At 70.5% G+C, this 113,277-nt stretch carries 105 protein-coding genes, 1 tRNA gene and 1 pseudogene (2 of these 107 running past the window's edge); 43 read left to right on the top strand and 64 right to left on the bottom strand.

The features are described from left to right. The 5 genes from HKK74_RS09760 to galU form a co-directional block, all read right to left on the bottom strand. Positions 1-370, bottom strand: partial view of a GNAT family N-acetyltransferase gene (locus HKK74_RS09760; protein ID WP_187242783.1) — the 5' portion only. Its footprint begins 260 nt before the window's first position; only the first 370 of its 630 coding nucleotides appear in the window; it begins with the start codon at positions 368-370; its stop codon lies beyond the left edge, outside the window. 64 nt (positions 371-434) lie between these two features. Further along, a complete protein-coding gene (locus tag HKK74_RS09755) occupies positions 435-917 on the bottom strand; it encodes a MogA/MoaB family molybdenum cofactor biosynthesis protein (protein ID WP_187242782.1) in 483 nt (160 codons plus the stop codon). Between the two features lie 47 nt (positions 918-964). Continuing rightward, entirely contained in the window at positions 965-1,465 is a 501-nt protein-coding gene (gene moaC, locus HKK74_RS09750) for a cyclic pyranopterin monophosphate synthase MoaC (RefSeq protein WP_187242781.1), read from the bottom strand. Continuing rightward, on the bottom strand, positions 1,462-2,682 hold the full coding sequence (gene glp, locus HKK74_RS09745; RefSeq protein WP_187242780.1) for a molybdotransferase-like divisome protein Glp: 1,221 nt from the start codon (positions 2,680-2,682) through the stop codon (positions 1,462-1,464). Before glp ends, moaC begins: the two co-directional genes overlap by 4 nt. Before the next feature lie 58 nt (positions 2,683-2,740). After that, entirely contained in the window at positions 2,741-3,649 is a 909-nt protein-coding gene (galU, locus tag HKK74_RS09740; RefSeq protein ID WP_187242779.1) for a UTP--glucose-1-phosphate uridylyltransferase GalU, read from the bottom strand. A 33-nt stretch (positions 3,650-3,682) separates the two neighbouring features. Here galU and HKK74_RS09735 point away from each other — a divergent pair, with 33 nt between their 5' ends. From HKK74_RS09735 to HKK74_RS09720, 4 genes are all read left to right on the top strand, one after another. Further along, positions 3,683-4,303, top strand: coding sequence for a 5-formyltetrahydrofolate cyclo-ligase (locus HKK74_RS09735; protein WP_312881382.1), 621 nt, complete (start codon positions 3,683-3,685; stop codon positions 4,301-4,303). A gap of 47 nt (positions 4,304-4,350) precedes the next feature. After that, a complete protein-coding gene (locus tag HKK74_RS09730; RefSeq protein WP_187242778.1) occupies positions 4,351-5,358 on the top strand; it encodes an NAD(P)-dependent oxidoreductase in 1,008 nt (335 codons plus the stop codon). A gap of 93 nt (positions 5,359-5,451) precedes the next feature. Next, on the top strand, positions 5,452-6,936 hold the full coding sequence (locus HKK74_RS09725; protein WP_312881381.1) for a potassium/proton antiporter: 1,485 nt from the start codon (positions 5,452-5,454) through the stop codon (positions 6,934-6,936). Positions 6,937-7,021: 85 nt separating this feature from the next. Next, on the top strand, positions 7,022-7,369 hold the full coding sequence (locus HKK74_RS09720) for an FmdB family zinc ribbon protein (protein ID WP_187242777.1): 348 nt from the start codon (positions 7,022-7,024) through the stop codon (positions 7,367-7,369). Positions 7,370-7,431: 62 nt separating this feature from the next. Here HKK74_RS09720 and HKK74_RS09715 read toward each other — a convergent pair whose 3' ends face one another. Both HKK74_RS09715 and HKK74_RS09710 read right to left on the bottom strand, forming a co-directional pair. After that, complete coding sequence (locus HKK74_RS09715; RefSeq protein WP_187242776.1) at positions 7,432-8,574, bottom strand: serine hydrolase domain-containing protein; 1,143 nt, start codon at positions 8,572-8,574, stop codon at positions 7,432-7,434. A 100-nt stretch (positions 8,575-8,674) separates the two neighbouring features. Then, positions 8,675-9,721, bottom strand: coding sequence for an RNA polymerase subunit sigma-70 (locus HKK74_RS09710; RefSeq protein WP_312881380.1), 1,047 nt, complete (start codon positions 9,719-9,721; stop codon positions 8,675-8,677). 349 nt (positions 9,722-10,070) lie between these two features. Here HKK74_RS09710 and HKK74_RS09705 point away from each other — a divergent pair, with 349 nt between their 5' ends. The 3 genes from HKK74_RS09705 to HKK74_RS09695 all read left to right on the top strand — a co-directional run bounded on the left by HKK74_RS09705 (position 10,071) and on the right by HKK74_RS09695 (position 13,939). Further along, positions 10,071-12,215 carry an MMPL family transporter gene (locus HKK74_RS09705; protein ID WP_187242775.1) on the top strand — a complete coding sequence of 715 codons (2,145 nt, stop codon included), beginning with the start codon at positions 10,071-10,073 and terminating at the stop codon, positions 12,213-12,215. Between the two features lie 198 nt (positions 12,216-12,413). After that, positions 12,414-13,232 carry an S-methyl-5'-thioadenosine phosphorylase gene (locus HKK74_RS09700; protein WP_187242774.1) on the top strand — a complete coding sequence of 273 codons (819 nt, stop codon included), beginning with the start codon at positions 12,414-12,416 and terminating at the stop codon, positions 13,230-13,232. Then, positions 13,229-13,939, top strand: coding sequence for an SAF domain-containing protein (locus HKK74_RS09695; RefSeq protein ID WP_187242773.1), 711 nt, complete (start codon positions 13,229-13,231; stop codon positions 13,937-13,939). The genes HKK74_RS09700 and HKK74_RS09695 overlap by 4 nt, the downstream gene beginning before the upstream one ends. Positions 13,940-13,947: 8 nt before the next feature. Here HKK74_RS09695 and HKK74_RS09690 read toward each other — a convergent pair whose 3' ends face one another. From HKK74_RS09690 to HKK74_RS09675, 4 genes are all read right to left on the bottom strand, one after another. Beyond that, positions 13,948-15,009, bottom strand: a complete 1,062-nt coding sequence (locus tag HKK74_RS09690; protein WP_187242772.1) for a D-alanyl-D-alanine carboxypeptidase family protein — start codon at positions 15,007-15,009, stop codon at positions 13,948-13,950. Positions 15,010-15,104: 95 nt separating this feature from the next. Then, positions 15,105-15,575 carry a hypothetical protein gene (locus tag HKK74_RS09685; protein WP_187242771.1) on the bottom strand — a complete coding sequence of 157 codons (471 nt, stop codon included), beginning with the start codon at positions 15,573-15,575 and terminating at the stop codon, positions 15,105-15,107. A 352-nt stretch (positions 15,576-15,927) separates the two neighbouring features. Next, on the bottom strand, positions 15,928-17,193 hold the full coding sequence (locus HKK74_RS09680; protein WP_312881390.1) for an HNH endonuclease signature motif containing protein: 1,266 nt from the start codon (positions 17,191-17,193) through the stop codon (positions 15,928-15,930). A gap of 403 nt (positions 17,194-17,596) precedes the next feature. Beyond that, positions 17,597-18,043, bottom strand: a complete 447-nt coding sequence (locus HKK74_RS09675) for a hypothetical protein (protein WP_187242769.1) — start codon at positions 18,041-18,043, stop codon at positions 17,597-17,599. A gap of 382 nt (positions 18,044-18,425) precedes the next feature. Here HKK74_RS09675 and HKK74_RS09670 point away from each other — a divergent pair. Further along, positions 18,426-18,498 (top strand) — tRNA-Arg (locus HKK74_RS09670). Positions 18,499-18,608: 110 nt separating this feature from the next. On the opposite strand, the gene HKK74_RS09665 is transcribed toward HKK74_RS09670, so the two are convergent. The 3 genes from HKK74_RS09665 to HKK74_RS09655 form a co-directional block, all read right to left on the bottom strand. Continuing rightward, positions 18,609-19,268 carry a DUF1707 SHOCT-like domain-containing protein gene (locus HKK74_RS09665; RefSeq protein WP_187242768.1) on the bottom strand — a complete coding sequence of 220 codons (660 nt, stop codon included), beginning with the start codon at positions 19,266-19,268 and terminating at the stop codon, positions 18,609-18,611. A gap of 129 nt (positions 19,269-19,397) precedes the next feature. Further along, the gene (locus tag HKK74_RS09660; RefSeq protein WP_222722073.1) at positions 19,398-21,404 is read right to left on the bottom strand and encodes a glycosyl hydrolase family 28-related protein; all 2,007 of its coding nucleotides are present in this window, start codon (positions 21,402-21,404) and stop codon (positions 19,398-19,400) included. Positions 21,405-21,750: 346 nt separating this feature from the next. Next, positions 21,751-22,662 carry an aminoglycoside phosphotransferase family protein gene (locus tag HKK74_RS09655; protein WP_187242766.1) on the bottom strand — a complete coding sequence of 304 codons (912 nt, stop codon included), beginning with the start codon at positions 22,660-22,662 and terminating at the stop codon, positions 21,751-21,753. A 131-nt stretch (positions 22,663-22,793) separates the two neighbouring features. On the opposite strand from HKK74_RS09655, the gene HKK74_RS09650 reads away from it, so the two are divergent. Continuing rightward, positions 22,794-23,846: a sigma-70 family RNA polymerase sigma factor gene (locus HKK74_RS09650; protein WP_222722072.1), complete on the top strand. Its 1,053-nt coding sequence runs from the start codon at positions 22,794-22,796 to the stop codon at positions 23,844-23,846. On the opposite strand, the gene HKK74_RS09645 is transcribed toward HKK74_RS09650, so the two are convergent. From HKK74_RS09645 to HKK74_RS09615, 7 genes are all read right to left on the bottom strand, one after another. Next, the gene (locus tag HKK74_RS09645; protein WP_187242843.1) at positions 23,843-24,844 is read right to left on the bottom strand and encodes a PQQ-like beta-propeller repeat protein; all 1,002 of its coding nucleotides are present in this window, start codon (positions 24,842-24,844) and stop codon (positions 23,843-23,845) included. The two genes, HKK74_RS09650 and HKK74_RS09645, sit on opposite strands and share 4 nt — an antisense overlap. Continuing rightward, positions 24,774-25,829, bottom strand: coding sequence for a metallophosphoesterase family protein (locus HKK74_RS09640; protein WP_187242764.1), 1,056 nt, complete (start codon positions 25,827-25,829; stop codon positions 24,774-24,776). Before HKK74_RS09640 ends, HKK74_RS09645 begins: the two co-directional genes overlap by 71 nt. A gap of 517 nt (positions 25,830-26,346) precedes the next feature. Next, positions 26,347-27,615 carry a sugar ABC transporter permease gene (locus HKK74_RS09635; RefSeq protein WP_187242763.1) on the bottom strand — a complete coding sequence of 423 codons (1,269 nt, stop codon included), beginning with the start codon at positions 27,613-27,615 and terminating at the stop codon, positions 26,347-26,349. After that, positions 27,612-28,409: an ATP-binding cassette domain-containing protein gene (locus HKK74_RS09630; RefSeq protein WP_187242842.1), complete on the bottom strand. Its 798-nt coding sequence runs from the start codon at positions 28,407-28,409 to the stop codon at positions 27,612-27,614. Before HKK74_RS09630 ends, HKK74_RS09635 begins: the two co-directional genes overlap by 4 nt. A 70-nt stretch (positions 28,410-28,479) precedes the next feature. Then, positions 28,480-29,541 carry a substrate-binding domain-containing protein gene (locus HKK74_RS09625; protein ID WP_187242762.1) on the bottom strand — a complete coding sequence of 354 codons (1,062 nt, stop codon included), beginning with the start codon at positions 29,539-29,541 and terminating at the stop codon, positions 28,480-28,482. A gap of 310 nt (positions 29,542-29,851) precedes the next feature. Beyond that, the gene (locus tag HKK74_RS09620; RefSeq protein WP_187242761.1) at positions 29,852-31,057 is read right to left on the bottom strand and encodes a hypothetical protein; all 1,206 of its coding nucleotides are present in this window, start codon (positions 31,055-31,057) and stop codon (positions 29,852-29,854) included. Positions 31,058-31,210: 153 nt separating this feature from the next. Further along, the gene (locus tag HKK74_RS09615) at positions 31,211-32,326 is read right to left on the bottom strand and encodes a LuxR family transcriptional regulator (RefSeq protein ID WP_187242760.1); all 1,116 of its coding nucleotides are present in this window, start codon (positions 32,324-32,326) and stop codon (positions 31,211-31,213) included. A gap of 134 nt (positions 32,327-32,460) precedes the next feature. Between HKK74_RS09615 and HKK74_RS09610 the strand changes: the two genes are divergently transcribed. Then, complete coding sequence (locus HKK74_RS09610) at positions 32,461-33,483, top strand: alkene reductase (protein ID WP_312881378.1); 1,023 nt, start codon at positions 32,461-32,463, stop codon at positions 33,481-33,483. 27 nt (positions 33,484-33,510) lie between these two features. Here HKK74_RS09610 and HKK74_RS09605 read toward each other — a convergent pair whose 3' ends face one another. From HKK74_RS09605 to HKK74_RS09580, 6 genes are all read right to left on the bottom strand, one after another. Then, a complete protein-coding gene (locus tag HKK74_RS09605; protein WP_187242758.1) occupies positions 33,511-34,158 on the bottom strand; it encodes an HD domain-containing protein in 648 nt (215 codons plus the stop codon). Between the two features lie 97 nt (positions 34,159-34,255). After that, on the bottom strand, positions 34,256-35,260 hold the full coding sequence (locus HKK74_RS09600; RefSeq protein ID WP_187242757.1) for a 3-hydroxyacyl-CoA dehydrogenase: 1,005 nt from the start codon (positions 35,258-35,260) through the stop codon (positions 34,256-34,258). 5 nt (positions 35,261-35,265) lie between these two features. Then, positions 35,266-36,849, bottom strand: coding sequence for an aminomethyl-transferring glycine dehydrogenase subunit GcvPB (gene gcvPB / locus HKK74_RS09595; RefSeq protein ID WP_312881377.1), 1,584 nt, complete (start codon positions 36,847-36,849; stop codon positions 35,266-35,268). Positions 36,850-36,869: 20 nt separating this feature from the next. Then, positions 36,870-38,264, bottom strand: coding sequence for an aminomethyl-transferring glycine dehydrogenase subunit GcvPA (gene gcvPA / locus HKK74_RS09590; RefSeq protein ID WP_222722071.1), 1,395 nt, complete (start codon positions 38,262-38,264; stop codon positions 36,870-36,872). 36 nt (positions 38,265-38,300) lie between these two features. After that, on the bottom strand, positions 38,301-39,449 hold the full coding sequence (locus tag HKK74_RS09585; RefSeq protein WP_187242756.1) for an ATP-NAD kinase family protein: 1,149 nt from the start codon (positions 39,447-39,449) through the stop codon (positions 38,301-38,303). Further along, the gene (locus HKK74_RS09580) at positions 39,446-40,816 is read right to left on the bottom strand and encodes an aminotransferase (RefSeq protein ID WP_222722070.1); all 1,371 of its coding nucleotides are present in this window, start codon (positions 40,814-40,816) and stop codon (positions 39,446-39,448) included. The genes HKK74_RS09585 and HKK74_RS09580 overlap by 4 nt, the downstream gene beginning before the upstream one ends. A gap of 172 nt (positions 40,817-40,988) precedes the next feature. On the opposite strand from HKK74_RS09580, the gene HKK74_RS09575 reads away from it, so the two are divergent. After that, a complete protein-coding gene (locus tag HKK74_RS09575) occupies positions 40,989-42,482 on the top strand; it encodes an NAD-dependent succinate-semialdehyde dehydrogenase (RefSeq protein ID WP_187242754.1) in 1,494 nt (497 codons plus the stop codon). 13 nt (positions 42,483-42,495) lie between these two features. On the opposite strand, the gene HKK74_RS09570 is transcribed toward HKK74_RS09575, so the two are convergent. Genes HKK74_RS09570 through HKK74_RS09535 form a run of 8 tightly spaced genes read right to left on the bottom strand, consistent with a single transcriptional unit; the run spans position 42,496 to position 49,965 of the window. Then, on the bottom strand, positions 42,496-42,879 hold the full coding sequence (locus tag HKK74_RS09570; protein WP_187242753.1) for a (2Fe-2S)-binding protein: 384 nt from the start codon (positions 42,877-42,879) through the stop codon (positions 42,496-42,498). Next, positions 42,876-43,817: a dihydrodipicolinate synthase family protein gene (locus HKK74_RS09565; protein ID WP_187242752.1), complete on the bottom strand. Its 942-nt coding sequence runs from the start codon at positions 43,815-43,817 to the stop codon at positions 42,876-42,878. The genes HKK74_RS09570 and HKK74_RS09565 overlap by 4 nt, the downstream gene beginning before the upstream one ends. A 47-nt stretch (positions 43,818-43,864) precedes the next feature. Then, a complete protein-coding gene (locus tag HKK74_RS09560; RefSeq protein WP_187242751.1) occupies positions 43,865-45,085 on the bottom strand; it encodes an NAD(P)/FAD-dependent oxidoreductase in 1,221 nt (406 codons plus the stop codon). Further along, positions 45,082-46,614: an FAD/NAD(P)-dependent oxidoreductase gene (locus tag HKK74_RS09555; protein WP_187242750.1), complete on the bottom strand. Its 1,533-nt coding sequence runs from the start codon at positions 46,612-46,614 to the stop codon at positions 45,082-45,084. The genes HKK74_RS09560 and HKK74_RS09555 overlap by 4 nt, the downstream gene beginning before the upstream one ends. Before the next feature lie 3 nt (positions 46,615-46,617). Beyond that, positions 46,618-47,469, bottom strand: coding sequence for a substrate-binding periplasmic protein (locus HKK74_RS09550; RefSeq protein ID WP_187242749.1), 852 nt, complete (start codon positions 47,467-47,469; stop codon positions 46,618-46,620). Positions 47,470-47,519: 50 nt separating this feature from the next. Then, complete coding sequence (locus HKK74_RS09545) at positions 47,520-48,248, bottom strand: amino acid ABC transporter permease (protein WP_187242748.1); 729 nt, start codon at positions 48,246-48,248, stop codon at positions 47,520-47,522. After that, positions 48,248-49,045 (bottom strand): amino acid ABC transporter ATP-binding protein, encoded by a 798-nt coding sequence (locus HKK74_RS09540; protein WP_312881372.1) that lies wholly within the window; start codon positions 49,043-49,045, stop codon positions 48,248-48,250. The genes HKK74_RS09545 and HKK74_RS09540 overlap by 1 nt, the downstream gene beginning before the upstream one ends. Continuing rightward, positions 49,042-49,965 carry a VOC family protein gene (locus HKK74_RS09535; RefSeq protein WP_187242747.1) on the bottom strand — a complete coding sequence of 308 codons (924 nt, stop codon included), beginning with the start codon at positions 49,963-49,965 and terminating at the stop codon, positions 49,042-49,044. Before HKK74_RS09535 ends, HKK74_RS09540 begins: the two co-directional genes overlap by 4 nt. 306 nt (positions 49,966-50,271) lie before the next feature. On the opposite strand from HKK74_RS09535, the gene HKK74_RS09530 reads away from it, so the two are divergent. The 6 genes from HKK74_RS09530 to HKK74_RS09505 all read left to right on the top strand — a co-directional run bounded on the left by HKK74_RS09530 (position 50,272) and on the right by HKK74_RS09505 (position 55,301). Then, positions 50,272-51,159 carry a TIGR03619 family F420-dependent LLM class oxidoreductase gene (locus HKK74_RS09530; RefSeq protein ID WP_187242746.1) on the top strand — a complete coding sequence of 296 codons (888 nt, stop codon included), beginning with the start codon at positions 50,272-50,274 and terminating at the stop codon, positions 51,157-51,159. Further along, positions 51,156-51,938: an SDR family NAD(P)-dependent oxidoreductase gene (locus HKK74_RS09525; RefSeq protein ID WP_187242745.1), complete on the top strand. Its 783-nt coding sequence runs from the start codon at positions 51,156-51,158 to the stop codon at positions 51,936-51,938. The genes HKK74_RS09530 and HKK74_RS09525 overlap by 4 nt, the downstream gene beginning before the upstream one ends. 19 nt (positions 51,939-51,957) lie before the next feature. Then, positions 51,958-52,731, top strand: a complete 774-nt coding sequence (locus tag HKK74_RS09520; protein ID WP_187242744.1) for an SDR family NAD(P)-dependent oxidoreductase — start codon at positions 51,958-51,960, stop codon at positions 52,729-52,731. 47 nt (positions 52,732-52,778) lie between these two features. Continuing rightward, positions 52,779-53,624 carry an IclR family transcriptional regulator domain-containing protein gene (locus HKK74_RS09515; RefSeq protein WP_312881371.1) on the top strand — a complete coding sequence of 282 codons (846 nt, stop codon included), beginning with the start codon at positions 52,779-52,781 and terminating at the stop codon, positions 53,622-53,624. Between the two features lie 106 nt (positions 53,625-53,730). Continuing rightward, positions 53,731-54,555, top strand: coding sequence for a CoA transferase subunit A (locus HKK74_RS09510; protein ID WP_187242743.1), 825 nt, complete (start codon positions 53,731-53,733; stop codon positions 54,553-54,555). Then, positions 54,552-55,301, top strand: a complete 750-nt coding sequence (locus HKK74_RS09505) for a CoA-transferase subunit beta (RefSeq protein WP_187242742.1) — start codon at positions 54,552-54,554, stop codon at positions 55,299-55,301. Before HKK74_RS09510 ends, HKK74_RS09505 begins: the two co-directional genes overlap by 4 nt. Positions 55,302-55,323: 22 nt before the next feature. Here the strand turns inward: HKK74_RS09505 and HKK74_RS09500 are convergent, their stop codons facing one another. Further along, positions 55,324-56,292 carry a LysR family transcriptional regulator gene (locus HKK74_RS09500; RefSeq protein ID WP_187242741.1) on the bottom strand — a complete coding sequence of 323 codons (969 nt, stop codon included), beginning with the start codon at positions 56,290-56,292 and terminating at the stop codon, positions 55,324-55,326. A 123-nt stretch (positions 56,293-56,415) separates the two neighbouring features. On the opposite strand from HKK74_RS09500, the gene HKK74_RS09495 reads away from it, so the two are divergent. Then, the gene (locus HKK74_RS09495) at positions 56,416-57,663 is read left to right on the top strand and encodes an MFS transporter (protein WP_187242740.1); all 1,248 of its coding nucleotides are present in this window, start codon (positions 56,416-56,418) and stop codon (positions 57,661-57,663) included. A gap of 238 nt (positions 57,664-57,901) precedes the next feature. Further along, complete coding sequence (locus HKK74_RS09490; protein ID WP_187242739.1) at positions 57,902-58,771, top strand: alpha/beta hydrolase family protein; 870 nt, start codon at positions 57,902-57,904, stop codon at positions 58,769-58,771. Between the two features lie 158 nt (positions 58,772-58,929). On the opposite strand, the pseudogene HKK74_RS09485 reads toward HKK74_RS09490, so the two are convergent. Further along, positions 58,930-59,100: pseudogene (locus HKK74_RS09485) on the bottom strand (response regulator transcription factor); the annotation flags it as partial. A 367-nt stretch (positions 59,101-59,467) separates the two neighbouring features. On the opposite strand from HKK74_RS09485, the gene HKK74_RS09480 reads away from it, so the two are divergent. Together HKK74_RS09480 and HKK74_RS09475 are read left to right on the top strand one after the other, a co-directional pair. After that, positions 59,468-59,842: a VOC family protein gene (locus tag HKK74_RS09480; RefSeq protein ID WP_187242738.1), complete on the top strand. Its 375-nt coding sequence runs from the start codon at positions 59,468-59,470 to the stop codon at positions 59,840-59,842. 179 nt (positions 59,843-60,021) lie between these two features. Beyond that, the gene (locus tag HKK74_RS09475) at positions 60,022-60,252 is read left to right on the top strand and encodes a hypothetical protein (RefSeq protein ID WP_187242737.1); all 231 of its coding nucleotides are present in this window, start codon (positions 60,022-60,024) and stop codon (positions 60,250-60,252) included. Positions 60,253-60,404: 152 nt separating this feature from the next. On the opposite strand, the gene HKK74_RS09470 is transcribed toward HKK74_RS09475, so the two are convergent. Further along, a complete protein-coding gene (locus HKK74_RS09470) occupies positions 60,405-60,866 on the bottom strand; it encodes a nuclear transport factor 2 family protein (protein ID WP_187242736.1) in 462 nt (153 codons plus the stop codon). A 139-nt stretch (positions 60,867-61,005) separates the two neighbouring features. On the opposite strand from HKK74_RS09470, the gene HKK74_RS09465 reads away from it, so the two are divergent. The 3 genes from HKK74_RS09465 to HKK74_RS09455 all read left to right on the top strand — a co-directional run bounded on the left by HKK74_RS09465 (position 61,006) and on the right by HKK74_RS09455 (position 63,618). Then, complete coding sequence (locus HKK74_RS09465; RefSeq protein WP_187242735.1) at positions 61,006-61,338, top strand: ArsR/SmtB family transcription factor; 333 nt, start codon at positions 61,006-61,008, stop codon at positions 61,336-61,338. Positions 61,339-61,585: 247 nt separating this feature from the next. Continuing rightward, positions 61,586-62,905, top strand: coding sequence for an acyltransferase family protein (locus tag HKK74_RS09460; RefSeq protein WP_312881370.1), 1,320 nt, complete (start codon positions 61,586-61,588; stop codon positions 62,903-62,905). Positions 62,906-63,354: 449 nt separating this feature from the next. Next, complete coding sequence (locus HKK74_RS09455; RefSeq protein ID WP_187242733.1) at positions 63,355-63,618, top strand: DUF6189 family protein; 264 nt, start codon at positions 63,355-63,357, stop codon at positions 63,616-63,618. Positions 63,619-63,666: 48 nt separating this feature from the next. On the opposite strand, the gene HKK74_RS09450 is transcribed toward HKK74_RS09455, so the two are convergent. The 3 genes from HKK74_RS09450 to HKK74_RS09440 form a co-directional block, all read right to left on the bottom strand. After that, complete coding sequence (locus HKK74_RS09450; RefSeq protein WP_187242732.1) at positions 63,667-64,053, bottom strand: VOC family protein; 387 nt, start codon at positions 64,051-64,053, stop codon at positions 63,667-63,669. A gap of 129 nt (positions 64,054-64,182) precedes the next feature. Continuing rightward, complete coding sequence (locus tag HKK74_RS09445) at positions 64,183-65,460, bottom strand: acyltransferase family protein (protein WP_187242731.1); 1,278 nt, start codon at positions 65,458-65,460, stop codon at positions 64,183-64,185. A gap of 206 nt (positions 65,461-65,666) precedes the next feature. Then, on the bottom strand, positions 65,667-65,867 hold the full coding sequence (locus tag HKK74_RS09440) for a DUF2795 domain-containing protein (protein WP_187242730.1): 201 nt from the start codon (positions 65,865-65,867) through the stop codon (positions 65,667-65,669). Positions 65,868-66,124: 257 nt separating this feature from the next. Between HKK74_RS09440 and HKK74_RS09435 the strand changes: the two genes are divergently transcribed. After that, positions 66,125-66,802 carry an SDR family oxidoreductase gene (locus HKK74_RS09435; protein ID WP_187242729.1) on the top strand — a complete coding sequence of 226 codons (678 nt, stop codon included), beginning with the start codon at positions 66,125-66,127 and terminating at the stop codon, positions 66,800-66,802. Between the two features lie 60 nt (positions 66,803-66,862). Here HKK74_RS09435 and HKK74_RS09430 read toward each other — a convergent pair whose 3' ends face one another. Beyond that, positions 66,863-67,912, bottom strand: coding sequence for an aldo/keto reductase (locus tag HKK74_RS09430; protein WP_187242728.1), 1,050 nt, complete (start codon positions 67,910-67,912; stop codon positions 66,863-66,865). A gap of 81 nt (positions 67,913-67,993) precedes the next feature. Between HKK74_RS09430 and HKK74_RS09425 the strand changes: the two genes are divergently transcribed. Then, positions 67,994-68,440, top strand: a complete 447-nt coding sequence (locus tag HKK74_RS09425) for a MerR family transcriptional regulator (protein WP_187242727.1) — start codon at positions 67,994-67,996, stop codon at positions 68,438-68,440. 51 nt (positions 68,441-68,491) lie between these two features. On the opposite strand, the gene HKK74_RS09420 is transcribed toward HKK74_RS09425, so the two are convergent. The 9 genes from HKK74_RS09420 to HKK74_RS09380 all read right to left on the bottom strand — a co-directional run bounded on the left by HKK74_RS09420 (position 68,492) and on the right by HKK74_RS09380 (position 78,072). Beyond that, on the bottom strand, positions 68,492-69,946 hold the full coding sequence (locus HKK74_RS09420; protein WP_187242726.1) for a sensor histidine kinase: 1,455 nt from the start codon (positions 69,944-69,946) through the stop codon (positions 68,492-68,494). Continuing rightward, positions 69,943-70,629, bottom strand: a complete 687-nt coding sequence (locus tag HKK74_RS09415) for a response regulator transcription factor (protein ID WP_187242725.1) — start codon at positions 70,627-70,629, stop codon at positions 69,943-69,945. Before HKK74_RS09415 ends, HKK74_RS09420 begins: the two co-directional genes overlap by 4 nt. A gap of 125 nt (positions 70,630-70,754) precedes the next feature. After that, positions 70,755-71,033, bottom strand: a complete 279-nt coding sequence (locus HKK74_RS09410; RefSeq protein WP_187242724.1) for a hypothetical protein — start codon at positions 71,031-71,033, stop codon at positions 70,755-70,757. Between the two features lie 50 nt (positions 71,034-71,083). Further along, a complete protein-coding gene (locus HKK74_RS09405; protein ID WP_187242723.1) occupies positions 71,084-71,539 on the bottom strand; it encodes a hypothetical protein in 456 nt (151 codons plus the stop codon). Between the two features lie 156 nt (positions 71,540-71,695). Then, positions 71,696-73,249: a glycoside hydrolase family 13 protein gene (locus HKK74_RS09400; RefSeq protein WP_187242722.1), complete on the bottom strand. Its 1,554-nt coding sequence runs from the start codon at positions 73,247-73,249 to the stop codon at positions 71,696-71,698. Positions 73,250-73,337: 88 nt separating this feature from the next. Then, positions 73,338-74,318, bottom strand: coding sequence for a carbohydrate ABC transporter permease (locus HKK74_RS09395; RefSeq protein WP_187242721.1), 981 nt, complete (start codon positions 74,316-74,318; stop codon positions 73,338-73,340). Positions 74,319-74,326: 8 nt separating this feature from the next. Then, entirely contained in the window at positions 74,327-75,247 is a 921-nt protein-coding gene (locus HKK74_RS09390) for a carbohydrate ABC transporter permease (RefSeq protein ID WP_222722068.1), read from the bottom strand. 93 nt (positions 75,248-75,340) lie between these two features. Continuing rightward, positions 75,341-76,696 (bottom strand): ABC transporter substrate-binding protein, encoded by a 1,356-nt coding sequence (locus tag HKK74_RS09385; RefSeq protein ID WP_187242719.1) that lies wholly within the window; start codon positions 76,694-76,696, stop codon positions 75,341-75,343. A gap of 335 nt (positions 76,697-77,031) precedes the next feature. After that, entirely contained in the window at positions 77,032-78,072 is a 1,041-nt protein-coding gene (locus HKK74_RS09380) for a LacI family DNA-binding transcriptional regulator (protein WP_187242718.1), read from the bottom strand. Positions 78,073-78,408: 336 nt separating this feature from the next. On the opposite strand from HKK74_RS09380, the gene HKK74_RS09375 reads away from it, so the two are divergent. Together HKK74_RS09375 and fxsT are read left to right on the top strand one after the other, a co-directional pair. After that, positions 78,409-80,727, top strand: coding sequence for a discoidin domain-containing protein (locus HKK74_RS09375; protein WP_222722067.1), 2,319 nt, complete (start codon positions 78,409-78,411; stop codon positions 80,725-80,727). Positions 80,728-80,872: 145 nt separating this feature from the next. After that, a complete protein-coding gene (gene fxsT / locus HKK74_RS09370) occupies positions 80,873-83,776 on the top strand; it encodes an FxSxx-COOH system tetratricopeptide repeat protein (protein WP_187242717.1) in 2,904 nt (967 codons plus the stop codon). Between the two features lie 15 nt (positions 83,777-83,791). Here the strand turns inward: fxsT and HKK74_RS09365 are convergent, their stop codons facing one another. Further along, positions 83,792-85,129: an aminotransferase-like domain-containing protein gene (locus HKK74_RS09365; protein WP_187242716.1), complete on the bottom strand. Its 1,338-nt coding sequence runs from the start codon at positions 85,127-85,129 to the stop codon at positions 83,792-83,794. Positions 85,130-85,294: 165 nt separating this feature from the next. Here HKK74_RS09365 and HKK74_RS09360 point away from each other — a divergent pair, with 165 nt between their 5' ends. After that, entirely contained in the window at positions 85,295-86,101 is an 807-nt protein-coding gene (locus HKK74_RS09360; RefSeq protein WP_187242715.1) for an alpha/beta fold hydrolase, read from the top strand. On the opposite strand, the gene fahA is transcribed toward HKK74_RS09360, so the two are convergent. Beyond that, positions 86,064-87,296, bottom strand: coding sequence for a fumarylacetoacetase (fahA, locus tag HKK74_RS09355; RefSeq protein WP_187242714.1), 1,233 nt, complete (start codon positions 87,294-87,296; stop codon positions 86,064-86,066). The two genes, HKK74_RS09360 and fahA, sit on opposite strands and share 38 nt — an antisense overlap. Positions 87,297-87,563: 267 nt before the next feature. On the opposite strand from fahA, the gene HKK74_RS09350 reads away from it, so the two are divergent. Then, complete coding sequence (locus HKK74_RS09350; protein ID WP_187242713.1) at positions 87,564-89,486, top strand: serine/threonine protein kinase; 1,923 nt, start codon at positions 87,564-87,566, stop codon at positions 89,484-89,486. A 58-nt stretch (positions 89,487-89,544) separates the two neighbouring features. On the opposite strand, the gene HKK74_RS09345 is transcribed toward HKK74_RS09350, so the two are convergent. After that, entirely contained in the window at positions 89,545-89,781 is a 237-nt protein-coding gene (locus tag HKK74_RS09345) for a DUF397 domain-containing protein (protein ID WP_187242712.1), read from the bottom strand. Further along, on the bottom strand, positions 89,782-90,648 hold the full coding sequence (locus HKK74_RS09340; protein WP_187242711.1) for a Sco1979 family transcriptional regulator: 867 nt from the start codon (positions 90,646-90,648) through the stop codon (positions 89,782-89,784). 228 nt (positions 90,649-90,876) lie between these two features. Here HKK74_RS09340 and HKK74_RS09335 point away from each other — a divergent pair, with 228 nt between their 5' ends. After that, positions 90,877-91,434, top strand: a complete 558-nt coding sequence (locus HKK74_RS09335) for an ATP-binding protein (RefSeq protein WP_246491370.1) — start codon at positions 90,877-90,879, stop codon at positions 91,432-91,434. Between the two features lie 325 nt (positions 91,435-91,759). Continuing rightward, positions 91,760-92,332, top strand: a complete 573-nt coding sequence (locus HKK74_RS09330) for a sigma-70 family RNA polymerase sigma factor (RefSeq protein WP_281397714.1) — start codon at positions 91,760-91,762, stop codon at positions 92,330-92,332. A 36-nt stretch (positions 92,333-92,368) separates the two neighbouring features. Here HKK74_RS09330 and HKK74_RS09325 read toward each other — a convergent pair whose 3' ends face one another. The 3 genes from HKK74_RS09325 to HKK74_RS41330 form a co-directional block, all read right to left on the bottom strand. After that, complete coding sequence (locus HKK74_RS09325) at positions 92,369-93,394, bottom strand: DUF6177 family protein (protein WP_222722065.1); 1,026 nt, start codon at positions 93,392-93,394, stop codon at positions 92,369-92,371. A 154-nt stretch (positions 93,395-93,548) separates the two neighbouring features. Further along, complete coding sequence (locus HKK74_RS09320) at positions 93,549-93,911, bottom strand: hypothetical protein (protein WP_187242709.1); 363 nt, start codon at positions 93,909-93,911, stop codon at positions 93,549-93,551. Positions 93,912-93,982: 71 nt separating this feature from the next. Then, entirely contained in the window at positions 93,983-95,743 is a 1,761-nt protein-coding gene (locus HKK74_RS41330; protein WP_187242708.1) for a MinD/ParA family ATP-binding protein, read from the bottom strand. A 423-nt stretch (positions 95,744-96,166) separates the two neighbouring features. Here HKK74_RS41330 and HKK74_RS41325 point away from each other — a divergent pair, with 423 nt between their 5' ends. The 3 genes from HKK74_RS41325 to HKK74_RS09300 all read left to right on the top strand — a co-directional run bounded on the left by HKK74_RS41325 (position 96,167) and on the right by HKK74_RS09300 (position 100,391). Beyond that, on the top strand, positions 96,167-96,916 hold the full coding sequence (locus HKK74_RS41325; protein WP_312881368.1) for an ANTAR domain-containing response regulator: 750 nt from the start codon (positions 96,167-96,169) through the stop codon (positions 96,914-96,916). A 65-nt stretch (positions 96,917-96,981) separates the two neighbouring features. Then, complete coding sequence (locus HKK74_RS09305; protein WP_187242706.1) at positions 96,982-98,853, top strand: SpoIIE family protein phosphatase; 1,872 nt, start codon at positions 96,982-96,984, stop codon at positions 98,851-98,853. A gap of 329 nt (positions 98,854-99,182) precedes the next feature. Next, positions 99,183-100,391, top strand: coding sequence for a glycosyltransferase (locus tag HKK74_RS09300; protein ID WP_187242705.1), 1,209 nt, complete (start codon positions 99,183-99,185; stop codon positions 100,389-100,391). A 144-nt stretch (positions 100,392-100,535) separates the two neighbouring features. Here HKK74_RS09300 and proS read toward each other — a convergent pair whose 3' ends face one another. The 4 genes from proS to HKK74_RS09280 form a co-directional block, all read right to left on the bottom strand. Then, a complete protein-coding gene (gene proS / locus HKK74_RS09295) occupies positions 100,536-101,984 on the bottom strand; it encodes a proline--tRNA ligase (protein ID WP_187242704.1) in 1,449 nt (482 codons plus the stop codon). Positions 101,985-102,029: 45 nt separating this feature from the next. Next, entirely contained in the window at positions 102,030-102,602 is a 573-nt protein-coding gene (locus tag HKK74_RS09290) for a YceI family protein (protein ID WP_187242703.1), read from the bottom strand. A 163-nt stretch (positions 102,603-102,765) separates the two neighbouring features. Beyond that, complete coding sequence (locus tag HKK74_RS09285; RefSeq protein WP_312881367.1) at positions 102,766-103,611, bottom strand: ABC transporter ATP-binding protein; 846 nt, start codon at positions 103,609-103,611, stop codon at positions 102,766-102,768. Continuing rightward, positions 103,604-104,578 (bottom strand): ABC transporter permease, encoded by a 975-nt coding sequence (locus HKK74_RS09280; protein WP_187242702.1) that lies wholly within the window; start codon positions 104,576-104,578, stop codon positions 103,604-103,606. The genes HKK74_RS09285 and HKK74_RS09280 overlap by 8 nt, the downstream gene beginning before the upstream one ends. A 111-nt stretch (positions 104,579-104,689) precedes the next feature. On the opposite strand from HKK74_RS09280, the gene HKK74_RS09275 reads away from it, so the two are divergent. Both HKK74_RS09275 and HKK74_RS09270 read left to right on the top strand, forming a co-directional pair. Next, on the top strand, positions 104,690-106,159 hold the full coding sequence (locus HKK74_RS09275; protein ID WP_187242701.1) for a bifunctional phosphatase PAP2/diacylglycerol kinase family protein: 1,470 nt from the start codon (positions 104,690-104,692) through the stop codon (positions 106,157-106,159). A gap of 131 nt (positions 106,160-106,290) precedes the next feature. Continuing rightward, positions 106,291-106,812 (top strand): YbhB/YbcL family Raf kinase inhibitor-like protein, encoded by a 522-nt coding sequence (locus HKK74_RS09270; protein WP_187242700.1) that lies wholly within the window; start codon positions 106,291-106,293, stop codon positions 106,810-106,812. Positions 106,813-106,818: 6 nt separating this feature from the next. Here the strand turns inward: HKK74_RS09270 and HKK74_RS09265 are convergent, their stop codons facing one another. Further along, positions 106,819-107,388, bottom strand: coding sequence for a DUF5937 family protein (locus HKK74_RS09265; RefSeq protein ID WP_222722064.1), 570 nt, complete (start codon positions 107,386-107,388; stop codon positions 106,819-106,821). Between the two features lie 24 nt (positions 107,389-107,412). On the opposite strand from HKK74_RS09265, the gene HKK74_RS09260 reads away from it, so the two are divergent. Next, positions 107,413-108,273 (top strand): MFS transporter, encoded by an 861-nt coding sequence (locus HKK74_RS09260; protein WP_187242699.1) that lies wholly within the window; start codon positions 107,413-107,415, stop codon positions 108,271-108,273. Positions 108,274-108,311: 38 nt separating this feature from the next. Here the strand turns inward: HKK74_RS09260 and HKK74_RS09255 are convergent, their stop codons facing one another. Beyond that, the gene (locus tag HKK74_RS09255; protein WP_187242698.1) at positions 108,312-109,649 is read right to left on the bottom strand and encodes a KamA family radical SAM protein; all 1,338 of its coding nucleotides are present in this window, start codon (positions 109,647-109,649) and stop codon (positions 108,312-108,314) included. 522 nt (positions 109,650-110,171) lie between these two features. On the opposite strand from HKK74_RS09255, the gene HKK74_RS09250 reads away from it, so the two are divergent. The 5 genes from HKK74_RS09250 to plsX form a co-directional block, all read left to right on the top strand. Beyond that, a complete protein-coding gene (locus HKK74_RS09250; protein WP_246491369.1) occupies positions 110,172-110,909 on the top strand; it encodes a DUF998 domain-containing protein in 738 nt (245 codons plus the stop codon). After that, positions 110,906-111,778, top strand: a complete 873-nt coding sequence (locus HKK74_RS09245; protein WP_187242696.1) for an alpha/beta fold hydrolase — start codon at positions 110,906-110,908, stop codon at positions 111,776-111,778. The genes HKK74_RS09250 and HKK74_RS09245 overlap by 4 nt, the downstream gene beginning before the upstream one ends. Positions 111,779-111,798: 20 nt before the next feature. Next, complete coding sequence (locus HKK74_RS09240) at positions 111,799-112,203, top strand: hypothetical protein (protein ID WP_222722063.1); 405 nt, start codon at positions 111,799-111,801, stop codon at positions 112,201-112,203. A 69-nt stretch (positions 112,204-112,272) separates the two neighbouring features. After that, positions 112,273-112,668 (top strand): hypothetical protein, encoded by a 396-nt coding sequence (locus HKK74_RS09235; protein ID WP_312881365.1) that lies wholly within the window; start codon positions 112,273-112,275, stop codon positions 112,666-112,668. A 108-nt stretch (positions 112,669-112,776) separates the two neighbouring features. After that, positions 112,777-113,277, top strand: the start of a protein-coding gene (plsX, locus tag HKK74_RS09230; protein WP_187242694.1) for a phosphate acyltransferase PlsX. It continues 591 nt past the right edge of the window; 501 of the gene's 1,092 nt are visible here — the first part of the coding sequence; its start codon is at positions 112,777-112,779; the stop codon falls past the right edge of the window.

Here is a 113,277-nt window from a genome sequence, read left to right as displayed (position 1 = left end):
CCATGGCGACCGCCGTGGGCATCACCCCGCGTCCGGCGACGAGCCGGTCGACCCAGTAGCCGATCTGTGCCGACCTGGCGGAGCCCCACACCACCGCACCCACGGTGAGCTGGCCCGCGAAGCTCCCCTGGTAGGTGACGACCCAGGGCAGGGCGAGGCCCTGCCGCGCCTCGCGGCGCATGGTGTGCACCATGCCCATGTACGGCCCGAGCCCACTGCGGAACAGCGGGGTCTCCGGATTGGTGGGCTCCCACGGACGGAGCCACTCGGCGTTCCGCACCCTCATGTCCCGCCACGTCGCGGCATCGCGAATCCGCAATGGGCGCAACCCGATCGGGCCCTCCGTCAAGGTGACCGGCCAACCCCGCATACGCTCCACAAATCCCATGATTCCCTGCTCTGTGCGCAGGACGCCATCAAATGTTGACACCAGCTCAATCAGTACGTGGGTGATCTCCACCATGTATCTGGTCAATCGCGTGAATTATGACCGGACCCAGTACCGCCATACCGTCCCGAACGCCACCCGTGGAGCCGGGAAGATTAACGATGAGCGTCCTTCCGGCGACGCCCGCGAGGCCGCGAGACAAGATCGCCGCGGGGACCTTGTCGCGCCCTTGGAGCCGGATGGCCTCGGCGATGCCGGGCACTTCCCGTTCGAGGACCCGCCGGGTCATCTCCGGGGTCCGGTCAGTGGGGGTCAGCCCCGTGCCGCCCGTGGTCACCACGAGGTCGTACTCGGCCTCGACCGCATCCCTCAGGGCCTCGAAGACCGGCTCACCGTCGGGGACGACGAACGGCCCCTCGACCTCGCACCCGGCCTCCCTCAGCAGCTGCACCAGCACCGGTCCGGACCGGTCCTCGTAGACCCCGGCCGCCGCCCGGTTGGACGCCGAGAGCGCCATCGCGCGGATCATCTGCCCTTCCCTCCCAGCACCGTGATCACCTACTTGTCCGGGCCGGTCTACCCGTCCCGGCGCCAGGTACCCGTCTTGCCGCCGGTCTTCTCCTCGACCCGTACATCGGTGATCACAGCGGCCGGATCGAGGGCCTTCACCATGTCGATCAGCGCCAGCCCGGCCACTGAGACCGCGGTGAGCGCCTCCATCTCCACACCCGTCCGGTCGGCCGTACGGACCACCGCCGTGACCGCCACGCCCGCATCGCGTACCTCGAGCGTCACCGAGACGCCGTGCAGCGCGATGGGGTGGCAGAGCGGCACCAGGTCCGGGGTCTTCTTGGCGCCCTGGATTCCCGCGATGCGCGCCACGGCGAGGGCGTCGCCCTTGGGGACGTCGCCCTGACGCAGGGCGCTCACGCAGCCGGCCGACAGCCGTACGAAGCCCGTGGCGGTCGCCGTGCGGACCGAAACGTCCTTGGCGGACACGTCCACCATCCGGGCCGCCCCGGACTCGTCCAGATGGGTGAAGGGGCCCCTGCCGGCCCCCTCTGCTTCCGTGCTCATGGCAACCTCATCACGTCGACCCTGGCGCCCGCCGGGAGCCGTTCGACATCCTCGAGCACGACGATGAGCCCGTCGGCCGACGACAGCGCGGCGAGCTGGTGGGAACCCTGTCCCTCGGCGGGAGTGGCCGCGTAGCGCTGGTCCTCGCCGCCGGGGGGGCGGTTCAGCCGGGTGCGCAGGTAATGCCGCACCCCGCGCGGCGAGGTGATCTCCTGGGTGAGCACGGCGGGCACCGTGGGCAGCGACTCGGGCGGCAGCCCCTGCATGGCGCGCAGGGCGGGCCGTACGAAGACCTGGAAGGAGACGTACGCGCTCACCGGGTTGCCGGGCAGGGTGAAGATCGGCGTGATGCCGTCGATCAGCCCGAAGCCCTGCGGCTTGCCGGGGCGCATCGCGACGCTGCTGAACTCCATGGTGCCGAGCCCCGACAGCACGTCCTTGACGACGTCCTTGGCACCCATCGAGACGCCGCCCGTCGTGATGATCGCGTCGGCGCGGGTCAGCTGGTCCTTGATCGTCTCCAGGACCTTGTCGGACTCGTCGGCCACCGTCGCCTGGCGGTAGCCGACTCCCCCCGCCTCGCGGACGGCGACGGCGAGCATGAAGCTGTTGGAGTCCCAGATCTGCCCCGGGGCGATCTGCGAGCCGGGTTCGCGCAGCTCGCTGCCGGTGGACATGACGACGACGCGCGGCTTGGGCCGTACGGGCACGCGGCCCCGGCCGACGGCGGCGAGCATGCCGAGCTGCGCCGCGCCCAGCCGTACGCCCGGCTCCAGCACCACCTGACCGGCCCGGACGTCCTCGCCGGCCCGCCTGATGTAGTGACCGGGCGGCGCGGCACGCGCGATGTTCACGCGCACCGTGCCGCCGTCGGTCCACTCGACCGGGATGACCGCGTCGGCCCCGGCGGGCATCGGCGCACCGGTCATGATCCGCGCGCACAGGCCGGGCTCGATCGCCGAGATGGCCTGGTCGCCCGCCATGACGTCGCCGATGACGGGCAGCGACACCGGCGTCTCCGGCGACGCCGCCATCACGTCGGAGGCGCAGACCGCGTACCCGTCCATGGCGGAGTTGTCGAAGGGCGGCAGCGGAACCGGCGCCGTCACCGGCTCGGCCAGCGACGCGCCCTCAGCGTCGAGCAGGGCGATGTCGAGCGGCGCCAGCAGCGGCACCGCACTGAGGATCCCGGAGAGGTGTTCCTCGACGCTCTTCATCGCCCTAGCTCATCTCCTCGTGTCGGCTTCGTGGTCGTGGATGTCGCCCGCCCCTCGTTCAGGCGTCGTCGTGCGCCGCCACGAACTCCCGGAGCCATGGCATGAACTCGGGCGCCAGGTCCGGCCGCTCGGAGGCGAACTGCACGACTGTGCGGAGGTACTCCAGTTTGTTGCCGGTGTCGTAGCGGCGCCCCCGGAACAGCACACCGTGCACCTGCCCACCGTCGCTCGCCTCCATGCCGGCGAGCGTGCGCAGGGCGTCGGTGAGCTGGATCTCGCCGCCGCGCCCTGGCGGGGTCTTGTCCAGTACGTCGAAGATCGCGGGATCGCAGACGTAGCGGCCGATGATGATCCACCGGCTCGGGGCGTCCTCGGGGGCCGGCTTCTCGATCAGATCGGTCACGTTGACCACGTCGTCCTCCTCGGTCGGCGCGATCGCGGCGCAGCCGTACGAGGAGACCTGGTCCGGCTCGACCTCCATGAGCGCGATGACGCTGCCGCCGTACTGGTTGCGCACCTCGATCATCCGGGTGAGCAGCGGGTCGCGGGCGTCGATCATGTCGTCGCCGAGCAGCACCGCGAAGGGGTCGCGGCCGACGTGCTGGCGGGCGCAGTGGACGGCGTGCCCGAGCCCCTTGGGCTCGCCCTGGCGCACGTAGTGCATGATGGCGAGCTCGCTGGACTCGCGTACCGCTTCGAGCCTTTCTTCGTCGCCCTTGGCGTGCAGTGCCTCCTCAAGCTCGTAGGCTCGATCGAAGTGGTCCTCGATGGAACGCTTGCTGCGCCCGGTCACCATGAGCACGTCGGTGAGGCCCGCGGACACGGCCTCTTCGACCACGTACTGGATCGCGGGCTTGTCGACGATGGGCAGCATCTCTTTGGGAGTCGCCTTGGTGGCGGGGAGGAAGCGGGTTCCAAGGCCGGCCGCCGGGACGACCGCCTTGAGGACAGGTGTGAAGTCGGCCATGCGTTGACCCTAGTCACCGGAAGGCGGAGAGTCGTGCAGGACCCTGAGGGGCAGGCCGGAACATCGGCGGGAAAGACGGCGGGGGCGGCCCTGCCGGTCGACGCGCGGGGTGCGATGGGCACCGAGGACCGCGCCGCGGCCGCGCGGTCGATACGTGACGCCCTGCTCACGCTGCCCGAGGTGGAGATGGCCGCCTCCATCGCCGCGTACGCCTCGCTCCGCAGCGAGCCCGACACCGGCGGGCTGCTGTTCGCCCTCTGGAAGCGGGGGACGTACGTGCTGCTCCCCCGGGTGCTGCCGGATCGCGATCTCGACTGGGCGACCTACGAGGGGCCCGACTCGCTCGTGCCCGGCCCGTACGGGCTGCTCCAGCCGACCGCCGAGGCGCGCGGAGTGCGTGCCGTGGAGGCGGCCGACGTCGTGATCGTCCCCTCGCTGGCGGTCGACCGTACCGGCGTGCGCCTCGGCCGGGGCGGCGGGTCGTACGACCGCGCGCTGGCGCGGGTCGGCCCGCAGATCCTCACGGTCGGCCTGGTGTACGACGCCGAGCTGGTCGAGGCGCTGCCGTCCGCACCGCACGACCAGCGGCTCCGGGCCGTCGTCACGCCTTCGGGGGGCTTCCACCGCTTCCCGGGGACCCGGCCGGCGACCTGACCCACGACATCTATGTCCGATTAGTAGCGCTCTGGTAGGAATGACGCATGGCTGACGGCCCGTGGCGGATCCTGGCATTGCCTCCCCTCGACGAAGCGATCATCCGGCGGTTGTTCACCGATCCGGCGGCGGACGTGTCCGTACCGCGGAGCCGGGATCGCGAGGGCCTGCACGCCGCGCTGGCCGACGCGGAACTCGTGATCGGGGACTTCACCGGCGTGCTGGCGCTGGACGCCGACGCGGTCGCGGCCGCGCCTCACCTGGCGTTCGTCCAGATGCCGCAGGTCGGCGTGGACAGCTGCGATCTGGCGGCGTTGACCGCGGCCGAGGTACCGGTGGCGAACACCGCCGGGGCCAACGCCCGCGCGGTCGCCGAGTGGGCGGTGGCCGCCGCCTTCGCCCTGTGCCGTCACCTGGTCTGGGGCGACCGGCGGATGCGCTCCGGCTCGTGGCCGCAGGCCGAGCTGCTGGGCCGCGGCACCCGTGAGATCCACACCCAGCGCGTCGGCGTCCTCGGGTACGGCGCGATCGGAGCCGAGACCGCCCGGCTGTTCGAGGCGCTCGGCTGCAAGGTGTCCTACTGGTCGCGACGCCGGCGCCCCGACGTGTCCCCCGCCTACCTGGAGCTCGACGAGCTGCTGGGCTGGTCCGACATCCTGGTCATGGCGCTGCCCCGCACCGCCGAGACCGCCGGGCTGCTCGGCCCGGAGCGGCTCGCGCTGCTGCCGCAGGGGGCTTTCCTCGTCAACGTCTCGCGGGGCGGGATCGCCCCGGACCAGGCCGTTCTGGACGCCCTGAACTCGGGGCGGCTCGCCGGGGCGGCGCTCGACGTCTTCGAGCCGGAGCCCCTGGCCGCCGACCATCCGCTCCGCTCGCACGAGAACGTGCTGCTGTCACCGCACGTCGCCGGTGCGACCGGACAGGCCCAGCTCAACATCCTGTCGCAGGTCGCCGCCAACATCGCCGCGGCGATCAATGGCGATCCGGTGATCAACGTGGTGAACGAGGTGGCACCTCGGGTGCACCGCCGCTCCGGCGGCTCCCGAGAGGGCTGACCGGCCGCCGTCGCTTTACTACAAGTGTGCGGTACCCCCTCAAATCTGTAGGATCGCTACAACCACTGATCGCGGGTTTGAAGGGCGGTGTGCGTGCGGCTCGACGTCTGGATGCTCTCGGGCGCCGCCCTCGTGATCGTGTCGATCGTGGCCGTACGGCTCTCGTACCGGATAGGCCTGCCGAGCCTTCTCGCCTACCTCGGGCTCGGGCTGCTCCTGGGCGAGTCGGGGTTCGGCATCCGCTTCGACAACGCCGAGCTGGCCCAGACCCTCGGCTTGGCCGCCCTCGTGGTGATCTTGACCGAGGGCGGGCTCACCACCAACTGGAAGGACGTCCGGCCGGGCATCCCCGTGGCACTGTCCCTCGCCACGATCGGCACGGCGGTGAGCGTCGTCGTGGTCGCGCTCACCGGGCACTACCTGATCGGATTCGACTGGCGGCTGGCGTTCCTGCTCGGTGCCGTGCTCGCGCCGACCGACTCGGCCGCCGTCTTCTCCGTGCTCAGACGGCTGCCGCTCCCGCGTCGCCTGGCCGGAAGCCTCGAGGCCGAGTCGGGCTTCAACGACGCTCCCGTCGTGATCATCGTGGTGATGCTCAGCTCCGGCCACGGGCACCCGCCGGGCCTGTGGTCGCTGCTGGCGATCCTGCTGTACGAACTCGTGGTCGGCGCCGTGGTGGGCCTGGTGATCGGCCCGCTCGGCGCCTACGCCCTGCGCAGGGTGGCCCTGCCCGCATCGGGCCTCTATCCGATCGCCGTGCTGTCACTGGCACTGGGCTCGTACGGTGCCGCGACCCTGCTCCACGCGAGCGGCTTCCTGGCCTGTTACCTGTGCGCGCTCGCGCTCGGCAACGCCCGGCTCCCGCACCGGCCGGCGACCCGCGGCTTCGCCGAGGGTCTCGCCTGGCTGTCCCAGATCGGGCTGTTCGTCATGCTGGGCCTGCTCGCCTCGCCGTCGGAACTGCCTGTGCAGGTGCTGCCCGGCCTGATCGCCGGCTTTGTGCTCGTCCTGCTGGCCAGGCCGCTGTCGGTCCTGATCTCGACACTGGGGTTCGGAATCAGCTGGCGGGAGAAAGCGTTCCTATCCTGGGCCGGCCTGAGAGGCGCAGTGCCGATCGTGCTGGCCACCGTACCGATGACCAACGCCGTGCCGGGGGCGCAACGCATGTTCGCGCTCGTCTTCGTCGTGGTCGTGGTGTTCACCCTGCTCCAGGGACCTACCCTGCCGGTGTTCGCGCGGCTGTGCGGGGTCACCGTCGACGGCGAGCCGAGGGAGCTGCAGGTGGAGGCGGCGCCGCTGGAGGAACTCGATGCCGATCTGCTGGAGGTCCGGGTCCCGCCCGATTCCCAGCTCAGCGGTGTCGAGATCTTCGAGTTGCGCCTGCCCACCGGGGCGTCCATCACACTGATCGTGCGAGACGGGCAAAGTTTCGTGCCCGGTCCGACCGACGAGATCCGTGGTGGCGACGTACTGCTGGTCGTCGCGACCGCGGCCGCCCGCGACGAGGCGGAGCGGCGGTTGCGCGCGATCAGCAGGCGCGGCAAGCTGGCCGGCTGGTTCGGTGAGACCGGTGAGTAACCGGCGAACATTCCGCAGGTACCATTAGCAGCCGATAGATGAGAGTGCCAGTCCCGACGGGGCTGTGTGCAGCTAGGAGGAGCCCGTGCCGACTTATCAGTACGCCTGCACCGCGTGCGACGAGCGGCTCGAGGTCGTACAGAGGTTCAGCGACGACCCAATGACGGAGTGCACGACCTGCGGTGGTCGCCTGCGCAAGGTGTTCTCCGCCGCCGGCATCATCTTCAAGGGATCGGGCTTCTACCGGACCGACAGCCGCGGCTCCGGCAAGGGCTCCTCGTCCACCACGACCAGTGCCTCGGAGAAGTCGGACAAGAAGGGCGAGTCCACGAAGTCCGAGGCCAAGAGCGGCTCCGGCGACTCCACGGGATCTTCCTCATCCTCATCCTCATCTTCTTCTTCGTCGTCCTCCTCGTCCGAGAAGGTCGCCTGACCCACGGCACGGCCGGATCCGGGGCATGACGGCCCCGGACCCGGCCCTCGCCATGCCGCCCCTCAGCCGTCGGCGACGGCCTTGGCGACGATCTCACCGATCCGCTCGACGACGGTGAACTGCCCGGCGGTCATCCGGTTCTTGGCGACGGCGAAGACCACTCCGGTGGCCGTGTCGGCGTACGCGGCACTTCCGCCGGTGCCGCCCATCCCGAACACCGTCGGCGCCTCGGGCGCACCCGGCGTGGGCAGGCCGATCTCGAAGCCGAGGGCCCTCTTGCACGGGAAGCTCGTGAGCTCGTCGACCCCGCTGTAGGCCACGGAGGTGATCTCACGGAGCCGCTCGGGGCCGACGAGGCGCACCCCGTCCACCTCGTGCAGCAGCGCCGCGTACATCCGCGCCACACCACGCGCGGACATGGTGCCCCCCGCGGGAATGTCGGAGATCATCACATCGGCGCGGTTGCCGTACTCGGCGTTCGGCAGCACCGCGAACGGCGCCGCCGTGTACCCGTTCACGACCTTGAAGAACGGGATCTGCTCCAGCATCTCGGGGGTCATCTCCGGCATGTCGGCCGGGGCGGGTGCGTCGTCCAGCCGCGCCAGCCTGCCCAGCTCCGCCTCTGGGACGCCGAAGTAAAGCTCGTCGGCGACGCCCAGCGGCCCCGCCACGTCCTCGCGCAGGACCTGCGAGATCGGCCGGCCGGTCACGCGGCGGGCGACCTCGCCGAGGATGTAACCGTACGACTGGGCGTGGTAGCCGGTGCTGGCGCCCGGCTCCCACCACAGCTGCTCGTCGGCGATCGCGGCGCATATCTTGTCCCAGTCGCACAGGTCCTCAGGCGTGGTGTCGGCGGGCAGTCCGGGCACGCCGGCGGTGTGGGTGAGCACCTGCCGTACGGTCACGCCCTTCTTGCCGTGGGCGCCGAACTCCGGCCACAGGTCGGCGACGGGGGTGTCGTAGTCCAGGGCACCCCGCTCGGCGAGCACGTGCACGACGGTCGCCGTGACGGCCTTGCCGACCGAGGCGACGAAGACGGGGGTGTCGGAGCTGAGCGCGCGCCCGGTCTCGGGGTCGGCGACGCCCGCGACGGCGTCGACCAGCGCCTCGCCGTGCCGGTAGACGGCGACCTGCAGACCCGTCTCCGCTCCCGACTCGACCAACCGGTCGATGGCCTCCTGGACCTGCTTCTGCAGTCGCTCCATGATCGCTTCCGTTCTCGAGGATGATGTGATCACCGGTGAGACGGCACGACGGCGGAACAGGAATCGGTCGCGCGGAATCTTTTTCGGAGCGGGTAGTCGTTCAGAGCGTCGCCGGCAGGCCGAACAGGGGGAACACATCTTCACCGAAGGTCGTGATCTCGGCGACCAGGCCGTCCTCGACCCGCAGCACGCTGAGCCAGGACGGGCTGAACACCGGCTCGCCCGGCCGCCGCAGGTACGCCGCGGCGGCGGGCTGCCGGTTCGCCCACGTGGGCAGGACGCGCCAGTCGCCCCACGCTTCGGGACCGACCATGGCCCAGCGCCAGCCCTCCACGATGGCCTCCCCGCCCAGAATCCAGATCGGCTCCGGCGGCATCGTCTGCACGGCGTCCTCGCGTAGCACGGCGGCCAGGATGTCAGGGTCGGCCTGCTCGATCGCATCGATATAGCGCTGCAGCAACGCGCGCTCGTCCGCGCTGGGGTCCGCGGACGGCGCCCACTCCGACCGCCGCCCGGGCAGGTGCGCCCGCATCGTCGGCCGGGCCCGCTGGAGCGCGCTCTTCACCGTGGCGACGCTCACCTCGAGCAGGTCGGCTGTCTCCTGTCCCGACCAGCCGAGCACGTCGCGCAGGATCAGCACGGCGCGCTGCCTCGGCGGCAGGTGCTGGATCGCGGTCAGGAAGGCGAGCTCGATCGTCTCCTTCGCGACGACCGTAGCGTCCGGTTCGGCGTCGCCCGGGGCGGCCGGCTCGAGCAGCCGGTCGGGGTACGGCCGGATCCAGTAGATCTGGGTCGTCGGCGCCGACGCGGCGTCGACGCTCGCCGCCACCGGCTCCTGGCGAGGCCGGGGTCGGCGCGGATGGCGGTCGAGGAGGTCGAGGCAGGCGTTGGTGGCGATCCGGTACAGCCAGGCGCGGAAGGTGGAGCGCCCCTGGAAGGTCTCCCGTCTGCGCCAGGCGCGCAGGAACGTCTCCTGTACCTGATCTTCCGCGTCCTCGAACGAGCCGAGCATGCGGTAGCAGTGCACCCGGAGCTCCCGGCGGTACTCCTCGAAGAGCAGCCCGAACGCCGCCTCGTCGCCCGCCTGTGCCGCCGCCACGACCTCGGCCTGCTCCACCTGGCCTCGCCTCGCCCTGTCCCTGACCACGGAACGCCCTCCCCGACCGTACAACGGGCGGTCGCCGGCCCGAACGCCGACTCATGGATCAAGCCGACTCATGGGTCAAAGGACGCAGGCGTCTACGCCGGAAGGTCGAGGGGGCGACTCGTCCGTACGGCGTAGGCGCTCCAGGCCCGCTACTCCACCGGGACCTGACGCGATCACATCCGCTGGAGGACGCGGAGTCGGCGCCCGGCGGAGACGATTTGTCCTGTGCACGGCGAGGCCGAACTCGACGAGTTCCGAGTCAGGCGCTAACGCGATAGTACTTGACAAGTCTCGGCATCAGAGACATTCTAAGCTAGCTCACGATATATCTTGAAAAACGGAGAGGGACATGGGCGCTTCAGGACAGGCCGAGCCCACGACGAAGCGGTATCGCTTCGCGGGCATACCGGCCGGACGCCGGACGAAATGGGTCGTACTCGCGCTTTGGGTGGTGATCCTCGGCGCCCTCGGCCCGCTCGCCGGCAAGCTCGGCGACGTCGAGGAGAACGACGCCGCCGCATGGCTGCCGGCCGGTGCCGAGTCGACCCAGGTCACGAAACTGCAGGAGCAGTTCCGCAAGGACGAGACGATGCTGGCGGTCATCGTCTACGAGCGCCCGGCCGGCATCACGGCGGCGGACCAGGCCAAGGCCCAGGCCGACACCCGTCAGTTCGCCCAGCTGCCCGGCGCCGAACAGCCGCAGGGCCCGTTCCCGTCCAAGGACGGCAAGGCGCTGCAGACCTTCGTCCCGCTGAAGGACGTCGACCTCATCAAGGCCGTCGACGACGCCCGCGATCTCGCCAAGCGCGGCCCGCCCGGGCTCGCCGCGCACGTCACCGGACAGGCCGGCGGCGGCGCGGACATGTTCAAGGTGTTCGATAGCCTCGACGGTTTCCTACTGATCGCCGCCGCCATCGTCGTGATCGTCCTGCTCCTGCTGATCTACCGGAGCCCGACCCTGTGGATCGTCCCGGTGTTGTCGGCGCTCGTCGCACTCGGCATGAGCCAGTCGGCGGTCTACCTGCTGGCGAAGTACGCCGACCTCACCGTCAACGGTCAGAGCGCGGGCATCCTCACCGTCCTGGTCTTCGGCGTGGCGACCGACTACGCGCTGCTGCTCGTGGCCCGCTACCGCGAGGAACTGCACCGGCACGAGGACCGGCACGAGGCCATGGCGTTCGCGCTGCACCGGGCGAGCCCGGCGCTCATCGCCTCGGCGGCCACCGTCGCCGTCGGCCTGCTGTGCCTGCTCATGGCCGAGATGAACTCCACCAAGGGCCTCGGTCCGGTCGCCGCCGCCGGCGTCATCTGCGCCCTCGCGGCGATGACCACGCTGCTGCCGGCGCTGCTCGTCATCTTCGGCCGGTGGGTGTTCTGGCCGCTCATCCCCCGCTACGACGCGAAGTACGAGAAGCCCGACGGCTTCGAGAAGGAGCACGGGATCTGGTCCCGTGTCGCCCGCGTGATCAGCGCCCGTCCCCGGGTCATCTGGGCGGTCACCTCGGTCGGGCTGATCGCCTTGACGTTCGGGCTCGGTTCGCTGAACGCCGGCGGGCTGTCCAACGCCGGCCAGTTCGTGAGCAAGCCCGACTCGATCGTCGGTGAAGAGGTCCTGGCACGGCACTTCCCGGCGGGCTCCGGAAGCCCGGCGGTCGTGATCGGCAACGCCTCCGCGGCGGGCCCGCTGGGCGAGACCATCGCCCGTACGCCGGGCGTGGCCGAGGTCGGCGAACCGGTCACCGTGAACGGCCTCGTACAGCTCGAGGCGACATTGCGGGACGCCGCCGACAGCAAGGCGGCCGCCCGTACGATCGAGACACTGCGCGACAACGTGCACGGGGTGGCGGACGCGAACGCCAAGGTCGGCGGGACGACCGCCACCACCCTGGACATCAACCGGGCCTCCGACCGGGACAACATGGTGATCATCCCGATCGTGCTCCTCGTCGTGATGCTGATCCTCGTCGCGCTGCTGCGGGCGATCGTGGCACCGCTGCTGATGATGGCCACGGTGCTGCTGTCCTTCGCGGCCTCGCTCGGTGCCAGTGCGCTGATCTTCAAGCACCTCTTCGGCTTCGAGGGCACCGATGCCGGGTTCCCGCTGCTGGCCTTCATCTTCCTCGTCGCCCTCGGCGTGGACTACAACATCTTCCTCATGCACCGCGTACGGGAGGAGTCGGCTCTGCTCGGGACCCGGCCCGGCATCCTGCGCGGGCTCACGGTCACCGGCGGTGTGATCACCTCGGCCGGCATCGTGCTGGCGGGCACCTTCGCGGCCCTGGCCACGCTGCCACTGGTGACCCTGGCCGAGATGGGCTTCGTGGTGGCGTTCGGCGTGCTGCTCGACACGATCATCGTCCGGTCGCTACTGCTGCCGGCGCTGTCGTTCGACATCGGCCGGCGGATCTGGCTCCCCGGCCGCCTGGCCAGGGGCGAATCTCCGGCGGCGACCATGGAGGGCACCGGGCACCGGGTCCTCGAGACCACCCACTGACCCACCCTCCCCCACCGTGATCTCGCAGTCGCCCCACCCACAGGCGACTGCGAGATCACGGCCTTCGGCGCTCGCGGTCGCCGCCGGGATCGTCGTGGCCGAGGTCGTCGTCGCCGGAGGTCGTCGTCGCCGGAGGTTGTCCACAGGGCGCACGGGGTCGTCTCCCAGGGCGGCGCGGCGGCGGTTAGGGTCGGCGCCATGACCACGTCACAGTTCGTCGCCGAGGTCGGAGTCATCGGCGGCTCAGGTTTCTACTCCTTCCTCGACGACGTCGAGGAGATCACCGTCGACACGCCCTACGGCCCGCCCAGCGACCCGGTGGCCGTCGGCACGCTGCCCACCGGCCGTCGGGTCGCCTTCGTCCCGCGCCACGGCCGCGACCACCGCTATCCGCCGCACAAGATCCCGTACCGGGCCAACCTGTGGGCGCTCCGCTCGGTCGGAGTCCGGCAGGTTCTCGCCCCCAGCGCGGTCGGCTCACTCACCCCGAAGCACGGACCGGGCACGCTGGCCATCCCCGACCAGCTCGTCGACCGCACCTACGGCCGTACGCAGACCTTCTACGACGAGGGCGGCGCGGTGCACCTGTCCTTCGCCGACCCGTACTGTCCGGTGGGCCGCCGTACCGCCCTCGACACCGCCGGCGCGGCGGGCTGGCCGCCCGTTGACGGCGGAACGCTCGTGGTCATCGAGGGCCCACGGTTCTCCACGCGCGCCGAGTCACGGTGGTACGCCGCACAGGGCTGGACCCTGGTGGGCATGACCGGGCACCCCGAGGCCGTACTCGCCCGCGAGCTGGCGCTCTGCTACACCCCGGTCTGTCTGGTCACCGATCTCGACGCTGGGATCGAGGAGGGCGCGGGGGTCACCATGGACGAGGTCTACCGCGTCTTCGCCGAGAACATCGGCCGGCTCCGCCCCGTCGTCGCCGAGGCGGCCGCCGCGCTCCCGGCCGAGCGCGACTGCCCCTGCGCGCATGCGCTCGACGGCATGAAGCTCCCCCTGGAGCTGCCGTGAGCACACCGCGGCGGCACCGCCCGCCGGACGCCGAAGTCCCCTCGGGCGCCGGGCTCCCGGCGGCCGTCCGCATCCGGTTAGCCCGCCACCGCCGCCCGCTCGCTGCCGTGCTCGCGGCCGCCGCGACGGGGTTCGGGCTGCTCGCGCTGCGGCCGTCACCGCCGCCCTCCGTACAGATCCTCGCGGCTTCCCGCGACCTGCCCGGCGGCACGACGCTCCGCGCGCGAGACCTCCGCGTGGTCGCGCTGCCCACCCGTGCAGTGCCCGACGGAGCCGTACGGTCCGGCGGCCCCGGCCGGGCGCTCACCGGCCGAGCGCTCGCCGGCCGAGTGCTCGCCGGGCCGATGCGGCGAGGTGAGCCGCTCACCGACGCCGGGCTGCTGGGCGCGGGACTGCTGGACGGCTACGGCCCGGACGTCGTCGCGGCACCGGTACGGGTCGCGGACGCGGGTGCCGTACGGCTGCTGCACGCCGGCGACCGGATCGACATTCTGGCGGTCGCGGCAGGTGGCCCGCTGGAGGACATCGTCCCGGCGTACGGGCGGCGGGCCCGTATGGTCGTGTCGTCGGTACCGGTCATCGCCGTACCACGCGAACCTCCCGGTGACCACGGCGCGCTCGTCGTCGTGGCCACGAGCCGGGAACAGGCCATGGCACTCGCGGGCGCGGGCGCGGGCCTGTCGGTGACGGTCGCCGCCGGCCGCTGACCGCCCGCTCAGCCCGCCTGCTGGTCGTACTCCCAGTGCCAGGGCTCGAACGGGTTGCTGTAAGCCCACGCCGGGTGGAACCAGCCGTACTTCTGGGAATTGGCCCGCAGCCAGTTGAACTGCAGCGAGCCCTGGTTCTGCACACCGCCGCAGAAGTCGAGGGCCGTGCCGAGGCCGTGGTTGCTGCGCCCCGGGACGGCGGCGAAGCCGGGCCGCTGGTAGTAGATGCTCTGCTGCGACGACAGGCTGCGGTAGGCGTCCCGTACGCACATGTCGACGTTGAAGCGCTTCTTGTAGGCGGAGTTGAGCTTGTAGAACGCCAGCGCCGCATCCGCCCGCAGCTTCATGCCCTTCTGCGGCAGGGCGCACAGGTAGCGCTCCGGGACGAGCCCGTTCGGGTACTTGCGCGCGTCGGCCACCAGGCCACGGTCACAACCGAGAGCAAGCCGCCGGTCCCGGCTGGCCCGCATCCGGTCGAGCATCTGGGTGAGCTGCTTCGTGAGCTGTCCCGACCGCTGCCGCAGCGCATCGACCGACTGCTGAAGTTTGGCCTGCTCGACCGCGTTGTCCGACTGCAGCGCCTGCGCGGTGGAGGCCAGCTTCTCGCGGCGCTGCCTGAGCGTGTTCGCCTGCTTCACCAGCGCGTCTTGCCCGGTGGCGATGTAACTGATGTCCGCCGCTCCACGCAGCCCCGACACCGGCGCCTGCATGCCGAAGACGGCCATCGTGCCGCCCGAGCCCTTCTGCTGATAGGCGGCGTTCGCGAGCTGGGCGATCGGGCCGCGCATCACGTCGAGCTGCGCGTCGGCCTGACCGAGATCGCGCAGGGTGAGCTGGAGCTTGCGCTGTGACGCGACCAGCGACTTCCGCTGGGTCTCCCACTGTTCGGTGGCCTTCTCCAGATCGGCGCGCGCCTTGGTCGCCTGGCGATGGAGAACCTCGACCGGATCACTGCTGACACGCTGCGCGGCGATACCCGGCGACATGAACGTGTGCGGTGCGCTGATCTGCGCAAGCAACGCCATCGCCAGGAAGACCGCGGTCAGCACGGCTGACCGGGGACCTGACACGTGGACACTCCGGATGCTGTGGGGGGTGACAGCGCCAGGAACGTTACTACACGTTTCCCTGCGAATCAGATGTGACCCTGAGAAATCAGGAGATCTCAGTCAGTTTGGTAACCGTTCTGCTCACACCACTCGCGCAATGGCGGGAACCGGCGCCAGTCGCCGGGGCAGCGTCGATCGAACCGCACCCTCGGCGGCCTTGTACTCGACCTGGTGGAGCGCGGTGTCGACGTTGTGGTCGCCTTCGGGGTCGGGCTCGCCGGGGCCGGGGGGACGAGCTCCCCGCGGGTCGGATAGGCACGGGGCGTGGGCCGCTCGGTCGCGCCGCCGCGCGGCTCCTGCGATGTCTCCGGCTTGGCGGCGGGCTCCGTACCGTAGTGCCGGGTCGCACCGAACCCGGCGAGTGCGACTCCGGTCAGCAGCAATCCCGTGACCAGCAGGACGGCCCCGCTGTTCGCCCGCAACCGGTCGCCGAGAGGCGGGGGCGCCAGGGCGGGCGACCGCTCCATCGGAGCGTCGTCACCGCCCTCCGGCTGCGCATGCGTCTTCTCACGATGCCTACCTGCCACGGACAGGAGCGTACCGAGCAACAGACGGTGATGGTCCATGACGTCCCAAGTTGCCCACAGCTGCCAGAAGCACACCCGAGATGCGCCCCATGTCCGGACCCGCCTTACGCGGCTCGGCGAGTACGCGTCTCGGACTCCGCACGCTCGATGGCCTCCTCGCGGAGGCAGAGCGGGTTCGGCCCGCCCACCGGTCCGGTGTCGGTGTGCCGTGACAGTGCGGTGATGGTTGACGGTGCGGTGCCTGTGAGGCGTAGGCGTTCGCGAAGTGCTTTCGGGCATGCCGCCGATGCGTCCCGCCTGTGTGGTTGTCCGTCTGTTGATCGGAGGGCGCGTTCGTGCGGGTGGTCGCCCCTCATTCCCGCAGGTCGGGTGTGATGATGTGCCAGGTTCCGGTGGGTGTGATCCAGATGAGCAGCCCGGGCCATAACTGAAAGAGCCGCCACCGGCGGTGCTGCTTGAGTTTGTGATGTCTGCGGCAAAGTGGGGCCAGGTTGCAGCGGCAGGTGGCCCCGCCTTTGTCGTAGGGCCGGGTGTGGTCGAGGTCGCAGCGTGTCGAGCGTGCGTTGCAGGTCGGAAAGACACAGGTGCGGTGGCGGCGTTCGATGAGCCGTCGCATCCCGGCGGGGGGCCGGTAGCCGTCGTGACCGTGCCGATCAGGGTCGTTGCCGGTGCTCTGGCACCAGCTGTCGCGCAGGCGTTGCAGGCCATCGGCCATGGCCTGGGTGGCTTGGGTGATGAGCAGGGCGAGCCCGTCCAACCGCCCGTCCAGGCGGGCCTGGGTCAGCAGGTCGCGCAGATGCTCCTCGGTGATGCCGGCCAGGGCCTGGGTGATCTGCCGGTCCATCGCGTCGAGGAGATCCGCACCGTCGTCGTCACCCGCGCGTGTGGGGGCCGGTTCACGGTCTGCCTGACCTGGTGCGGGGTCTATACCGCCGGTGAGCAGGTCGCGGATGGCCTCGGGCAGGGGGAGCCCGCGGAGCAGGGCGAGTGTGAGGTCGGCGCGGATGTGGTCGATGGGGCGTGGGTCGCCGTCGGTTTTGAGGGCTTGGGCGGCGGCATTGATCCGGTTGTAGATGGCGTGACCGTCACCGGTGGTGATGTTGCGGATCGCCAGGTCGCTGGTGCCGGTGGCGTTGTCCCACAACTCCAGCCGGCGTTCATCACGCGCCGCCCGCCGGCGCTGTTCGAACGCCTGCGGATCGGCCGCCCTGATCGCCCGCTTGACGCGAGGCCGCAACCGTGCCGCGGTCAGGCCGGGCGCATCGTCAGCGACGGCGGTCTCCACCTCGGTGGCCACAGCACGCTCGACGCCACGCAGGGCGTCCGCGATGATCTGAGCCCGCTTCAGGTCGATCCGACCGGTCACCAGGGCCGCCGCCGTCACCGGGAGGTCGTCGGCGAGCTGCTCGGCCAAACACACCCACCCGGCGGCCGCGGTGCCCGTCAGAGTCAACGCCAGCGACACCTCATCGACCACGATCGCATTGATCTGCAACTGCCCCATGCCCTGAGCGGCCAGACCCGACTCCTGGTCATGACGACGCCGTGACAACTCCGCCACCGCCGCCAACTCCAACGCCTGCGTCCACGACGTCTGCCGCCGCGCCGCCGCGATCACCGCAGTCAATTCCACATCCGACAAACCCACCAACTCGGCATCAGCAAGAGCAAAAGCCAGATGCGGCCCGGGAGGAAATCCCGCAAGATCTTCCCAGGCCATTGGAGCATCCTGCTGGACCGTCATCGGAGCACCTCCCGCCCACCGTCCAACGAATGTTATCGAACACTTGAGCGAACCACAATTCTTTGCTGGAAATTCTTCGATACTCGGCGCCGTTACCGCCAACAATTTCCTACAGGATGATGGTTATGGCCTATTTGTCCCCACGGACCTGGACCACGCTCGCGCACCACGCCCAGTGGCCGCAGCCTGCCTAGTCGTACGTAGAGTCGTTGACCCGGCGATAGGGTTCGTCGGCGAACACACTCTGCTCGCTCGTCGTCCGTTCGGGCTTGCGGCTTCAACCCAACTCGGTGTGAGCGGCAGCGAGGAACGCGACCTTGGGCTCATCGATGAGTTCGATGAAAGCCCACCGCGACGTGGCGCCGTCGGGTTCGATCTCCCTATTCATCGCCTGGTTCAGGGCCCAGCTGTATGCATGAGCGGGTTCATAAAGAGACGGCCCGAACAACAGATAGATCATGCGTCCCTGCACCCAAAGACGATCCATGGCGTTCTCAGAAGTGGCCCACCATTCGGAGCTATCCTCTTTTTCTCCAGCGGCACGCTCGGCTTCCTGGGTGGCTTCAATGAACTGCCGCAGTACTTCAAGCCGCTCTGTGCGCCGTCTCTCAGCCAGTTCCTTCGCCTGACGGTTCGACTCATGACGACTCACGTGCCATTGCGTGGTGAGCTGAGCCAGATAGGAAAGGGCACCGCCGACGCCCACACCGACCAGGGAGGTCACTGACACCACTATTTCCGGTCGCATGCAGGATGCATACCAAAGATCGCCCCGACTGTCGCGCCGGTACGACCACAGCCGGGCCTTCATGCTGAGACACGACATGGCGAGCAGACCGACAACACGTCTCGGTACGGCGCAGGACCGGGGATGTCCGCCCCGATGCCCGAGGGGTGGGCGACGACAAACGAGGTGACCGGTCGAGGGATCTCGCACGGGACACGCGCCGATATTGATGACACGTGACTCGAGCTGAGCACGTACCCTGTACCAGGACGGTGAGCAGCCGTCGGACCGGCCGGTCGGAGCCAGGGCGATATCTGTGCAATGATCAGGTCGCCGGACGTACAGCAGGTCGGCTCCGCTAGGCTCTGACCAGCGACAAGCCCTCGTAGCTCAGGGGATAGAGCAACGGTTTCCTAAACCGTGTGCCGCAGGTTCGAATCCTGCCGGGGGCACCCCAGATGATCACATCGAACCCCGGCTGACCGGCTAGACCACCTGTCGCCGGGGTTTCGCGTATGCGCCGCCGAATGCCGCCGAGGAAGCCCTCAGCCAGTGCCGTAGGTCAGGGTGGGGCAAGCGCATAGGGCCTGGGACGCCGCCGAAGCCACTGCCAGAAGGTCCGGCGCGGCGGGCGTGCCGAGATGCTGCCGCTCGCCACCTTGCCCGACACGTGGATCCGCAGAGTAGTGGGGATGTCACGATCCCATGGTGCCCGGACCTTTACGCTGCCGCTCCGGACCGCGACGTCATCGGCATCGACCATGACGCCGGGCTTCGTCACCAGCGTCAGCATGCCGCTGCGCATGTCCACCTCGATCTGGAGCGACGGCTGCGTGATCACCGCCTCGGTGAAGTCCAGTGTCACGCTGCCGCTCGATAGGTGCACGTGTATCCGCTGTGGCACGAGCCAGCGGCCGTCACGCTTCGTGCTGCCGCTATGGCAGTCGATGCGGACCGATTCTCTCGGCTGTGGGGCCGACGCGCCCGCAATGAGGTCGCGAGCGGCCGGCAGGTCCCTGGTCAGCACCCGGAGCTCGCCGTGGGTACGCGCGGTCAGGGCCTTCTCCAGCCGCTCGTCCAGTTCATCCGCGGTCAGCCGACCATCACCAGCGGCCACCCTCAGCAGCTCGACGACCCGATCCCGGTCCTCGTGCGACGCACGCACATCGTCAGGTGACGCCACCTCATCGCCGCGGCCCATCGGCGACATCTCGCCCGTCATGGACCCACTGTAGGCCGCGACGGTCAACCCGGCATCCCTGCCGCATTTCCAACCGCTTCCCGCGGATTGCACGGGGATCCATGTCCACACCCCCACCCGAGCACGAACACACGCCTGAAGGCGCGCTCCTCACCACGGGGACGGCGCCGGCGGTACGACAACGGGCGGACGGTCGTCGCAGGTGATGGTGTTCGGCAGCTCCCACGGGGCGAGCCAGGGGCCGGTCGTGCCGCCCCCGTCGTTGCCGCCGAGGTCGGTGAGTGAGAACTCCGAGCCGGCGGGCGTGAAGTGGAACGACCCGCAGTTGTTGACGCCGACTGCGCCGACGTTGCGGGCATCGACGTTCTGGAAGGACGCGGACCCCGCCACGCGAGCGCTGACGACCGAGGTGCCCGTGCCGTCGACCCTGATGTCCTTGAAGTGGACGTTCGTGATCGAGTACAGATCCTTCACCGACCATTCGCTGACCAGCATGATCGCGTTGTACGTGTTGTCGAGGAAGTGGTCACCGACCACCTGGATATCGGCGTCGATGTTCTTCTCGAGCGCATAGATCCAGATGGCTCCGAGGCCGATGTTCCAGTTCAGCTCGTAGGTGCCGGCCCGTACCGTGGTGTTGTCCTTGATCCATAGATGTCCGGTGAACGCCTCGGCGCCGAACCGGGAACCGACCTGGATGGCGCTGCCCTCACGGATCGGGTCGGCGATGAGGTTGCCGGAGACGGTGTTGTCGAGGCCGCCGTAGATGGCGATGCCGTTCGCGAGGACCGGCGTCTGCACGGTGTTGTGGTCGAACGTGTTGCGGGCGTTGGCGGTCTTCTCCGACCACATGGCGAGGCCGTCGTCACCGGAGTTGCGGATGAAGTTGTTCGACACGACCGAGTTCGTGACGCCGGTATGGAAGTTGAGACCATCGGCTATCTGGTCGACGATGACGTTGTTCGTGATCCGCAGGTTCGTCATCGGTCCGTCGAACCACATGCCCACTTTGGTGTGGCGGATGTAAAGGCCGTCGATGGTCGAGTCGCTCATCGCCCCGCCGACGCCGTTCACCTGATCGGTGTCGATGCGCTCGCGGACGTCGCCCTCGATCGCGAAGCCGGAAAGGTGGACGTTCCTGCTTCCACCCGCCGATGCGTCCTTGCCGTAGAAGCCGACGCCGGTGTGGACCGAACCGTCAGGGGCCGGGGGATTGAGTGCCACCTCGCGGCCCTTGATGATCGTGTACCAGCTGCCGGCACCCTCGATCGTCACGTTGTCGACGATGATGTGGCGGTTCACCTGGTAGCGGCCCGGCGGGATGTAGACCTTGAGGTGCTCACGCTTCGCGAAGGCGATCGCCTTGTCGAACGCGTCGGCGGAGTCGCGCCGGCCGAGCGGGTCGGCGCCGAACGCCAGCACGTTCGCCGCGACGAGCCTGATGCGCGGTGCGCCGACGAGCTGTGAGTCGAGCAGGTCGATGACCGTCCATGCCGCGTTGCTCCCGGCGGGAACCGTCAGCCGCACCTTGTCACCCGCGCGGTACTTCCGGCCGAGCAACAGGCGCTGCTCATCGTAGAAGTGGTTCGGGCGGAACGGCTTCGCGATGGTGGGGGCCGGAGTCGTGGCGTTGGGCACGCAGGAGCACTCGGTGATCCACCAGTCGGGGTGCAGCAGGTCGGCGTCCGGGTCGTTCGTGAACGGATACTGGTTGTAGAGCCACGCGTACTGCGACGTGAGCGTCATGGTGGTCCGGTTCTCGCCGTTCACCGTGACGTCGAGCGGCGCCGTGATGCCGCCGCCGCCCGGGGCGTCCGGGATGCTGTACCGCACGGTGATGGCGTTCGCCGCGCTGGGCAGCGTGAACTCGACGTGCTCACCCGGCGTCAGTTTGACCGCCCTACGGCCGGACGCCTCCGCCGGCAGCGTGTACGCGGTACGGTCCGGGCCGATGATCGTGCCGTTCGTCCGGACGTTCTCCGCCTCCTGCTCGGCGAAGTCGACGTCGGCGCCTCGGCCGGCGACGAGCGACGGGGCGAGAGCGGCGCGCGTCACGACGGGGGTCGAAGCGGCGCGCGCGCCCGTGTCGGCGATGGCCGTGCCGCCGAGCGCGACGCTGAGTGCGACAGTGGCCGCGGTCGCCGCTTGGACCGACATCGCGGCCCACCGCGCCGGCGTGCTGGACCACCTCGCTCCGGCTGCTGTGATGCTCCGTGACATCGAATGCTCGTTTCTCTCGGGTGACATCTGCAGACGCTCGAGGTGGAGCGGACACCATGCGGGTGAGGTGACATTAAGACCCTGACCCGCGTTGTACAAGATGTTTCTGACAGAAACTTTCGTAGCCTTGCTGCATTGCTACGACATTCCCTTGGGTAATTTCGTCAACGCCCATAAGCCTTGCGGACGAGCTTGCCGAGGTAGGAGTCAGAAGGCGGCCATGGGTTCGGCCGGCTGTTCGAGCCCCCGGCACCGGTGCCGCCGATCGCCCGTCCCGCTGCAGTCAGCCGGCCCGATCGTGGTCGGCCAGCACTTCCGCGATGATGCGGCGGTTGCCCGCCGCCCGCTCCTCGCCGGTGTCGATGTCCTCGGCGAGGCCGATCAATGCCTTCCAGAGCGCCCAGCCGCGGGCGCGCGCCCACGTGGCGAGGTCGTGACCGACAGCGCGGCGGAAGGTCTCGCGGCTGTCGCCTGAGAACATCGTCCACGCGATCACCAGATCGCAGGCAGGATCACCGATGCCCGATGTTCCGAAGTCGATGACGGCGGCCAGCCTTCCGTTCCTGACCAGCAGGTTGCCGCTCGCAACGTCGCCGTGGAACCACACCGGCGGACCCGGCCAGGCCGCCTCGAGAGCGGCGTCCCACACGGCCGTCGCCCGGTCGGTGTCGATGCGCCCCTCCAGCACGGCGAGGGAACGGCGGGTCTCGTCGTCGTAGTGAGCCGGCGGCGCACCCCGGTAGAAGCTGTGCGCACCGGCCCGCGGCCCGCCCGTCGCGTCGATGCGCTGCAGGGCGAGGATGAAGTCGGCGACCGACGTCGCGAATCCGCACAGGTCGTCGATCCCGTCCAGGCTCGCGGTCTCGCCCTCCAGCCAGCCGCGGATCGACCAGTTGAACGGGTATCCCTCGCCCGGCGCCCCCTTCGCCAGCGGTACGGGAACGGCTACCGGCAACGACGGCGCGAGAAGCGGCAGCCATCGATGTTCCTTGTCGACCGCCGGGGCGTAGCCCGCGGCGGTGGGAAGACGCGCCGACATCTCGTCACCGAGGCGGTACGTGCGGTTGTCCCATCCGTCGACCTTCACCGGTGTCACGGGAAGGCCGCTCCACTGCGGGAACTGGGTCGCGATCAGCCGCTTCACCAGCCCCGCGTCGATCCCAGCGCGCCCGTCGATGTGCAGGCCCTCGACCATCCTGCAAGTGTGGCCGCCATTCCCCCTGCCCGGCAAAGAGTTTTCGCGCCCGTCGAAGGTGAGATCGGCTCCTGGAAGCGGTCATGCCCGGTCGGAGGGCGGACTCCCGTCGTGCGGCAGAATCAACGCCTGTGAGGGAGACTTCTTCGCCGACCGGGGACACGGCAGTGTGGCGTGCCGATGATCCCGATCTGGCCCGGGCGCGAGACGGGGACGACGCCGCGTTCACCCGCCTCGTGGAGCCACTACGGCGCGAGTTGCACGCCCACTGCTACTGCATGCTCGGCTCGACCCATGACGCCGACGACGCCCTGCAGGAGGCCCTGCTGCGGGCGTGGCGGGGGCTCGCGCGCTTCGAGGGGCGCAGTTCGCTGCGCTCGTGGCTCTACACCGTGGCCACCCGTACCTGCCTGGACATCGTCGCGACCCGCGGCAAGCGGGCGCTGCCCGTCGACCTCGGCCCGTCCAGCGACCGGGCCGTGGTCGGGGACGCCCCGGCGGCCGAGGTCGCCTGGCTGGGCCCCTACCCCGATGCGGGCCTCACCGACCATCTGCCGGGGCCGGACGCGCGCTACGAGCAGCGCGAGGCCGTCGAACTCGCCTTCGTCGCCGCCCTGCAGCACCTGCCGGGCAACCAGCGTGCGGCGCTGCTGCTCTTCGAGGTCCTCGGCTTCTCGGCCGCCGAGATCGCCACCACGATGGACACCACCATCGCCTCGGTCAACAGTGCCCTGCAGCGGGCCCGCCGGATCGTCGCCGAGAAGATCCCCTCCCGTACCCAGCAGCAGACGCTGCGGGAGATCGACGACGCGCGCCTGCGCGAGATCGTCGCCGGATACTCCGCCGCGCTGGAGAGCGGCGACGCCGACGCCCTGGTCGCGCTGCTCACCGAGGATGTCACCTGGTCGATGCCGCCGCTGGCGGGCTGGTACCACGGCCTCGAGGCCGTCACCGACTTCGCCGTTCAGGTCCCGCTGGCCGGTTGCGGAAACTGGCGGAACCTCCCGACCAGTGCGAACGGCCAGCCCGCCGTGGCCTCCTACCTCTGGAACGAGGACGCCGGCGCGCACCTCGGCTGGTCGATCAACGTGCTGACCCTGCGCGGCGAGCGGATCGCCGATATCACCTCTTTCATCGGCCCCGGCGATTTCCGGCCCTTCGGGCTACCCGCCTCGCTGCCCTAGGCGGCCCCGACCCGGATGCCGCGTACGACACCGTCCTGGTCAGCGGCGATCACGACGTCGTCGATCGCCACGGGTGTGCTGAAGCAGTAGGACAGGCCGTGTCGCAGCCGCCCCCCGGCCGCACCGTCGGACAGGTCGACCGCGATGAGCTGCCCGTCGACCGACTGCACCCACGCGGTGCCGTCTCGTACCGCCGCCCCGCTGTTCATCACGCGAACGCCCAGCGAGGTCTGCCAGAGGACCTTCGCGGTCGCCACCTCGACCCGCGTCACCACGCCCCACTCGGTGATGAGCAGGACGCAGAGCGGATCGCCGGGCAGGAGCACTGCGGGTGCGTAGATCGCGCTTCCCGCCACGGTCCAGCGCTGGGCGCCGGTGCCCTGGTCCAGCGCCCAGGTGGCCGCGACCGTGGACACGAGCACGGCGTCGCCGCCGAGCAGGATCGTGTCGTCCCAGGGGCCGTACAGCAGTCTGCGGTGCTCGTCACCGGTCGCGAGCTCGCGTTCCCAGACCTGCTCGCCCGTGGCGGCCGTGAAGGCACGAGCTCGGCCGTCGCCGCCACCCGTGTAGATCCGGGTGCCGTCGCAGGCCGGCCGGCCGGCGAAGAAGCCGTGACCGTCCGCGGCCCAGATCCGCCGGCCGGACTCGGCGTCGAGCGCGACCAGGGCGTCGCCGGCGGTGAACAGTACGGTCTCGCGGTCGTCGACCCGCGTCACCAGCGGGCTGCTCAGCACGGGGGCGGCCGCGCGGTAGGTCCAGCGGATCCGTCCCCTTCGGGCGTCGAGGGCGTACAGGCGGTGGTCGGCCGACGGTACGAACAGCAGACGGCCGTCGGCGGTCACGCCGGGGCGGCGGTACACCGGCCCGACGCTCGTCCGCCAGAGCGCTCGCACGCCACGGTGACCGTCGGGCCGCAGGGCCGTCACCTCACCGGCGGTCGAGGCCGCGACCACCGCGCCGCCGGCGAGGGCCAGGCCACCCTGTACGGAACCGCGCATCCGGTGCTCCCAGACCTGACGCGGCGTGTGCGCGGGCCCGGGGACGGAGAAGGTCTCGGTCTGCTCCCACCCAGACGCCGTCCGGCCCGGTCACGCGCACCTGCAGCCGCTGCCGCCCCGGCGGCAGCCCGGCGACGTCCACCGTCCCGGACCACTGCCGGCCGGGTCCGGTCGCGGCCAGGTCGATCCAGGTGTTCGCGTACGTGCCGCCGAACACCTCCTGCGGATAGACGTGACAGCCCACCGACGTCGCCCGCGCCCGCGCACCCGTCAGGACCTCGACCGGCAACCGCCCGGCCCGGACATCGCTCAGCCGGATCGCGCTCGGACGCTGCGCCGCGCCGGGACCCTCGTCGCCGAGCGCGACCACGGCCATCGGCCGGGTGGTCTCGGAGCCGTCGGCGTTCTTCACCGCGTCCACGGCGACCTGGGTGAGCCCGTTCATCCTGAGAACGTGGTCCCGGTGGACGTGCCCGGCGAAGACGCCGCGCACATCGTGCCTCGCGACCAGCTCGAAGAACCGGTCCTGGTCGTCGAGGTAGTAGAAGGCGTCGCCCATCGGGTAGTGCTGGAAGAGCACCGAGGGCGTGCCGCGGCGCACCCGCCGGAGGTCCTCGGCCAGCCAGGCCAGATTCTCCGCACCGTGGTGGCCGGGCTCCTGCAGTGGCTGGGTCGGGTCGAAGCCGATGAAATGGATCCCGCCCGCGTCGAAGGAGTACGGCGCGGGGCCGAAGTGCCGGCGGTACTCGTCCTCGGCGGACGCGGCCCAGCGAACCTCGTGGTTCCCCGGGGCGTAGTGGATCCTCCCGTGCAGCGCGTCCGGGATCGTCTGTGCGACGAGCTCGTACTCGTCCGGCAGGCCCGTGTCGGTGATGTCACCGCAGTGCAGCACGAACGCGGGGTCGCGGTCGGCGATGGCCCGGTGGACGAGGGTCAGCCGGCTCGTCGCCTGCGGGTTCGTGACGCTCATGTGGGTGTCGGACACGACGGCGAACCCCCAGCGGCACCGTCCGGGACCGGTCGCCCCCTGCGGGCCGTTCCGCGGCCGAGGCCGCCGGCGCCGCTCCGATCAGCGCGCCGAGCGCACCGGCGGAGGCCAGCGATCCCGTCGCGAGGCCAAGGAATCCACGCCTGTGCAGCGCCGGACCGCCCTTCGGGGCTCCGGCGTCGTACCCGGCGTCGAGCCCGTACTGGCGCTCGTATTCACGCTCGTACCCGTGCTCGCACTTGTGCCCGTCGCCATCGCCGCCTGCGGCGCTTCCGTGCTCGGCTTGCCCCACGACAGGTCCTCTCAGCGGTCCACGGTGCCGTCCGCGATGATGATCGAAACGGCCGGTGACGCACCGGGGGACGGAGCCCGTACCCGCGGACGAACGGTGGATGGTCATCCGGTGGCAGGCGCCGATGAGCTCGGGGGGCGCCTGCAGCCGGGCCGCCAGTACAGACCACCCGTGGGAACGAGACCGTGCCGACCGTGACGGCCTGAGCACATGCCGCCGGGGTCAGGCACGCCCCCGTGAGGCACGGGACCGCCGGGCGACGGAGTCCAGGATCACGGCGAGCAGGAGCACCACGCCGGTCACGGCGAACCGGTAGGCGGAGTCGAGGTTGAGCAACGTCAGACCACTGGAGATCGACTGGATCACCAGGATCCCGAGCAGCGCCGCGAACGCGCTGCCGCGCCCGCCGAACAGGCTCGTGCCCCCGATGACGACGGCGGCGATCGCGTTGAGGTTGACGTCGCCGCCACCGGTGCTCTGGTTGGCCGCCGCGAGCCGCGCCGCCGCGAGCACACCGCCCGACGCCGCGAGCGCGGTGCCCAGCATGAACACCGTGGTGTAGACCGCGTGCACGTTGATCCCGGCCCGCCGCGCCGCTTCGACGTTGCCGCCGACGGCGTAGACGGACTTGCCCCATCTCGTACGAGTGAGCGCGTAGTTCAGGAGCAGCACGAGCACGACGAAGAGCACGAACATCCAGCCCACGCCACGGGCCCGGTTGAGGTACCAGACCACCGCACCGAAGCCGGCGAGCAACGCCACGCTGCGCGCGGCCAGCACCGCCGTCGAGCGTCCGGACAGCCCGGCCGCCCGCCGTTCGCGCGCCTTGAGGTATCCGCCGGCGAACAGCCCGGCCGCCGTGACGGCGACGAGGACGTACGACAGCCAGGCCGGCACGAACTTCAGCTGGGCGAAGCCGACCAGGCCGGAGTCGAACGGCAGGTTGATGGACCCGTCCGCGCCCAGCACCTTGAGCTGGAGGCCGAGGAAGGCGAGCAGCCCTGCCATGGTGATGACGAAGCTGGGCACCCCGAAGCGGATGAAGACCTGCGCGTACACGAAGCCGATGACGGCACCGGCGGCGACCGCGGTGGCGACCGCCGGCCACACGGGCAGGCCCTGGTCGACGAAGAGCACCGCGGTCAGCGCCGACGACAGCCCGCTGACCGAGCCGACCGACAGATCGATCTCGCCGACGAGCAGGACGCACACCAGCCCGAGAGCGATCATCCCGACCGGGACGCTCTCCATGAGCAGGTTCACCAGGTTGGCGCTCGACAGGAAGTTGGGGTTGAGGGTCTGGAACACGACCCCGATGACGACGAGGCCGAGGACCACCGGGAGGAGTCCGAGATCGCCGTCGCGGATCCGTCCGATGGTGGCCGACAGGGCCTGCCGTGGACCGGTGGCCTGGATCAGCCGCTCGTCCTGAAGGTCCTTGGCCGTGCCGGCGGCGGCAGCGGTGCCCGCGGTGGCGGTGCCGTCGGTCATGATGGCTGATCGTCCTTTCCCGGAGCGGTACCCGTGCCCGCCCGCTCGGCGCGTCGCGTGACCACGTTGTCGGTCGCGCCCGTGATCGCCGCGATGATCTCCTCATTGGAGACGTCCCTGACCGGGAAGATCCCGTTATTGCGGCCGAGCCTGAGCACCGCGACCGTGTCGGCGACCGCCCGTACGTCGGGCATGTTGTGGCTGATCATGATGACGGCGTGGCCGGTGTCGCGGAGCCGCTCGATGAGGTCGAGCACCTCGGCGGTCTGGGCGACCCCCAGCGCGGCCGTCGGCTCGTCGAGGACGACGACCTTGGGGTCGCCCAGCAGCGAGCGGGCGATCGCGACCGTCTGCCGCTGCCCGCCGGACAGCGAGGCGATCGGGACGCGCAGCGTCGGCAGCCTGGCCGACAACCGGCCGAGCAGTTCCCAGGACCGGACCTCCATCGCCACGGTGTCGAGGCGCGCCGGCCGGATCTCCTGGCCGAGGAAGAGGTTCTCGATCACGTTGAGGTTCTCGCACAGGGCGAGGTCCTGGTACACCGTGGCGATGCCCAGCCGCTGGGCCACCGCCGGGCTGGAGATCGTCACTTCCTCCGACCCGAACGTGACGCGCCCGGCGTCCGGGGCGTACACCCCGGAGAGGATCTTCACCAGGGTCGACTTGCCCGCCCCGTTGTCCCCGACGAGGGCAAGGACCTCTCCGGGGGACACCTCCAGGTCGATGTCGGTCAGCGCGGCGACGGCGCCGAACGTCTTGGAGATCCCCCGCAGGCTGAGGATGGCGTGCCCCACGTCCCCCGGGGCGCCCGCCGTTGCTGACTGCCGCACGCGCGGCCACCTCCCTGTCCGGTCGTACGGCGGTTTACTTGAGCCCGAGCTCGTCGCAGGCGGCCTTGTACTCACCGGCGCAGATGTCGGCCACCTTGAGCGCGAAGCCCGGCTCGGTGACGACCTTCACCACGTTCTCCTTCGTCACCACGGTCGGGGTGAACAGCTGGGACGGCGTGTCGAACAACGTCACCTGGGGAGCGGGCTTGCGGCCCTGCGCAAAGGCGTGGGCGACCTCGGCGGCGGCGTCGGCGACGGTCTTGATGGGCTTGGAGATCGTGTTGTACTGGTCGCCCTTGATGACCCGCTGGACGGCGGCGAGCTCCGCGTCGTTGCCGGTCACCGGCGGCACCGGCGTGACGCCCGCGGCCTTGAAAGCGGCGATGGCCGCGCCGCCGGTGCCGTCGTTGGCGGCGACGACTCCCGCGATCTGACCCTTGAACTGGGTGATCTGCCCGCTCACCCAGTTCTGCGCCTTGGTCGGGTCCCAGCCGGGCGTGTCGTACTCGGCCAGCAGCTTGAAACCGCTCGGGTCCACGGCGGTGTGGATCCCATTCTTGATCAGGCCCGCCGCCGCGTCGATCGGGGAGCCGTTGACCTGGAGGATGCCGCCTTCGGCCTTGGTGTCCTTCAGGTGGTCGACGAGCGACTGGGCGATCAACGCGCCGATCTTCTCGTTGTCGAACGAGACGTAGTAGTCCGCCCGGGCCTTGGGGATGGGCCGGTCGTACGCGATGATCGGAACGTTCCGGGACCGGGCCGAGTTGACGATGGTCGCGGCCGCGGCGGAGTCGACCGGGTCGATCACGATCGCCTTGACGCCCTGGGCCAGCATCGAGTCGGCCTGCTGCTGTTGCTTGGCCGCGTCGGAGTTGGCGTTCTGGTAGAGCACCTCGCACTTGGCGCACAGCTGCTTCATCTTCGCCTTGAACAGCGGCGCGTCGAACAGCTCGTAGCGGGTCGAGGCGATGTCGGGCATGAGGAACGCGATCTTCGCACCGCCCTCGTCCGACGACGAAGAAGACCCGCAGGCGCTCATCGCGGTGGCCGCCAGAACCGAGGCGGCCAGCACGGCCGACAGGCGAAGAGCCTTCATGTGAGCACTCCTTGTGATGCGTGGGGGTTCGGACTGTTCTCACACGCGGACCGCCCGTCCACCCGACCGGGGCGTTTCCGAGCTGGCACGAAGTTAACATTTAGGGATGTGAACATGTCAAGGATGTAACATCGCTCCGAATGGAGTGATGCAACCGCGACAACCCGTCGAGTACGGACGGCATCACATCGGCTTGGCGGCCTGCGCCGAAGGGGCGAACCGACCGGTGACGTACGCGAGACCTGGACATACGACCGGCCATATAACACTTGGCAGTGAGTCTTCTAACTAGGCTTCTAACAAGGAGGGCTCAGCCGTCGTGGCCGGCGTCGAGGTCGCGCAGGATCGCGGACAGCGCGTACGGAGAGATGCTGTGCCGATCGTGCGTGGCGTCGTCGAGAACGTCCCAGTCACCGCCGATCACGCCGGCGCGGTGGCTCACGGCGGCACTGTAACTTCGGTGGCCGACGCCACCGAAGCAGCAGGGGTCGAAGCGGTTGAGGACCTGCATCTGCCGGCGGCGGGGACCGGTCGCGGCCATGACGTACATGTCGAGATAGCCGGCGATGCCGTAGAAGCCGGGCAGGGTGTCCTTGCGCTGCTCCCAGTCGCCGATGGTGGACCGGGTGTACGGCGCGGCGGACCGCAGATAGAACGGCAGCGAACCCGCCGCCGGATAGCTCCGGGTGACGCGGGGATCGATCGCCGCGTACACCGTCGTGGTCCATCCGCCACCGGACAGGCCGATCATCTGCACCGAGGTCGGCCGGTAGGTCGCGATCGCGTGGTTGAGCGCGACGGCGACGGGTTCGAGGAAGAACGTGAGGCCGGAGAAGCGCGCCGACTCCCACCTGGCGAGTTCGTCGTGAGAGGTGACCTTGACCGGCCTCCCCGCGCCGGCCGGGTCTGCGATCGCCCGCGCGTTCCAGTGCATGAACGGCATGGCGCACACCAGCACCGAGTAGCCATGGTGCAGCAGGCCTCGCAAGGTGCCCACCATGGTGTCGAAAGCCTCGCCATGACCGTTGTGATACACCGCGAGGCGATGGTTCCAACCCCGCTGGGGCAACACGTGGAAGACCCGGGACGTCACTCCGTGGGCGAGCGGGACGCTCAGTTCGTCGATCCGGCGTACCCCGGTGAGGGATGCCAGTTCCGGTGTCGAGACACCACGCGCGACGCCCGGCAGGCGGGCCGGCAGACCGGCCCCTTTCCACACGTACTCGATCAGCCTGGCCCGGCGTGCCGCGACATCGGCGGTGCTGTCGAGGGTGATCAGTGAGTCGACGTCCACGCCGACGGCCTGCCGTGGCATCGCCTTGTAGTCGAGACCGTGGCGGGCGGCCACCTCGCGGTTCACCGGGGCCACGGCGGGCGGAGCCCCGGCGCAACGCGGATCACGCGTCCCGGCGCGCGCGACCGCGGAACCGGATGGGCCCGCTGCGGTGAGCAGGCCCCCGGCCGCCACACCTCCGGCACCGCCCAACAGCCGCCGCCGACTGACCGGATCCGCCATTCGCCGTCTCCCCCGACCCCGCCGCCACGTGGCTCCCAGTTCCTGACGTGCGACAGTTCTACTCGACGACCTCCCCGTCCGGGCAGCGGCGCGCCGGACGCGCCGGTCCGGCGGGGCGGTTCCGGCGGACCAGGATGCGGGCCGAGAGGCGGGTCATGAGTCCGCGGTGTTCAGGGCGAACCGGCCGCCGGAGGGGTCGGCGCCCGATTCGAGGCCCGAGAGTTCCCTGCGGGACGAGACGCCGAGCTTCGGATAGGCCTTGTACAGGTGGTATTCGACAGTCCGCGGGCTGAGGAACAACTGGGCCGCGATGTCGCGATTGCTGGTGCCCTCCGCGGCCAGCCGTACGACCTGTGCCTCCTGCGGGGTCAGCCGGTCGAGCTGATCGGATGCCACGGGGCGCGCCACCGCCGCACCGGTCTCGCCGGTGGCGCGCAGCTCGGACCGGGCCCGTTCGGCCCACGGGGCCGCGTGCAGCCGTTCGAAGATTTCCAGCGCCGAGCGCAGCGGCGCACGGGCGTCGGACCGGCGGCGCGCGCGGCGCAGCCACTCGCCGTACAGCAGCTCGGTCCGTGCCCGCTCGAAGGGCCGACCGCCTTCTCCGTGCATGCGCACGGCCGCCCCGTAATGCTCCTCCTCGTCGAGCAGCAGTGCTCGGCCGCGCAGCGCGACAGCCCGCGCCCACGGCCGGCAGGTGGCCTCGGCCCACTCCTCGAACCGGCGCAGCGGCTCGGCGGCACGCTCCGGCCGGTCGGCCCGGACCGCCGCCTCGACCTGGTCGGCGGCGGCGAAGAGCAGCAGGGGCGAGTGCCGCGCCGGGCCGTGCCAGGCCCGCTCCAGCCGCCGCAGCGCGCTGTCGTACCGGCCCAGCCCGAGGTCGAGCAGGCTCAGCGCCGACTCGACGGTCGCGTCGAAGGCGTCCGAGGCGTCGCCGGTCAGCTCGCGGCAACGATCCTCGTCCCCCTCGATCGCCGCGATCCTGGCCAGCACCCCGCCGAGCCCGCGAACGCTCCCGTTGAGACCGGCGTCCCTGGCGATGTCCATCGCCTCGGCCACACCGGCCTCGGCGTCGCGATGCCGTCCGGCCATGACCTGGGCCTGCGCCAGCGCGCCGAGCGCGCCCGGCAGCGCCCCGGCCAGCCCGCGCCGGCGGCGGTCGGCCACCTCGGCGGCGGCCAGTTCGAGCATCGCGTCGTCGTCACCCAGGATCATGCCGCCGAGCAGGGCGTGCTCCCGTACGGCCGGATCGTCCGGCGACCGCGCCACCATCCGCGCGAGCAGCGGAAGCCCTCGCGCGTAGTCGCCACGGATCAGGTGGTCGACGCCTTCGACGATCCCGTCGCCGCACCCGATGGCTGAAGCTCGGTGGGATCGAGCTGCCCAACCGGCTGGTGATGGCGCCGATGACCCGGAGCAGAGCGTACGGCGGGCTGGTGAGCGAGCTGACCGTTCGGTACTACGCGCAGCGGGCCTCGGCCGGTCTGATCATCACGGAGGGCACGCAGCCCAGTGTGATCGGGCAGGGTTACCTCGACACCCCGGGCCTGCACTCCGCGGAACAGGTGGCGGCGTGGCGAAAGGTCACCGACGCCGTCCACGCCGAGGGCGGGCGCATCTTCGTCCAGATCATGCACGGCGGCCGCGTCGGGCACCCCGTGCTCTACCCGGACGGGGCGTTGCCGATGGCACCCTCGGCGATCGCCTCGGGGGAGCGGCTGTACACGCCGGACGGCATGCTCGAACACCCGACCCCACGCGAGATGACGCTGGACGACATCGAGCGGACCATCGATGACCACGTGGCCTCCGCTCACAACGCGGTCGAGGCCGGTTTCGACGGCGTCGAACTGCACGGCGCCAACGGCTATCTCATCCACCAGTTCCTCGCCGACGGCGCCAACCTGCGGACCGACGGTTACGGCGGGCCGGCGGAGAACCGGATCCGGTTCGCGGTCGAACTCGTGCGGGCCGTCGGCGACGCGATCGGATTCCATCGGCTCGGGATCCGGCTGTCGCCGGGCAACACGGCCAACGGCATCACCGAGAGCGACCCCGCGGAGCTCTACACCACCCTGGCGCGGGCGCTGGCGGCGTACGACCTGGCCTACGTGCACGTGATGGAGACGGGCTCGCGGGCGGTCGCCCCGCTGATCCGCGCCGAATGGCCGGGAGTGCTGATCCTCAACCCGCATCCGTCCCCGCCGGACGCGCCGGTCACGCCCGACGCCGGCGCCAGAGACCTCACCGAGGGACTCGCCGACGCGATCAGCCTGGCGAGATACTGGCTGGCCAATCCGGACCTGCCGGCCCGGGTGCGAGCCGGTGGGCCGTACAACGAGGCCGACCCCGCGACCTTCTACGGTGGCGACCACCGCGGCTACACCGACTATTCGACCGCCTCGGAATCCGGCCACTCCCCCTCATGACCGTGCCCCGTCAGCCCGACCGGCATCTCATTCGGGCCAGGGCGAGTCCTGGATCGTCTTCACGAAGTCGCCGCGTTCGAAGCCCGGGACGAAGTGCTCAAGCACGTCCGCCTTCACGTTGCCGAAGGTGGTCTCGGGCTTGGGGGCGATGCCGTCGGTGAACGCCCGCAGGATGCGCCGCTTGAAGTCGGGGCGGGGATGCAGCGCGGTGATCTCGGCGCGGTCGCTGTCGGAGATGTCCGCATAGCCGATGCCCAGCACGTCGTACTCCACGCCGGCGGTGAGCAGGGCGACCTCGGGTTCCATGAACTCGGGAATGCCGGGCGTGGTGTGCAGGGCGATGGCCGTCCACACCCGCCGGACACTGTCCTCGGGCACACCGTGGGCGTGCAGGAAGCGGCGGGCCTCGTCGGCGCCGTCCACCTCGAACCGCCGGCCGCTGCCGTGGAACTCTTCACCGAGGCCCAGATCGTGGAACATCGCACCGATGTAAAGGAGTTCCGGGTCGAAGCTCAGCCCCCGGTTGCGGCCCTGCAGCGCGCCGAACCAGTAGACACGGCGGGAGTGGTGGTAGATCAGCTCGCTGGTGGTCTGCCGTACGAGCTCGGTGGCCTCTGTGGCGAGCCTGGTGTCAGGCACTGTCAGTCCCGCCGCGAAGGGCTCCTGATCCGTCATCGCACGACTCCTGTCCTCGATCGCTCCGGCCACCCGGTCACGACTTCAGCCTTCCCCCGGACCAGGCGCACCACCCTGTGGCCGGCCGCAGGCGGCGCTAATCGGTTCGGGTGAAGCCGGTGAACAGCTCGGGGTCCGCGCGCCTGGCCCGCTCGAGCCGCATGAGCGCGCGATCGCGCCGGCTCACGTGCTCGGCCCACTCCTCGGCCGGCAGGCTCTCGTGCACGCTCGACGCGACGCGGGCGACGAGGTCGGGCGTCCACGGGTCGTCCTGGCCCCGTTCGGCGCCCATCCGGGCGTACGCCGGGCCGAGCAGCAGGGCGTGGCGCTCGATACCGCCCCGCGTGTTCAGCTCCGCTGTGGCGAACGGCCCGAGGACGGCCCAGCGCCGGCCCAGCCCCGCGCTGACGACCAGGTCGACGTCGGCCGGTGATGCGACGCCGTCCCGTACGAGACAGTAGGCCTCCCGCAGCAGGGCGCCCTGCAGCCGGTTGAAGATGAATCCCTCGTTCTCCCCGCCCACCAGGACGGGGACCATGCCCGCCGCCGACAGCAACGCCCTCGCGCGGGCGATCGTCTCCGGGGCGGTGAAGGGCGCGGGGGCGAGCTCGGCGACCGGCAGCAGGTACGGCGGGTTGCCGGGGTGCACGACGAGACATCGCGCTCGCCCGGGCAGTTCGACCGCGAACTCCGAGCAGGGGATCATCGACGTGGAGCTGGCCAGGACGGCGTCGGGCCCGGTGCGGCGGTCGAGCTCGGCGAACAGCTCCCGCTTGACCTCGCGCGACTCGACCACGCACTCCTGGACGTACACGGCGTCCTCGAGCGCCTCGCCGAGGTCGGCCGCGACCCTCACGCGGCCCAGCACGGCGGCGACATCGCCCTCGACGAGGCCGAAGCCGGCGAGCTCCGCGAGCCGGCTCTCGATCTCGGCGAGCGCCGTCGCGGCGCGATCGGCATCGGTGTCGTGCAGTGCGACGCGGTGACCGGCGCGGGCGAACACGATCGCCCACGCCGCGCCGATGCTGCCCGCTCCGACGATCGCGACGGGCGCCGGCTCCCGCTCCTGCACCCGCTCCGGCTCCTGCTCCTGCTCCCACATGGCACTCACCGTCCGGCGGCGTTCGCCCGCTGGGCGTTCTTGCGCTGATAGGCGCGCCATGTCGTCGCCCAGCGGGACGGGTCGTCCAGCGACGACCCGTCGATCTGAGCCACGACCTGGTTGTGCGGGGCCGACTTGACCATCGCCGGGGAGGTGCGCCCTTCTTCCATGACGTACGCGAGCACGTCGATCCAGTAGTCGATGTCCTCCAGCGACCACCCTTCGCCGGCCTCGGGCGTGAACGGCTCCGGCACGATCCACGGCTCGTGGCTGAGCCAGAACGCGTCGACGCCGAAGTCGGTCATGCGGTTCTGGACGTCCACGGCGGTCACGCCCGTCTGCTCGGTGTACTCGCCGAGGCTGAACCGGGTCATCTCCAGCCGCCGGAGGGTCAGGTGGTCGAACGACTTCGTGACGCCGGGGACCGCGAGCAGCCGCGCCTCCATGTAGTTGTTGGCCAGCACCGAGATGTCGGCCGCCTCGCGGATGCCGTCGGCTCCCATCGCCAGCAGCCACGAGTAGGCCTTGACCACCTGGGGCAGGTTGCCGAGGAACTCACGCACGCGGCCGATCCCCTCGGGGTTCTCGCGCCGCTCGTAGCCGGAGTCTGTCTGGACCACCAGCGGGCCGGGCAGGAACCGTTCGAGTTCGGGCGTGCAGCCGTACGCGCCGACCGCCGGACCGCCGCCGCCCTTCGGGACGCCGAACGTCTTGTGCAGCATGAACATGCACGCGTCGAAGCCCAGCTCGGCCGCCTTGATGCGGCCCATCACCCCGTTGAAGTTGGCGTGGTCGTAGAAGCACAGGCCGCCGGCCTCGTGCACGATGTCGACCCACTGCTTGATGTGCGGGTTGTAGATGCCCATGTCGTCCGGGTTGTTGATCATCAGCGACGCCGTACGGTCGCTCACGACCGCCCGCAGCGCTTCGAGCGACGGGTGACCGTCCCGCTCGACGGGCAAGGTGATCACGTTGAATCCGGCCGCCGCCGCGGTGGCCGGGTTGCAGGGGTGGGCCTGCGCGGTGGTGATGACGTCGCGCCGCTGCGCCAGTTCACCGCGCGACTCGTGGTAGGCGCGGGTGACGCACGCGTGGAGGTACGCGGCCGCCGCGCCGCCCCCGGCCTGGAACACGAACCGGCCCATTCCGGAGAGCTCGCGGAGCATCAGGTCGAACCGGTGGACGATCTCGAGCAGGCCCTGGATGCTGCCGTCGTCCTGGTGCGGGTGCACCTCGGCGACCTGGTCGCGCGCGGCGAGCAGTTCGTTGACCCTCGGGTTGTACTTCATCGTGCAGGTACCGAAGAGGCTGATCCCGACCATGCCCATCGTCTGCTGCGACAGGCGCAGGTAGTGCCGCAGCACGTCGGGTTCGGCCGCCTCCGGCAGATCCGGCGGGGTTGTACGGCGCACGCCCGCCGGCAGCGGGTCGCCGCCGCCCGCACCCTCCATGGGACCGGGCGGCACGGTACCGCGACGGCCGGGCGCACCCTGCTCCATGATCAGCGGCTCGTCCCAGACCGCGGCGTGGTAGCGACGTGCCGTACCGTCCGCGCGGTTCAGGCCGCCCGTGGTATTCGTGCCGTTCACGCCGTGGCTCATCCCGTCGTTCATGCCGTGACCGCCTCGTTGAGGGCGCTGACCAGCGCGGTGATGTCGTCTGCCGTGTGGATCTCGGTGACGCAGTAGAGGGCCGCCTGACCGAGCTCGGGGAAGTCCGCCGAGAGGTCCTTGCCGCCGAAGATGCCCCGGTCGCGCAGGAAGCCGTTGACCGCCGCGACGGACCGGCCGGTGCCGGTGAAGTCCACGACGAACTCCTTGAAGAACCCCGATGGCCAGAGCACCCGGAGGCCGGGTACCTCACCGATGCGCCGGGCCGCGTAGGCGCTGTTCGCCGCGATCGTCTCGCCGATGTCGGCGAACCCCTGCGGACCCATGAGGGCCATGTAGACGGCGTTGACCACCGTCCACAGGTAGACGGAGTTGCCGGTCCAGTCGTTGCCGTCCTCCCTCGACCCGTACGAGGTCTGGTGGAACAGCGTCATGCCGAACGCGCGCTCACCGGGCACGATGGTGTCGCACAGGCTGACCTGCAGGGTCGGGTACTCACGGGCGTAACGCTCGTCGTCGCGGGTGGCGATGAAGCCGCCGACGCCACCACCGGCGTTGAGGTGCACTCCGAGCGGCTGGGTGGTGCCCACGACGATGTCGGCGCCGTACTCCGGCGGCGGCATGAGGACGCCGAGCGAGATCGGGTCGACGCCGACGATGGTCTCGGCGCCGTGGCTGCGCGCGAGCCGCGCCACGGCTGCCGCGTCGGCCTCGATGACGCCCAGGTGATTGGGGGTCTCGAGGTACACGGCCGCGGTGGCCTCGCCCACCTTGGCCTCGAGGTCGGCCAGGTCCACCCGGCCGGTGGCCGGGTCGTGGCGGGCGACGACGACGGTGATCGGATCGTTCCCCTCGCCCGGGCCGCAGTAGGTCCGGATGACGGCCAGGCGCTCGGGGTCGAGCGTGCTCGGCACGACGACCTCGTGCCGGCCGGTGAGCCGGGCCGCCATCCGTACGGCGTGCCCGGCCGCCGCGCCCCAGCTGTAGACGGGCAGGCCGACGAACTCCATCCCGACCAGCTCGCCGAGCTGTGAGGCGTACTCGAACCAGGCCTGGTTACGGCCGTGGTCGGAGGACGGCGTGCCCCACACCGGGGTCAGGAACTCGCTGCGTGAGGCGATCTCGTCGCACACGGCCGGCACGTAGTGCTGCCAGCACCCGGCACCGAGGAAGTTCAGGTTCTCGGCGCAGCTGTCGTTGCGGTCGAGCAACCGCCGCACGTGCCGGCGCACCGTCGACTCGGCCGCGATGCCGGCGTCGAGGCCGATCGGTTTCGCCGTGAGGTGGTCGGCCGGGATCTGTTCGAACAGCTCGTCGACATCCGTGATGCCGACCGCCCGCATCATCGCGGTCTTCGCATCCGGCGTCGAGTTCGGCATATATGGATGTGCCACGGTCACGGTCCCTTCTGTGCACGTTCGCTCGTTGGGCTAGGCCACGATCCGCAAGACGGTGCTCCTGCCCCGCCCCGTGCGCACCTTGCGGTAGCCGGTGATCGGAGCGGTCGCGTGCTCGTCGCCGACGTCGATCCGCAGCGTCGGAGGATCGAGCGCGGCGATCTTGCCGCGCGCGGCGAGAATCTCGATGTTCCCGGCGCCGACCGCGTCGAGCACGGCGGCGCTGATCTGCTGGTTGCCCCGCCCGAGCAGGAAGCCCTGGCCGCCCACGACCCCGAGCACCAGCGTCGCCGCCGGATGCCGCCGGAGCAGCGACAGCAACTCGGCCTCGCTCGCGTCGGCGGCGAGCAGGCGCCCGTCGAGTACGGCGTCGACGCCGAGGCGCGATGCTTGCAGCCCGAGCGCGGCGTTGACGTGCGCCACCGTGGTGCCCGGCCCGAGCAGGTACAGCCGGTCCGCGGGCATCTCGCGGGCGATCTCGCGGCCCAGCGCCACGAGGTCCGCGTCGTCCGCCCCGGCGGTGAACGCCTTGGCGCGCTGCAGGGAACTCCTCGCGTCGGGCACTCTCGCGATGCCGAACATCCGGGGTGCGGCGCTCGCCAGGTCATCGCCGGCGAGATCGACCACCTCGGCGTCGGCACACCGGGCGCGGGCCGGATCGGCGACATAGCGGGCCGCCGTCTCGCCCGCCGCCTCCGGCCCCGTCGCGAACACGCCGGAGTGCATCTTCACCCCGGACGGCACGCCGAGGACGGGCACGGCGGTGCCCACCACGTCGACGATGTCGCGGGCCGTACCGTCACCGCCGGCGAACAGCAGAAGCGAGACGCCGGACTCGACCATCGCCCGCGCGGCGTCGCGCGTGTCCGCCGCCGTGGTCGGCCCGGTGCGGGAGCGGGGCAGCGTACGGACGGTCCAGCCTTCCCCGGTCAGGTGGTCGCCGCCCATCGGGCCGGCCGCCGCCAGCACCGGTACCCCCGGCGCGAGTTCGCGCAGCCGGTTCAGCGCACGGCGCGCCCTGTACGGCGCGACCGCGTCGGCACCCCGGCGCAACGCCGCCTCGAGCGCCGGCCCGTCGGTGCCGTGCAGGCCCACCCGGCCGCCCATCCCGGCGATCGGATTGACGATCACGCCGAGGGACGCCGGGCGGGCCGGTGGTGCCTGCGGTGGTGCTTCGGTCATGGCAGGAGACGAAGCTCCGCCGCCACGTCGTCCAGCGCCCGCCGCGCCACCGCCGCCATCTCATCGATCTCGGCCTCGGTCACCACGAACGGCGGCGAGAACGCGATCGTGTCGGCGGCCGGCAGGGCCCTGCTGATCACACCGAGCTCGCGGCTGCGCCGCACGACCGCGGGCGCCACCTTCAGCGCCGGGTCGAACGCCGTCAGCGGGTCGGTGGACCGGACGAACTCGACCGCCCCGAGCAGACCGTCACCGCGCACCTCCCCCACCAGCGGGTGGTCGCCGAACTCGGCCCGCAGCCGCTCGGCGAGACGCTCGCCACGGGCCTTGGCCTGCGGGATGAGCCCGTCGCGCTCGATGATGTCGAGGTTGGTCATGGCCGCGGCGGCCGCCAGCGGGTGCGCGGAGTAGGTGTAGCCGTGGCTGAAGACGCCGTACTTGTCCGACCCGCTCGCGATGACGTCCCACACGCTCTCGGAGACGAGGCAGGCCGAGAGCGGGATGTACGCCGACGTGATGCCCTTGGCGACGGTGATGAGGTCGGGGGTCATCCCGAAGACCTCGGAGCCGAAGTTCTGCCCGAGCCGGCCGAATCCGCAGACGACCTCGTCGGCGATGAGCAGCACGTCGTACTTGCGCAGCACCTCCTGGATCGCGGGGAAGTACGACTTGGGCGGGACGATGACTCCGCCGGCGGCCTGCACGGGCTCGGCGATGAAGGCGGCGACGGTGTCCGGCCCCTCAGCGAGGATCAGCCGCTCGAGTTCGTCGGCGAGCCCCTGGACGAATTCCTCCTCGCTCTGTCCCGGCTCCGCCTCCCACAGCCGGTGGGGTGCGCGCACGAAGTGCACCATCGGCAGCGGCAGATCGAACCCGGCGTGCATGTTGGGCAGACCGCACAGGCTGCCGGACATCACCGTCACCCCGTGGTAGCCGCGGTCGCGCGAGATGATCTTCTTCTTCTCCGGCCGGCCCAGGACGTTGTTGTAGTACCAGACGAGCTTGACCTGGGTGTCGTTCGCGTCGGAGCCGCTGTTGCCGAAGAACACCTTGGACATCGAGCCCGGCGCCATCGCGATGAGCCGCTGGGCCAGCCGCGCGACCGGCTCGTTCCCCATGGACGCGAAGGTGTGGTAGTACGCCAGCCGCTCCGTCTGGTCGCGCAGCGTCTCGGCCATCTCGGCGTTGCCGTAGCCGATGTTGACGCACCACAGGCCGGCCATCGCGTCGAGGTACGCCCGCCCCCGCGTGTCGGTCAGCGTCGATCCGTGCCCCTCGACGATGGTCAGCGGCCCGACCCGCTCGTGCTCGCGCACGTGCGTGAACGGGTGGAAGAAGAACTCTTTGTCGATGTCCTCGATCGTCATTCGCGCCTGCATCCATGGGAGTCGGTGTGTGGGGGGACCGGGGTCGGGGGCCGAGCCGGCGACCGCGAGGTCAATGTAGCAACAAATGGCCGCGTGGCGTACTGTTGGCCGCTATCCGGCCACCGGGGTGCCGGGATAACAGAATTTCGACAGATCTGCCGGGTATCCGGGCATGGAGGCTGACGCCGTGGACTCGACCTTCGACCGTTCTCAGCTGCGCGATCCGAGCCTGCTGCGGGAGGACCTCTTCATCGGCGGCGCCTGGACGCCCGGCTCGGCCGGGCGGCGCACCGACGTCGTCGACCCCGCCACCGGCGCCGTCATCGCGCGGATGGCCGACGCGACCGACGCCGATGTCCGGCGCGGCATCGAGGCGGCCGAGGCGGCGGCCCCTGCCTGGGGCACGACGACCGCGATCGAACGCGCACGCGTCATGCGCCGGTGGTACGACCTCATCGTCGCCAACGCCGACGACCTGGCGGCCATCCTCACCGCGGAACAGGGCAAGCCACTCGCCGAGGCGCGCGGTGAGATCCTGTACGGTGCGGGCTTCGTCGAGTGGTACGCCGAGGAGTGCAAGCGCACCTACGGCGAGGTCATCCCGACGAACGTCGCCGGGCGCAGGCTGCTCACCCTGCGCCAGCCGGTCGGCGTGAGCGCGGCCATCACACCCTGGAACTTCCCCTCGGCCATGATCCTGCGCAAGGCCGGACCGGCCCTCGCCGCCGGCTGCCCAATGATCATCAAGCCGGCCGAGGAGACGCCGCTGTCGGCCACCGCACTCGCCGAGCTCGGCGCCAGGGCGGGCGTCCCGGACGGTGTCCTCAGCGTGGTGGCCGGTCCCCCGGCGACGATCGGCGAGATCCTGACCTCGCACCCGGGGGTGCGGGCGCTGAGCTTCACCGGCTCGACCGAGGTCGGCAAGCTGCTGATGGCCCAGAGCGCGCGCACCGTGAAGAAGGTCGCTCTGGAGCTCGGCGGCAACGCGCCGCTCATCGTGTTCGACGACGCCGACCTGGACGCGGCGGTCGCCGGTGCGATGGCCTCGAAGTTCCGCAACGCCGGGCAGACGTGCGTCTGCGCCAACCGGGTCATCGTGCAGTCCGGCATCCACGACGCCTTCGTCCAGCGGTTCCGTACGGCCATCGAGGAGCTGACCGTCGGCAACGGGTTCGAGGACGGCTCCGAGCAGGGCCCGCTGATCTCGGAGGCCGCGGTCGAGAAGGTGCAGCGGCACATCGGCGACGCCGTCGCCGGGGGGGCCACCGTGGTCAGCGGCGGCGGCCGGCACCCGCTCGGTCGCACCTTCTTCGAGCCCACCCTGCTCACCGGGGTGCGGCCCGGCATGCTGGTGGCGCGGGAGGAGACGTTCGGCCCGGTGGCCGCCGTGATCGAGTTCAGCACCGAGGACGAGGCGATCGCGATGGCCAACGACACGCCGTTCGGCCTCGCCTCGTACTTCTTCACCACCGACCTGGGCCGGATGTGGCGGGTCGGCGAGGCCCTCGAGTTCGGCGTCGTCGGCGTGAACACCGGCCTGATCTCCTATGAGGGCGCGCCGTTCGGCGGGATGAAGGAGTCGGGGGTGGGCCGCGAGGGCTCGCGGCACGGCATCGACGAGTTCACCGAGCTGAAGTACCTCTGCGTCGACGGGCTCGGCGGCTGAGACGCCGTCCGGCTCAGCCGCCGGACGCACGGTCCGGACCATCGGCATCGGCATCGGCATCGCCCTCGGCGCCGACGCCGGTGCCGGCCAGGCGGTGCCCCGGACCGTCCTGGCGGGCGACGTCCATGCCCTCGCGGACCCACGTGACGCACGCCCGGGTCCCGGGGACACCGTCGACGATGACCAGGCAGTCGAAGCACACGCCCATGCCGCAGAACAGCCCGCGGGGTTCGCCGTCCGCCGTCGTCCGGAGAGTCAGCTCACCATCGGCCATCAGCGCCGCCGCCACGCTCTCTCCCAGGTAGGCGGGCGTGGGCCGGCCGTCGACCGTGATGGTCACCACCGGCCCGCGCTCGAGGCCGGGCCCCGCCGGGAGCCGGGGCCGCTCCACCGTCATGGCCGGTCCACCTCCGGCAGCAGCCCCTCTTCGACCAGCACGGCGCGCATGCTGCGCAGGCTCGCCGGATCGGTGATGGGCAGCCTCGGCCGGCGGACATGCCCGGCCGGCTGGCCGAGCATCGTCATCAGGGCCTTCAACTGGCTCTGGTACGCGCCGTACCTGCCCGCCCAGCCGCCGGGCAGCCAGAGCTTCGGGAACAGCCGGTCGCCCGCGACCGCGTGGGCGTGCGGGCCGTCGAAGTCGCCGCGCCAGTACGACTCCCAGAAGCCGGCGTCGGGACGCCCGTGCAGGGAACCGCCGCCGACCGTGCCGTCGCCCCCTTCGGTGCGCAGCACCTCGACGCCCCGGACGCTCATGTAGGGACCGAAGACGCGCACACGATCACGCACGCGACGGGACGTCTCGAAGAACTGGTCGGCGTCCGGGGTGCTGTCCTTGATGGCCACGACTTGGTCGATGTCGGCGAGCCGGTCGGCCAGCTCGGTGCCGATGTCGACGCCGCTGCCGTGCGGCCAGTTGTAGACGGCGATCGGGCCGTCGACCGCCGCGTCGAGGTCACGGTAGAACTCGATCACCTCGTCCGGGAACAGCTTGGCGTACGGCGGCGGCGACGCCAGTACGCCGTCCGCCCCGGCGGCGAGCGCGTGGCGCGCGAACCCGGCGGTCTCCTTGGCGGTGTAGGCGGTGCAGCCGACGAGTACCCGCAGGCGCCCGGCCGCCTGACCGACCGCGCTCTCGGCGACCGCCCGGCGCTCCTCCGCCGTCTGCGAGAACCACTCGCCGCACGTTCCGTTGACCACGATGCCGTGCATGCCCTCGCTCACGTAGTGGTCCACCAGTGCGCGCAGGGTGTCGAGGTCGAGGTCGCCCGACTCCGTGAACGGCGTGACGAAGGCGGGGAAGTACCCCTGCCAGTCGACGTCGTCTCGATCCATTACTCCTCCATCTCAGATCGTGCGGGCATCTCAGAGCGTGCCGGCGGTCAGGGCGTCGTGCGGTCCAGCGCGTACCGCTCGGGGAACCGCCGGTCGGGCGAGGGCGAGGCCATGTAGGTGGCCAGCCGCCGGGCGAGCAGCGGGCTGAACGTGAAACCGGTCGACGAGACGCAGGCATGGAATCCGGGTACCCGCTCCGACTCGCCCACGATCGGCGAGAAGTCGTCGGTGAACACGATCACCCCGGACCAGGTGCGTACGACCCGGACGTCCGCGAGCGCCGGCACGACCGACACCGCCACCGCCGTACTGCCCGCCGCGCTGTGCCAGCTCGTCGGATAGCGGTGCGGCCGGGCGGCCTCGGGCGTGGGCCAGCCGCCGCCGATGATGAACGTGTTCTGCTCGGTCTGCTTGAGCGTGAGCCGGCGGCCGATGTGCTGGACCATGGGGGTTAGCAGCCGTGGCCGCGGCTCCGTCACGTTGACATGCAGGCCCTCGCTGCGGACCGGCAGCCGCAGCCCGGCCATCGCCGCCAGCTCACCCGACCAGGCCCCCGCACAGTCGACGACGCGGTGCGCGTCGATCGAGCCGGCGTCGGTGTGGACGGTGAACCGCCGGGCCCCGGTCGCGGCGACCACGTCGATGCCGGTCACCTCGGTGCGGGTGCGGATCACGGCCCCGTGCTGTACGGCGCGCAGCGCGTACAACGGCGCGACGATCAGCGGATTGGCGTGCCCTTCGAGCGGGCAGTAGGTCGCCCCGACGACGGTCTCGGCCAGGAAGGGCGCGCGCCGCCTCAGCTCGGCGCCGGTGACGACCTCGGTCTCGATGCCGGCGAGCCGCTCCAGCTCGTACTTGTCCCGCAGGGTCCGCAGTTGCTCCGCGGTCTCGGCGACCATCCATCCACCGGTCAGGTGGACGTCCAGCGGGCCGTCGAGTTCCTCGCCGAGCTCCTGCCACATCGCGAACGCCTTGAGGCTGAGCCTGGCCTCGGCGAGCAGCCGCTCACGGTCGGCCGCGGCGCCCTGGCCGGACAGCTGATGGATGGCGAGCTGCAGATGGAAGCTGCCGGCGTTGGTGCCGGACGCCTCGCGGTTGAGCTCGCCGCGTTCGACGAGAGTGACCTCGACGCCGGCCTTGGCGAGGTAGTACGCCATCGCCGTGCCCGCGATCCCGCCCCCGACGACGAGGACGTCGGTGGCGGCCGGCAACGGTGCGCGGCCGCTCTCGGCGGTCGGCCACAGCGCGGGGTGCAGCACGTCGGTCACGGTTCCCCGGGCCCTTCGGATTCGGTGTCGTCGCCTGTGTCAGAGCCCGTGCCGGAGCCCGTGCCGGAGCCCGTGCCGGAGCCCGCGTCCCCGGCCACGAACAGGGTCGGGCTCTCGATCGAGTGGTCGGCGAGCGCGCTGATCGGCACCGGCCGCACCGGCATGCGAGGCGTGGCCGGCGCGATGTCCGCGACCGGCCGGCCGTGCCGGCGGGCGATGAGCGCGGCCACCTGGCGCTGACAGTTCTTGCCCTGGCACGGGCCCATGCCGGCCCGGGTGTAGGCCTTCACCACGTTGACGTCGTCGGTGGCCTCGATCGCCGGCGCGAGGTCGCGCCCGCGGACGCCCTCGCATCGGCAGACCACCGTGTCGTCGGTGGACAGCTCGAAGATGCCGGGGCCGACGCGGTACAGCCGCGAGGTCGCGACGTTGAGCGCCCGGCGGCGGGCCAGCCGGTGTCGGGCCGGTGCCGCCGCCGCGACGGCCTCGTCCGCGCTCATCGCGCCGGCGTCCATCGCCGCCGCGAGGCCGGCGACGCGGCCCTCGTCGATGGCGACGAACGATCCTTCGACGCCCGCGCCGTCACCGGCCGCGTAGACGCCGTCGACGGTCGTGCGGTGCCATTCGTCGCGGTGCACGACATGACCGCCGAGGTCCTCCTGGTAGTCGAACGCGCAGCCCACCAGCCGCATGAGCTCCAGCGAGGGCACGAAGCCGTACCCGAGGCACAGGACGTCGACGTCGACGCTCTGCTCAGTGCCCGGGACGACCCGCCAGTCGGCGTCGACGGCCGCGTGCACCACCCGTTCGACCCGGCCGTCGCCCTCGGCGCGGACGACGATCCGCCCGTACCGCAGCGGGATCCGGTGTCTCAGCAGCAGGCTCCGGTAGCGCGCGGCGTCGCGCAGCAGCGCGGTGTTGCCGCGGGCCGCCCGGGCGATGCCGAGGAGGTCGGCGGGCCGCGGCGCCGGGCCGGCCTCCAGTGCCGCCACGATGTGCGCGCCGTAGTGTCCGAGCTGTGCCGGGAAGGCCAGCGCGACCGGGCCCGAGCCGGCGAAGAGCATGCGCCGGCCCGGCAGCACGCGCTGCGTCTTCGCCAGGGTCTGCAACCCGCCCGCGGTGATGACGCCGGGCAGGGTCCAGCCGGGGAAGGCCACCGGCCGGTCGTGGGCCCCAGGCGCGAGCACCATCCGCTGCGCCGTCACGGTGGTCGCGGTGGACCCTTCGGTGACCAGCACCGCCTGCCGCCCCTCGACGGCGACGACACTCGTACGCAACCGCACCGAGACATCGGTGTCCTGGAGCGATTCGATCAGGGATCTGCCGTACCGGAACTGGCGGTCCATCGCAGCCGGGTCCGTGACCGTGAAGCCCGGACCCGGCTGCTTGTAGATCTGGCCACCGAGAGTCGGGCGCTCGTCGGCGAGCAGGACGTGCATGCCCGCCGCGCTCGCCGCGAGAGCGGCCGAGATGCCCGCCGGACCTCCTCCGACGACGAGGAGGTCAGGATCCAGGTAGCTACCGGCCACTGCTCAGCAGCCCTCCGGCATGACCGGGAACTCCGACACCTCGAAGTTCTTCTGGTACAGCTGGCCGAGCGTGCCGTCCTTCTGCACCTTGCACAGGAACGCGTCCAGCTTCGTTTGCAGCGTGCCGTTGCCCTTCTGCACGGCCCACGCGCCGTAGGAGAGGTCCAGCGGCTTCGGCAGGGCGGCCTTCTTCACCTGGTTCGCGTTGCTCTTCTGGTACTGCGCCAGGATGTAGTCCTCGACGACGGTGCCCTGGGCGCGTCCCGTCGCCACCTGGAGCAGAGCAGCGTTCTGGTCGCTGAAGCTCGTCACCTTGGCCTGCGGGAAGGACTTCTTGGCCAGCTGCTCACCCGTGGAGCCCTGCAGAGCCGTGATGACCTTGCCCTTGACGTTGTAGCTTTCGACCGTCGCCGGTGAGGTGTCGTTCTGCCCGACCGCCAGCACACTGGTGTACGGAACGTACGCGCGGGTGAAGTCGATGACCTTCTTACGCTCTTCGGTCGCCGACAGGCCGACCGAGACCAGGTCGAACTTCTTGCTCTGCAGGCCCGGGATGAGCCCGTTGAAGTCCAGGTTCTGGATGTCGAGCTTGACGCCCAGCTCGGCGGCGAGCTTGTTGAGCAGGTCGACGTCGTAGCCGGCCGGCTTGCCGGCAGCGTCCAGGTACATCTCTGGCTTGAACTGCAGGTTCATCCCCACGGTGAGCGTTCCGGCCCGGTTGAGGCCGGCGCCGTCGCCGTCACCGCCGGAGGAGTCCGACCCCCCGCACGCCACGAGGACCAGGGCGGACATGACGGCGACACCTGCCAGGGCGGTGCGTCTCACCGCCGACCACGACTTCACGATTCTGGGCACGGGCTTCCTCTTTCGATGCTGAAGGCGAGGGTTGGAGAGGGGGTGGAGCCTCATGAGCCGAGGTCGGCCATGAGCTGCTTGATGCGCCGCCGCTTGCGAGAGCGCAGGGCCCGCGCCATCGCCCCGCTGGGCGGGCTGGCGTAGCCGTTCTCGATGAGGCGGAACACGAGGTCGATGACGAAGGCCGCGAGTACGTAGATCGCCGCGGCGGCCGTGTAGAGCACGAAGGGCTGGAAGGTCTGGGACACCACGTTCTGCGTGACCCGCACGACCTCGAGCAGCCCGATCACGGTGAAGGTCGAGGTGTCCTTCACCATGCCGATGTACATGCTGCCGATGTTCGGCAGGGCGATCTTGATCGCCTGGGGCAGGATGACCGAGAAGAACACCCGGATCGGCCGCATGCCCAGGGCCTGACCGGCCTCACGGTGGCCGGCTGGGACGGCGCTGAGCGCCGACCGGAAGATCTCCGCCATGAACGCGCTGTACAGCAACGACAGCGCGATCACGCCGGCCTGGAAGACGCTGAAGTCAACGCCCAGCAGCAGCGAGACGCCGAAGTACACCCAGATCACGCTGACCAGGGCCGGCACCCCGCGGAAGACGTTGATGTAGACGACGGCGATGTAGGAGATGGGCGGTCGCGACATCCGCATGATCGCCAGGAGCAGGCCGCCCGCGATCGAGATGACCACGGCGCAGAGCGACACCTCCAGGGCGACGAGCAGGCCGTTCAGCAGGGCGCTGTGGTTGTCCCAGATGAGTCCCCAGTCGTACATCAGCGCACCGCCAGGATGAACTCGCGGGCGCGGGCACTCGTGCAGTTCTCGAAGAACCCGCGCGGGCCGCTCTCGACGACCACGCCGTCCTCCATGAACACGTTCAGATCCCCGATCTCCCTGGCGAAGCCGAGTTCGTGGGTGACCACGACCATCGTCATCCCGGCCTCGGCGACCTCTCGCATCGTCTTGAGCACTTCACCCACCAGTTCGGGGTCCAGTGCCGAGGTCGGCTCGTCGAAGAGCATCACCTCGGGGTCGAGGGCCAGCGCGCGGGCGATCGCGACGCGTTGCTGTTGCCCCCCGGACAGTTGCTGCGGGTAGTGGCCCGCGCGCTGCAGCAGCCCGACCCGGCGCAGGGCCTCGGCCGACTTCAGTTGCGCGTCGGCCCGCTTGAGCCCGCGTACCGATCGCAGTGGCAGGGCCACGTTGTCGAGCGCGGTGAGATGCGGGAACAGATTGAACTGCTGGAACACCATGCCGACGGTGCGGCGCAGGTCCAGCGCCTTTCCCCGGCGGGTCACCCGCTCACCCGGCAGGCCCGGGCCGTACTCGGTCCCCGCCACCTTGAGCGAGCCCGAGGTCGGCGGTTCGAGCAGGTTGATGCTGCGCAGCACCGTCGACTTTCCCGAGCCGGACGGCCCGAAGATCACGACGTGCTCGCCGGAGAAGATCTCCAGATCGATGCCGCACAGGACCTCGAGGTCGCCGAACGACTTGCGGATGCCGCGCAACTCGACGATCGGTGCGATCTTGTCCGCCGCGCTCGCGCGCGGAGTCTCGTCGCCCGCGCTCACGCGCGGACCTCCGTGACACAGACGTACAGGTCGTCGGGGTCCTGGAAGTAGGCGTAGCGCCAGGTGGCCCCGCCGCCGAGGTCGATCGTGGCCGGCTCGCCGACGAGGGCGATGCCCTCGGCCGCGAGGTACTCCAGCGCGCTGTCGATACATCGCGCGCCCACGGCGAACTCGTAGGTGCCGATGTGTCCCCACTCCCCGCGCATGTCGGGTGACGGCGGGAAGTGCTGTACGGGTTCGAGGGCGCCGCCGTACGGGCTGGTGAGCAGCGTCATCCGCTGGCGCGGCGGGGTGCGCGGATGGAACCACGGGTGCATCGGCTCGAAGTGGCCGTCGGACTCGAACAACTGCCCGGTGAAGCCGAGCCCCTGGTAGAAGCGCCGCGTGCGCTCGAGGTCGGCCACGCCGAACGCCACGTGGTTGACGCCCTGCGGGCCGGGCTCGACCGGCCAGCCCGCTTCGAGCGTCGACCACTCGATGAGCTCGATCTTCGCGCCGTCGGGATCGGCGACATAGGAGAGGCCACAGTGGGTCTGGTACGGCGGGAGGTCGGCCTCGTTCGGCTCCATCAGTCCCGTGTGCCCGCGTGCGACGAGGTCGCGGTAGAAGTCGCTCTGGCCGTTGACGTGCACGCAGACTTCACAGATCCCGGGCTCACCCCAGGCCTGCCCCTCGGGGGCCGGCGGTGGGGTCCGGCCGGTGGTCTGCACCAGCTTGATCGACGCTCTGCCGAGGACCGTCGGGTTGCGCGTGCGGAGGAGGACCACCCGCGCCTCGGTGTCGTCGTATCCGGTCACCGTGGACAGTCCCGGCAGCGGGCCCGTGTAGTCGAAGGCGACGTCGGTGAACCCCAGTTCGGCATAGAACGCGAGCGACGCCGTCATGTCCGAGACGCCGATGCCGATGTGGTCCAGCCCCATCAGCGTTCCATGTCTGCGAGTGGTGGTTACCATCTATTCCGCGACCTCCCAGTGGCTTGACCAGCCCAAACGTCGGCACGAGCCGGCCCGCCGATGCGTTGCGGGAGATGCTCGCATATCGTTCTGATGCGCGCAAGACGTACAAGACTCCTCATAGCGAGCAATTGTGCGCTTGACGCACAGAAAGTCTGTCAATAACATCGCGGCCATCACGCCGTCCCACGCCGCACCGGCGTACGAGGTCGTCCCGTTATCCGCCGCATCCGCGCGATGCCGGGCCGGGCGCGCGGCAGAGAGAGGTCTCCCATGACCATGCGGATCGGCGTCAAGCTCCCCCACACGGGCAGCGCCGCGCCGGCGTCCCTGGCCCGCAGCGCGCGCGATCTGGAGCTGGCGGGGTTCGACTCCCTCTGGGTCAGCGACCACGTGGTGCTGCCGGACGTCATCGAATCGCGCTATCCGTTCGCGGCCGACGGCAGGGCCACCTGGCCGACGGACACCCCGTACCTCGAGGCCCTCGTCTCACTGGCCGCGGCCGCCGCGGTCACCGAGCGGGTCCGGCTCGGAACGGCCGCGCTCGTCCTCCCGCAGCGCAACCCGGTGCTGCTCGCGAAGCAGGTCGCCAGCATCGACGCGCTGTCCGGCGGACGCGTCGCCCTGGGCATCGGCGCGGGCTGGCTGCGGGAGGAGTTCGACGCCCTCGACACGCCCTTCGACACGCGTGGCGCCCGCATGGTCGAGTGGATCACTCTCCTGCGCGAATGCTGGACGGGGCGGCCCGCCGCCCGCTCCGGGACGCACTACAACCTGCCGCCGGACACGGTGGTGCTGCCCACGCCCGCACACGCCGTTCCGCTCTACGTCGGTGGTCACTCCCCGACCGCACTGCGGCGCGCGGCGCAGCTCGGCGACGGCTGGCTGGCCCAGCAGGCCGCCCCCGAACTCGATCCGGGCCGGCTCGCCGATGAGATCGCGACCATCCGCTCGACCGCTTCGGCGGCGGGGCGCGACCCGTCGGCCCTGCGGGTCGTGCTCAGGATCGTCTCGTCGGCCGGCCGGGCCGCCGACATCGCCCGCCGGATCGGTGCGCTCGGCGCGGCCGGTGTCGACGAGGTCATCGTCGACGTCGACCCCCTCGACGGCGACGCCGGCTCCGACCACGCGGTGCTCCGCGACGCCGTGAGCGCCCGATGACCGCCTCGTCCACCACGCCGGCGGCCGGCACGCTGCTGGCCGGACGGCGCGTGATCGTCACGGGCGGCGCGAACGGCATCGGCGCGACCGTCGCGCGGCGGTTCGCCGAGATGGGGGCGCGCGGCGTGGTGCTCGACCTGCCCGCCGCTCTCGCCGGCGGCGCACCGCCGGAGAGCTGGCACGCGCTACCGGTCGACGTACGTGACGAGGAGTCGACCCGCTCCGCCATGGCCGAGTCGGCCCGGCTGCTGACCGGCGTCGACGCGGTCGTGGCCGCCGCCGGAGTGGTCCCGTCCTGGCAGCGTCCGGCGGAGCTGGATCTCGCCGACTTCGACCGGGTGCTCTCCGTCAACGCGCGCGGCGTCGCCTGCACGATCAAACATGCGTCTCCCCTGCTCGGACCGGGTGCGACCATCACGGTGGTGGCCTCGCTGAACTCCTGGCGCGGAGACCCGAACATCACGTCCTACGCCGCCGGCAAGCACGCCGCACTCGGCATCGTCCGGTCGGCGGCGCTCGCGCTCGGGCCGGCGGGGATCCGGGTCAACGCCGTGGCACCGGGCCCGATCGCGACCGAGGCGCTGCGATCGCGCATGGCGTCCCGCCGGGCCGCCACCGGTCTGCGGGTCGACGAAGCGCTCGAGCAGGTGGCCCGGGCCACCGCGCTCGGCCGGATCGCCACCACCGCCGAGGTCGCCGACACGATCGCATTCCTCACCAGCGATCTGTCCTCGGCCATCACCGGCCAGCTGATCAATGTCGACGGCGGAGTCCACTAGCGAACCCCTGAGGAGTCAGGTGTATCTCGACCAGAACGCGCTCGCCGGTCGCACCGTGCTGCTCACGGGCGCGTCCCGCGGCATCGGAGCGGTGACCGCGCGCGCACTCGCGAGCGCGAACGCCAACGTCATCGCGCAGTACCGCACGCAGCGCGAGGGCGCCGAGCGGGCGCTCGAAACGCTCCCCGCCGACCGGAGGCTGGTCCTGCAGGCCGACCTCACGACGCCCGCCGCCGCCCGCGACCTGTGGCGCTCGGCCCTCACCTGGGGTCCGGACGTCGACGTGCTGGTGCTCAACGCCGCCGTCAACCCCGACACGCCGATCGACGGACCGGACGAGGTCTGGGACGCGGGATGGCAGGAGGCCCTGCAGGTGAACGTCATCGGCGCGGGCGCCCTGATGCGCGAGGCGGTCCGCCACTTCGTCGCACGCGGATCCGGGACGATCATCGTGCTGTCGAGCTGGGCGGCGGAGCAGGGCTCGCGGCTACCCGACCTCACGGCGTACGCGGCGTCGAAGGCCGCGATCCGAAACCTCGCCCAGACCTTCGCGCGCAACTTCGCCCGGCAGGGCCTGCTCGTCCACATACTCGCGCCGGGGGCCGTCAACACCGGCATGGCCATCGCCGGGCAGGACGAATCCGCCCGCCGAGCGGTCGCGGACGGTCTGGCGATGGGCCGCCTGGTCGAGGCCGACGAGGTCGCGTCACTCGTCGCCTTTCTCGCGACCGGCGGATGGCCTAGTCTCACGGGGGCCACACTGGACGTCAACGGTGCGTCTTACATCCGATAGCCGATCGGCGGGCGTTCGCCCCGTCGTACATCCCAGGAGGTCATCACGTGGTTCCGGTCTCACCGTCCGTCGATGTGAAGGGCGGCGGCGAGTTGGACGACCAGCCCGCGGGCGACGACGAGCGGTCACGCGACTTCGTCCGCTCTCTGGAACGCGGACTGGCGATCATCCGTGTGTTCAACGCCGAGCGCCCGTCGATGACCGTCTCCGAGATCGCACAGGAGGCCGGGCTGACCCGCGCCGCCGTGCGCCGCTTCCTGCTGACGTTGTGCGAGCTGGGCTACGTGTACGGCAAGAACAACCGGTACGAGCTCACCCCCCAGGTCCTGGAGCTCGGCTACTCGTACCTGTCGGCGCTGTCGTTCCCGGACATCGCGCTGCCGCGCCTGGAGAAGCTGGTCGCAGAGACGGGCGAGGCCAGCGAGGGATCGATCCTCGACCGCGGCGACGTGGTCTACGTCGTGCGCGTTCCCGGGCCGGCGCTGATGACGATCTCGGTCAACGTCGGCGCCCGGCGTCCGGCGAACGCGACGGCGATGGGACGGGTCCTGCTGGCGAACCTGCCACCGGCCGACCTCGAGGAGTACCTGCGGACCTACGAGCTGACGCCGGTCCTGCCCCGCACCATCACCGATCAGGACGAGTTCCGGGCCGAGCTGAGGAAGGTGCGCGAGGAGGGCTACGCGCTCGTCAACCAGGAGCTCGAGGAGGGCCTGGTCGCCATCGCCGTCCCGGTCAGGGACCGCATGGGGCGGGCCCGCGCGGCGATCAACCTCTCCACGCACATCGGCCGGAAGTCGGTCGAGGAGATGCGGGCGCTGGTCCCGATGGTGCAGCAGGCGGCCGTCGACATCGAACTCGGCCTGAGCCACTCGCTCAACTGGACCGACTGACCGGGTTCTGCCTGGAAACCGGGGTCGCCGGAAAACCGGAGGCGGCCTGGGAACAGGGGCCGTCGCCTGCGCTCTGCCAGATGGCCCCGGCACGAGAACGAGAGACATGACTGACATCCGCACGCTCCATGACGCGGTGGCCGAGCTGATCCATGACGGCGACACGGTCGCCATGGAGGGCTTCACCCACCTCATCCCGTTCGCCGCCGCGCACGAGGTCATCCGGCAGGGCATCACCGACCTGACCCTGGTCCGGATGACGCCCGACGTCATCTACGACCAGCTCATCGGTGCCGGTCTCGTCCGGAAGCTGGTCTTCTCCTGGGGCGGCAACCCAGGCGTCGGGTCGCTGCACCGCTTCCGCGACGCGGTCGAGAACGGCTGGCCGCGCCCCCTCGAAGTCGACGAGCACAGCCACGCCGGCATGGCCAACCGCTATGTCGCCGGCGCGTCCGGACTGCCCTTCGCCGTACTGCGCGGCTACCGCGGCACGGCGCTGCCGGACCGTACGGACACCGTGTCCACCGTCGTCTGCCCCTTCACCGGCGAGGAACTCGCCGCGGTCGCGGCACTGAACCCCGACGTCACCGTCATCCACGCCCAGCGGGCCGACCGCGACGGAAACGTCCAGCTGTGGGGGCTGACCGGCGTGCAGAAGGAGGCGGCGCTCGCCGCGAAGCGGGTGCTGGTCACGGTCGAGGAACTCGTCGATCGGCTGGATTCGCGTCCCGGGGCCGTCGTCCTGCCGCACTGGGTGGTCACCGCCGTCGCGCGGGTGCCCGGTGGCGCCCACCCCTCGTACGCGGCCGGGTACTCGGTCCGCGACAACGACTTCTACCAGGCATGGGACCCGATCGCCCGCGACCGCGAGCGCTTCGCGGCCTGGATCCGGGAGAACGTCCTGACGACCGAAGGGACGTCGCTCCGATGACCGGCTGGACCCCTGACGAGCTGATGACGGTCAACGCGGCCCGTGCCCTCGCCACGGCGAAGACGTGCTTTGTCGGCATCGGGCTGCCCAGCACGGCGGCCAATCTCGCGCGCCGCACCATCCGCCCCGACCTGGTCCTCATCTACGAGTCGGGAGCCCTCGGCGCCAAGCCGACCAGGTTGCCGCTGTCCATCGGCGACGGTGAGCTCGCCGAGACGGCCGACGCCGTGGTGTCGGTACCGGAGATGTTCAACTACTGGCTGCAGGCCGGCCGGATCGATGTCGGCTTCCTCGGTGCGGCGCAGCTCGACCGGCACGCCAACATCAACACCACCGTCGTCGACCGCGGACCGGACCGGCCGGAAGGCCGCCTGCCCGGCGCCGGAGGCGCACCGGAGATCGCCGCCAACTGCGGCGAGGTGCTCATCGTGCTGCGCCACTCGACCCGCAACTTCGTGGACCGGCTCGACTTCGTCACCTCGGTGGGCCACGGCTCCGGCGCCGGCGACCGCGAACGCCTCGGGCTGCGCGGCAGGGGACCCGTCGCCGTCATCACCGACCTCGGCATCCTGCGCCCGGACACCGGCACCGCCGAGCTCGTCCTGACCGAGTTGCACCCGGACGTCACCGTCGAACAGGCCCGCGCCGCCACCGGCTGGCCGCTCAAGACCGCCGACGCCATCGGCACGACCGTGCCGCCGACCGACGCCGAGCTCTCCGCCCTGCGCGCGCTCAAGGCCGCCTAGCTGTTGCTTGGGCTTGTGAGTGTCAGTGGCGGTGGGGGGTGATGTCACCGTCACGGCGATGTGGGGTCGCCGCCCAGGACGGGAGCCATGTCGTGTCGGGGAGAGGGGCCAGGCTTCCGAAGTGGTTGATGATCGCCCGTAGTCCTGGGTGCGGATTCGTTCTGGGCAAGATGAGCGAGATCGGGTAGGCGAGCGTCGGGTTCACGATCGGGATGCGGCGTACGTCGTAGTTCGTCGGCCAGATGTACCGGTCGCGCGCACCGACGAGGGTGGCGACGTCGGCGGAGTCCGCGAGGATGTCGAGGAGTACCTCGTTGCCGAAGTTCGGACCCGCGGCGTCGACACGGAGATCGAAGTAGGTGGTGAGCTGATCGTAGAACTCGGCCCATTCACTTCGCGGCGCGATACCCGGCACCCAGATTCGATGCCTGCGCAGTTGGGCCGGTGTCACTGTTCGCGCTGAGGCGAGCGGGTGGCCGGGGCCGACGAGAAGTTCCAGCGGAGAGTCGAACGCGCGGATCATCTGCACGTCGCGCGGCAGCGCGGCGGGGTCAGTGATCGTGCGGAACATGGCGTCGACATCGTCTGCTTGAACGGCGGCGACCGCCGCGCGCGGGTCGTTGACTCTGAGGGTCACCACGTCGAGGTCGATTTCGGGATGCGACCGCCAATAGTCGTGCAGGATCACGGCCTGCGCGGATCGCAGGCCGAGAACGTCGACCCGAAGGGCCCGCGAGCCCGGTCTGATCGCGGTGACGGCGCGATCGACACCCGCGACGATGTTCCGGGCGTGCGGGAGGAACGCCTGTCCGTCGAGCGTCAGCTCGACCCCTCGGGCGGTGCGCGTGAACAGGCGGACGCTGAGCTCGCGCTCGAGACCAGCGATCCGCTTCGAGACGGCCTGCTGCGTCACGCCGAGCTCGTCTGCCGCCCGCTGCAGCTGTCCGAGCTCGGCGGCGCGGACGAACGATCGCACCGCCTCGGTATCCACTGATCCAGCCTATGGGTGCCCAACCGATCGTTGTGGCGCGCCGGTGAGCCGGTTGTTTGATCGCGCTCTGGAGCGGCTGATGTGGTTCACAGGCCCACACATTGGTTGTCGCGAAGGAGTCGCATGCGCGTGCGGTTGGGACGCAGCTTCGGCTGGCTGTGGTCGGCCTACGCAGTGAGCACCTACGGCACGTGCATCGCCTTCGGAGCGTTCCCGCTCATCGCGGTTCGAGTGCTGCACTCCCCGGCATTCGCCGTCTCGCTCCTGGCAGCCGCCGGCCTTGCCGGTGCCGCGATCGTCGCGGTCCCACTCGGACCGTGGATCGAGCACCGGGCCAAGCGCCCGGTCATGGTCGCGATGGACCTGATCCGCTTCCTGGCCATGACGAGCGTCCCGATCGCGTACCTCCTCGGCCTGCTGTCCTACGGCCAGCTACTCGTTGTCTCGGTCATCTCAGGAACCGCGAGCATCGTCTTCACCGCGGCCTCCGGCGCGTACCTGAAACACCTCGTCCGCAGCGATCAGCTCCTTACCGCGAACGGGAGATTCGAGGGCACGACCTGGGTGGCGACCGCGGCAGGGCCGCCGCTCGGCGGAGCGCTCATCGGGGTGCTCGGCCCGGTCATCACCGTCACGGCGGATGCCCTCAGCTACCTGCTCTCCGCGCTCGGGGTCCTCCGCATCCGCGGAGGCGACGTCGCGGCACCCCGCGACCCAGCCACCAGGCTGCGCGCCGCCGACTTCCTGACCGGCTGGCGGTTCATCTTCCACGACCGGGTAATGCGGCGTCTGTTCCTCAACTCCATGACCGTCGGCGGCCTGATCATGGCTGCCGGCCCGCTCCTGGCCGTGCTGCTTCTCGGGCAGTACCACTTCTCGGCCTGGCAATACGGTCTCGCCTTCGGCATTCCAAGCCTCGGAGGCTTCGCCGGAGCTCGCCTCTCCGCGCGCCTCGTCGCCCGCTACGGGCGGCACCGCGTCATGATCGTCACCGGATGGCTGCGCTCGATCTTCCCGCTCGGTCTCGCCTTCACACAACCCGGCATCGCCGGCCTTCTCACGGTGATCGTCGTGGAAGGCCTGCTGATCGTCTGCATGGGCATCTTCAACCCCATCAACGCGACAGAACGCCTGCTACGCGCTCCCGCCGACCGCGCCGCCCAAGTCCTCAGCGCATGGAGCATCAGCAGCAAACTCACCCAGGCCACCCTCATGGTGATCTGGGGCGTGCTCGCGACACTCACCAGCCCGCTTGCCGCAATCACCATCTCCGGCATCCTCCTGCTCGCCACCCCCCTCCTGCTGCCCAAGCAAGAGCACCTGCCCGACCCCGTGGCGGCATCACCGTCCGAAGACGTCCGATCCGCATGACTCACCGCAACGCCCCGCCGGTTGTGACCGGCTCCATTCCGCACGCCGTCGCGCTCAGTCGGGCCACAAGTTCTTTCGCCGGGACTCGGCGGCCGGTGATTTCACCGATGCCCGCGTAGCAGGTCCGCAACACACTCGTGACGAGCCCGCGGGTGGGGCCGGTGATGGGGGGCCGATCCCGCTCGACCGCGGCACTCGCGGCGACCCGCGCCGCGGGATCGTCTGCGAAAGGACAGCCATGCTCCTGAAGAGGTCACTCGGACTTCTGTGCGCCGGCGCGGCCCTCACTGCCGGCCTGGCAGCCGCGCCCGCGGCCCAGGCGGCCGACAATCCGTACGAGCGCGGTCCGGCCCCGACGGAGTCCAGCGTGACGGCCGTACGCGGTCCGTTCGCCACCTCCCAGACCACCGTCTCGAGTCTGAGCGTGACGGGCTTCGGCGGCGGTGTCATCTACTACCCCACCTCGACGAGTGAGGGCACATTTGGCGCCATCGCCATCTCGCCGGGCTTCACCGCCTATTGGTCCAGCCTGGACTGGCTCGGCCCGCGCCTGGCCTCGCAGGGCTTCGTCGTGATCGGCATCGAGACGAACTCCACCTACGACCAGCCCGCCAGCCGGGGCGACCAGCTCCTGGCCGCCCTGGACTACCTCACGCAGCGCAGTTCGGTACGCACCCGGATCGATGCCTCACGCCTCGCCGTCGCCGGTCACTCGATGGGCGGTGGCGGCAGCCTGGAGGCCGCCAAGGACCGCACGTCACTGCAGGCCGCCATCCCCCTCGCCCCCTGGAACAGCGACAAGACCTGGCCCGAGGTCCGCACCCCGACCCTGATCATCGGCGGGGAGAGCGACAGCGTCGCCTCGGTCTCCTCGCACGCCATCCCCTTCTACAACAGCCTGTCCAACACCCCAGACAAGGCCTACCTGGAACTGAACAACGCCAGCCATTTCTTCCCGCAGTCCGCCAACACGACCATGGCGAAGTACATGATCAGCTGGATGAAGCGGTTCATCGACGACGACACCCGATACGACCAGTTCCTGTGCCCGCCGCCCCCCGTCACCGGCGACATCTCCGACTACCGCGACACCTGCCCGCACTCCTGATCCCGGGAACCCCGATGTCGGCCATGCCCCAGGCATGGCCGCCATCGGCTTTCCCGGTGGTTCTCGACTAGGCCGCCGAGTCCTCTTCCCAGAGGCGTTCAGCCTGGTCACTGTCCCCCGCCGACCGCGATTCGGTGGTCTGCGCCCCGCGACGTGGCTCACGCCGGGCGGACCAGTCCCGTCTCGTAGGCGATGATGACGAGTTGTGCGCGGTCACGCGCCTGGAGCTTCGCGAGCAGGCGGCCCACGTGGGTCTTCACGGTGGCGAGACTCAGGTGCAGGTGCTCGGCCAGTTCGGTGTTGGACAGGCCGCGGGCGATGAGGGTGAGTGGTGTCGATGAGCACGCGGAAGCTGCCGCGCAGCAGCGCCTGGTCGTCCGCGACGAGCACGCGGGTCGGCTCGCTCAATGCCCTTGTCCCATCGGTCAGGCGGCTTCGTACGGAAGGAGGGCGGACACCCGGAAGCCGCCTCGCGGCCCGGGCCCCGCGGAGAAGACCCCTCCGTACATCATGGCGCGCTCGCGCATCCCGATGAGGCCGTGGCCCCGGCGAGACGCCTGATCCGCGCCGTCCCGGTGAGCGCGAGGTGGAGCCGTCCGACGGCGAACGGCGGCCGGCCGGATCCCGGCCGATTCCTCGGCGGCCCGGCGGTCGTCACAACGTCTGCCGGCCCAGCACATCAGGAAGAAGGAGACCATGGCGGCACCCGCGCTCTTCAGCATCGTCCTCGGCAGCCCCGACCCCGAACGGCTGTACGCGTGGTACCGCTCCGCGCTGGCACCCGAGGACACCGGCGACGAGCACATCGACTTCGGCGGGGTCTGGCTGCGGATCGAGCACCGCACTGACGTCGCGGACGGCAACCCCGAACCCGGCCGCACGATTCTCAACTTCCTCGTCGAGGACGCCCGCGCCCTCGCCGAGCACCTCGACGCCATGGGGGTGTCATGGCTCGCCGAGGTCCACGAACGCGAGCATGCGCTGCTGGGCACCCTGACCGACCCGGACGGCAATCTCCTGCAGATCGTGCAGCTCGACAAGGAGGCGTACCTCACCTCCCTGGCGCCATGAAAAAACGCGCCCGGCGCCGCGGCTCGCCGAGCGTGAAGAGCCCGATGGCGTGAAGAGCCCGATGGCGTGAAGAGCCCGATGGCGTGAACCGGCCACGCTCGCGGCACCCACGCCCCGTCGCGGTGCCGTTCACTGGGAGGCGCGGCGAGCACCGCGAGATCAGTTGAATCGGGGAAGCCATGAGCGTCTGGACCGTGCTGTGGATCGTCTGGATCGCGGCGTTCGCCACACTCGAGGGCCTCGCACTCCGTGACAAGCGGCCCGGCGACACACTGTCGGAGTTCGTGTGGCGGGTGTTCAGGGTGCGTGACCGCCGGCCGACGGTGGCGACCTGGATCGGCAGGGGCCTGTTGCTGATCGGCGGGGTGTGGCTCACGGGCCATCTCGCCTTCGGGTGGTGGTCGTTCTGAGGTCGGGGGGCCCGGCCTCGCCCACGGCGGTCGCGCTGCGGCCGCCTCGGACGCCATTGCCATACAGCACGGGCTGGAGTACAACGGCCACGCTCCCCTCGAGGTGGTCGTGCTGCCCGCGTCGCTGATGCCCTGACCGGGGCGGCGGCGACTCACCGGAGCGGGATCGAGGCTCCACGCTCGGAGTCGGGGCGCGGGCCGAAGATGCGCCGCTCGTCCGCACTGATGGCCACGTCGTTGATGCTCGCCTCGCGGCGCCGCATCAGGCCGTCGTCGCCGAACTCCCAGAGTTCGTTGCCGTAGCTGCGCCACCACTGGCCGGTGGCGTCGTGGCACTCGTACTGGAACCGCACGGCGATCCGGTCGCCGCCGAACGACCACAACTCCTTGCGAAGCGCGTAGTCGAGCTCGCGCTCCCACTTCTCGGTGAGGAACGCCACGATGGCCTCGCGCCCGGTGACGAAGCGATCCCGGTTCCGCCACACCGAGTCCTCGGTGTAGGCGAGCGACACCCGTACGGGGTCGCAGGTGTTCCACGCGTCCTCCGCCGCCTGGACCTTCTGCGCGGCGGTGGCCTCGTCGAACGGCGGATAGGGCGGCCGACCGGCGGTCATCGAGCACTCCTTCGTCAGCACACGGTAGTGAACAGATCACCCGGCGTAGAACTCGCGTTCCATCCTAGAAGAGCCGACGCGGTCCATGGGCACGCTATATGTCTTGTCGGCTATATTCGCCATCGGTTATGATCGTTTGGTGAGCACCGCATTCGCCGTACTGGCCGAACCGAACCGCCGCCGCATCCTCGACCTGCTGCTCGAACGGCCGAGACCGGTCGGTGAGCTGGTCGAACAGCTGGGGCTCACCCAGCCGGGGACCTCCAAGCACCTCAAGGTCCTGCGTGAGGCCGGGTTGGTCCGGATCCGTCCCGATGCGCAGCGGCGCGTCTATGAGCTGCGGCTCGAGCCTCTCATGGAGGTCGACGCGTGGCTGCGGCGCTACCGGGAGATGTGGGCGGGACGCCTCGACGCGCTCGAACGGCACCTGGACACCATGCCCGACTCCGACGACCGGCCCCAGGACGCCTGACGGCGGAACGGCCGACGGGGTACGTCGCAGGTGTGACATGCCTCTCACGTCCGAGAGGTGAGATCCACAGAGCACTGGGCAGGAGCGGAAGTGGCTCCCGGGAGAGTCACGGACCACCGTTACGGTGGGACGCGCTTCGTGATCCCCGTGCTTGGAGGAACTGATCGCCTCGCCCGCCGTCACGCAGAACAGAACTCCTCCGACTTCCCCGACTCCTCCGACCGGAACCCCGCCTCGCGAGAGACTGGTGTGGCTCGACGCCCTACGTGGCGTGGCGGTACTCGCGGTGCTCTTCGAACACCTGCTGGACGCGCTGCTGCCCGAGGTGCGCCGGACGGCGAGTCCCTGGTTCGACTTCGGCCGCTACGGCGTCTTCGTGTTCTTCATCGTGAGCGGTTACGTCATACCGGCGTCCCTCGAACGGCGTGGCAGCGTGCGGGAGTTCTGGATCGGCCGCGTGTTCCGCCTCTATCCACTCTGGGCGGTCGCGGCGGCGATCGGCCTGGTCTTCGCGCTGGCAGAGGTCTATTGGACGCTGCCGGACCGGCTGTCCGAGCACCCCTGGATGTCGGCACTGGCCCACACGACGATGCTCCAGGACCTGCTCGGAGTCCCGAACGTCCTGAACGTGTTCTGGACGCTGTCGTACGAGATGGTCTTCTACCTGCTCGTGACCGCCATGTTCGCCGCGGGAGTGCATCGGGCGAGTTCGACCGCGGCCCTCGGCTTCGCGATGGCGTCGCTGACGCTGGGCCTCGCGCTTCCCGCGTACGCGCTCTCGATCCGCTGGGGCACCGGTGCCATCGCGGCGGTGAGCGTGCTGCTGCTCGCCGGGCTCTCGGCCGTGCTGAGCGGCCGGCCGGGCCTGCGCCCCTGGGGCGTCGCGCTGATCGCCGGGACGGCCCTCGCGCTGCTCGCCCTGAACAGCCGCGTCGGCGCCGTCGAAAGCTTCTCGATCATGGCGACCATGTTCGCGGGCACGGCGATTCACCGCATCCGGCACAGAGGGCCGCGTCGCCGGCCGGCGGATCTGCTCGTCGTCCTCCTGGTGCCAGTGCTCACGATCGCGGCCGGGATCCGTCTCGCGGCCGGCTGGGGCGTGCCGGACGGCCGCGAGACCCTGCCGTGGGGGTGGCCGGCCGCCATCGCCGCGGCGTGGCTGACCTTCGCCGTGGCGCTCGTGTCGCACCGTCGGAGGATGCCCCGGGCACTGACCTGGCTCGGGGTCATCAGTTACTCCGTCTATCTGCTGCACCAGTTGCCGCTGCAGGTCGCCCGCCGGCTGATCGGCGATCCGGCGGCACTGTCGGCCGTCGAGCGGGTGGGCTGGGCGGGCATGATCGTGACCATCGTGATCACCTTGAGCGCCGTGGCCTTCCGCTACGTCGAGAAGCCGATGCAACGACTCGGCCGCCGGTTCGCCCGCTCATCCGGTGCGCGATGGCCAGAGCCCGGAGCCGACGCGGCCCGGCCGGCCCACGTCCGAGCGGCCGGCGACGGCCCGGCGGACGCCCGTGCCGACCGGAGCGACGAGCACTCGGGCCGCGCGTCGCGCGAGGTCGCCTGAGCCGCCGGAGCGGTGATGGGTCGTACGGCCCGGCTGCCCTTGCTCCGGCGGGTACCAGGCCGTACGACGTCATCCGGGCGTCCCCGCCCCGGACTCGGGCGCGCATGCCGTCCGGTCGCGCTCCCGGCATGCCCGCCCGGATACTCGAGGACGCCCGTGCTCACAGTCCTCCGACGTTGGGAACGGCGATCAGGATCCGGGTCGCCGCGGAAACTTCTCGGCGGAAATCTCTCGTTCGTCGCGATCGCCGCGCGCCGCGGCACGACATAGGGCACCCCCCGGTCTCACTACATAGCGCAATGGAGCATACACTTATCGTGATAACGACGGGTGGGCAGCGATAGACCGGGAGGTGCGGGATGCCTAGGCATGAGCTGGTGCAAACGCTCCGGCGTTCACTATCGATCAGGGCTTGGCGTCCAGGGCGCCGCGGGTCGACCTGCGAGACCATGAGAGTGGAGCACCGCGAGTTGGCCCGGGCGATCCGGTGCCTGCCAGAGCGATTCACCGACCGGCTGCCCGACCGTGCCCTGCAGCGGATCAGCATCGCCGCCAGCGGCGGGCAGTGGCAGCAGGTCCTCGACGACCTGATCGGTTCGCTGCACGCCCACAACCAGCCCGTCACGGCGGAGGAACGCGACCAGTTACGAGCCGCGCTCGAGGCGCTGAGCCTGCCGACCGGGCCGCTCCACGACCTCGACATGCGACACTGACGGCGCGGCGGCCGGTTCCCGAGCGCAGCCGCCGACCTGCCGTCGCACTCACCCGCCGCTGCCGTACGGCCGGGTGATGACCTCCAGGTTGTGCCCGTTCGGGTCGTCGAAGTAGACGCCGCGTCCGCCGTCGTTACGGTTGATCCGTCCCGGCTCCTGGTGGGCGGGGTCGGCGTAGTAGGAGATCCCGGCCTGGCGGATCCGTTCGAAGATGCCGTCGAACTCCTCCTCTGACACCAGGAACGCATAGTGCTCCGAGGCGATCTCCTCCGCGTCGGAGTCCAGAAAGTAGAGGGTGACGCCGTTCCCGGTGTGAACGGGAACGAAAGGGCCGAAGGGGGCGCCGACCTGGAGCCCCAGTACATCGGCCAGGAAGGCCGCCGCCGCCTTCTTGTCACGGGCGGCGACGATCGTGTGGTTGAGCTGCACGGACATCGTGGGTGCCTCCTCACCTCCGCTGTCTAGTGACATACCCCGGAAGGCGAGATCCGCCGTGTCACGGCTCGGCGAAAATGGGGGTCGGAACGCGTCGATCGGCCGCGGCGGCGGATCCCGCCCGTACCGTCAAACCGTGGGCGTGCCGGCCGCGCCGGCCGGAGCCAGGGCCGGCCCATCGCCGCCCGCCCGGGTGACCGGACGCGCCGCATCGGAGCGCAGACGGCGGGCCAGGCGCCGGCCGAGGCGCTGCATCGGCGCCTCGATGCAACGGTGCGTGATCCAGCTCACGAGGAGCAGCACGCCCGTGAAGATCACCAGCTTCAGATAGTCGTCACGCTCGGGCGGACCGGCGAGCTGGTCGTAGATCATCATCAGCACCATGTGCAGCAGGTAAACCGAGTAGCTGATGACACCGAGGCCGATCAGCGGGCGCGGCATCCGGCGGTGCCTCAGCATCATGGCGACGGCGAAGGTCAGTGCGGCCAGCAGGACGTTCACGGGGCCGAAGATCACCGCGCCGGCCAGCACGGTCACTACGCTCAGCGCCGCCGGGCCCTTGCCGGCCTGGCCGTGCTCCACGCGGTAGACGAGGGTGCCGGTGAACATCACCGCGAGGATCATCAGCCCTTCCCACGAGCCGACCCGGCTGTTCACGGCGACGAGCACGATCGCGAGGACGCCGCCGAAGACTCCGCCCGCGACCATGAGCGGGGCCTTGCGGGACATGGAGGCCATGATCGCCAGTGTCAGCAGGACGGCCGTGTACACGACCGTCGGCCCGACGCCGGCGGCCCGCGACACCGACCCCCAGGGGATCTCGGCGCCGAGGACGAGTGCGGCGACGGCCAGCGACGCCGTGATCAAGACCGACCGCCGGTGGACGCCCACGACGAAGAACCCGACGATCAGCAGGTAGAACGCCATCTCGTACGAGAGGGTCCACAGCACGTTGATCGTGTTGGGCACGGCCAGGACATCCTGCAGCATCGTGACGTGGGCCAGGATGGCGATCACCGGGTCGTGCTCTTCGAGGTCGAGCCGCAGCCCCCGGACCCCCAGGAGGTACGGCACGATGCCCACGAAGCACACCACGGTCAGCAACGGATAGATCCGGAAGAACCGCCCGATCCAGAAGTCGCGCACCCGGCCGTGCCGCTCCAGGGACGCTGGGACGATGTAGCCGCTGATCAGGAAGAACACCAGAACGCCGTACGTGCCCGGGTTGAACCACGCGAATACCTCGGCGGCCCGCATCTGGGGCGTGTAGTAATACGTCGCGTGATGCAGGGCCACGGTCAACGCCGCGACCCCGCGCAGTACGTCGAGCCACAGCAGCCGGGCCGACCCCGCGGACGCACCCACCGGAGGATGCGCAGTGCGCGGTTCCAGGGGCGAGGAGGACATCAAAGACACCATAGTGGTAGAGCGGCGTTTGCGACACTCGTGATTTTTAGTGCAATCACTTACTTAACACTCACGCGGCGTCCTCGCGTAGTCGCAAGGCAGTCTATTCGCCGCTAACGCGAACAACTGCGAGATCACCGCCTTTCCGCTGCGATCTCGCAGTTGTCCGCCCCCAAGCGTGCCCGGCCCGACCCACGGCACCTCCGCTAAGAGACTTTGGTCATCTCCTTGCTGACGGCGTTCGGCCCGTCGAACTCACGCTCGGGAAGCCTGCGCAGCGATTCGATGATGCCCTCAGAGGCTCCACTCTTCTTCGCGTGCTCGACGAGCTGGTCGCGCGTCGCCGGATAGTCCATTCCGGAGAGGTGCTTCTGGACTTCAATGAATGAAGGCCGGTTGTTCCCCATTACTGCTCCTTTCGGATGCGGAAAAACGGTGCACTCTCGCGTGCGAATTCGATACCCGAGTGCCTTCTTACGCATACCCGAGGCGATGGGACATATGCCCATTGACCTGTGGTTTTGCCTATTTCGGGCTTACTAAAGGGTCAGCGGCGAAGCGTCTCAAATTTGTGCAATCGTTGGTTTAGCACAGGCCCCAAGGGCGACAAATGCCATATAAGCGACAGCGGCGGCGGGCGTGCTCGGCCGAAGGGAAGCCAACCATGAGAGTCCTCATCACCGGCGGCGCCTCAGGACTCGGCGCGGCCGTCGCCCGCAAGGTCCTTGAGCACGGTGGACGGCCCCTTGTCCTCGACCGCCATCTGCCACAGGTAACCGTCGAGCACATCCAGGCCGACCTGTGCGACCGGCGGGCGGCCGAGCGCGCCGTGCACTCCCTCGCCCGTCACGCCGACGGCCTGGACGCCGTCGTCACGGCCGCCGGCATAGACGCCTGCGGCATGCTCGGCACCGTGCCCGCCGACGACTGGGAACGGGTGGTACGGGTCAACCTGCTCGGGACCGTCGCCGTCGTCCGCGCAGCGCTGCCCTACCTCACCGCGGCCGGCAACGGCCGGGTGGTCACGTGCGCGTCCACCCTCGGACTGCGCGCGGTCAGCGACGCCACCGCCTACTGCGCCGCGAAGTTCGGCGTGGTGGGCTTCACCAGGGCGCTCGCGGTCGAGACCGCCGGGCGGATCGGGGTGACGCTCCTCGTGCCGGGCGGCATGGACACCGCCTTCTTCGACAGCCGCGACGAGCAGTACCGGCCCCCTCCCGACGCGAAGCTCAACCGGCCCGAGGACGTGGCCGCGGCGGTCCTGTTCGCGCTGGTCCAGCCGGCCGGATGTGAACTGCGCGAGCTCGTCATCTGCCCGTCCCAGGAGTCCTCCTGGCCGTGACGATGATCATGGCCGGACCCATCCGCGTCGCCGTCGCATTCGCCGACGTCCGCGCGGCGATCAGCCGGCGGCGCGGTCGGTCAGTGGGCGGCGGCGTAGCGCGGCATCGGCCAGTACCGGCGGGGTCCAGGCCCCGTCCGGGTGGTACAGGTCGGTGCCAGGCGGCACGATCTCATCGATCCGGTCCAGCGCCGCGTCGTCCAGGGTCAGCGAGGCGCCCTTCACCAGCGACTCCAACTGCTCCATCGTGCGCGGCCCGATGATGACGGAGGTGACCGCGGGGTGGGCGGCGGCGAAGGCGACGGCAAGCTCGGGCAGAGAGCAGCCGAGGTCCTGGGCGAGCTCGGCGAACCTCTCCACCGCGTCGAGCTTGACGACGTTCTCGGGTATCGACGGGTCGAAGCGCTTGGGTGTCAGCGCGGCACGGCCCGTGGACAGGTCGATCGGCCGGTCCTTCCGGATCTTGCCCGAGAGGTACCCCGAGGCGAGCGGGCTCCAGGTCAGCACGCCCATCCCGTACCGCTGGCAGACCGGGAGCACCGACGCCTCGATGCCGCGGGCGACCAGCGAGTAGGGCGGCTGCTCGGTCCTGAACCGCTGGAGGCCGCGGCGCTCGGCAACGTGGTAGGCCTCGGCGATGTCCTCGGCCGGGAAGGTCGAGCAGCCGAACGCCCGGATCTTCCCCTGGTGCACGAGATCGCTGAGCGCGGAGAGGGTCTCCTCGATTTCGGTCGTGTGGTCAGGCCGGTGGACCTGGTAGAGGTCGATCCAGTCGGTTCCGAGGCGCCTGAGGCTGTCCTCGACCTCCCTGACGATCCAGCGCCGCGAGTTGCCGCGCCGGTTGCGGCCCTCCCCCATCTGGAAATGCACCTTGGTGGCGAGTACGACGTCGTCACGGCGGCCCCGGAGCGCCTTTCCCACGATCTCCTCCGACTCTCCCGCGGAGTACATGTCCGCGGTGTCGACGAAGTTGATCCCCTGGTCGAGCGCGGCGTGAATGATGCGGACACAGTCGTCGTGGTCGCCGTTGCCGACGGCGCCGAGCATCATGGCTCCCAGGCAGTGGACGCTCACCTCGATGCCCGTGCCGCCGAGGGTGCGGTAACGCATGAGCGTGCTCCCTTGCTGTCGAAGTCGCGCCGCACACTAGGCCCTAGAGTCGGCTCTAGGTCAAGCCCTATCCTGGGTGGCATGGCGGAGACCACACCGAGCATGAGCATCGGACAGGTCGCCGACCGCACCGGACTGAGCATTCACACGCTGCGCTTCTACGAGCACGAGGGCATCCTGGCCAACCCCGTGCACCGTGACCTCGGCGGGCGTCGTGTCTACAGCGAGGACGACGTGGAATGGCTGACCCTCTGCACCGTCCTGCGCGCCTCGGGCATGCCGCTGCCCGCCATCCGCCAGTACACCGAGCTGGTCAGGCAGGGAGCCGGTAACGAGGAGCAGCGGCTCACCGTGCTACGCCACCACCATGAGCGCGTGACCGCTCAGATGGGCCGGCTGAGCAAGAGCCTCGACCTGATCAGCTACAAGATCAGGGTGTACGAGGACATCGTCGGCCACGGCGCCCCCGGCGACAGGTGCAACGCGCCGTCCCGGCCGCCGGACGCGGACCGGGCCGACCCAGGCTGAGCGAACCGCCGACGTCACCTGCCGCCTCGGCCGAGAGCAGTGGCGGTGTGGCTAATGGCGCTGCGCCGTCAGCCACGAGCGGACCTCCGGTGGCTCTCCGCCGGGTGGACCCGCCATCGGCAGCCGGACCTCGATCCGGGTGCCGATGCCGGTGGCCGGCTGCGACACGGTGACGCTCCCGCCGTGCCGCTCGGCCTGCTGGCGTACGAGAGTGAGCCCGAGACCGGAGCCGGGGCTTCCGGCGCGGCGGTGGAACCTGCCGAAGACCGCAACGCGCTCGGCCGCGGGGATGCCCGGTCCGGCGTCCTGTACGGCGAGCAGCGCGGCCGGGCCCTGCGGGGTCAGCGTCACGGTGATATCGGCATGACCCCGTCCGTCGGTTCCGTGAACGGCGGCGTTGTCGACCAGGTTGTGCACGATGACGCGGAGCCCCTCTTCCCAGCCGCGGACCCGTACCTCACCGTCGACCGGGCAGGTGATGGTCGCATGCGGTTGCCGGCGGCGGGCGTCCTCGACGGCGGTGGCCACGACCTCGGTGAGCTCGACGTCGGCGGCGAACGTGGCGGCGTCGGCAAGTTCGCCGCGGGCCAGTTCCCGCAGCATGGTGATCAGCCGCTGCATCCGGACGTGCTCGGCGACCAGATCGGCGATGATCTCCGCCCGTTCGGCGGGCTCGAGGTCGGGATGGTCCAGCAGCGTGAGGTTGGTGCTGACGCTGGTCAGCGGCGTCCGCAGCTCATGCGCCGCGGTGGCGGCGAAGGCGCGCGCCGCCTCCAGCGCCTCGGCCGTGCGCGCGACCGCCACGTCACGGCGTCCCAGGAGTTCGTTGACCAGGGCGGCCAGCTCGTCGATCTCGCTCACGCCGGAGTCGGTCCCGAGCCGGGCGGCGCTGCCGGACGGCAGGTCGAGCGACTGGGCCTGTCTCGTCAGCACGGCGAGGGGACGCACCGCGAAGCGGCCGAGGGCGAAGCCGACCGCCGCCCCCATGCCGACCGCTGCCAGCGTCACGAGTGCAAGGCGCCGGCGCAGCAGGTCCAGCTGCCCGGCGAGCCGCTGCTCCGGCTCCAGTATCCAGACCCGCGCCCGGTCGCCGTTCCTGCGGCGCAGTGCCAGGTCGGCGGCGACGTACCGCCAGGCGGCGCCGTCGGCGGTGAAAGTGGCCGGGCCGCCGGTCCCGGCGGGCGGCATGACGGAGGGCACGGTGCCGATGGTGAAGGGCTCGGCGCCGGGAACGTACAGATAGACGCCGCCCGGCGCCTCCGCGCCGAGGGCCGCCCCGGCCAGCCGCTGTGCGGCGGCGTCCGGCGAGATCTTGGAAACCGGCCGGGCCCGCCGCGCGTACACCGTCGCCATCGGGACGAGCGCCCGCAACCGCGTGGTGAGGTGCCTGTCCCGTTCGGCGCGCAGGTCGTGGGAGGCCAGGCGCAGCATGGCGATCCCGGCCAGCAGGACGAGGAGCGGTACGAGCAGGGCGACGCAGACGGCGAACCGGGTCGACAGTCTCATGACCGCTCGTCCCGCAGCACGAACCCGACACCGCGCACGGTGTGCAGCATGCGCGGCTCACCGGCGGCCTCGAGCTTGCGCCGCAGGTAGCCGACGAAGGTGTCCACGGCGTTGCCGGTGACCTCGAAGTCATAGCCCCAGACCCGGTCCAGGAGTACCGGGCGGGACAGCACCAGGCCCGCGTTGCCCGCGAACACCTCCAGCAGGTCGAACTCGCGCCGGGTCAGCTCGACCTCGCGGCCGTTCAGCGTGACTCGGCGGGCCGTGGGGTCGACCGTGAGCGGGCCGACCCGTACCACGCCGCCGGGCTCGCGGCCCGCCCTGCGCAGCAGGGCGCGCAGCCGCAGCACCAGCTCAGCCAGGTCGAACGGCTTCACCACGTAGTCGTCGGCACCTGCCGCGAGACCGGCCACCCGGTCGGCCACCTCGTCGAGGGCCGACAGCATGAGCACCGGCACCTCGGCGCCGCGCGCCCGCAACTCGGCGCACACCTCGATCCCGGACAGGCCGGGCATGGAGACGTCGAGCACGATCGCGTCGGGATCGGCGCTGCCGGCCAGTTCGAGCGCCCGCCGACCGGAGTCGGCGACCTCCACCCCGAAGCCCTCCAGCCGCAGTCCGCGCCGCAGCGAACGCAGGATGGCGGGGTCGTCGTCGACGGCGAGAATCCGGGGTCCGGTCATCGAGGCTCCTGCCCTTTGTCGGAGGTCAGGGTACGCGGCCGCAGCGCGCCCGCGGCCGCGTACCCGGCCCGATCCGAGGCCCCTGCCCGGGCGGCACCGCCCGGCCGGAACCCGGGAAGGTGCGGTCAGGGCTCGGCGACCTCGCGCTCGGCCTGGTCGGCCGCGCCCTCGGCTTCGGACACGGCCTTCTCCAGCTCGGAGATCTCCTCCTGGGAGATGTCGCTCTGAGACGGCGCGGAGTCCCGCGCCGTCTCGGCCGAACCGCCTCGGCCGCCCTGCGACGTACCGGAGTCACCGGCCGGAGGCTGCTCCGAACCCCCGCAACCCGCGACGGTCAGCGCCAGGCAGAGCAGCCCGGCGGGCACCGCGACCCGCCATCGCCCCGCGAACAACTGCATGATCACGGCTGGGTTCCTGGCGTGATCATGCAGTTGTTCGCGGCTGTCGGCGCCGCTCACCCGCCGGTCCCGGTACGGAACCCATGCGACTCGCACCACTTCTCGACCTTCGGCAACTGCTGCTGCCGGAGCTTCAGGGTGCTGAGCCGGGACTGCCGGATGCGGACCCGCCCGTCGAGGATGTCGGCGAGCGCCGCGTCCTTGCTCCGGACGGCGGCGGCCCGCTTCTGCAGGCGCTGTATCGAACCCCGCGCCGCCGGACCGGCCGACAGCCGCTTGACCAGCCGGTCGACCCGCTTCTCCACGCGGTCGGCGCGGGCGCACATCCGCTTGGCCCGCTTGGCCAGCCTGTCCTGTGCGGACTTGTCGGGCGCGGCGGACTTGGACGAGGCCGTCGGAGACGGCGTCGGGGTATCCGCCTGCGCGGCGGGGCCGCCCGCGAACACCAGTGCCCCGACCACGCCCGCACCCATGATGCTTCTCCACGACCTGCGCGACATGCTCTTCGCCATGCGTCGTCCTCCCGATCGGTTGATGGGAGGACGACGCTAGACGACCTTCTTGGCAGAACCTTGAGAAAGCCCGCCCCTCGCTCTCCTCGTTGAGTCGCGGCGTGTCGGTGGTGTGGAGGCGCTCCGGGCACCGACACGCCGCGAGTCGACGAAGGGTCAGCGCAGCCAGACGGCCGTGTCGGTGGGCAGCCGGTCACCCGCGAGCGGGCCGCTGGCGAGCAGCACCGACTCGTGCGGCGGCAGCGGTACGTCCTCCGCCGACAGGTTGACGACGCAGGTGAGGCCGGAGTCCCGGCTGAAGGCGAGCACGCCCTCGCCGAGCGGCAGCCAGGTCATCGTCCCGTCACCGAGGAACTCGCGGCGGATCCGCAGGCCGGCCCGGTAGAGGTTCAGCATCGAGGCGGGGTCCCCGGTCTGCGCCTCGACCGTCACGTCCCGCCACCCGGCGGGCTGTGGGAGCCACGGCTGGCCCGCCCCGTCACCGAACCCGAACGGGGGTGCGTCGCCGGACCAGGGGATCGGCACGCGGCAGCCGTCCCGGCCGACGTCGGTGTGCCCGGAACGTTCCCAGATCGGGTCCTCCCGCACCTCGTCGGGAAGATCCTCGACCTCCCAGAGACCGAGTTCCTCGCCTTGGTAGATGTAGATGCTCCCGGGCAGCGCCATGGCCAGCAGCGCGGCCGCCCTGGCCCGGCGCAGGCCCAGCTCCAGGTCGGTGGGTGCCCCGTGCCCGCGGTCGTTGTGCGAGAAGGACGTGTCCGCGCGGCCGTACCGGGTCACCGGCCGGGTGACGTCGTGGTTGGACAGCACCCAGGTCGCCGGCGCGCCCAGCGGAATGTGGGTCGCCAGCGTCAGGTCGATGACCCGGCGCAGCGCGGCGGGGTCCCATTCGCAGGACAGGAAGTCGAAGTTGAAAGCGGTGTGCATCTCCTCCGGCCGCAGGTAGAGCGCGAACCGGTCGGGCTGGTCCGGCAGCCACAGTTCGCCGATCAGGATGCGGTCGTCGTACTGGTCGGTCAGCCGGCGCCAGTCCTGGTAGATCTCGTGCACGCCGTCGTGGTCGGTGTAGGACTCCTCGATGCTGTCCAGGTCCTTGACCACCACCGCGGCGGAGTCGATCCGGATGCCGTCGACTCCCCGGTCCAGCCAGAACCGCAGGATGTCGAGGAACTCCTCGCGCACCTCGGGGCTGTTCCAATTGAAGTCCGGCTGCTCGGGGGCGAACAGGTGGAGATACCACTCGCCGTCCGGGACCCGGGTCCACGCGGGACCGCCGAAGATGGACTTCCAGTCGTTGGGCGGCAGGTCGCCCCGGCCCGGACGGAACCAGAACCGCTCGCGCGCGGGCGAGCCGGGGCCCGCCGCGACCGCCTCGACGAACCACTGGTGCTGGTCCGAGCAGTGGTTCGGCACGATGTCGATGATCGTTTTGATGCCGACCTCATGCGCCTCCTCGATCAGCTTCTCGGCCTCGGCCAGCGTGCCGAAGAGCGGATCGGTGTTGCGGAAGTCCGCGACGTCGTAGCCGCCGTCGGCCATCGGGGACGGATACCACGGGTTGAGCCAGATGGCATCGACCCCGAGCTCGGCGAGATAGGGCAGGCGGCCGCGCAGGCCGGCCAGGTCACCGGTGCCGTCGCCGTTGCCATCGGCGAAGCTGCGCAGGTAGACCTGGTAGATCGCGGCTCCCCGCCACCACGTTTCAGACATGTTCTTACTTTCTCCTTAAATGATCAGCCCTTGGGGCTGCCACCGGTGAGGCCCGCGAGAATGTGCCGTCGGCAGGCTGAAGGCGAGCTCAGCCCTTGAGGCTGCCGGCGGTGAGCCCGGCCATGATGTGGCGCTGGAAGATGAAGAAGACCACGATGGTCGGAACGCTCGCGATCACCAGGGCCGCGATCAGCGTGTTCTGCGGCATCTGGGCCGACAGCGAGGCGATGCCGACGCTGATCGACATCTTCTCGGCGTCCTGCAGCACGAGCAGCGGCCAGACGAAGTCCCGCCAGACGTTGACCACGGTGAAGATGGACACCACACCGATGATCGGCCGGGAGACGGGCAGCACCACCTTCCACAGGATCCGGGACGGCGAGGCGCCGTCGATCTCCGCAGCCTCGAGCAGCTCCCGCGGAATGGAGTCGAAGAAGCGCTTCAGCAGGAAGATGTTGAAGCCGTTGGCCACCGCCGGGAGCCAGATCGCCCAGGGCGTGTTGAGCAGATCCCAGTGGAAGATCGGCAGGTCGTGCACCGTGAGGTACGCGGGCAGCAGCACGACCATCGTGGGGATCATCAGCGTGGCGAGCATCGCCCCCAGGATCAGGTTGCCGAGGATCGGGCGCAGCTTGGAGAGCGCATAGGCCGCCGACACGTCGAAGACCAGGGTGAACATCCAGGCGCCCGCCGCGTACACCACGGTGTTCTTGAGCAGCAGGCCGAGATCCATCAGATCCCATGCCTCGCGGTAGGCCGTGAAGTCCACCTTGGACGGCAGGAACGGCGAGGGCATCTGAGCGAGCTCGTCCGGGGACTTCATCGCCCCGGTGACCATCCAGAACAGCGGGAAGACGAAGATGGCGGTGAAGCTCACCAGCACGCCGATCAGGGTGGCCCAGTAGATCCGCCGGCCCCAGCGGGAGTTCCGCTGTTGTGCCGAGACGATCGTACGGACCTCGGTGGTCGGCTTGCGGCGCCGCCTGGCCCGGTGCCGGGCCGCGCCCTGGCGCCGCGGGCCGGCCGGCTCCTCGACGGTCGGCTCCCGGAGAGCGGTGAGATTGGACATGCGGGTCCCTAGCCATTCTTCTCGCGCGATATGCGCAAGTACGCGACGGAGAAAACCATCAAAACGAGCATGAGCATCAGGCCCAGCGCGCTGCCCGCGCCGAAGTTGGTGAAGTTGAACGCGTACTGGTACATCAGGTAGACGACGCTGACGGTGGCGTTCTCCGGCCCGCCTCCGGTGAGCAGGTACGGCTCGATGAAGACCTGCATCGTGGCGATGATCTGCAGGAGCAGCATCACCGCCAGGATCAGCTTGGTCTGCGGGATCGTGACGTGCCAGATCCGCCGGATGATGCCGGCGCCGTCCAGCTCGGCCGCCTCGTAAAGCTCGCTGGGGATCGTCTGCAGTGCGGCGAGGTAGATCAGCGTGCCGCTGCCGAGGTTCATCCAGGTCGACACGATGACCAGGGAGAGCAACGCCGTGCTGGTCGAGTCGAGCCAGCTGAGCCCCGGCAGGTTCGCCAGCCCGAGCATCTGGTTGAACAGGCCAGGTCCCGGGTCGTAAAACCACTTGAACAGCAGCACCGCGACGGCCGGCGGCAGCATGACCGGAAGGTAGACGACGAACCGCAGATAAGCCCGCGCGTGCCGCAACTCATTGAGGACGATCGCGATGAGGAACGGGATCGCATATCCGAAGACCAGCGCCAGCAGGGTGAACACCACGGTGTTCACCCAGGCGGGCTTGAACGCAGAGTCCTCGAACACGGTCTTGAAGTTGTCAAAGCCCACCCACACGGGTGGGTCGACGAAGTTGTTCTCCTGAAAGCTCAGGATGAACTCACGGATGATCGGATACCAGGAGAAGAACGCGAAGCAGATCAGCGCCCCGCTCAGAAAGCCGTACGCCGACAGGTTGCGGCGCAGGTTCCGCTTGAACCTGGTGGGTTTCCGCTTCCCGCCGGGCCGGGTGGGGCTCGCTACGGCCATCGGTGTTCCTCCAACGCGCATCCGATCCGTACTCGTTGTGCGAGGTGCCGGCCCAGTAGTGGGCATGGACCGGCACCCCTGGTCTCGGGTCGGCTAGCTCTTGGCCAGCAGCGCGTTGACCTTCGCCTCGGCATCGGACAGCAGCTTGCTGACGTCGGCGTCCTGCCTGGTCAGTACGGCCGACATCGGGGTGTCCAGGACCGCGTAGATCTCCTGGGCGAGCGGTGGCTCGGGCTTGGCGGCGACGTTGGCGGTGCCGGCCGCGTACGGCGCGAAGTTCTCCACGGGCACCGTGGCGTTCGCCTTACGGTCGGCGGCGATCTGCTGGCCGGGCGGCGTCGTGCCGTACAGGTCCGGGATGGGCAGGCCGACCGGCCTTCCGACGGCCTTGAGGCGCGGGTAGTCGAACTGGCCCTTGCCGGGTGTCAGGTACTGGTACTCGAGCCAGAGCAGGCCCGCCTTGATCTTCTCAGGGGAGGCCTTGCGGTTGAACATGTACCCGGAGCCGCCGTTCAGCGCGGCAGTGGCCTCGGGCTGCGCGGTCACCCCGAAGTCCTCGATCTTCCCGCGGAACTTGTCCTGCAGGTCCCGGGTCACGTCCGGAGCGCCGAGCATCATGCCCATCCGGCCTCCGGCCATCTGCTGCATCAGGTCTTCCCACTTGATCGAACGGCGGGTGCCCATGCTGTTGTCGGTCCAGCGCATGTCCTTCAGCGTCTGCAGGACCGCCTTGCCCTGGTCGGTGTTGAAGGCCGCCTTGGTGCCGTCGGGCGTGACCGCGTCCCCGCCCCGGCCGTACAGCGACGCGGTGAAGTGCCAGCCGCCGGTGTTGCCCCCGCTGTACTCGCCGAAGCCGACGTAGCCGGCGCCGAGCCCGGCGATCTTCTTCGCGGCCTCACGTACCTCCGCCCACGTCTTGGGCGGGTTGTTCGGGTCGAGGCCGGCCTTGGTGAAGAGCTTGCGGTTGTAGACCAGGCCCATCCCGTACCCGTCCCGGGGCACTCCGTAGGTCTTGCCGCCGCTCTTGAAGATGTTCGTGACGTCGGGCCGCAGGTCCTTCCCGTTCTTGAGGGCACCGACGTAGGAGGAGATGTCGGTGGCCTGGCCCTGCTGGATGATGCGCGCGACGTTGGGGAAGTTGACGTAGAAGACGTCCTCGAGCTGCCCACCGGCGAGCTTGGCCTCGAACGTCTTCGGTTCGTAGCAGGGGAACGCGTCCTTGCTGACGACCTTGATGTTCGGGTGCAGCTTCTCGAACGCGACGACGTCCTCGTCCCAGAGCCTGCGCTCCTCCTTGGCGGTCTTCGGCGGCTGGCAGGCGACCGTGACCGATACCTGGCCGGGGGTGGCGCCGGCGCCCGAGTCGCCGTCACCGTCATCTCCGCCGCAACCGGCGGCGGTCAGTGCGATCCCCGTGACCAGCAGGATCGTGAGCTTACGGGATTTCATCAACGAACTTCCTCCTGGTGTGGCACACCGCTGCGGCTGAGGTCTCGGCCCCCGACATCCCAGGCCCGCCCGGCAAGGTCACCTTGCTGTTACGGGCTTATTTCGCGTACCGGTGCCCGAAACATATGAGGACGGACAAGCTATTGCAATAGTTCAGCAGAAGTTCGCAAGAGTTCAACAGTCTGCGCCCCGGCGCGCACACAGGCACGACAACGGCAACAGCGGCACGACAAGAGCGTCCGAGGAGTCGACGGCACGAGGGGCCGGACCGAAGCCGGCACCCTTCAGGCGGGAACAGGAGATTCCGCCCCCGCTCATGGGGGGTCGGTGAGCGGCTAACCGCCGACGGCGCCGAGGGAGGTGACCCGGCTCGCCGAGGAGGCCGGTGCCGTCGACGCCCGGACCACCAGCTCGGGTTCGAACAGCAGCTCGTCGTTGGGCACCCTGGCCTTGTCGATCTGGGCCACCAGCATGTCCACCGCGGCCCGGCCCATCGCCTCGATCGGCTGGCGGACCGTCGTGAGCGGCGGATCCATGCAGGTCATCAGGGCCGAGTCGTCATAGCCGATCACCGAGATGTCGGCCGGCACCGACAGGCCACGGCGGCGGGCCGCCCGGATCGCGCCCATGGCGAGCACGTCGCTCGCGCACACGATGCCGGTCACGCCCTTGTCCAGGAGCCGGCCGGTCGCCGCGTGGCCGCCCTCGAGGGAGAAGGTCGTGTGCTCGACGAGCTCGGGCCCGGTGGGCAGGCCGGGCCGGGACAGGCCGAGATAGGCCTCCAGCTTGCGCCGCGAGGGCATGTGGTCGGGCGGGCACAGGACCATGCCGATGCGCTCGTGCCCGAGGGCGGCCAGGTGCCCCACCGCCTGCTCCGTCGCCACGGCGTCGTCGCACGAGACCCGCGGGAAGCCGAGGTGGTCGACTGCCGCGTTGACCAGCACGGTGGGCAGGCCCCGCTCGACCAGCCGCTCGTAGTGGTCGTGCGAGGCGTCCGCCTGCGCGTAGAGCCCGCCCGCGAACATCACGCCCGACACCTGTTGCTGGAGCAGCAACTCCACGTACTCGGCCTCGGACACCCCGCCCACGGTGCGCGTGCACAGGACCGGGGTGAGCCCCTGCTGGGCGAGCGCGCCGCCGACGACCTCGGCGAAGGCCGGGAAGATGGGGTTCTGCAGCTCCGGCAGCACCAGGCCGACCAGGCGCGCGCGGTCGCCGCGCAACTGCGTCGGCCGCTCGTAGCCCAGCACGTCGAGGGCGGTGAGCACCGACTCGCGCGTCGCTTCCGAGACGCCGGGCCGGCCGTTGAGCACCCGGCTCACGGTCGCCTCGCTCACCCCGACCTTCTTGGCCACGTCGGCAAGTCGTCGTGTCATGACGGCAAGCCTACGACAGGGAGCGCAAGCGGTTGCGGGCTCCTGCCCAGGAATGACGGGACCTCCGGCCCGCACGCGAGGGCGGCGCCGACCGATCGCGGGCGACGGGTGGGATCGTTCCAACACCGGTTGACCTGTACACCGCTATTTCCGTAGCCCTACTAGGAATTTGTAAGCTTCTGTCAAGTCATTGCAAGACCCTGTCAAGCGACTTATCGTGTGGCGCACTCCCGGTAGCCGTCACACAGCAGAGTCGGCGCCACCCCGCCGGGCACAGGCGGTCCCCGCTTCCGTGACCGCCTTCGCGTCCCGGCGCCGACGCGGAAGGGTCACGCGATGAAGAGACCTGGCCACCCCCCGGATTACAGGATCACCACCCACGCCACCGGACGTCCCGCCGTCATCGTCGCGATCATGATGTTGATCGCCCTCGTGTTCTCGCTCGTCACCGCGCTGCCGTCACTGATGCGGCCCGCCGCCGCCGAGGCGGTGGCCGAATCGCCGTTCGACGTCCCGGGCCGCGGCGCGACCGTCCCCTTCACCGAGATCGAGGCGGAGGACGCCGCCACGAACGGCGAGCTCATCGGGCCGGACCGCGTGTACACCCGCCTGCCGTCCGAGGCCTCCGGCCGCAGGGCGGTCCGGCTGAGCGCCGCCGGCCAGTACGTCGAGTTCACCCTCACCAAGCCGGCCAACGCGATGTCGGTCCGCTACAGCGTGCCCGACAACGCCGCGGGCACCGGGCTGACCGCGCCCGTCGACCTGCGGATCAACGGCACCAAGCTCAAGGACCTGTCGTTCACGTCCAGGTACGGCTGGTACTACGGCGGCTACCCCTTCGGCAACAACCCCGGCGCCGGCAGCCCGCACCACTTCTACGACGAGACCCGCACCATGTTCGGCTCGACGCTGGCGGCCGGGACCAAGGTGCGCGTGCAGGTCGCCTCGACGTCGATCTCGCCGTGGTTCGTCGTCGACCTGGCCGACTTCGAACTGGTCCCCGACCCCATCGCCCGCCCGTCCGGCTCACTGTCGGTCGAGGACTACGGCGCTGACCGCACCGGCGCCGCCGACTCCACGGCGGCCGTGCAGGCCGCCGTCGACGCGGGCCGGACCCAGGGCCGGGTGGTCTGGATTCCCCAGGGCACCTTCAAGGTGACGAACCACATCATCGTCGACAACGTGACGCTGCGCGGCGCCGGTCCCTGGTACAGCGTGCTGGGCGGCAACCGCGTGGGCGTGTACGGCAAATACGTCGCCGACGGCGGCCCGAGCCGCAACGTCCAGCTCAGGGACTTCGCGATCATGGGCGAGGTCACGGAGCGCAATGACGGCGACCAGGTCAACGCCATCGGGGGCGCGATGAGCGACTCGGTGGTCTCGAACGTCTGGATGCAGCACAACAAGGTCGGCGCCTGGATGGACGGCCCGATGAACAACTTCACCATCACCGGCAGCCGCATCCTGGACCAGACCGCCGACGGTGTGAACTTCCACCGCGGCGTCACGAACTCGACGGTCACGAACACGTTCGTGCGGAACATGGGTGACGACGGCCTGGCGATGTGGGCCGAGACCGACAACAACGTCGGCAACAGGTTCACGTTCAACACGGTCGTGGTACCGGTCCTCGCCAACAACATCGCGATCTACGGCGGCCGCGACATCACCGTGAGCGACAACGTGCTGACCGACACCGTCACCAACGGCGGCGGGCTGCACGTCGGCAACCGCTACCCCGGGGTGAACGGCCCCACCGCCGTGTCCGGCACGTTCACGCTGGCCCGCAACACCCTCATCCGGGCCGGGAACTCCGACTACAACTGGAACTTCGGCGTCGGCGCCATCTGGTTCAACGGGCTCAACCAGCCGATCTCGGGCGCCGCCATCAACGTCACCGACACCGACGTCCTCGACAGCTCGTACGCCGCGATCCACACCATCGAGGGGAGCGTGACCGGCGTCAACTTCAACAACGTCAACATCGACGGCACCGGTACCTTCGCCCTGCAGCTCCAGGCGCCGGGCTCGGCGAGCTTCACCAACGTCCGGGCGCAGCGGATCGGGTACTCGGGCCCCATCTACAGCTGCCTGGGCAACGGGTTCACCATCAACCAGGGCTCGGGCAACTCGGGGTGGTACACCTCCACCCCCTACTGCGGGCCCTGGCCCGCGCCGGTGTACGGCGGCGGAGGCGGCGACCCGACCCCGACGCCCCCGGGCTGCCAGGTCGGCACGGGCAACGTCGCCGCGCGCAAGCCGATCAGTGCGAGCGGCCACACCCAGTCGTACGTCGCCGCGAACGCCAACGACGGTGACAGCAGCAGCTACTGGGAGAGCCCCAACAACGCCTTCCCGCAGACGCTGACCGTGGACCTCTGCGGCACGGTCAACGCCCGGCGGGTCGTGCTCAAGCTGCCGCCCTCGGCGGCGTGGGCCACCCGCACGCAGACCATCGCGGTGCTGGGCTCGGCGAACGGCACCGACTTCAGCACGCTGGCGGGCGCCGCCGGCCGTACCTTCGACCCGGCCACGGGCAACACCGCGACCATCACCCTGCCCGGGACCGGTGCGCGGTACCTGCGGCTGAACTTCACCGGCAACACCGGCTGGCCGGCCGGTCAGGCGTCCGAGTTCGAGGTTTACGCCTCGTAGCCCGGAGCCGTACGGCTCGGAGGGGCCGCCACCCCTCCGAGCCGTGCCGCCTCCGTCGGCCGTGACGGGCCGGCGGTCATTGTCGAGACGGCCCGCGGCGGGCACTCTCTGGGGATGGGCAGTCGTCCACTGGAGGTGCGCCGGTATGCCCGAACCTCCGCCCGCCGTGCATCGGGCGATCCTCGCGGTCGACGTGGAGAACTTCGGAGATGCCGGCCGGACCAATCCGGATCAGGTCGAGGTCCGCAGCGGCCTCTACCGCTCGATAAGGCGGGCGTTCGAGGCCTCGGGCGTGCCGTGGGCGGCGTGCCATCACGAGGACCGCGGCGACGGGGTCCTCATCCTGGTACCGCCCGACGTGCCGAAGATCCGCCTCGCCGATCCCTTTCCCCGGGAGCTCGCCGACTCTCTCGCCGCGCACAACGCGACCTGTGGGAGGGGCGGCCGGATCCGCCTCCGGATCGCTCTGCACGCCGGCGAGGTGCACTTTGACGACCACGGTGTGGCGGGCACCGCCATCAACCTGACCTTCCGGCTCTTGGAGTCGCCCGCGTTGAAGGCCGCCCTCACGGACTCGCCGGGCGTCCTGGCCCTCATGGCGTCGGAATGGTTCTTCGACGAGGTCATCCGGCACGACCGGCGCAGCCGGCCCGGCACCTACCGGCGGATGCGGGTGTCGGTCAAGGAGACCGTGACCACTGGACGGGTGTGCCTGCCCGACCATCCCTACCCACCGGCGGAGGAGCCCGACGCGTCCCCGGTCGTGCCGCATGGGCGAACGGCCGGGAGCACCGTCGGCCACCCGGCGACCTGGAACGTCCCGAGTCGCAACCGTTCGTTCGTCGGACGGGAGGGGATACTGGCCCGGCTCTCGCGGATCCTGCTCGCTCCCGATGACCGCGGGGCGACGCCCGCCTGCGTGGTGCACGGAATGGGTGGAGTCGGCAAGACCCAGATCGCACGGGAGTACGCCCATCGCCATGGCCCGCACTACGACGGCGTGTGGTGGGTGGACGCCGGACAGCCGTTCTCCGTCGCCCAAGGTCTCACCGAATTGGCCGACCATCTGGGCATACCGGGCGATGGCGCGCGGCGGCGAGCGAACGCGCTGTGGCGGGAGCTCGCGTCCCGAGGCCGATGGCTCGTCATCTACGACAATGCCGAGGACCAGCGCGACCTCCAGCCCTGGTGGCCGACCGCGGGTGTGGGCGGGGTGCTCGTCACCTCCCGGACCTCGTCCTGGTCGATCGCGCACCCGGTACCGGCGCCGCCCTTCACCCGGGCCGAGTCCATCGCGCTGCTGAGCCGGGACTCCGGACAGGACGACATGGCGGACGCCGGGAAGATAGCCGATGAGCTGGGCCATCTCCCGCTCGCCCTCGAGCAGGCGGCGGCCTATGTCGCCCGCAACCGAACGAGCTGGACGCACTACCACGACCTGCTCCGCCGATCGCCGGCGCGGATGATGCACGTGAACGGGCCGGACGACTACTCCGGTACGGCCGCGACGACGTGGTCGCTCTCGATGAGCAGGGTGAGGGAGCAGCATTCGGGTGCCGCACACCTGCTCAAGCTGTACGGCTTCTTCGACCCCGACCACATCCCGCGGGACCTCGTCGGCGCCGACCCCCGCGACCTGCCGTCGCCACTGGCCGAGCTGGCGACGGACCGGGTCGCCTACGACCAGGCGATCGGTGCTCTCGCCGAGTACGCGCTCGTCGACGCGACGCCCGAGACGGTCAGCGTCCACCGGCTCGTCCAGACGATGGTCCGGCAATCCCTCCTGCCGGAGGAGCAGGGCGTCTGGGCCGGCGCGGCGGCACTTCTTCTGGCCGGGCGCTTCCCCGCGACGCCCCGGCTTCCCGACTCCTGGCGGGCATGCGGCAGGCTGCTGCCCCATGTCGCCCAGGTGGCCGCCCACGCGCGCCGCGGCCTCATCGCACCCGTCGAGACCTCGGACCTGTGCCAGCGCGCCGCGGCCTACCTCGAGGTGCGCGCCCAGCACCGGCAGGCCCTCGACCTGCTCGATCACGCGCTCCCCCTCAGAGAGCACGCCTTCGGCAGGGACTCCGACGAGTACGCCGAGACGATCACGTCACGTGGCGAGGTGACGTGTTACCTGGGGCACCATCGGCAGGCGGTCGACCTGGCTCGATCCGCCCTCACCATCCGGGAAAGGCTCGCCGGACCCGGTTCACCGTCGCTCGTACCGACGCTTCGCCTGCTCGGCCGCGCGCTGACCGAGGCCGGGCGGCCGGCCGAGGCGGTCGTCGCCCTGGAACAGGCGGTCGGCATCTGCGTACGAGCCTTCGGCCGGGGCGACGCGCGGACGGCCGAGGCGATCGCCCGGCTCGCCTACGCCCATTGGCGCGGGGGTGACCTGGATCTCGCGCGTGCCGGCTACGCGGCCGCGCACGAGGTGTGGGCCACGGCCGGCACCGCGCCGGGCCGCGAGCGCACCGTCGCGTACCGGTGGATGGGAGCGGTGCTGTGCGACCTCGGTGAGCTGATCGCGGCCCGGGACGTTCTGGAGAAGGCGACCGCGATGGCCCACCACCTCTACGGCCGCGACCATGTGGAGACGGTGCGGGCCGAGGAGGTCCGGGGCATCGTCCTCGCGCGGATGGGCGAACCGGCCGAGGCCGAGCGGTTGCAGCGGCGCGCGGCGCGGTTCATCGAGGAGTTCTACCCCGTCCCCGTGGTGCTCGCCGGAACGCTGACCGACCTGGCCCGTACTTTGCTGATCGCCGGCCGTACGGACGACGCGCTGGCCACCGCCGAACGGGCGGTGCGGCTCTACGTCGAGGGTCATGGCACCACCGACCACCCCTACAACGCGGGCGCCCTCACGGTGCTCGGCATGGCGCGACGGCGTCTCGGCCGGCTGGACGAGGCCGTCGAGTGCTTCGAGCGGGCACGGCAGATCTACGAGAGGTCGAACGGGCCGAGGCACCTGCTCACCGAACTCCGCGAAGAGCTCGCCATGACCCGCGCGGCCGACGCAGGAAACGACGCCGCGGCGGCCGAGGGCGAGGGAGCGGCCGGCTGAGCCCGTCCCGGGTCCTCACTCGACGCCGGTGTCCTCGGGCGTGCCTCGGGCGATCGAGGCGAGCACGTCCAGCGCCGCGGCCAGCGTGTCCATGGACGGCTCGGCTAGCGCGAGCCGTACGGCGCTGGGCGCGCGGCCCGGCGTGATGGCGAACGCCGCAGCGGGAGTGACCGCGATGCCCCGGCGCGACGCGGCGGCGACGAAGGTCTCGGCCCGCCACGGCTCCGGTAGCTCCCACCAGCAGTGATAGGCCCTCGGGTCGCCTGTGACGGCGAACCCGCCGAGACGGTCGCGCATGATCTCCTGGCGCGCCGCGGCGTCCCGGCGCTTGATCTGCGCGAGGGTCGCCGCCGTGCCGTCGGTCAGCCAGCAGGTCGCCGCCTCGAGCGCGAAGCGCGGGGCGGTCCAGGTCCCCGACCTGAGCGCCGCCGCCACCCGGTCGGCGAGTCCCGCCGGCGGCACCGCGAAGCCCAGCGACAAGCCGGGGGCGATGCGCTTGGACAGGCCGTCGACCAGCACCACGCGCTCCGGCGCGAGTGCGGCGAACGGCACCGGTTCGTCGCTCAGGAACGCGTAGATGGCGTCCTCGATCGCGTACAGCCCGAGCCGGTGAAGGGTCTCGGCCAGCTCGGCGCGGCGCGACGCGGTCATGGTGACGCCGAGCGGGTTGTGCAGCGCCGGCTGCAGGTAGACGGCCCTGAGCGGCGCGGCGCGATGCGCGGACTCCAGTGCCTCCGGCACCAGCCCGGCGTCGTCGACCGCCAGCGGGACCAGCGTGACGCCGAGGCGGGTGGCGATGGCCTTGACCACTGGATAGGTGAGCTCCTCGACCCCGAGCCGCTCCCCCACCGGGACCAACGCGGCGATCGTGGCCGCGATCGCCTGCCGGCCGTTGCCGGCGAAGAGCAGGTGCTCTGAACCCGGCGTCCAGCCGGGCCGCGAGAGCAGCTCGGCGGTGGCGGCGCGCACCCCGGGCGTCCCGGACACGCCGACGGGCGGAAGCGCGGCGGCGAGGGCCCCGGGCCGCATCAGGCCCTCCAGGCTCCGGGCGAGCAGGGCCGGCTGCTCGGCCGGGATCGAGAAGTTCAGTTCCAGATCGACGCGCGCGCCGCCCGGCTCGGCCAGTGCGGGCTCGGGCGGGGGCTTGCCCGCCCGCACGAACGTGCCCCGGCCCACCTCGCCGACGGCCAGGCCGCGGCGGACCAGCTCGCCGTACACACGCGCGGCGGTGGACGCGGCGATGCCCCACTCGCGGGCGAACCGCCGCTGTGGCGGCAGGCGGTCGCCGGGGCGCAGCCGGCCCGCGGCGATGTCGGCCGCGAGCGCATCCGCGATCAGCCGGTAGTCGTCCACGTCGCGCCCTCGATCCCCGACCCGGGAACAACATTGCACCGAGTACATTTTTTACTATTGCACCGAGATATTGCACCTCATAGCATCGAGCCGTCAAGCAGCACGGCGATGGCGATCCGGCGACCACCGGCCGGCCGCGCCGGGGAACACGAGGAGATCCACCCGATGAGCACGGCCTCCGTCAACGGGATCACCGTCGGATACGACGACACGGGCGGCGGTGACGGTGACCGCGACCCGCTGGTGCTCGTGCACGGCCATCCCTTCGACCGCACGATGTGGCGACCCCAGGTCGAGCACTTCGGCGCGACCGGCGTACGGGTGATCACCCCGGACCTGCGCGGCTACGGCGAGAGCACCGTCGTGCCCGGCAAGACGCCGCTCGAGACCTTCGCCCGTGACATCGCCGCTCTGCTCGACCACCTGGGGATCGACCGGATCGTCCTCGGCGGTCTCTCGATGGGCGGCCAGATCGTCATGGAGTTCCACCGGCTGTTCCCGCACCGGATCAGCGGCCTGCTGCTCGCCGACACCTCCGCTCAGGCCGAGACCGCGGACGGCGTACGGTGGCGCGCGCGCATGGCCGAGCGGCTGGTCCGCGAGGGCATGGGTCCCTACGCCGACGAGGTACTACCGCAGATGGTCGCCCCGGAGAACGTCCGCGCCATGCCCGCCGTCGCCCGCCATGTGCTGGACATGATGCGGGCCACCTCGCCCGACGGCGCCGCCGCCGCCCTTCGCGGCCGCGCCGAACGCCCCGACTACGTGGCGACGCTGTCGCGGGTGGCGGTGCCCGCCCTCGTGGTGGTCGGCGACCGGGACGAGTTCACCCCCATCTCGGACGCGCGGCTGATGCACGAGCGCCTGCCGGACTCGACCCTGGTCGTCGTCGAAGGTGCCGGGCACATGCCCAACCTGGAACGGCCGGCGGCGTTCAACGACGCTCTGGCGGCCCTGCTGGCGAGGGCATGACGCGGCCGGTCACCTCGCCCAGGCCGAGCCGTACCCCCCCGGGCCCCGGCGCGGTGGCGGTGATCGTCACCTCGTCGCCGTCCTCGAGGAAGGTACGGCGGGTCCCGTCCGGGAACTCCAGGGGCTCGGTGCCGCTCCACGTGAGCTCGAGCAGGCAGCCCCGCTGGTCCCGTTCCGGGCCGCTGACGGTACCGGAGGCATAGAGGTCGCCGGTGCGCAGGGACGCCCCGTTGACGGTGAGGTGCGCCAGTTGCTGGGCACCGGTCCAGTACATCGGCGCGAACGGCGGCCGGGAGACGACATGGCCGTTGATCCGGATCTCCAGTGCCAGGTCGAGGGCCCAGGACTCGCCGGCGTCGTCGAGGTAAGGCAGGACGGCGGGATCGCGCACCGGCGGCGGCACCCGGGCCGGCTCCAGCGCCTCCAGCGGCACCACCCACGGCGACACCGAGGTGGCGAAGGACTTCCCGAGGAACGGGCCCAGCGGCACGGTCTCCCACGCCTGGATGTCCCGGGCCGACCAGTCGTTGACCAGGCACACGCCGAAGACGTGGTCGCGGAACCCGCTCACCGGCACCGGCCGGCCGAGGTCCGAGGGGACCCCGACCACGAAGCCGACCTCGGCCTCGATGTCGAGCCGCGTCGACGGCCCGAACGCCGGCGCCGGGTCCGAGGGGCCCTTGCGCTGCCCGGCGGGCCTGGCGACGGGCGTACCAGAGACGATCACCGTGCCCGCGCGGCCGTGATAGCCGATCGGCAGGTGCCGCCAGTTCGGCGTCAGCGGCTCGGAGCCCGGGCGGAAGATGCGGCCGACGTTGGTCGCGTGGTGCTCGGAGGAGTAGAAGTCGACGTAGTCGGCCACCTCGAACGGCAGGTGCGAGGTGACCGCGTCGCGCCGCAGCAGATGCGGCTCGACCGCGGCCCGGTGCGCTGGATCCGTGAGCCATGAGGTGATCTCGGCCCGTGCGGCCCGCCATGTTCCCGGGCCCGCCGCCATCAGCGGATTCAGCGTCGAGCCGAACAGCAGGTCGGCGAAGGAGAGCCCGCGCGACCGCGCGACCGGGCCCACTTCCAGTACATGGTCACCGATGGCGACGCCGATCCTGGGGCGGCCGTCGGCGGCGGAGAAGACGCCGTACGGAAGGTTCTCCACCGGAAAAGGGGTGTCGTGCGGCGCCGGCGGCCAAGGGGTCACGTCTGTTCCTCCCTGTGCGGGTCCCCGCGGTTCGGGTTCCGCGGGTTCGTTCCTATCGGAACCGGATCCGGACCGGGCCACCGGTCCCGGCCGACCGCGCGCCGGGACGTTCCGCCGGCCGCCACTCGAAGATCACAATGGTGCAACGTCGCGGGCATGCCGTAGTGACGATGTCACGAACCGATATGACATGCGGTCATAGGACAAATAGCCTGCTGCCCTACCCATGGCTGTGGCCAATGAGAACAGTGTGACGGAAGGACCACCATGCCGGACGCGGCGCCGCTGCGCCCCAAGGACCCGGTGAGAGTCGGGGAGTACGAGATCCTCGGTCTGCTGGGTGAGGGCGGTCAGGGCGCCGTCTACCTCGGCCGCCGGGCCCACGGAGGCCCCGCCGACGAGTACCTCGCCATCAAGCTGCTCCATGACGGGCTGGCCGCGGACTCGCCGGCCCGCGCCCGCTTCGTGCGGGAAGTGCACGTCGCCATGCGGGTGGCCCGCTTCTGCACGGCTCAGGTGCTCGACGCCGACCTGATCGGCGACCGGCCCTACATCGTGAGCGAGTACGTGGAGGGCCCGTCTCTGTACGCGTCGGTCCACGAGCAGGGTCCGCGCACCGGCGGCGCGCTCGAGCGGCTGGCGATCGGAACGCTCACGGCGCTGACCGCGATCCATCAGGCCGGGATCACGCACCGGGACTTCAAGCCGCACAACATCGTGCTCGGCCCGGACGGCCCCCGCGTGATCGACTTCGGCATTGCGCGGGCACTCGGGTCGGCGAGCGACACACAGACGATCGGAACGCCCGCCTACATGGCCCCCGAGCAGTTCGCCGGCCGGGGCTTCGGCCCACCCGCCGACATGTTCGCGTGGGCCAGCACCATGGTGTTCGCCTCGACCGCGCGTCCCGCCTTCGGCAACGACGACTCCGCCGCGGTGATGCACCGCATCGTGACGGCCGAACCGCACCTCGGCGAGCTGACCGGCGCGTTGCGCGATGTGGTCGCCGCGTGCCTCGCCAAGGACCCCGAAGCGCGCCCAACCGCACAGGACGCCCAGCGGCTGCTGATGGGCACAACCGATCCAGGCGTAGCGGCGAGCGGAGTCGGCGACCTGGCCGCGCCCGGCGCGTGGAGCATCCCGGCGGACGCGTTCACCGGCACACCGCATATGCCGGCCGCGCATGCCGGCGGGCCCGCGCCGGTCCACGAGGCGGCCGCTGCCGCATCGCCACCCCCCGGCCCCGGCGTGGTGTCCGACTCCCCTCCGAGAGAGCACCCCGCGGGCGCTCAGCCGCCGCGGCAGGCGTTGCCGCAGGGATCCATACCGCCGGAGTCGACACCGGCCGGACCCACACCAGTCGGATCCGCACCCCACGGATCCGCATCAGACGGGTTCACACCGCCGGTCGCCCATCACACACCGGTCCAGCACCCGCCGGCGTACGCGCCCGCGCAGACGACCCGACCGGGCCCCGGCGGCCGGCCCCCGGCCCGACCGCGCCGCCGGGCGGCCCTGCTGGCCGCCGGACTCTCCGTGGCCGCCGTGCTGGCCGCCGGTACGGCCTGGGCGGCCACCCGGGGCGGAACCGGCGGTCCGGAATCGGCCCAGGGCAACGACGCCGCGGGCCCCGCCGGGCAGACACACGACGCCGGAGCAGGACCCACTGAGGCGTCCGGAGAAGGAGCGCAGGGCACGCGCCGCACGGACCCGGCCAAGGCGGCGACGACATCTCCAAAGCCGGGGGACGACCGGAACACCCGGGCGCCGCGGCCGGGCGGCTCCACCCAGCCGAGCCGCTCCACGCCAAGGCCCACCGGAGGCGGGGGCGGGGGCGGGGACACGCCGAGCCGGCCCAATCCGTACACCGCCCAGCAGGTGTGCAACTCCGGCGGCCACGGCTCGGGCTACTACGTGCAGCGGTCGTCGGCGTTCACCGGCGGGAGGGTCTACCAGCTCTACAACAGCTCCGGCTACAACTGCGTGGTCACCCTCAAGACCGCCGACGTCGGCACGAAGACGAGCGTGTGGGCGGAGCTCACCCGCGAGGACGGCACCAAGGCCTCCGACAGGGGGTCCTTCGCCTATTACGCGGGCCCCGTCTTCCTCCACGCCAAGGGCCAGTGCGTGAAGTACACCGGCGGTGGCGGGAGCGGTAGCGCCGGCGCCCCGTGGGGGAACTGCGGATAGCCGGGCCGGCGAAGTGGTCGCGCCGTCGCCGCCGAGGGCGTGACCACGCCGACCGGTTTCATCCGATCAGATTGTCGAAATCCCCGTCCTTGGCACCGAGGATGAGCGCCTCGATCTCGGGCCGGGTGTAGATGAGCGCCGGCCCCTCGGGGTGCCTGGAGTTCCGGACCGCGATCCGCTCACCCGGCAGCTCGGCGATCTCGACGCAGTTGCCCTGCGAGTTGCTGCGGTGTGCCTTCTGCCACCTGGCTCCGTTGAGTTTGGTGGCGGGCATCCCGTTGTAGGTCTGGTGCATTCATGTCTCTCTGAGAATCGCGCCGAGGAGCTCGACTGTGCCGTCCGGGGTGGCGCTGTCGACCGCCAGGCGTTCGATCGCCTGCATGTAGACGTCGACGTCGTCGCGCTTGTCCAGGTAGAGGGCACCCGTGAGGGTCTCGACGTAGACCACATCCGGCAGGTCCGGCTCGGGAAACCGCAGGATGGAGAAGGCCCCGCCTTCGGCCGCGTGACCGCCGAACGTGAAGGGCATGACCTGCACGGTGATGTTGGGCAGCTTGGACACCGCGATCAGGTGTTCCACCTGTCCCCTCATCACCTCGTGGCCACCGATCGGACGTCGCAGTACCGCTTCGTCGAGCACCGCCCACAGCCTGGGGGCGTTCGGCCCGGTCAGCCGCTGCTGGCGCTGCATGCGAAGCTCGACCCGCTGATCGATCTCGTGAGCCGGCGCGTCGGCGTTGCCCAGCCGGAAGACCTCCCGGGCGTACGGCTCCGACTGCAGCAGCCCGGGGACGAACTGCAGCTCGTAGGTCCGGATCAGCGAGGCCGCCTCTTCGAGGCCCACATAGGTCTGGAACCAGTGCGGCAGCACGTCACCGTAGCGGTGCCACCAGCCCGGGGCGTTGGCCTCCCTCGCCAGCCGCAACAGCGACTCGCGCTCGGCCTCGTCGGTGACGCCGTAGAAGGTGAGGAGATCCGCCACGTCTCGTTCTTTGAAGCTGACCCGGCCCAATTCCAATCGGCTGATCTTCGACTCCGACGCACGGATGACGTAGCCGGCCTCCTGACGGCTCAGACCGCGCCTCTCACGCAGACGGCGCAGCTGTGAGCCGAGCAGGATTCGACGCACCGTCGAGCCGGTACCCGGCGATTCAGGAGTCACGTCCAACCTCCGAGAGTCCTGAGCGGACCGCACAAGTGTGCCATTCCCCTCTTCTGTGTTCGCGGGACCTCCGAAACCGCTGCCGAGCCCCGTTCACGACGGGCGGAATTTGCGAGACGAGCCAAATGCACGTGCATTGGGTCTTGCATTGGCACGCTACGATGCGCAGGATAACGCACGGGACCCTCGGGCACACGGCCGCAAGATGAGACGACATGCGGGGTTGGGATGACATCACGCCACGCACGCGACGAGATGCTGGACTGTGCCTTCACCTCGTCTTCGAACCGCGATCGGGTCGACCTGCCACCTGGTCTGAGCACCGCCGTGGAAGCACTCACCCACGATCGCGGCCCGGCTCTCTCGTTCACCGTCGCACCCGAACCAGAATCCGTCACCTTCGCCCGTCACTTCACCCGGACCACCCTCGAGCGCTGGAACATGGGCCATCTGGTCGACGACGTCGGTCTCGTCGTCACCGAGCTGGTCACCAACGCGCTCAGGCACAGCCTGCCGCCCCGGCTCGCCGAGCCCGCGGGTGCGATCCACCTGCGGTTGATCTGGCAGTCCCCGTACCTGCTGTGCGGAATCCAGGACACCGGCCACGACCTGCCGTGCCGGCGGGAGCCGGACTTCATCGGCGAGACCGGCCGCGGCCTCCACATCGTCGAGTCGTTCAGCAACATGTGGGGATGGGCCCGGCTCAGTGGCGGCAAGGTCGTCTGGGCGCTCTTCTGCCCCCCGGTCCGCTCGGGCGAGGGCGCCGTCCGGGCGGTTGGCGGCTGACTTCCCCGGCCAGACTCACCGGGGCCCGAGCGGCATGTGACCAGGGTCACAACACGCTTTGACAACTCTTGACCCCCTCCTTGCGTCTTCCCAGTAGGGACGCGCGAGAACGGCACCAGAGCCGATGCAAAGATGCCTCGCCTCCCTGCCCTTGAGTCAGAGATTGTGTCTGATTTGTCCGATTTTGGTATGTTGAGGCGGCCGGTTCGCTTCCCCTCGACCTGCGCACCGCCTCATGATCGGACCCCGAGCCTCATGTGATCGGCGAGGGCATCCCCGTACGAGGGCGAACACCGCCCCGCAAGAGAGTTACGGAGCGATGACGATGACCGTCGCCTTGCCTACGCGCCGGGAGGACGTCGAGCGCTATGAACGCGACGTCCTGCCGCTGGCCAGTCCGCTGTACGCCAGCGCCGTGCGGATGACCCGCAACAGCGCCGATGCCGAAGATCTCGTCCAGGAGACCCTCGCCAAGGCCTACGTGAACTTCCACCAGTTCAAGGAGGGCACGAACCTCAAGGCCTGGCTGCACCGGATCCTGACGAACAACTTCATCAACACCTACCGCAAGAAGCAGCGTGAGCCGCAGCGGGCCGGGTCGGAAGAGCTCGAGCAGTGGCAGCTGTCCCACACCGAGTCCCGGAGTGCCGGGCTGCGCTCCGCCGAGGCCGAGGCACTCGACCGGATGCCCGACTCCGGGATCATGATGGCGCTGCGATCAATGCCGGACGAGTTCCGGCAGGCCGTCGTACTCGCCGACATCGAGGGCTATCCCTACAAGGAGATCGCCCAGATGATGGGCACCCCCATCGGCACGGTGATGTCCCGCCTGCACCGGGGCCGCAAGCAGCTCCGCGAGCTGCTGCTCGTCCACCACGAGCACGCCCTCGCCGCCTGACGGCGACTGCTCCAGGCCCCGCCGCCGCGGGCACGGCTATGCCGGGGCGCGAAGATGGCGCATGAGCTGCTCGTAGCGCCGCCACCCCTCGGCCGAACGGCCGTCCCCGAGATCGAACCACATCGCGGGTGACCTGGGATCTCCGATCGGACGCCCGGGTACGTCCGAGGGGACGGAACCCACCCCCGTCTCCGCACCCACCGCCATGCCGATCGGCGCCGGGGCGCCCATCCAGCGCGGCTCGGTCGTGAGGTCCGCGCGCCCCGGGCTCAGCTGCGCGAACAGCGACGCCAGCCGGTGCTCGGCGGCCACCGAGCCGACCAGCGTGGACAGTGTGGAGACCGGTGGCGGATCGGCCGCGGAGAATCCGAAGACCAGCGTCCCCGCCTCTTCCACGCCGCCCTGCGACGACGACAGCAGCAGAGTCCCGACCATCGTGCGGCGCTGACCGACCGGGGGTGCCCCGTTGTCGCCCATGCCGGCTCCCGGCCCCGCCTCGGCCGCCGGCCCGATGACCGCCAGCCAGGTGGCACGGGGCGAGCGCTGCCGGAAGAGCCCGTTCATCTCGTCCAGGTTCCACAGGTTCGCGGCGGGCTCGGCCGTCCCCCAGCCGAGCGGCGGATGCCCGGTGAACGAATGGCAAAGATGCCCGACGGCACCGCCGAGCAGCTCACCGGCGCCATGCCGCACCCGGAAGGTCAGCGTCAACTGGGCGCCGATCGGCTCGCTCGATCGCGTGGTGTAGCCGGGCGCGTAGTCGCGCGCCTCGGGCACCGGGCTGAACGCCGCACCGTCCCAGCGCAACGGGCGGCCGGTCAGCCCGTCGTAGTACCCACCACCGTCACTGATCACCCAGAGCGAGCCCGGCCCGGTCAGCACGAGCTTCAGCGGCAGCGACAGCCGGGACGTCACCGGCGTGACGATCTGCAGTCCGCGGCCGGACTCGCCGCAGACCCGGAGCGCGTCGGCCAGCCACTGGTTGAACGCCACCACCGGCCGGTCCCGCAGCACCACCATCGCCTTGGGAGTGAGCACGTCGACCGCGGGATGCGGCGCGTTCATGGCCTCGCCTCCGGCTCAGCGGCTCGCAGCGCCTTCCCGGCACCGTCGGCCACCGTCACCGCGCCCACCGGCTCAGAGCTTCGCAGAACCCCGGCTCCCCTCACCGCTCTCACCGCGCTCGTCCGTGCGGCGAACGCGGCCCCCTTCGCCATGGTCATGACTGCGCCTCGCCGGCCCAGACCGTGCCGCCCCGCCAGTGGACCAGGTCGTCGGCGAACCGCCGTGCGATCCGGTCGGCGTCCGGGAGGTCGGCGGCGGCCCGTACGTCGACCCACCAGACGGGCGAGCCGACCCGGCCGGCCAGCTCGTGGCCCAGCAGGCGCTCCACCTCGCCCGGCACGTGGACCAGCACAGGCACCTCGATCGAGACGATCAGCCGGCCGTCCGTGTCGTACAGCTGGGTCACCCCGCCGTCGAGCTCGTTCATCCGCACGTCCTCGCCGAAGGCGAGCATCCCGTCGATCACAGTGCGGACGTCTGGCTGGTTGCGTACCAGCGCAACGATGTCGCAGGTCACCGTCCCCACCTCCCCTGATCGAACCGGCGGCAGTCTAGTTGTGTCCGGCCTCCGGCTGAAAGTCATTCCGATCAAACCGCAATGGATCGTGCGAATACCTCCGCGGCGACCCGCGTCACCGCCGCCCGTGTAGTGCCGGCCAGCCGGGTACCGTCGATCGCCGTGCCGGCCGCCAGATGCCTGTCGTACGGCACGTTGATCACCGTCATGCCACCCGCGCCCAGCATCTGCTCCGCACGCACGAAGTCGGCGTCGGCGTGCGGCGAGTGGGTCACCAGGGCGACGACGGTACGAGGCAGCACCGCCTCGAACCCGTTCGCCGCGTACCAGTCCAAGGCCCCTCGGGCGCTGAGCGCCCCGTCGACGGTCCCTGGGGCCACCAGGATCTGGCCGTGCGCGTTGGCGAGGATCCCCTGCTGCAGCGCGGCGACGATGCCGGCACCACAGTCGATCACCGCTGCGGCGAAATAGCGGCTGAGCAGGCCTGTGGCGGCACGAAAGGTGTCCAGATCGAGTTCCACGCCCATCCTGCCGCCGGCGGCCCCTGGCAGCACCCACGCCCCGTCAGCGGTCCGGGTGAGATGACCGGCGGCCTCTTCCCAGGTTCTCGGCGGCGTCGCCGCCAGATCGTGCACCGACCGGTCCGTGCGTACGCCGAGCCGCAGAGGCAGCGACCCCAGCCCCGCGTCGGCGTCGACAGCGATCACCCGGTCCTCGCGGTGCTGGGCGATGACCGTCGCGGTGAGCGCGGCGACGGTGGTCTTGCCGGAGCCGCCGCGTACGCTCAAGACCGCGATCTGGCGGCAGCCGGCCACCGGTCGGCGGAGCACCGCGGTCGCCGCGTCCAGTTCGCTCGCATCACCGGCGGTGGAGCCGCCGAGGACCTTCCGCACGCCCTGACCCATCCGGCGTATGAGCGGATCACCGTGCTTGGTGCGCCGCACCAGATCGACGTGCGGCTCCAGGGACTGCGGGCCGGGGAGGCTCTGCGGTGGTGGCGGTGCTTGATAGTGGTGCGGCTGCGCCGCGTGGGCGTGCGTGCCCGGCGGTGCCGGTGGAACGCCGGGAACCCGCGGCGCGGGCTCCTCCGGCCGGTGCGCGGCCGGGGCCGGCATCGACGCCGGTGATGGACCGGACCCGCCAGGCGTGCCGCCGAAATCAGGCCGTGGCGGCGGTGCCTGATCCGCGCCGCCGCCCGCCGGGCTCTGCCCGTCCCCTGTCTCCTCGCGGGGCCGGGGCAACGGGAACGTCATCGTGATCTGACGGCCGGTCGGCGCCCGTTGCGGTGGCGGCGGTGCGTCGTGCAGCGCCGCCGCGGGCGGGGCCGAGGTCGGAGCCGAAGCGAGAGAAGCCTCCACCGGCGACGACGGGGGCGACGGGGGCGACGGCGGTGACGGAGATGTCGGCGGCAGAGGTGCCGGAGGTGCCGGAACCGCTGCGGGGCCGGGGCCTGATGCCGGTCCCCGCTCCGGACCGGCGGCCACGACCGGCCGTGCGGCCGGTGCGGCTTCCGCGGGCGATGCGGGCTGTACGGTCTCTGCGGGCTGTACGGTCTCTGCGGGCTTTACGCCTTCGGCGGTCTCTGCGGGCTGTACGGCTTCGGCGGGCCGTGCGGCTTCCGCGGGCAGGGCCGCGGGCTTGGGTTCCGAGAGACGTGGCAGCGCGATGGTGGGCCGGATCGGCACCACGTCGGCGGCGGCCGTGGTCCGGCCCTCGACGCCGGTGCCCTGGTTCTGGCCGGCACCGTGCCGAGGACCACCGGGGGTGACGAGTCCCGCTCCGGAAACACCGAGGTCACGGAGCACGGCGTGCTGCCATTGCTGGTCGGACACCCGTTCCCCTCTCGGTGATCGAGCGTGCGGGCGCCAAGCCCGGGGTGTCGCTCGATCCTATCCGTGCTTCGGCCGCTCTCCGTGCTCCGTGGATCACTGTTCACCAGCCGACCGATGCGGATGAGCGGCGGGTTCGGCCGCCCCGCCAGGGTGGCCGGACCGCCATGCACCAGAGGTCCCGGTCGCACGTCGAATACCACCGTCCATTCCGGGTAGGCCGCGCATGACCCGTAATGAGATCGGCGGTGATCTCGCCCGGTTCGGGCCGCCAGGCTCCCCGGACATCGGAGGGGGGCGTCCGGGCATCGCCGGACACCGCCACACGAGCGAAGAGGGCGCACGGTGGAGCAACGAGGCGTACCGCACCGGTTGAAAGGCCTACCGGAGCGAATGCCGCGCTCCGCGCGGGATAACGTTCGAGACGTGCCCCACGCAGAGGCTCCGTCCGTCATCACCAACGAACTCGCCGTAGAGATCGCCCGGCTTGGGGTCGTCCGCGACTCCTCCGAGGTGGGCACCCTGCGGCGGGTCACCGATCTGGCGGAGCGAGCGGTCGTCGGCTGCGCCGGCGCGACCACCGTGCGGTGGACCCTTCCCTCGCCCGGAGCGGCCACGACGGCGGTGAAACCCCGGCTGAGCGCGGCGAGCCATCCGGACCTCGCCGAGCTGATAGACGTGCAGCTGGCCCTGGGCGAGGGCCCGATTTTCGACGCCGTGTCCGTGCGGGCACCGTTGAGCTGCGAGGACACCCTCTCCGAGACCCGCTGGCCCGTCCATACCGCCGCGATGCTGCGGCGCGGGGTCCGGTGCTTCACCACGACCGTGTACGAGACCGCGGACATGCTGGTGACGCTCACGCTCTACGGCGTCATGCCCTCGGCCCTCGATCCGGGCCAGCAGGCGATGGCCGCGCTGCTCGTCGCCCAGGGTGGTGCGGCGGTCTCCAACACCCGGGAGTACGACGACGCGCACCGCACCGCCGTGCAGCTGCGGCAGGCCGTGGCCGCCAGAGCGGTGGTCGATCAGGCCAAGGGAATCCTCATGCACGCGCTGGGCTGCGACGCCGAGACGGCGTTCGCGGAGCTCCGGCGCATCTCGCAGACCCGCCACATGAAGCTCACCGCGATCGCGCAGCGCATCGTTGCCCGCAACGGGCTTCCTGACGTTCCATGACCTTGGCGCGGCTACCATGCAGCTCGGGCCGCCTGACCCGACGTTCCTGGTAAGAGGACTCCCGAATGTCAGATCAACTCGAGCCTGAAGTGCTCCTGCGCGAGATCAGCGGCCTCGAGGATCGCCTGGGCGAGCTCCGGCAGGCCGCCGCCATGCCCGAGCCCGATCTGCGCACCACGCTCGACGCCGCGCTCGTCGAGCTCGATCTGGCCATGTCCGCTCTGCGTACGTTCGGCGCGGGTCACGCCTCGACCGGCAGCAGGGCCACGGCGGCGGAGTCCGAGCGGCGGGTCCTGCGCACCGTGTTCCAGGACGCACCGGTGCCGCTGTTCCTCATGGACCGCGACGGCGGTGTACGCCGGGTGAACCACCAGGCCGCCGTGCTCCTGGACACATCGGCCGGTTACGTCGCCGGCAAGCCGTTCACCGTCTTCTGCGACCTGGCCACCCGGGCCGCCCTCCGCTCACAGCTCGCCGCCGTCGTCCGCACCGGAGAGCGCCGCCAGACCACCGTGGGCTTCCTGAGCAAGCAGAGGCCGGTGAAGGCCGTCGTGACGCTCGCCCGGGCCTGGATCCGGGGCGAGCCCGAACCGCTCGTCGTGGCCGCCGTCACGCCGGTCAGCGGCCGGCTGCCGGATCCGAAGCCCTCCGAGGAGCTCACGGCCGGCGACGAGGCCGCCGCCGCCGTCGTTCACCGCATGGACGTGCTGGCCAGCGCTAGCGAGCTGCTGCTGACCGAGCCGGTCTTCAACGAGGCGGTGGCGATCCGCCGCTGTGCCCGGCTGCTCATCGCCGAGCTCGCCGACTGGGTGATCGTGGATCTGGCGGGCGACACCGCGCTCCGCCGCCAGCTGGTCTTCGGCCCGGACGACGACCGCTGCGACGAGATCATCCAGTCGCTCGAGGCGGTCGATCCGCAGCCCGGCACCTTGCCGTACACGGTGCACAGCACCCGTCAGACGGCGGTGCACGCGCACGTCGAGGACTTGGACATGCTCGGCACGGCGGCGGACGGCACCTCCGTGTGCGCGATGATGGGCGCGACCTCGGTCCTGAGCGTGCCCATCGACGACGGCGAGAAGAGCATCGGGGCCATCACGCTGACCTGCGGCGGCGAGAACGGCCCGTTCGACCTGCTCGACCTGGGCGTGGTGCAGCGACTCGCCCGCCATCTCGCACTGGTGATCCGTGCCGCGCGCCTTTACCGCCGCCGCGCCGCCGTCGCCGACACACTTCAGGCCGGCCTGCTCCCCCGCCGCATGCCCACGGTCCCGGGGATCGACCTGGCCGCCCGCTATCTCGGCGCCACCAACGGCGAAGAGGTCGGCGGGGACTTCTATGACGTCTTCGAGACCCCCGGCGGCTGGAGCTTCGTGCTCGGGGACGTGTGCGGCAAGGGCGAAGACGCGGCGGCCGTCACCGCGACCGCTCGGAACGGCATCCGGCTGCTCTCCCGATTCCATCAGGACCCGGTCGAAGTGCTGACCATGGTCAACGAGGCCCTGCTCAACGAGGAGCGGTTCGTCACCGCCGTGCTCGTCGGCCTGAGCACCGACGGGGGCCGGAAGGCGACCATCAGCACGGCGGGCCATCCCCCGCCCATCTTGGTCCGCCCTGACGGCGTCGTGCGCATCGCGAGCTGCGGGGGTGTGCCGCTCGGCGTCTTCGACGACTTCAGCCCCGGCCACGAGTCGATCGAACTGTCCGAGGGCGACACGCTCCTGCTCCACTCCGACGGAGTGCTCGACACGGTCGACGTGCACGGTGAGCGGTTCGGCCAGGAGCGGCTGATCGAGGTGCTCGCCACCAACAGCGTCAAACCGGCGAGCGACATGCTGCTGGCCGTGGAGAGGGCCCTCATGGACTTCTGCGACGGCGATCTGCACGACGACCTCTCGGTGCTCGCGTTCCGCCTGCTCCCGCAGACGCCTCAGTGAGAATCGCAGGCAGGCAACCTATTTTGCGGATTGAGGTTTGGCGGGCGCCACTTCCGGCAAAATGACTGGCATAGGTGCCTAAGAAGCAGGCACAACCCCATGGGACACGTGTGTGTCCGGTGAAGATCCTGGGAGTTGTGCATGCGAGGCATCGACGCGATCTCTAGCGGCCGGGTGGCCGCTGATCACTGCGCGCGGGTCGCGCCTCAAAACAGCCGCTCAAAATCGCCGGTCTCACAGCTTCGGCTGCTGAGGTCGGCCGCTGTCGCATACCCCAGGCACTGCCGTCGGGCGCCACAGTCCATTGACTCTTCGCGAGGTTACCCCCAATGAAGATTGCCATGATCTCCTTGTTCGCCAACCCGCTCGCCGCCGGCGGGTCCGGGCACAGCGTCCATGTCGCCGAGCTCGCACGCGAGCTGGGCCGTGAGGGTCACCACGTCACGATCTACATCCGCCGCGAGGACTCCGGGGCCAGGGACAAGGTCCGGCTCGGTCCGGGTGTGACGGTCGAGCACATCATCGCCGGCCCGACGCGGCCGCTGCGCGCCGACGAGGTCCTAGCCAACGTCTCCGAATTCGGGCGGCATCTGGCCCGACGGTGGGAGGACACGCCGCCCGACGTCGCCCACGCGTTCTTCTGGACCAGCGGCCTCGCCGCCCTCGCCGGGGCGAAGGACCTGGACATCCCGGTGGTGCAGACTTACCACACGCTCGGGCTGGAGCAGCCGCGGCCGTCGGCCGCCGACCACGCCGGCCACGTGCAGCGCATCCGGCTGGAGAAGGCGATCGGCCTCACCGCGGACGCGGTGATCCCGACGTGCGGCGACGAGGCGGACCAGCTCCTGCGCATGTCGGTGCCGCGGCCCCGTATCGAGGTCGTGCCGACCGGTGTCGACATCGAACAGTTCACCCCGCAGGGCCCCGCGTACCCGCGTGGTGAGAAGCGGCGGCTGCTCGTGCTGTCCGACCTCGGCGAGCGCGAGGACGTCCGTACCGCCATCCAGGCCCTCTCCCGCATCCCGGACGCCGAACTCGTGATCGCCGGCGGCCCGCCCCGTGAGGAATTCGAGACCGACGAGGCGGTGCACCGGCTCAAGGTGATCGCCAAGGAGGCCGGGGTCGCGGACCGGGTCACCTTCCTCGGCCAGGTTGAGCACAAGAATGTGCCGCGACTTCTTCGCTCGGCCGACCTGCTGCTCACCCTGTCGTGGGGCAAGACCTTCGGCATGGCGCCGCTCGAGGCGATGGCCTGCGGTGTGCCGGTCGTGGCGACCGATGTGGGCGGCAACTCCGACACCATCATCGAGAACGTGACCGGTCTTCACGTCCCGGCGCGCCGGCCGGGCGAGGTGGCCAAGCTGGTCCGGTCACTGCTCTCCGACCCCACCCAGCTCAACGCCCTCGGCATCGCGGCGGCCGACCGCGCGCGCTCCCGCTACTCCTGGCCGCGCGTGGCCGGCGAGACGGCGAAGGTCTACCAGAAGGTGATCGAGCGCCGGCGGCTGCACGACCCGGTCGCCAAAGTGCAGGGCTGACCACCGCGGCCCGCTGTCGCACCCGCCATCCCGGAGGATCCTGTGGCGGGTGCGACGGCGCTTCCCGTGCAGCCCCGTCGTCCAGGCCCTTGTTCAGGGCCCGTGGTTCGGGGCCGGTCGTTCAAGCCGTGAGGGGCGGCGCGCTCAGTAGGCCCGGCCGAAGAGCACCCGCTTGCCGTAGGCACTGGGACGGTCGCACCTGATACACCCGCCGGACTCCTCCGGGGCCTCGAGCGGCACGCAGCGCGGCGTCGCGGCGGTGTCGGCCTTGATCTCGTCCTCGCACTCGGTGCGGCCGCAGTGGAACGCCAGGGCCCAGCCGCCACTCACCTGCTCGGCGAACGCCTCCCAGGAGTCCACGGTGCGGGTGTGCTCGTCGCGGAACGCCTCGGCCCGCCGCAGCAGGAACTCCTGGAACTCCTCCAGGATGCCCGGCAGCCGCGCCGCCGCCTGGTCGAGCCGGATGGTCTCCTTGCCCTGCCCTTCGACCGTCGGCAGCCGCCTGGCCAGCGTGGCGACCCCGGCCTCGAGGTCGCGAGGACCCAGCTCCAGCCGGATCGGCACCCCGCGCATCTCCCAGTCGTTGAACTTGAAGCCGGGCCTCAGCTGTGGGCGCTTGTCGTCGACGTGCACCCGGATGCCCGCCCGCTTGAGCTCGGCGCCCAGCTCGCGCGCCGCGGCCCCCGTACGCTCCGCCAGCTCATCACGGCCGATCGGGACGATCACCACCTGGTACGGCGCCAGCCGGGGCGGCAGTACGAGACCCTTGTCGTCGCCGTGCGTCATGATGACGCCGCCGATCATGCGGGTGCTCATGCCCCAGGACGTCGTGTGGGCGAGCGTGAGCCGGCCCTCCTCGTCCTGGTACTGGATCTCGAAGGCCTTGGCGAAGTTCGTGCCGAGGTAGTGCGACGTACCGGACTGCAGCGCCCGGCCGTCCCGCATCATGCCCTCGATCGTGTAGGTCCGCACCGCGCCCGCGAACCGCTCACCGGGGGTCTTCTCGCCCTCGACGACCGGGATCGCGGCCAGCTCGCGCGCCACGCCGGCGTAGGCGTCGAGCGCCCACATCGTCTCGCGCATGGCGTCGTCCTCGTCGACGTGGGCGGTATGGCCCTCCTGCCAGAGGAACTCGGTCGTGCGCAGGAACATCCGCGGGCGCATCTCCCAGCGGACCACGTTGGCCCACTGGTTGAGCAGCAGCGGCAGATCGCGGTGCGACTCGATCCACTTGGCCATGTACTCGCCGATGACCGTCTCGGAGGTCGGCCGCACGATCAGCGGCTCCTCGAGTTCCTTGCCGCCCGCCACGGTCACGACGGCGAGTTCGGGCGCGAACCCCTCGACGTGTTCGGCCTCGCGCTTAAGGTAGGACTCCGGGATGAACATGGGGAAGCAGGCGTTCTCGTGCCCGGCTTCCTTGATCCGCCCGTCCAGGTCGGCCTGGATCAGCTCCCAGATCCGGTAGCCGTACGGCCGGATGACCATCGTGCCCCGCACCGGCCCGCGATCGACGAGCTGAGCCCGCACGACGAGCTCGTTGTACCAGGCGGAGAAGTCCTCGCTCTGTGGTGTAACGCCTTCCCGACTCACCCACGAGAGATTACTCGGTCGGCGCCCCTGCGGTCGCCACTCCCGCTATGGAGTCGGGTTGAAAGCAGCCGGATCGAGACCGGTCAGCTCGAAGTCGATCTCCACCTCGTCCGCGAGCCTGAGCGCGCCGAAGAAGGCGGAGTACGGCTTGATCCCCCATGCGCTCTGGGCGATGGTGACGCCGCCGCGCAGCGTGTCGCCGGTCACGGCCGCTCGCACGGTGACCGGACGGGCGGCATCCATGATCGTCAAGTCGCCCTCGATCGTGAACTCCGCCGGCGTGCCCGTGACGCGGGACGACCTGAAGGTGATCTGCGGATGACGATCCGTTCGGAGGATCTTTCCGCGGATGGTGCGCTCGATCTCGGCACGGTCACCGGCGGTCAGCGGCTTGAGGCCGCCCGTCCCCTCGCGTACCTCCAGCGATCCGGCGTCGACGGTGACCGCCACGGAGGACGCGGCGGGGTCCGCCGGGAGGATCTCGGCCGTCGCCTCCCACCGCGCCGCCTCGATCGTCAGATCGTGCCCGGCGCTGCGGCCCATGCCGGTCCGGCCGGTCCTGAGCAGCAGCCGGCCCGACTCGGGCCCCATCTTGTACGTGCGCTCGCTCGCTGTCATACCGCCGACGTTACGTCCGGCCAGGCCGCCTGCACACCGGCCGGCCGGTCATGGCGACCGACGGAGGGGCGCACCGGCCGGGCGGCGGTTCACCGGTCGCGAGCGCCCGCGCGCAGTCGTTCCGGGTCGACCGCTCGCTCCGGCACCCGCCCGACCCGCGGGCCTACTTGCCCGTGGCGTCGGTATAGGCCTCGATGACCGTCTGGGGGTCGCCGTCCATCCGGATCTGACCGTCGTCGAGCCAGATGACCCGGTTGCAGGTCTCTTCGATGACGTCGAGGTTGTGGGCGACCAGGAAGACCGCGCCGGCGTCCTTGCGCAGTTCCTCGATCTTGGCCTTGCTGCGGCGCTTGAACTTGGCGTCGCCGGTGGCGAGGGCCTCGTCGATGAGCAGCACGTCGTGCGTGCGCGCGGCGGCGATGGCGAAGCGGAGGCGGGCGCCCATGCCCGAGGAGTACGTGCTCATCGGGTACTGGATGAAGCCCGGCTTGAGATCGGCGAACTCGACGATCTCGTCGTACCTCTCCTTGGTCTCCTGCGGGGACAGTCCCATCGCCAGGCAGCCGAGGATGATGTTGCGCTCACCGGAGAGGTCTCTCATCAGGGCCGCGCTGACGCCCAGCATGGACGGCTGGCCATCGGTGAGGACCCCGCCCCGGTGCGGCGGGAGCAGGCCGGCGATCGCCTTGAGCAGCGTGGACTTGCCCGACCCGTTGGTCCCGATGATGCCGATCGCGTCGCCCCGGTAGGCGATGAACGAGACCCCGCGCACCGCGTGGATCTCCTTCATCTGCGGCCGGTTCTGCCGGCGGACCATCCGCATCATGGCGGTGGCGGCCGACCCCTTGTCGCCGCCCGCACCGTAGACCCGGTAGATGATGTGCAGGCCGTCGACCACGACGATCGGGTCCCGGGTCCGGTCGATGACGACCTCGGGCTGCTCGATGTCCTGTCGCGACTTGTCCGTCCTACCCACCGGCTTCTTGGTCTTTTCCTTGACGTCAGCCACGGCCGTACCTCTCTTCGGCGCGGTAGAAGTACCAGAACCCGCCCACGAAGGCGACCAGTGCCCAGCCCAGGCCGTAGAGCCACAGGTGGTGGTGGCCCCAGCCGAACTTGGCGAGGTCCTTCGGATAGGACTCCAGCAGCGAGGTGCGGATCAGCTCGATGTACACCGACCCCGGGTTGGCCTCCAGGATCTTGCCCACCCAGGGATGATCCTTGAGCGAGTCCCGGTTGGCCAGGCCCGCCGTCATGAAGAAGATACCGGAGAAGTACAGCCAGGACCGGGTGACGAACGGCAGGAGTTGCTGGATGTCACGGGAGAAGGCGCCGATCCGGGCGATGATCAGACTGATCCCGATGTTGAAGAGCAGTTGCAGCATGAGCGCCGGGATCAGTAGCAACCAGGCGAAGGTGGGCATCTCACCGGTCGCCACGACGATGACCATGAGCACGCCCATCGCGACCATCAGGTGCTGCAGCTCGACGATCACGAAGGCGAACGGCAGCGTGGCCCGCGGGAAGTGCAGTGCCCGGATCAGCGACAGGTTGTTGCCTATCGATCTGGCGCCGGCGGTCAGGGACCGCTGGGTGAACGAGAAGACGAACACCCCGGTGATCAAGAACGCCGGGAAATTGGTGACCCCTCTGTTGGACTGGAGCAGGAGGCCGAAGATCACGTAATAGACACCCGCGTTGAGCAGGGGTGTCAGGACCTGCCACAACTGCCCGAGCCGCGACGAGGTGTACATCGACATGCTCTTGGCCGAGGCGAAGTTCCAGATGAACGATCGCCGCTGCCAGACATCGCGGATGTACCGGCTCATGGGGGGGCGGGCCGCGCTCTGCGTCAGTCCGTACCGCGCGGCGAACTCGGTCAGGGATTCGCTGCTTTTCCCGTTCGGGGAAGGGGGCTTCGCGATCGCGTCGACCGGCTCGCCACCCGGGGGGCTGAGCCGTTCCGGGTGACTCATGTCGCGAAGCCTATTGCAGTTGAAGGTAGCTCAAGTACGTTCCTCCACATGTAGAGCCTGATCTGTGATCTTCGAGGCATCGTGTCCGGTTCACCGGGGATAACAGGGCTCATGTCTCTCACACGAAGGCTGAACAAACTGGACCGATGGGCCTTCGAGGCCGTCGCTCAGGCGCATCTGCCCGGATTCGAATACGTCCTGCCCAGGCTGTCGCGGGCGGCCGACAACTCCCTGCTGTGGTTCGGCACCGCCGCCGCGTTCGGGCTGACCCGCCGGCCGCACCTGCGCCGCGCCGCCCTGCGCGGGGTCATCGGCATCTCCGTGGCCAGCCCGGTCGCCAACCTCGCGGGCAAGCACGCCTTCCGCCGCAAGCGCCCCATCCTCGACCTGGTGCCGCAGGGACGGCGGCGCTGGGCGGTCCCGACCTCGCACGCCTTTCCGTCCGGGCACTCGGCCGCAGCGACGGCGTTCGCCACGGCGGTGGCCATGGAGACGCGCCCAAGGGTGGCGTTGCCGATCGCCGGGGTGGCCGCCGCGGTCGCGCTCTCCCGCGTCTACACCGGGGCCCACTATCCCGGCGACGTGCTCGCGGGCATGGGGATCGGTGCCCTCTCCGGCATCGCCACGCGGCTGGTCTGGCCGGCCCGGCCGTCGATCTCCCATGTCGTACGGACGGGCGGTGTCGAGTGCGACTCCCCCACCGTGACCGAGGACGGGCAGGGCGTCATCGCGGTCGTCAACCCGGACGCCGGCCCGGGACCCTCGATCGCGGACGCCGTCAGCAGGCAACTGCCGGCCGCCGAGATCGTGGAACTCGGCCCCGAGGACGACGTGGGCACGATCCTGGACAAGGCGGCCGGTCGCGCCGAGGTGCTCGCCGTCGCGGGCGGCGACGGCACGATGAACGCCGGTGCCCAGGCGGCGCTGAAGCACGACGTGCCGCTGCTGCCGATCCCCGGCGGCACGCTCAACCGCTTCGCCCGCACCCTGGGAATCGAGACGGCGGCCGACGCGATCGCGGCCTACCGCGGCGCCTGCCTTACGCGTGTCGACGTCGGGCGGGTGGAGCAGTCCGCGAGCGAGGACCTGATCTTCCTCAACACGGCGAGCTTCGGTGCCTACACCGACATGGTCGACCGGCGCGAGCGGCTGGAGGACCGGCTCGGCAAGTGGCCCGCGCTGGCGGTCGCGGCGACCCGGGTGCTGCGGAACTGGGAACCCCAGGAAGTGGTGATCGACGACCGGCTCCGGCACGTCTGGCTGGCCTTCGTCGGCAACTGCGAGTACGGCACGCGGGGCACCACGCCGACCTGGCGCCGGCGGTTGTCGGACGGGCGGCTCGACATCCGGCTCATCACCACGAAGGGTTCGTCCGGCCGGTTGCGGGCGCTCGCGGCGGTTCTGGTCGGCCACCTTCGCCTGACGCCCGGCTACTCCGCCTGGCACGCGGGCGCCATGCGGCTGTCCGCGCCCGAGGGCGAGCTGCGCATCGCCCGGGACGGCGAGACCTGCTCGGTACAGCCCTCGGTGGTGTTCGCCAAGCACGCCGCCGCGCTCCGGGTCTTCTGCCCGCCGAGCTGAGGCCCGCCACGCCGGCCGAGACCCCGCCGCGCGGGCGCACGGAGGCGTGATCGGCCCGGCTGATATGTGTATGAGGTTCCGAGTCCCGAGTGCCGCAGTGCGAGGAACGCAGTGCGGGGAATGAGGATGCCATGCCCGGCCAGCCGCCGCTTCCGTACGACTTCCTGCCCGAGGTCCCCTCGTTCACCGTCGTCAGCGACGACGTGACCGACGGTGACCAGATGGCCGCCGCCCACGTGTTCGACGACTGGGGCTTCAGCGGTGGCAACCGCTCGCCGCACCTGCGCTGGGAGGGCTTCCCGGCCGAGACCAAGAGCTTCGCCGTCACGTGCTTCGACCCGGACGCGCCCACGGGCAGCGGGTTCTGGCACTGGGTGCTGTTCGACCTCCCTCCCGAGGTGACGGAACTGCCCACCGGTGCCGGCAGCGCCGACGCCAAGGTCGGCACGCAGGCCCGCAACGACTACGGGGTCAAGGCCTTCGGGGGTGCCGCGCCGCCCCCGGGCACGCCGCACCGCTACGCGTTCGCCGTGCACGCGCTCGACATCGAGCGGCTCGGCGTCGACTCCGACGCGAGCCCGGCCGTGGTCGGCTTCAACGTCACCGCGCACACGCTCGCGCGCGCCCTGATCGTCCCGGTCTACGGCCACTGATCCCCGTCACGGCGGAGGGACGGCGGCGCCCGTGAGGGCGTCGCCGAGAGGGGTACGGCGGTAGAGCACGGCTCGCCCGCTCCGCGCGCGGGCGACGACCCCCGCCGACAGCAGGATGGCGAGATGATCGCCCACGGCACCGAGGCTCATCCGTAGCCGTGCGCTGAGCTGCGTGGTCGTCGCGGGTTCGGTGAGCGCTCGCAGCAGCCTGGCCCTCGATCCGCCGACCAGCCGGCCGAGCGGCTCCGGCCCGCCGTCGCCTCCGGTCTCCCAGAGGGCGGCCGTGCCCCTGGCGGTGTAGATCAGGGCGTCCGGCCACGGCCGTTCCAGCTGGAAGCCGAGGGACTCGGGCGACGCGAACACGGTGGGCACGAACAGCAGTCCGGCGCCACCGAGCCGCCGGTGTCCCTCGACCGCCCCCTCCGCCTCGATCATGCCGCCGTCCGGCCGCCAGCGGACTCCGGGCGACAGGTCGGCCAGGGCCGCCGCCCAGCCGTACGCCGCCAGCCGTCCGGCACGGTGCACCAGATCCCGCTCGAGTATCGAGCGGAGCAGCGGCCAGTCCGGCTCCACCACGGCCTGCCACAGCGCCTGACGGATGTGCTGGACGGCAATGGTTACGTTCTCGCCCGGTCCCTGTTCACCATGACCACGGCCGGGGCGCAGATCGCGGGACAGGCGGCCGGCGGGTTGCTGCTGCTGGCGATCGGGCCGTACGGCGCGCTCTGGCTAGCGGCGGCGAGCTGCCTGGTCGCCGCGGCGGCGGCCCGGGTCGGGCTGCGCGACCGCCCCGCCCGCACGGATCCGGCCGGCGCGTCCACGGTGCGGGCCACGTGGGAGGTCAACCGGAGCCTGCTGGCCGATCCGTCGGTCCGCGGCCTGCTGTTCGCCCAGTGGCTGCCCATCTCGTTCGCGGTGGGGGCCGAGGGCGTGATGATCCCGTACGCCGCCGGTCTGGGTCATCCAGAGGGTGCGGGCCTCATGCTCGCCGCGGTGGCGGGCGGCATGTGGGCGGGGAACCTCGCGATGGGGCGGTTCGCCGCGCCGGACCGGCGTGAGCGCCTCACCCTGCCGCTGGCCCTGCTGCCGGGTGCGTCCCTGCTGTTCTTCCTGTTCTCGCCCGGGCTGGTGACCGCCTCGATCCTCGCGGCCGCGTCGGCGGCCGGGTTCGGCTACGAGCTGGGCCTCCAGCGCCGGTTCCTCGCCGCCACACCGGAGAGCCGGCGCGGCCAGGCGCTCGGGCTGGCCGGCACCGGCATCATGACCCTCCAAGGTCTCGGCATCGCACTGGCCGGCGGCATGGCCGAGGTGCTAGCGCCCGCGGCGGTAATGGCCCTGTGCGGCGCGATGTCCGTGGTGGCGGCGCTGGCGCTGCACCGCCACCTGCGCCCGGGGAGTCCGGGGCCGCGCCCTCGACGCGGCCCCGGTAAGCCCCGCTTGCGCACCCACGGGGATCAGTGACGTCCAAGCGGTGGCGCTATGAACTCGCTTCGAATCCGCTACCGCTCACCCGTCGGCGCCGCCTGGAACGGGAACCGATCAGCGAAGGCCGGCCGGAGGTCGTCGAGCCACACCGCCTCCGGGTCGTACTTCGCGAAGAACGGCCGGTTCACCAGGTCGGCGTCACGGCACTGGAGGAGGCGCAGCACGAAGACCTTCTCGCCGGCCACCTCCACGACGCCATCGATGCACACCTTGCCCGGCGTCGCGGACATGGACGGCCCGCGGACTGTGCGCGCGAGTCCGGAGACGTTCTTGTACGCGTCGCGGAAGATCTCGTAGGCCCGGCCCAGCGGCACCGCGAAGTAGTCCTGCGGGCCTGTGTCACGCTCCACGAACATGTAATAGGGGACCATCCCCATGCGGAGCTGGGTGCGCCACATGCTCTCCCACACCGCGGGATCGTCGTTGATCGACCGGATGAGCGGCGCCTGGGTGCGGATGATCGCGCCGGTGTCCCGGATCCGCCGCACGGCCTCGCGGACCACCGGTGACTCCATCTCACGCGGGTGCGAGAAGTGCGCCATGAACGCCAGGTTCTTGCCGGCCGCGACGACCCGCTCGAACAGCCGCAGCATGTCGTAGGCGTCGGGATCGGTGACGAACTTCTGTGGCCAGTAGGCCAGGGACTTGGTACCGATCCGGATCGACTCGAGCTGGTCGAGCTCGAGGAGCGGCTCGACGTAGCGCCGGAACACCGGCTCGCCCATGATCATCGGGTCGCCGCCGGTGAACAGGACGCTGGTGACGTCGGGGTGGGCCACCAGGTAGTCGCACAGGCGGGCGACGTCGTCGCCCGCCATCTTCAGGCTGGGCTCGCCGACGAACTGCGCCCAGCGGAAGCAGTACGTGCAGTACGCGTGACACGTCTGTCCCTGCTTGGGAAAGAAGAGCACCGTCTCGCGGTACTTGTGCTGCACGCCGGGCAGTACCCCGTCACCGAAGCTCGGGATGTTGAGCTCCATCTGGCCGGCCGGGTGGGGGTTGAGCTTGACGCGGACGGCGTGCGCGACCGCGTCGATCTCCGCCTTCGGGGCGTCCTTGCGCAACAGGTCCACGATGCGTGAGACGTCCGCGGCGGGGAGCATGTCCTCCTGGGGGAAGACGAGCCGGTAGATGGGATCGTCTGGAGCGGCCGACCAGTCGATCAGTTCGTCCACGACATAGCTGTTGGTCCGGAACGGCAGGACCGTCGCCACTGCTTGGATCGCCAAGCGCTGGTCGGACGACAACCCGGCCCGCGAGGTGAGTTCGTCCAGGTGCTTAGCCGTGAAGGCGCGGAACTTACGACCGGTGGATTGCACAGCGGGCGGTGCCGCGTCGTTGACCAAAGTCACGTTGGCATAACTCCTTGTTCGTTGGAACGCGTGCCGATGCGTGCGTCGGCGGCCGTGGCTCGGTACAGAGTGTCATCGGCGCCCGAGCCGGGCGATGTGACGCACAGTGATCACCTCGGCCGGCGGCCGAGGCGTCGCGGGTCGTTACCTCCTCACCACACGGCTTCGGGCGACATGGCCGACCGAAGCGATCCGCACGCTCCCCACCCCCATTGATACCGTTTCCCTCGCGTCGGTGGACACGGCGGCACGGTCACTGAAGGCTCTACCGACATAACGATCGCTCTCAGCGCAAAGTGGCGGTCTCACCCCACGAATCGGAGAACCGGCGTCACATCCGTACCTCCCGCCGCGGGAGGGCGGCCATGATGTCATGCGACGCGGGCATCCCACCGGAATCGGCCCGCGGCGAACCGGGAGCGGCGCCCGCCGGATAATGGTCCGGAGTCCGGGCAGGTCACCGGGCAGGTCGGAGGCGGGTCCACCGCCGGGAAGGAACCGTGGCATCGGGGTGGCATGCGCATGAGACCGGCTGAGGCCGGCGTCGTGCCGGCGTTCGTCGTCGCGTCGGCCGGTATGGCCGCCGTCACGTACGCGTCGTTCGTCCTGGAGTCCGTGCTCAGCCCCGACTCCGACATCGTCAACGGTTACGTCAGCGAACTCTCGGCCGCGGATCAGCCCGCCCACCTCGTCTACAACATCACCGACTTCATCACCGGCGCTCTGGTCATCGTCACCGCGGCGACCGCCCTCGTGACACTGCGTCGCAGGCCATGGGCCGTGACCGGCTGGCTCTTCCTGCTGATGTTCGGCGTCGCCATCATCGGCGACGCCGCGTTCCCGCTGGACTGCGCGCCGAGCCGGAACACCACGTGCGCCCTCCTGGAACGGGCCGGCAAGGTGTCCTTCGCACACCAGTTCCATTCGGTGACGAGCGTTTCGGCCATCACCTGCGCCACGGTCGGGCTGTTCGCCCTGTCGATCGCCGCCCGCCGCCACGGCTGGTGGCCGTCCCTCGCCCGCTGGGGCCGGCCGCTGGCCCTCGCCAACGTGCTGGCGGCCGTCGCCGTGGTGGCGCTCATGACGGTGGGCAGGTGGCTCGGCCTCGCGCAACGCGTACAGATCACCATTCTCTGCCTGAACCTCCTGCTCATCGCCTGGGCCCTGCACGCCGACCGCCACGTCCGGACTGCCGCCGAGGGCGGGAACCGGCGTACCGCCTCGCCGGACCCTCGGCCGCCGACCGGGACCATCCGATGAACCTCGGCGAGCGGCGATCCGGCTCGGGCGACCTGCACATCGTCGAGAGCGGACGACCGGACGGCCCGGTCCTGCTGATGAGCACCGGGATGGGCGGAGCCTGGTTCGACTGGGAGCCGACGGTGGAGCGGTTGCGGGACACCTACCGCATCGTCCGCTTCGACCGTCCCGGCCTCGGCCGCAGTCCCGCCGGCCGGGCGGCGCCGAGTCTTCGCGCCGAGGTGGACCGGCTCGGCGCGCTGGTCGAGTGGATCGGCGGTGGCCCTGTGGTCCTGCTCGCCCACTCGGTGGCGGCCTTCCACGCCGAGGCGCTGGCCCGTATCCGGCCGGATCTCCTCGCCGGCCTGGTGCTGGTGGATCCGAGCTGCGAACGGGGGGCCAGGCCGGGCCCGCGGATGTCCGCGGCCGTGACCCCCGTGGCGAGGCTCGCGGGGAGGCTCACGGACGCCACCGGACTGGCCACGGTGATCGGCCCGTGGGCATACCACCGGGTTCTTCGCCGCATCAGCGACAGAGATCCCGCGGCCCCCTCGTCCGTCGTGCGGTCGGTCTACGGGCGGGGAGAAGTGATCTTCACGGTGCTGGCAGAGAACATCGCCTACCGGGAGATGGCCGCCGATCTCGCCACATTGCGGACGCGGCACCGCTTTCCCGCGATACCGCTCGTGGTGCTCACGGCGCTCGGTGACCTGAACGGCTCGAAGGCGCGCCGCTGGGCCGGGTGTCACGCGGAACTGGCCGGCATGAGTCCCCTGGGACGCCAGGTTGAGCTGCCCGGATGCCCGCACATGGTCCAGCTCGACCGGCCCGACGCGGTCGCCGAGGCGGTGGCCGTGGTGACGGGCGGAAGGGCTTCCGGCGCCTCATGAGAAGGGCCTTCCGGAACCTCATGAGACCGGCGGCGTCGCACACCCCCGGCCCCCGCCCCGTCCTCGTCGTCGCCCTCGCCACCGCCCTCACCGTCTCCCTGTGCGGCTGCGGCGTGGCCCGGGAGATCTCGACACAGTCCTTCCGCAACGCCGTGGCGACGGGCGCGGAGGCCGAACTGCGCGGGCTCGGCTACCACGTGCGGGGCACCCTGGACTGCACGCTGCCGCCGGGCGGCGGCATGGCGGTCGTACGGGTGAGCTGCACCGGGCGGACCATCGACGGGCGGCCCGTCTCGGTGACCGGGATCGCCTGGAACGCCGATTCCGCACACCCCCGGCAGGAGTACGTCATCAAGGTCGCCGGCCGTGGCGTGCTCCGGAGATCCTGCCTCGGCCGGGGCTGCGACAAGATCACGGCGAGGTGAGGTCAATTCGGCGGAAAACTCGCCCGGGACCACGGGTGAGCGGTGCCGCCGGTGGCGACTCTAAGCAGTGTGAGAAAAGTCGTCGCCGCCATCGTGGCCTTGATCGGCACCTGCATGATCTGCGCCGTCCTGGCCGCCCTTCTGATGATCTTCGAGGCCAAGGAGCTCCGGCACAAGTCGCAGACCGCCCTGCTCGCCGCGACTCCCGCGATCGCCGGCGACGAGCTCCGCTCCCGCGGCCACTATCTGAGCAGCCCGCTGACCTGCCAGAGCATGCCGGGTCACACCAAGAGCCACATGCGGGTCAGTTGCCATGGGGCCACCACGGACAGCAAGCGGGTTCAGGTGATCGGCACGGCCGAGGACAAGGCCAAGGAGGAGTACTTCACGATCCTCCTCAATGGCCGCCCTCTCGTGCAGAACGCGAGATGCCTCGGCGCCGACTGCCGCGCGAAGAAGGGTTGACCGTTCGCGCGGACGTTTAGTGATCAGCGGAAAGGCCGGTGGCCCTACCATGATTCACGGCGCGTAGACGGCGCCGACACCCTTCCCACCCCTGATCCAGGAGCACGCATGCCCGGCAGCGCCGTTTCTCCCGGGCCGGTGGCCGTCGACACGATGGGTGGTGATCACGCCCCCGATGAGATCATCGCGGGGGCCGTCACCGCGGTCCGGGAACATGACGTACGCCTGATTCTCGTCGGGCAGGCACCACGGATCAAGCAGCAGCTGGACCGGCTCGGCGTCGCCGGGCAGATCCCGATCGCACACGCCGACGAGGCACTGGCGATGGACGAAGGAGCGCTCGCCAGCCGGCGCAAGCCGCGCTCGTCGGTCGCCATCGCCTGCCGGCTGATCCGGCAGAACCGGGCATCCGCGCTGGTGTCGGCGGGAACCACGGCGGGGGTCGTCGCCACCTCGCGGTTGCGGCTGCGCGGCCAGCACGGCGTGACGCGCCCGGCGATCGCCGTCGTCCTGCCGACCCGCCCGCGCCCGACGGTGCTGCTGGACGCCGGGGCCACCGCCGACGTCAAGCCCGAGACCCTGGTGCAGTTCGCCGCCCTCGGCACGGCC

The sequence above is a fragment of the Actinomadura alba genome (genome assembly GCF_014323705.1).
GTDB lineage: Bacteria > Actinomycetota > Actinomycetes > Streptosporangiales > Streptosporangiaceae > Actinomadura_C > Actinomadura_C alba.
This window is presented reverse-complemented; position numbering and strand designations above follow the sequence as displayed.

What these genes read in the sequence shown, in the direction of transcription:
- HKK74_RS09755 (WP_187242782.1), bottom strand. Translation starts at nt 917, where the DNA reads ATGATCCGCGCGATGGCGCTCTCGGCGTCCAACCGGGCGGCGGCCGGG.
- moaC (WP_187242781.1), bottom strand. Translation starts at nt 1,465, where the DNA reads ATGAGCACGGAAGCAGAGGGGGCCGGCAGGGGCCCCTTCACCCATCTG.
- glp (WP_187242780.1), bottom strand. Translation starts at nt 2,682, where the DNA reads ATGAAGAGCGTCGAGGAACACCTCTCCGGGATCCTCAGTGCGGTGCCG.
- galU (WP_187242779.1), bottom strand. Translation starts at nt 3,649, where the DNA reads ATGGCCGACTTCACACCTGTCCTCAAGGCGGTCGTCCCGGCGGCCGGC.
- HKK74_RS09730 (WP_187242778.1), top strand. Translation starts at nt 4,351, where the DNA reads ATGGCTGACGGCCCGTGGCGGATCCTGGCATTGCCTCCCCTCGACGAA.
- HKK74_RS09715 (WP_187242776.1), bottom strand. Translation starts at nt 8,574, where the DNA reads ATGGAGCGACTGCAGAAGCAGGTCCAGGAGGCCATCGACCGGTTGGTC.
- HKK74_RS09705 (WP_187242775.1), top strand. Translation starts at nt 10,071, where the DNA reads ATGGGCGCTTCAGGACAGGCCGAGCCCACGACGAAGCGGTATCGCTTC.
- HKK74_RS09700 (WP_187242774.1), top strand. Translation starts at nt 12,414, where the DNA reads ATGACCACGTCACAGTTCGTCGCCGAGGTCGGAGTCATCGGCGGCTCA.
- HKK74_RS09665 (WP_187242768.1), bottom strand. Translation starts at nt 19,268, where the DNA reads ATGACGGGCGAGATGTCGCCGATGGGCCGCGGCGATGAGGTGGCGTCA.
- HKK74_RS09660 (WP_222722073.1), bottom strand. Translation starts at nt 21,404, where the DNA reads ATGTCGGTCCAAGCGGCGACCGCGGCCACTGTCGCACTCAGCGTCGCG.
- HKK74_RS09655 (WP_187242766.1), bottom strand. Translation starts at nt 22,662, where the DNA reads ATGGTCGAGGGCCTGCACATCGACGGGCGCGCTGGGATCGACGCGGGG.
- HKK74_RS09645 (WP_187242843.1), bottom strand. Translation starts at nt 24,844, where the DNA reads ATGCGCGGTTCCGTACAGGGTGGCCTGGCCCTCGCCGGCGGCGCGGTG.
- HKK74_RS09635 (WP_187242763.1), bottom strand. Translation starts at nt 27,615, where the DNA reads ATGACCGACGGCACCGCCACCGCGGGCACCGCTGCCGCCGCCGGCACG.
- HKK74_RS09625 (WP_187242762.1), bottom strand. Translation starts at nt 29,541, where the DNA reads ATGAAGGCTCTTCGCCTGTCGGCCGTGCTGGCCGCCTCGGTTCTGGCG.
- HKK74_RS09620 (WP_187242761.1), bottom strand. Translation starts at nt 31,057, where the DNA reads ATGGCGGATCCGGTCAGTCGGCGGCGGCTGTTGGGCGGTGCCGGAGGT.
- HKK74_RS09615 (WP_187242760.1), bottom strand. Translation starts at nt 32,326, where the DNA reads ATGGTGGCGCGGTCGCCGGACGATCCGGCCGTACGGGAGCACGCCCTG.
- HKK74_RS09610 (WP_312881378.1), top strand. Translation starts at nt 32,461, where the DNA reads ATGACCCGGAGCAGAGCGTACGGCGGGCTGGTGAGCGAGCTGACCGTT.
- HKK74_RS09605 (WP_187242758.1), bottom strand. Translation starts at nt 34,158, where the DNA reads ATGACGGATCAGGAGCCCTTCGCGGCGGGACTGACAGTGCCTGACACC.
- HKK74_RS09600 (WP_187242757.1), bottom strand. Translation starts at nt 35,260, where the DNA reads ATGTGGGAGCAGGAGCAGGAGCCGGAGCGGGTGCAGGAGCGGGAGCCG.
- HKK74_RS09585 (WP_187242756.1), bottom strand. Translation starts at nt 39,449, where the DNA reads ATGACCGAAGCACCACCGCAGGCACCACCGGCCCGCCCGGCGTCCCTC.
- HKK74_RS09580 (WP_222722070.1), bottom strand. Translation starts at nt 40,816, where the DNA reads ATGACGATCGAGGACATCGACAAAGAGTTCTTCTTCCACCCGTTCACG.
- HKK74_RS09575 (WP_187242754.1), top strand. Translation starts at nt 40,989, where the DNA reads ATGGAGGCTGACGCCGTGGACTCGACCTTCGACCGTTCTCAGCTGCGC.
- HKK74_RS09570 (WP_187242753.1), bottom strand. Translation starts at nt 42,879, where the DNA reads ATGACGGTGGAGCGGCCCCGGCTCCCGGCGGGGCCCGGCCTCGAGCGC.
- HKK74_RS09565 (WP_187242752.1), bottom strand. Translation starts at nt 43,817, where the DNA reads ATGGATCGAGACGACGTCGACTGGCAGGGGTACTTCCCCGCCTTCGTC.
- HKK74_RS09545 (WP_187242748.1), bottom strand. Translation starts at nt 48,248, where the DNA reads ATGTACGACTGGGGACTCATCTGGGACAACCACAGCGCCCTGCTGAAC.
- HKK74_RS09535 (WP_187242747.1), bottom strand. Translation starts at nt 49,965, where the DNA reads ATGGGGCTGGACCACATCGGCATCGGCGTCTCGGACATGACGGCGTCG.
- HKK74_RS09530 (WP_187242746.1), top strand. Translation starts at nt 50,272, where the DNA reads ATGACCATGCGGATCGGCGTCAAGCTCCCCCACACGGGCAGCGCCGCG.
- HKK74_RS09525 (WP_187242745.1), top strand. Translation starts at nt 51,156, where the DNA reads ATGACCGCCTCGTCCACCACGCCGGCGGCCGGCACGCTGCTGGCCGGA.
- HKK74_RS09510 (WP_187242743.1), top strand. Translation starts at nt 53,731, where the DNA reads ATGACTGACATCCGCACGCTCCATGACGCGGTGGCCGAGCTGATCCAT.
- HKK74_RS09505 (WP_187242742.1), top strand. Translation starts at nt 54,552, where the DNA reads ATGACCGGCTGGACCCCTGACGAGCTGATGACGGTCAACGCGGCCCGT.
- HKK74_RS09495 (WP_187242740.1), top strand. Translation starts at nt 56,416, where the DNA reads ATGCGCGTGCGGTTGGGACGCAGCTTCGGCTGGCTGTGGTCGGCCTAC.
- HKK74_RS09490 (WP_187242739.1), top strand. Translation starts at nt 57,902, where the DNA reads ATGCTCCTGAAGAGGTCACTCGGACTTCTGTGCGCCGGCGCGGCCCTC.
- HKK74_RS09480 (WP_187242738.1), top strand. Translation starts at nt 59,468, where the DNA reads ATGGCGGCACCCGCGCTCTTCAGCATCGTCCTCGGCAGCCCCGACCCC.
- HKK74_RS09475 (WP_187242737.1), top strand. Translation starts at nt 60,022, where the DNA reads ATGAGCGTCTGGACCGTGCTGTGGATCGTCTGGATCGCGGCGTTCGCC.
- HKK74_RS09470 (WP_187242736.1), bottom strand. Translation starts at nt 60,866, where the DNA reads ATGACCGCCGGTCGGCCGCCCTATCCGCCGTTCGACGAGGCCACCGCC.
- HKK74_RS09455 (WP_187242733.1), top strand. Translation starts at nt 63,355, where the DNA reads ATGAGAGTGGAGCACCGCGAGTTGGCCCGGGCGATCCGGTGCCTGCCA.
- HKK74_RS09450 (WP_187242732.1), bottom strand. Translation starts at nt 64,053, where the DNA reads ATGTCCGTGCAGCTCAACCACACGATCGTCGCCGCCCGTGACAAGAAG.
- HKK74_RS09445 (WP_187242731.1), bottom strand. Translation starts at nt 65,460, where the DNA reads ATGTCCTCCTCGCCCCTGGAACCGCGCACTGCGCATCCTCCGGTGGGT.
- HKK74_RS09440 (WP_187242730.1), bottom strand. Translation starts at nt 65,867, where the DNA reads ATGGGGAACAACCGGCCTTCATTCATTGAAGTCCAGAAGCACCTCTCC.
- HKK74_RS09435 (WP_187242729.1), top strand. Translation starts at nt 66,125, where the DNA reads ATGAGAGTCCTCATCACCGGCGGCGCCTCAGGACTCGGCGCGGCCGTC.
- HKK74_RS09430 (WP_187242728.1), bottom strand. Translation starts at nt 67,912, where the DNA reads ATGCGTTACCGCACCCTCGGCGGCACGGGCATCGAGGTGAGCGTCCAC.
- HKK74_RS09425 (WP_187242727.1), top strand. Translation starts at nt 67,994, where the DNA reads ATGGCGGAGACCACACCGAGCATGAGCATCGGACAGGTCGCCGACCGC.
- HKK74_RS09420 (WP_187242726.1), bottom strand. Translation starts at nt 69,946, where the DNA reads ATGAGACTGTCGACCCGGTTCGCCGTCTGCGTCGCCCTGCTCGTACCG.
- HKK74_RS09415 (WP_187242725.1), bottom strand. Translation starts at nt 70,629, where the DNA reads ATGACCGGACCCCGGATTCTCGCCGTCGACGACGACCCCGCCATCCTG.
- HKK74_RS09405 (WP_187242723.1), bottom strand. Translation starts at nt 71,539, where the DNA reads ATGGCGAAGAGCATGTCGCGCAGGTCGTGGAGAAGCATCATGGGTGCG.
- HKK74_RS09400 (WP_187242722.1), bottom strand. Translation starts at nt 73,249, where the DNA reads ATGTCTGAAACGTGGTGGCGGGGAGCCGCGATCTACCAGGTCTACCTG.
- HKK74_RS09395 (WP_187242721.1), bottom strand. Translation starts at nt 74,318, where the DNA reads ATGTCCAATCTCACCGCTCTCCGGGAGCCGACCGTCGAGGAGCCGGCC.
- HKK74_RS09390 (WP_222722068.1), bottom strand. Translation starts at nt 75,247, where the DNA reads ATGGCCGTAGCGAGCCCCACCCGGCCCGGCGGGAAGCGGAAACCCACC.
- HKK74_RS09385 (WP_187242719.1), bottom strand. Translation starts at nt 76,696, where the DNA reads ATGAAATCCCGTAAGCTCACGATCCTGCTGGTCACGGGGATCGCACTG.
- HKK74_RS09380 (WP_187242718.1), bottom strand. Translation starts at nt 78,072, where the DNA reads ATGACACGACGACTTGCCGACGTGGCCAAGAAGGTCGGGGTGAGCGAG.
- HKK74_RS09375 (WP_222722067.1), top strand. Translation starts at nt 78,409, where the DNA reads ATGAAGAGACCTGGCCACCCCCCGGATTACAGGATCACCACCCACGCC.
- fxsT (WP_187242717.1), top strand. Translation starts at nt 80,873, where the DNA reads ATGCCCGAACCTCCGCCCGCCGTGCATCGGGCGATCCTCGCGGTCGAC.
- HKK74_RS09360 (WP_187242715.1), top strand. Translation starts at nt 85,295, where the DNA reads ATGAGCACGGCCTCCGTCAACGGGATCACCGTCGGATACGACGACACG.
- HKK74_RS09350 (WP_187242713.1), top strand. Translation starts at nt 87,564, where the DNA reads ATGCCGGACGCGGCGCCGCTGCGCCCCAAGGACCCGGTGAGAGTCGGG.
- HKK74_RS09345 (WP_187242712.1), bottom strand. Translation starts at nt 89,781, where the DNA reads ATGCACCAGACCTACAACGGGATGCCCGCCACCAAACTCAACGGAGCC.
- HKK74_RS09335 (WP_246491370.1), top strand. Translation starts at nt 90,877, where the DNA reads ATGACATCACGCCACGCACGCGACGAGATGCTGGACTGTGCCTTCACC.
- HKK74_RS09330 (WP_281397714.1), top strand. Translation starts at nt 91,760, where the DNA reads ATGACCGTCGCCTTGCCTACGCGCCGGGAGGACGTCGAGCGCTATGAA.
- HKK74_RS09325 (WP_222722065.1), bottom strand. Translation starts at nt 93,394, where the DNA reads ATGAACGCGCCGCATCCCGCGGTCGACGTGCTCACTCCCAAGGCGATG.
- HKK74_RS09305 (WP_187242706.1), top strand. Translation starts at nt 96,982, where the DNA reads ATGTCAGATCAACTCGAGCCTGAAGTGCTCCTGCGCGAGATCAGCGGC.
- HKK74_RS09300 (WP_187242705.1), top strand. Translation starts at nt 99,183, where the DNA reads ATGAAGATTGCCATGATCTCCTTGTTCGCCAACCCGCTCGCCGCCGGC.
- HKK74_RS09290 (WP_187242703.1), bottom strand. Translation starts at nt 102,602, where the DNA reads ATGACAGCGAGCGAGCGCACGTACAAGATGGGGCCCGAGTCGGGCCGG.
- HKK74_RS09280 (WP_187242702.1), bottom strand. Translation starts at nt 104,578, where the DNA reads ATGAGTCACCCGGAACGGCTCAGCCCCCCGGGTGGCGAGCCGGTCGAC.
- HKK74_RS09275 (WP_187242701.1), top strand. Translation starts at nt 104,690, where the DNA reads ATGTCTCTCACACGAAGGCTGAACAAACTGGACCGATGGGCCTTCGAG.
- HKK74_RS09270 (WP_187242700.1), top strand. Translation starts at nt 106,291, where the DNA reads ATGCCCGGCCAGCCGCCGCTTCCGTACGACTTCCTGCCCGAGGTCCCC.
- HKK74_RS09250 (WP_246491369.1), top strand. Translation starts at nt 110,172, where the DNA reads ATGAGACCGGCTGAGGCCGGCGTCGTGCCGGCGTTCGTCGTCGCGTCG.
- HKK74_RS09245 (WP_187242696.1), top strand. Translation starts at nt 110,906, where the DNA reads ATGAACCTCGGCGAGCGGCGATCCGGCTCGGGCGACCTGCACATCGTC.
- HKK74_RS09240 (WP_222722063.1), top strand. Translation starts at nt 111,799, where the DNA reads ATGAGACCGGCGGCGTCGCACACCCCCGGCCCCCGCCCCGTCCTCGTC.